This window comes from Ensifer sp. CCNWLY38, assembly GCF_037120565.1.
Classification (GTDB): Bacteria; Pseudomonadota; Alphaproteobacteria; order Rhizobiales; family Rhizobiaceae; genus Ensifer; species Ensifer adhaerens_H.
In genome coordinates, this window is sequence record NZ_JBBBBO010000017.1 from 1 (window position 1) to 110468 (window position 110468).

The following is a 110468-nucleotide window of genomic DNA, read 5'->3' on the forward strand; positions in this document are numbered from 1 at the left end:
ACGCGCAAAGGTCGCTGTAGCACTTTGAATTGCTGCATGTTTTTGTCCTTTAACCGGCTACGATTAAAGGAAACATGTGAGTAGCCGCCGCAACCTGAAATCACATGGCGTCCTTGCCCTTCATGGCATTGTCCATGTGGGTCTTGCATTTTGCCGTATCTTTCGCCGCCATTGCTTCCTTGGCCATGGCCAGTTCCTTCGTTGCCATGTCCTTCTTGGTGGCGTCGGTGATGGAGCCCACGTCCGTTTCCAGCTTTGTCATGCCGGCCTCATCGCAGGTCATATCGGCCTGGGCCATGGCGGCGCCGGTGAAAGAAGCGGCCATGACGGCTACAATTAGAAGTTTGTTGAACATCGCATCTGCCTCCTGTTTTGGGTGGTATTTCGCGCCCCAAACCAGCGGGCGGAAACTACGTTCCCTTGAAGGCGACAATTGCCGTCCGCGCGTTGGCTTTCAGCGGCTTGCGCGGAACCAACGCGGCCTGCCAACGTTATGCGCTCGCAAGGGGAGGTGCATGATGAAACACGCGGATATCCGAACAGTCGACAACCCCCAGGCCAAACATATCTGGGATGTCGCCGATTATTGCCGGCGCACCGGCGTTCACAAGACCGAAGAGCAGCGCCTGATCAAGGTGCTTGGCAGATACGCGACGAGTCATGAGCTTCAGATGAACATCGTGCGCGTTCAGACGCGCATACGCTGATTGCTCGATACAGGCTTTTCACGGAGTACCACGGCCGGACCGCTCGATTGCGCGGCTGCACTCTTTCATTCGCGACGTCGTTTCAGCCCTTCGCAGGGTTGACGTGGCTCAGTCTACGAACTCAACGATGACGCCAGGTTTGACCATCCCTGCCAATTCTTCCGCATCCCAGTTCGTCAAGCGAACGCATCCGTGCGATCCGGACTTGTCGATCATCGATGGTTCCGGTGTGCCGTGGATTCCGTAGGTCGGCTTCGACACGTCGATCCAGACGCTGCCGACAGGGCTGTTCGGTCCGCCGGGCAAGGTCAGTTTCTTCCGGTTGTCGCCCTGCTGGAAGTTGATCTTCGGATTGTAGACATAGGGAGGCATGCGAGCGACCCCCTTGACCTTATGCGTGCCGGAAGGAGAGGGCGTCTCCCGGCTGCCGATCGTGGCTGGGTAGGCGGCGATCAGCGTCCCGTCGCCTGCGAAGGCCACGACTTGGCCGGAGCGTCGGTGCACTTCGATGCGTTTGACCGTCCCCTGCCTTGGGGCTCCAGGGACCATAACGGACACGGTATCGCCGACCGAAAACATCGAGGCCGCATTGAGTGCCTTGAGGAGATCGATGTCCATGTGAAAGCGCTCGGCCAGCTTCTCGGCGACGCTCGAATATCCGAGATGATCCATTTTCGCCTGTTCGGAGTAGTCTTTGGGTATAGTGGCGACGAGCCCCTTGGTGTCGTCTTCGGAGATGACATAGGGCTGTACCGTCGGCGTCTGATCCGAAAGTCTTTCGATGACATCCGGGTCCAGTTTGCCGTCTGCAGGCAGACCCTGCATGGTTTCGAAGGCGGCAATCGCCTTGCGGACGTTCTCGCCGTCGTAGCCGTCGATCACGCCAGGCGATGCACCCGTGCGATCCAGGAGAACTTGAAGCCGAACGATGGCGGGGTCGGGTTCGTCAGCGGCTCCAGTCTTCGGCTCCAACGAACTGGGCGCGATCGAAGCGTTGTTGATCGCATCTGGCTGAAGCGGCTGGGCCAGAGCCATAGCGGCGGGAAACAGCATCAACAGTGCTGCCGACAGGGTCATGTTTTTCATGACCATTCAATCAACTGGACGCCGGATTTGTTCCCGCCCATCGAGATGCCGCAGCCGGCCGCGATCATAGCCCGAAAGCCGACACGCCGTTGATCGCGGCCACAGCCACTTTCCGCACCGTCCCGAGGGCCGGTGCGGAAACGCTCTGCCCTCACAAGGGGTCGACCTTGCAGGTCTCGCGGATTTATCTTTCTAATCGGGCGGAGCTAGTTGAGCACACGCATCGGCGCGCCGCGTCGGGGAAAAGACGTCGCCTCCGAACGCGATCGCTCCAGCAACATGGCGTTTTCAAACAGGGTACCCTCGTCGCAGATGCCGCCGCGAAGCTGATCTGTCAGATACCGAACCAGGCGCCCCGCGCGCAGACTGTTCGCAGGGATGTTCTGCCACAGGCAGACCCGGTCGAATGTGCGCTGGAGCATTTCAAGCTCGGTTGCATTCCATTGGCCATTAAGATCATTGACTGCCCACTGCATTGAAACCTCCCTGGCGGCCGCGGTTCCCGGCCCATCTTCCAGTTGACGCTTTCACTTTCACGCGGGGGTATCGCTGATATTGGCTTCGCCCCGCGGACCTTCTTGAGGGAGACAGGCTTCGATCGCTCGGCCTCCCATGCAGTCATTCCCGGTCGTCGGCTCCGGGGCGACGACCGGCCGGTCAATCTATACCTCTTCATGGAATTAAGCCAGTGACGACGGGTTGCCGTGTTTGGTACGGCGGGACGAGAAGTTTCTTGCGAGGAACATCGCCCCTCCGGGTGGCGCCTCGCAAACCGGCCTATGTCGGCGGGTAGCAAACGGCGGAAGGCCGCGCCGGGTACTAGCCTGTGCCCGGGCGGCCATATCGCCTACACCTCGAACTACCAGGTTTGGCGACCGTACCAGTCATCAATTTCGCGACGCACCCGGTCTCGTTCGATCCCGTAAAGCTCCTGAATTCGACCTTCGAGTTGCTCGCGGTTGCCGGCGATCTGATCCAGATCGTCGTCGGTGAGCTTGCCCCATTGCTCCTTGATCTTGCCTTTGAACTGCTTCCAATTTCCTTCGATACGATTCCAGTCCATTCAAGGATCCTCCTCAATTTACAGACGCCACCCCAACTCGCGGGGGCCGAATTGGTTCTCGCGAGGCCGTTCGCCGGTCCGAAGTTTCAGGAACATTGGGAAAGCATAATGGATTGGGCTGCAGTGGAGCGGAACATTTTGGGAGGTCGGACGTACTAGTTGGGTCAGGTAGCACGAATCCGCAAATGAATGCCTGGTCGGAAGCGAGCAGAACCGATGTCGTCACGCCTATTCGATGAGGACGCAGTCGCCGACGATGTCCTTCGGGCGCGTTTCGCTGCGATTGTGGAATCGTCTGTCGATGCCATCGTCAGCAAGGATCTGGACGGCACTGTCCGTACTTGGAACGGGGCCGCGGAGCGGCTCTTCGGCTACATGGCAGACGAAATGATGGGGCAGTCCATCCTCACCATTATCCCGCCGCATCTTCACGAAGAAGAGATGAGACTGCTCAACCGCCTGAGCCGCGGGGAGCGGATCGAGCCGTTCGAGACGGTACGCCAACGCAAGGCTGGAAGCTACGTTACCGTTTCGCTGACGGTCTCGCCTATTCGAAACGGCGTGGGCAAGATCGTGGGTGCGTCGGTGGTTGCCCGCGACATTACGTCGACCAAAGAAAAGGAACGGCGCATTCGCCTTCTTCTGCGTGAGGTCAACCACCGGGTTCGGAACCAGTACGCGATCATCCTTGCAATGATCAGGCAGAGCCGTAGCGAGGCATCCAATGCCGCCACTTTCCAAAAACGTCTCGAAGAGCGCATCTGGGCATTGGCGGCCTCTCACGATTTGATTGCGTCGGCCGACTGGAAGGGGGCCGATCTCGGTGATCTCGTCGAGACACAGATGGCGCCCTTCTATCCGGGTGATACCTATGAGATTGCAGGGCCGTCCCTTGCGTTGGTACCAGTCGCGATCGAGAATCTCGGCATGGCGATCCACGAGCTGGCGTTGAATTCGTTGCGCAGTGGTGTCCTGAAAAATCGAACCGGAGCGATCTCCGTGCACTGGGCGCTTGCCGAACGGGGGCCGATCCGAGGCTTCTCGATCACCTGGGAAGAGCGGGTCGCACCGGGAAGCAAAGGTCCGAGTTTTCCGCAGTCCGGGTTCGGAGCCGTTGTGCTGAGGCGGAGCGTGGCGCAAGCACTCTGCGCGACTGTGGACGTCGTGTGCGGTGACGGGGTGCTCCGGTGGCGGCTGGCGGGACAGGCAGATCGTTTCCTGGAGCCATACCAGATCGCCGCGGAGCCACGACCGACCGATGGGGCATAGCGGCTCCGCGGTTCGCGCAGTCATCCTGCCCGGTGCTGGCGACGTTCGTTCATGTATTTGTCGAGATCACTGCGCGCTGGTCCGACACGACCGAAAATCTCGCGCGCAACCAAGGGCGTCAAACCGTATTTGGCAATGAATTCCGCGAGGTCATAGTGCCCGTAATAGACGGCTTCCGACGGATTGATGATCTTCGCGCGTCCTCGTTTTGCAGGTGCAGACGGTTTGCTCCCATAGGAAGCGGTCTGATGCTGTGCCATCTCAGATCTCCTGATGCCGTGTGACGTTGGTGTGTTCGCTTCGCAGCCCACGCCGACCCGTGGGGCACTGCATAACCAAGTGCTCCAAACGGCCTTTTGTTCCCTGTAGAAACCTTCGAGCGCGACGGGAGAAACGATTCGACGCCGTCGCATCGTGAGGGCGGTGGGCGAGAGGCGGTCGGTCGACGTTGGTCAGTCGATCTTTCCCATCAGCGCCGTGCCGAGACTGCCCATGGCGAACGAAGCGCCGAAGGCGAAGATCTGCATGAGCAGGGCGACGGGTTCGATTGAGCCGTTGTAGCCAAGCGCCTGGGGGTTCTCGGCAACGATCACCAGAGCGGTCATTGCGCCCAGCAGGAAACCGGTCGACAGGTGCCAAAAGAGAAAACGCAACAAGCTGGGCATTTTCCACCTCCGTGGATGAGAGGCGAGTACCTTCGGCAACAAGGGCTGTTGCAAGCAGCGATCAATCGGAATTGATCACTCGCGGCTCACACGTGCCTCTCCAATCAGCGCCCGCGGCTTTGTTCCGGCGAGGCGGCATTCGGTCGCTGCGTTATGCCCAGAAAGTACGCGAGGGGCAAAATGCCTGCCCGAACCTGAACACCCCAGCAGTGAGCCGCGCGCATTGTGCTCTCCGAGATGCGGCGTACATCGGCCTCTCTTAAGCGGCCATTTTGCGACAGCTTTCGGCGCAGCGCCGGCACGCTTCGACGCAACTTTCCATGTCGCCGAGACGTGCACAGTCCTCCTCGCACTCTTTGCAGACCTCGGCGCAAACTCGACAGATTTGCCGGTGGTGCTCAGTACCGATCATCATCAATCGCGCGGCCGCCTGACATAGCTCGGAGCACGAAAGAATGAGCCGAAGATGCCGCGGTTCCACATGCGTCCCCCCGAGTTCGATGCACCGTTGCATGGCAGTGTCCAGGCATTCACGATGGCAGACTAGGCAATCGTCGATGCATTCGCTCATCTCGGGCATCTGGTTGCTGTACATGGTCGCGTCCTCCTCGTATTGGGCCACCGGTCATGCGGGAAATGTCCGCGTACCCGTTGAAACCAGTCGATGGCGGGAAAGTTCCTGCGACCCGCCTAACCCAGTGGCAGTCTTGAGGGCGCGCGCCAACGGGGCGGCGCTCATACACGGCGTCGTTGCCTCTATTGCGACTTCTTCGGCCCGCGCCGTCTCAGAAAGCGAGCAAACTGGGCTTCATCGGTTCGAAGGCCGCTGGCCGGCTTCACGTTGCGGCTTGCACGCGGGATTGTTTCGCCTGGTTTTGAAAGAGCGAGAACGGCCGGATGGACATAGCTCTTGCGGCAAACGGCAGGCGTGTTGTGGAGGACTTCCGCCGCCGCCTCGCACATTTGCTTGACTGTCGGGTGCTGGCCCTCCTGCAGGGCTTGTCGCGCGACAGCAAAGGCAGCAACGCTTCCCGCCCAGGTTCTGAACGTCTTGGCCGAGATCGGGGTACCGGAAATATCGGCAAGATAACGATTGAAACGGCCGGACTCGATAGGTTTAGCCTTGCCGTCGGGTCCCACTGACACGAAGAGCTGCCGCCCGGGAAGCTCGGCAATCTCCTCCAGAATCCGCTGTAGCCGGGGATTGCGCAGGCGCCTTCGGATCCGCTGCCCGCCCTTGCCCTTGAAGTTCAGCTCGATGTACCCGTCGCGAATCCTGAGATGTCGCTTGAGAAGCGTAACGGCGCCGTAGCTGCCGTTCTGTTCCACGTAGCTGGAATTCCCGATCCGAAAAGGCGCTTGATCGAGCAAGGCTGTCAGTACCGCAAGAATTGTGGTCGGGTCGTCAATCGGCCCATTCATCTGTTTGCGGACGGTTCGCCGCATCCGCGGAAGCGCTTTGGCAAAGGCAGGAAGTTGATCGTACTTGGCGCGGCTTCGCAATTTCTGCCAGGCATCGTGATAGCGGTATTGCTTCCGGCCGCGCGCATCATAGCCGGTCGCCTGAAGGTGACCGTTCTTGTTCATGCAGATCCAGACCCGCTCGTAGGCTGGCGGCAATCCAAGCGCTTCGATGCGTGCAATGATGCCGGGGTTCTTCAGGGGCGCGCCGTTCGGGCGTCGATAACAAAAGCCGTTTGCCGTGCGCGACCGGCTGTAGCCCGGTTCCTTGTCTGAAACATAGACAAGGTCGGGCTCAGCCGGTGATGCACTCTGGCCTATCTCCAATCAGATCCGCCCCATCAACAAGAGGACCACCAGGACGACGACGAGAACGCCCACGAGACCGGATGGCCCGTAGCCCCAATTCGAAGAATGGGGCCATGCGGGAAATGCGCCGACCAGCAGCAGGATCAGAATGATCAGCAGTACGGTTCCAAGCATCTTACGGTCCTTCCGCTATTCATGCCCTTGGTTGATAATCACTGTAGGACCTCGATGACTTCGCGGGTCTGCGGATTGATGAGCACTCTTCGGTCGTTAAGGACGACGTAGCCATAGGTAGGCTGATCCGGGATCGTATAGACCTCGACGGTGTCGGGAAGGCGCGTTCCGACCACCAGGTCGCCCTGATAGTCTACGGAAGGGCTGCTCTGCTCAAGGACGTATGTTTTGACTTCACCGGGCACGACGACGGTCGTCTGCGCCACGGCGATACCGCCGAAGGACAGGCCCGCGAATACACTTGCTAGGATGATTTTCTTCATGATCAAGCCTCCTAACTTGCGGGGGACTAACCGACGAGCACGGGAATGGTTCCGAAATGCCGCAAACAGCGTCGGGCGGAGCGGGGCGGGTGGGCGAGCGTCTTCGGTCGGTCGCAAGGGTGCCGTGACAAATGTCTATTAGCGGCTCAGCATCCGTTGCCTATCCAACGGAAATATCGCGCTTTTTCGCGCTTTAGCTCCGGGGCCGATTCGATGGACTTTCGCCGGTGCCATCAACTTGGCCGGAACTCGCGGCCGTCCTCCGAGTTTATTTGTCGAACAGGAGGAACGGGAACGATGGTGAAAACGATCGAAACGAATGTCGACGTCGGTGCCGAGCGTGGCTTCGAGTGTCAGTTGGCAATGAGCGATCAATTTCGGCTCCTGACGGAATTTGCCGAACGTGCCGGTTGGTCGTGGGACGAAATCGCGATCGCTTTGCTGGAGTTGACCGATGACTATGTCGCCGCCATGCGCACGCCCGTGGAAGCAGCAGTGGGCCGCGCCAACTTTGTCCCAAAGAGCAACACGCGGCACTGAAGTGGCTGGCATGGGCTCCGCACCAGCGAATCCTGCAGTCATACTCGCAGCCGCGAAGCTTGGCTTCCACTCCCGGGGGGCGTATCCTTCGCACGGTTTCGCCACTACTGGCGACGAGCATGCCCGACAGAACACTGTGGGAACGACCAAGGTAGAAGCGATGGCTTCGGGCAAGAAGACAGATGAAGGAAACGACAGCTCGCTGATCGGCAATCCGGCTCTTCGTGCGGTCGCGCCGGACGTGGGACAAGTCGATGATGTCCCGGACCGGCTGTTGATACTCGCCAACAGGCTGCAGAAGGCTCTCGATTCCCGGCGAGCCGCAACCGCGCACAGCGCCAGAAGAACTGAGGTGGACAGAAAGATCGAGGACGAACAATGATGCCGGGCCTGCAGCATTTGCGGGTGCTGGTGGCGGAGGATGAGTTCTATGTCGCAAATGACATCGCCCTATGGCTCGAGCGGGCCGGGGCGACCATCATTGGCCCCACACCAACGGTGCAAGAAACCTTGAGGAGCCTGTCGAAGGCGGACGATATTCAGGTTGCTGTCCTCGATATCAACCTGAATGGAGAGTTGGTCTTTCCCGTAGCAGACGAACTCGCGCGTCGTTCGGTGCCCTTGATCTTCTTCAGCGGCTACGATGATGTGAGCGTTCCGGAAAGGTTCAGGTCAGCGGCACGTCTTAGCAAGTGCGCTGGCTCCTCAGACCTGGTGAGCGCCGTTTTTGAGCAATACCTCCTGAATGTGTCGACCCTTGCCCCGATCTACGGTGGCCTGTCCGGTCAACTCGTTACAGATCTCATTCCTGGTCTGCGCCTCCGGGCCAGGGTGCTGATGGCAAGCGTCAAGGCGGCGGATCTTCTCGTCGAGCGCACGCTCGAACGTGCCATTGCCTTGGCTGCCACGAGAGAGAGGGCACAGCCGCTCGATACGTGGCTACATGAGTTGATGGCGATCATTTACAGCGAAGGCCCATACGGGCCGAACTGAGCGACCATTACCCGCTTACCCGAATGATGGGGTGGGTATAAATGGGCGGTTCACGGACTTCGTCCGGGTTCGGCGTTCGCTTTTCATCCGGCAGATCTTCGGGTTCTGGTTCCTCGATCGGGCGCGGTGTCCGGTTCGGCTCCGGTACCGGGGGCGGTTGCTCGACGGGTCTATATGGGCTCGGGCTCATTTCGCTTTTCCTCGTTTCCATGAAGAACCGGCGTTTTCCCACATGGTTCCGAGAAGTTTCGAGGATCGTTGCGGGCGGAGCTTTCGAGGGTATCCGAGCATTGTCGCAGAACCCTTGTCGGCGCGGCGATCCGCCGAGGCGGAAACGGAACAAATCCAGGTTTTCAGAGTTTGCAGAGCGCAACACTTGAGGAGGGTCAGCGTTATGGACGACAGGGAGGAACTCATTCGCCGGCGTGCGTACGCGATCTGGGAAAGCGAGGGGCGGCCCGAGGGTCAAGACCAGCGCCACTGGGAACAGGCAAGCCGCGAACTGGCTGAACGTGAGCGCCCCCATCCCACGCAAGAAGCCGACGACGATACCGGAACACTTGTTGCGCCGTCGACGGCTCCGCACGGGAAGGCCGGTCGCGGAGCCGATGAATCTTGAACGAGAAAGGAAAACGTCCATGCGAATTTCCGAAATCATGACAAGAGACGTTCACGTTGCCAGCCCGGACGACACGATCTCAACGGTTGCACGGGAGATGGCCGATAACGACATCGGCTTCCTGCCGGTCCGCGATAACGATCGCTTGGTCGGCATGATCACCGACCGCGATATCGTCGTACGTTGTGTCGCGGATGGTCGCGACGACAAGACCCGTGTCGGCGAGATCATGACTGCCGACGTCAAATACTGCTTTGACGACGAAGACGTTTCCGAGGTCGCCCGCAACATGGGAGACGAGCAGGTGCGCCGCTTGCCGGTCGTCGATCGCAACAAGCGCCTCGTCGGCATCGTTTCGCTGGCTGATGCGGCGCGTCGCGATCCTGCGCTCGCGGGCATAGGCCTCAAAGGCGTGACTGCTCCAGGCGGCGCTCACAACCAAAGGCCATAACGATGGCTGACACCCGCGACCGGCGCTCACTATGGCGCTCCCCAGTCCTGCTCTCCGCGCCCGAGGAGCATGCTTGGGCGCGAGAAGTCGCCGTTCACGCCCACGCCGGTCAGCGCGACAAGGCAGGCGAACCCTACATACGGCATTGTCAACGCGTTGCCGATGCCGTTCAGGGTGACAAGGCCAAGACCGTTGCCTTCCTGCACGATGTCCTGGAAAAGTCGCCGGGATGGACAGCTGAAAGGCTGCTGGATTCCGGCTTCTCGCCAGAGGTCGTTGCTGCAGTCGAATGCCTGACGCAGCGGCCCGGAGAAACGAAGGATGCGTTGACGATCCGTGCCGCCGCCAACCGGCTTACCCTTGAGGTGAAGCGGGCGGACCTCGGCGACAATCTTGCCCAGATAGAACGCCAAGGCAAAAGCGGCGCCGAATACAGGCGCAGGCTGCACCTGCTTGAGGAAGTCGTCAGCGATAAGCACGCTACGGCAGACCACGAAGACGCTGCGGCAGGCCTGATGAGCGAGGCGCGGCTTGCCCGCGTTGATGCCGCTCGCCGCGCACTTCGTAGCCAGTATTCCACTCGTGTCGCGAAACGATCTTTCGTCGTTCTTTTCGGTCTGGCGATCGTCGGTGCGTTCTATTTGATTATCATGCAGTGATCCGAATGTGCCGGTTCATTCAACCGGCACGCCGTTCATGCGGTAGGCGAGCTCGTCACGAGCTCGGCTGAGCCTGCTCTTGATGGTTCCAACGGCGCAGTCGCAGATATCGGCCGCCTCCTTGTAGCTCAGGCCATAGCCGGCGACGAGGACCAGGACCTCCCGATGCACGGGGGCCAGCGTTTCCAGCGCAGTGCGCAATTCGCAATTCAGCACGCACCACTCCTGCGGCGGCGCCATGGGTATCGGCAACTCGGCGCAATTGATGACGCCTGGCGCTTCGCGCCGGCGCAACTTGTACTGTGTGCGGAACGCATTGTGCATGATGGTGAAGAGCCACGACTTCAAATTTGTCCCGGGCTCGAAACCATCGATACCGCGCAGCGCGCGGTAAAGCGTTTCCTGCAGGAGATCGTCCGCCTCGAAGTTGGAGGTGACAAATGTGCGTGCAAACGCTCGCAACGCCGGAATGAGATCAACGACTTGAGTTTCCAGCGGCTGCGTTTGCGCTTCCTTCTTGAGGGTGGAAGGCATCGGAAAACTGCCTTTCGGAATAGCTAAGTTGTTCTTTCAACAATGCGCGGTAGGCCTTTATGTTCCGCCCCCGCGCTACGAGCGCCGCGGATGAAACCGAAGGGAAATAGCGGAACCGTCGTCGCTTCGCCGCGCACCTCGGCGGCCTTCCTAGAGCAAGAACATTCCGGCCGTTGCAGCCAGCATCACCAAGGCAGTCGCGCCGCCGAGCGTCAACATCCACCAGGGCGCCTTGAGCTGGCCCATGATGCGGCGATTGGCGGCCATCATCGTCATCATGGCGATGAGGGGACCTGCGAGCATGCCGTTTATGATCGCGCTCCAATAGAGCAGCAGGAACGGGTCTACCCCGACGAGAAAAACGGCAACGCTACCGAGTGTTGCCAGCGCGATCGTGCCATAGAAAGCCTTTGCCCTGCGCGGTGCGCGATCCAACCCTTCGGGCCATTGAAACAGTTCGGCAACGGCGTAGGCGGCCGACCCCGCAAGCACGGGAACCGCCAACATGCCCGTTCCAATAATGCCAGCGGCAAAGAGCACAAAGGCGACATTGCCGGCGATCGGTTTCAGAGCTTCTGCCGCTTGCGCGGATGTCTCGATGTGGGTGGTCCCGTTGGCGTGCAGTGTTGCGGCGGTCGCGATCATGATCGACAGGGCGACGGTGCCGGACAAGGCCATGCCGACAATCGTGTCGATCTCAATGCGCACGAGCTCCGGCTTGGCGGCCTGCGGGTTGGCGCCCAATCTCTGGTGATGCCGTCGTCCGAGTTCTTCCACTTCCTGGCCCGCCTGCCAGAAGAGCAGATAGGGGCTGATCGTCGTTCCCAGCACCGCGACCAAGGCCATGGCTTGCTCGCCGCCGACGGTGAACGAAGGAATGAAAACTCCACGCGCCGCCTCCATCCAGGGAACATCGACGACGAAGACGACCGCGACATAGGCAAAGAGTGAAAGCGTCAGCCACTTCAGAAATGTCGCATAGCGTCTGTACCGCACGAAAATCTCGAGCAACACGCAGACGATGCCAAACACCCCGGCATAGACGAGCTGTGGCCCACCGGCGAGCAGACGTAGGGCGGCGCCCATGGCTGCGAGATCGGCGCCGATATTGATGACGTTCGCGACCAACAACATCAACGTGGCCACGCGCGCCAATGACGCGGGGTAGTGCCGTCGCAGGTTGCGCGCGAGACCTTGACCGGTGACGGCACCAATCCTGGCGCTCAAGCCCTGCACCCCAACCATGAACGGGTAACAGAACAGCACGGTCCATCCGAGGGAAAAGCCAAATTGCGCGCCGACCTGACTGTAGGTGGCTATCCCGCTTGGGTCGTCATCGGCAGCGCCGGATATCAGGCCCGCGCCAAACTTGCGTGAGACACTGCCGCCGCCTTGTTCGGGCAAAGGCGCTGATGAGCGCCGCCCATGCTTTCCATCGCCGCCATCTTTGTCAAATGTGCTCGTCTGCCGGACCGGATCCACCATGATCGGCCCTCCGCTACTGGTGTCAGTTCAGCGTCGAACGGCCTTGCCAAGCGATTGTTCCCTCCCATCCGGCTGCTCTCCGGCGCTCCCATTTTGCCGCGTGATGAAACTGGCGACCCCTCCGCGCAATCCGGACTGTGCGGAGGGCGGCCAGCTGAGAGGATGTCCGCTGCTATGCGGTGACGTTCAGCTTCCCGCTGATGTATCGAAACTCTTGCGTCTTGCCACCGTAGCCGTAAGCAGCGGCCGGCACCTCGTGCACGAGAATGTAGCTCTCCGAATGCAGCCTGCCGAGCAGTTGCTCGAAGCGGCCGTATACCGCCTCCAGATAGGCAGCCATTTCCGGCTTCGTGTTTGTCCCGTCGACGACCTTGATGTCCAGCCAGAAGCTGTTCAGATCCTGCTCCGCCAGCGACCTGCCACCGGCGAACCAATGGGCGGGATCGATGTAGGTCACGGCGATCGCGGTGATCGTCGGATCCTTGCGCAGGTGCGTGGCCGTCAGCTCGCTGACCGCGGCGGCGATCCGGGAAGAGAGAGCTACGTCTGCCTTGCCGCTGACCGAGATGTTGATGATAGGCATGGAAGGCTCCTTTTGGTGATCTGTGATCCGTTGTTGAATTCAATCTGCCATTTCATTTGATGAGATAAAATCGAATTGTTTGATATCGATAATTCGATTATTATGAAGTATGAAAACCTTCGATCCTGACCTGCTCCGAACGTTCCTTGCCTTTGCAGAAGGTGGCTCACTTGCGCACGCGGCCGCCGCGGTGGGGCGCACCGCTTCCGCTGTCACCGCTCAGATGCAGCGATTGGAGGTAATGGTGGGAGAGCCGCTTCTCGCCCAGTCGGGGAGAGGACGTGTCCTCACGCCGGCCGGGGAGGAACTGCTCGTTCATGCGCGGCGGATTCTCGAAGTCCATCGGGATGCGTGGCTCAGCCTCAAGGGCGCAAAGGCCGATGGGCGCCTGACGCTCGGCTGCACCCAGGACTTCGCCGACAGCAACCTGCCCGATCTCTTGCGTCTCTTTGCGCGAACCCATCCGCGCGTACGCCTCGATCTGCGGGTCGGGCGCTCGCGGGAACTGACGACAGCCTACGACCAAGGAACGATCGATGTCCTGATCGTCATGCGGGACGGCGCGCAACCGGACGAGATCACGATGCTGAGCGAGCCGATGCTGTGGTTATCCGCATCGGCTGATCCGGTTCCCGCCGGTGGTGAGTTGCCGATCGCGGTATTGGACCCGCCCTGCGGGTTTCGCTCGGCGGCCACCCGTGCGCTCGAAGACGCCGGTCTTGCCTATCGTATCGCGGCGACCAGTCCGAGCCTTTCCGGGTTGCGTGCTGCGGTCCGCAGCGGCATCGCGATCACGGCGCGGACCGCGCGATTTGTAGGCGAGGGGGTCGCCGTCGCGCCCCAAGCCCTCTCGTTGCCGGCGTTGCCGAAGGCGGAGTTCAGCCTGCGGCTCAAACCGAAGGCGGACAAGGCCGCCTCCAGCCTTGCGATGCTTCTCGCAGAAGGATTGCCGAACGAGAGCAGCAGACCATGATGTTATCTTGGGGCCAACGGCAGCTACATTTGCACAGTCATGCCGCCATCGACGGTCAGTGTAATGCCGTTGACGAAGCTTGCAGCGGGCGAAGCCAGGAACACGGCCGCAGGTGCGATCTCTTCCGGTCGGCCCCAGCGTTTCAGGGGAATGCGGACGTCAACGAAAGCCTGGAGCGCCGGATCGGCGGCCAGCGCCGCATTGGTCTCCGTCGCGAACCAGCCGGGCGCAATAGCGTTGACCGTCAACGTGTCGGAGCCGAGCTCGACTGCAAGCGAGCGGGTGAGTGCATCAAGGCCGCCTTTTGCGGCGGTGTAGGCTGGATCTCCAGGGCGCGCGGCGACGGCGGCGATGGAGGTAACGAAGATCAGCCGCCCGGAAGCGGAGCGGCGAAGGTAAGGAAGCGCAGCCTTCGCCATCCCGTAGGCCGCTGTCAGATCCGCGTTGATCAGAGCCGCAAAGGAGGCGGGGTCCATGGCGTCGGTGCCACGCCGGTCGCGCTCGCCAACCGCATGGATCAGGATGTCGAGCTGCCCCGTTCCCGCTACCGCGGCGTCGACAATCTCTGCCGCATCCGTCGCGACATCGCCTGGGGCGACATCGAGTGCGATGCCATCTTCGGCAAGTTGGCGGCGCACAGCATCAAGTGTCTCGTGGTTGCGACCGTTGATTGCCACCGCCGCGCCGGCTGAGGCGAGAGCCTTTGCCATTTCAAGGCCCAGCCCGCGACCGCCGCCTGTCACCAGTGCCGTCATTCCGCTGAGATCGAACATATCGGTCCCCGATGCCCGTTGTTTCCAGGCCAAAGCCATACAAGATCTTCACGAACGAGGTTTAGCGCCTGTCTCCCTATCCGCCAACCTCGGTGCAGCCGCGGCACCCATTTCCGAATGCGTCCGGCGTGTACTCTCGGGGATCAAATGGCACACGCATGTCTCGAACAAGGGCGGTGGAGATCGTCAGGGCAAGTAGCCTTGTCGAGATGATAGGCAGATAGCCTATGGCAGCAACCGTGGCGGGAAATGTCGGGGATATCGATCCCAGCACCGGCCGCGACTTGGTAACGATTGGGATGTGACCCGACCGCACCCATGGCGGGCGCGGTTGGATCTATCGAGAGGCCTGGGCCAAGCGCCTTACTTCATCGTGTAGACGTCGATCGAGAAGTATTTGTCGTTGATCTTCTTGTAGGTGCCGTCGGCACGGATTTCGTCGAGCGCCTTGTTGAGCTTCTCGCGCAGGTCATTGTCCTCCTGGCGCACGGCGATACCGACACCGTCGCCGACAAACTTCTTGTCGGTAATCGGCTCGCCGATGAGTTCGCAGCAGTTCTTGCCATCGGCGTTCTTGGTCACCCAGTCGAGCAGCGGCAGCATGTCGCCGACCTGCAGATCGAGACGGCCATTGACCATGTCGAGATTGGCTTCGTCCTGGGTCGGATAGAGCTTGATCTCCGCATCGGGATAGGTGGCGGTGATATATTCGGCCTGGGTGGTGCCGGATTGAGCGCCGATCACCTTGCCCTTGAGGGCTTCATTGGTGAACTCGGTGATGCCGGAGCCCTTTGGCGCAGCATGCGTCATCGCGGCGAGATAGTAGGGATTGGTGAAGGCGACCTGCTTCTTGCGTTCCTCGGTGATGAACATCGAGGCGATGATCAGGTCGTACTTCTTGGCAAGCAGACCGGGAATGATGCCGTCCCAATCCTGGGCGACCACTTCGCACTCGACCTTCATGCGCTCGCAAAGCGCAAGCCCGATATCCACATCGAAGCCGCCGATCTTGCCGGCGGGATCAATGAAGTTGAAGGGAGGGTATGCGCCCTCCGTGCCAATCTTGATCTTTTCTGCGGCCTGAGCCGATGAGGCGGTCGCTGCCATGATGGCCAGCATGGCTGCTGCAATCTTCTTCATTCGCGTTCCCCTTTGTTTGCATCATTCTTGATGCTTCCAGGGAAGACTATGTCGCTCCGGCCTATAAGCGAAATAGATAGGCGCGATAACCGGTATTGTTTTGGTTGATTGACGTTGTATGTCAGGTGTCACTTGTAGCGACCGTGGCGTTGAAGCACCTCGATCTTGTAACCGTCGGGATCGACCAGGAAGAAGAAGCGAGCGAGCAGGGCACCATCGCGGTTGAAAGCGACGATCTTGCCCGGGTTGAGGCCGGCATCGGCAGCACGTTGATGCTCTGCATCGAGATCGTCGACCGAGAGCGCCAGATGGCCATAGCCATCGCCGAGCGCATAGGGCTCGCTTCGATCCTTGTTGATCGTCAGCTCGAGCTCGAATTCGCTCTCCTCATTGCCGAGATAGACGAGGGTGAAGGTTTCGAAGTCCAGCCTTTCGACGACCTCTAGCCCAAAGGCCAGGCGATAGAAATCGACCGACTTCTTTTCATCGAGAACCCGGATCATCGAATGGATCGCCTTGGCCATCTGCCTCTCCTACAGCGTTGATTGCGGGCGGGGTAGCAGAGAGCGACGCTCAACGAAACCCCGCCTGGCTGCTCAGGCCTTCGCCTGCCGCCTCTTCAGTTGTTGCTCGCGGAAGAAGATGAAGAGACCCGAGGCGACGATCAATGCCGCGCCGACGATCACGGTCGGGCGGGGCGTGTCACCGAAGAAGAACCAGCCGAAGGCCACGGCCCAGAAAAGCAGCGTGTATTGCAAGGGCACGACAGTCGCGGCATCGGCAAGCTTGAGCGAGCGGTTGACCAGAATGTGCGCCAGCATCGCGACGATACCGAGCATGCCGAGCTGCACGAGTGCCTCGCCGTCGACAGGCGCCCAGCCGGAAGGGTTGGCCGCAACGCCGATGAGCGAGAAGATCAATGCGCCGACGATCTGCCAGAAGACGAGAGTAGTGTCCGGCGTTGAGCGCAGCGTGCGGCCAAGCATCAGTGCGAAGGCGAAAGCTGTGCTGCCTGCAAGCGCGATCAGCGCCGGCAGGCTGAAGCTCTCCTTGGAGGGTTCAAGCGCAATCAACACGCCGGCGAAACCGACGAGGATCGCCGTCCAGCGCCGCCAGCCGACCTTTTCGCCGAGCAGGAACGGCGAAGCGGCTGCAACGTAGATCGGCGCCGCCAGCCAATAGGTCATGGTATCGGCAAGCGGCATATAGGCGACGGCGAAATAGAAGGCCGAGGCATCAATCGCGAAAAGCAGCGAGCGAAGCGCCTGCAGTCCCGGCCGCTCGACCCTGAACATCGAGCGCAGGCCACGCCTGAGAATGAAGGGCGACAGGAACAGAAGTGCGGCAATGCTGCGGATCACCATCAACTGACTGACGGAATAGGTCGCGACCAGCCATTTCCCCATGACGTCGTTCAGCGAGAACATCAACATGCCGAGCAGCATGATGAGGACGCCGGTTCGGGCGGCGTCCGGGGCGGCTAGGGGAGCGGTGATCACGGTCATGTTGGTGCCTTCAACAAGTTGCGCACGCCATGACACATTCCGCCGGGCCGATCCATTGCCGTCTGCATATGGAACCATAAGATTTGCGAATGAATCGGTTTGGGCATTGCGCCTCGACCTCACGGGACAAGATTGGTTCCGACCGGGGCTAAATTGATTTCACCGTTTGCGGCGCATGTTCCGATCCAAAAGAGCTTGCCGTTTAGATCCCAGGAATTAGCAGAGAGCTTGCGGGCGCAGTGATTGCGCCCGCAACGGGCTATGAGATTACTTCTCAAGTGCTGCTTGCGGCGTATTGCGGAAACTGATCGCCATACGGTTATAGGCGTTCATCAGGCCGATCGCGATCGTGAGGTCGGTGAGTTCGCGCTCGTTGAACTCGGCGCGCGCAGCCTCATAGGCCTCGTCCGTCACGCCCGTCTCGGCGACGCGCGTGACGGTTTCGGCCCAGGCGAGGGCCGCCCGTTCACGCTCGTCAAAGAGGTGACCGGCTTCCCGCCATGCCTGCACCAGCGCGATCTTTTCGATCTGTTGGCCCTTTTTCAAAAGGTCGCGCGTGTGCATGTCGAGACAGTAGGCGCAATTGTTGATCTGCGAGATGCGAAGATAAACCAGATCCACCAGCACCGGCGGCAGGCCACTTTGCAGGACGTAGCCGTAGACACCGCCAAGGGCCTTGGCGCCGGCCGGTGCGATCTGGTTGTAGTCGAGACGCTTGCTCATTTGTTCGGTTCCTTGGGTTCGGGTCTACTCGATCGGGGTGGTCAGCGTTTTTTCGTCGCTATCAAGCACGAAGACGGCAAGCAGCCTTGCGGGCTTGATCTTGCTCGCGTTGCGGCTGACGAGGTGCCTGGACGCCGGCGGTTCGTACCAGCTCTCGCCGACGCGGTAGGTTTGTGTCGGGCCGTCATTGACCTTCGATTCGATTTCTCCAGAGAGAACGTGGGCGAAGATGAACGAGGAGTCCGCGTGACTGTGCGGGACGGAGGCTCCGCCCGGCGGGTATTCTACGATCACCACTTTCATCGTCTTGCCCGGAATGTTGGGTATCGCCTTTTCGAAATGCGGCGTGACCGTTTCGGTGGGGCCATGGGCGGTGGCCGGCATGCCGGTGGCTATGGCGGCGGCGGTGTAGGCTGCGCCTAGGATGAAGCGTGCATTCATGACGACATTTCTCCTTTCATGACGTCTTGTGGGAAAGCGAGCCCGTAGCCTTTCAGAGAGGATGAAGGAGCGGGCTCGCTTGTGGCAACCAACGCGATCAGCGCGCTGGTTGCCAATTGGTCGTTTCTTCGCCGTTGGGCCTCTCGGCCCCTTCCACGATCACGCAACGACGATGCGGAGCGGGTCGGCGGCGTCCAAAGCTGCTGCGCGATCGGCACTCGGCGGATAGATCCAGGTGGTGTTGATCTTCGTCTTGAGCTCTTTTGCTTCGGCGCCGGTCAGCTTTACCTGACGGTCCCATCCTTCGGTGTAGACGGCACCCCACGGGCCGAGATCGAGACAGGTGACGTACTTTTCCTGGCTGTAGGGAATCGAGGTTACGCCAAGCAGGTCGGCAGCGACGTTGTGCCCTGCGGAACGCCCGAGGTTCTGGGCGTGCTGGCAGCTCATCATCGTTCGGTTGCCGATATCGTCCGTTGCCGCACACGCGACGTCGCCGGTCGCAAAGACGTTCGCGTGGCCGATGACCTTGAGGTTCCGGTCAACGTGAAGACGGCCGAACGAGTCCTTGTCCGCGTCAATCTCCTTGGTGATCGGATTGGCGCGGGCGCCCGCCGTCCAGATCACGGTGGCCGCGTCGATACGCTCGCCGGATGAGAGGGTGACGCCATTATGGTCGATGGCAACGATTGGAGACAGCAGCCGTGTCTCAACGTCCAATTCCGAAAGCGCCTGCTCGATGACCGGACGCGGGCCCGGCCCGAGATCCGGTCCGATCGCATTGCCGCGCTCGACGATCACGACGCGAACGTCTGCGTTTTCTCCAAGCGCGGCGCGAAGACGATGCGGCAATTCGGCGGCCGTTTCGATGCCGGTGAAGCCGCCGCCGGCGACGACCACGGTGTTGCGTGCGCGGGTTTCCGGAAGACGACCCAATTGGGCGATGTGTTCCTCCAGCTCCGCCGCGTCGGCAAGCTGGTCGACATTGAAGGCATGGGCAAGCCCCGGAATATCCGGGCGGAACAGGACGCTGCCGGTCGCAAGAACAAGCTTGGTGTAGCCGATCGTCGTCTCCCTGCCGTCGTCATCCGCATAGGTAACGGCGTTGTCCGCCGTCGTGATGGACGTCGCATAGCCCTTGATGAAACGCACGCCGGCGTTGGCAAAGACCTCGGATAGGGGCGCCTTCATCTTCGCCGCATGCTTTTCGTAAAGACGGGGGCGAATGTGGAGTTCGGGTTGCGGCGCGATCACGGCAACCTCGACGGAACCGTCGGCCTTTCCTTGCTGGTCAAGTAGCCGCATGGCGCCGAGTGCCGACCACATTCCGGCAAAGCCAGCGCCGATAATCAGAATTCGTTCACGCATTTGTTTTCCTCAGACAAGGCTTCGCCATTGGCTGAGCGGGGGCCAGCCATCGTGCGATTGCCGTTTCGGTAGAAGTCTCCAATCCGGAGACGGTTTTCGCGATGATCCAATGCCGTCGCTTAACTACGACTAACTCAGTCGTAGTAAATCAGCAACATCGAATCCGGCCGATTTCGGAAACGCATTGTCAACGCGGCGAAGACGCCCAAGGACTTGCGCAGGCAAGGCTTCGATGTTATCTCCGACTACATTTGTCGGTGTTTTGGTGTTTCCGTGGCTCACATAAGCGCAGGCGTCGAATACGCCCTCCACTGTCTCCTGTTCCTCATCGAGGCAGAGGAGATAGGCCAGCCGGCAAGTGCACGCGATCTTGCCGAGCTGCAGAAGATTTCCCCCGAGTTCGTAGCCAAGCTTTTCACCAAGCTCCAGAAGGCCGGCATTGTCGTCGCCCGGGAAGGGATTGGCGGCGGTTTCGCGCTTGCCCGCCCCGCCACCAACATCACCGCGCTCGATGTCATCGAGGCCATCGATGGACGGAAGCCACTGTTCGAATGCAAGGAAATCCGCGGACAGTGCGCGTTGTTCGGCGATCGGACGCCCGCCTGGGCAGAGGACGGCGTCTGCTCCATTCACGCGGTCATGATCGAGGCCGAAAAACGGGCAAGAGAAGTGATGGCTGGCCATACGTTGGCGAGCATTGCCGGGCGCGCCGCCGCGAAAGCGCCCAAGGAGCATGCGGGTAACATAAAGGATTGGCTTGCCGCCCGGACGCCGCAGCGTCGCCGCCGCGGTGCCGTAGCGAAGGCCGGGTGATGCTCGGCGCCGCATACGTCCGCCTTTTCAAACGCCGTACGCTCCAATTTTCCTGTTCGCGAACAAACGACTTCGAGGGTGCGCGATGAACGCAGCCGCAAAGCCGCGTTCACCCCTTGATGTCGCCTCAGGCGAGGGAGAATTCGGGCAAGCTGGCCTGCCTGCCCGAATTCATGCCGGTATCAGCGTCCGGCTATTCCGCGGCGGTCCGCCGTGGCAGCACCCAGTTCCGGCGCGGGAAGTGGCAGGTGTAGCCGTTGGGGTAGCGCTCCAGGTAATCCTGGTGCTCCGGCTCCGCTTGCCAGAAGTCTCCGACGGGTTCGAGTTCAGTCACGACCTTGCCCGGCCACAGGCCTGAAGCGTTGACGTCCGCGATGGCGTCCTCCGCTATTCGCTTCTGCTCGCCGTCGACGTAGTAGATTGCCGAGCGATAGGACATGCCGATGTCGTTGCCCTGGCGGTTCTTTGTGGTGGGGTCGTGAATCTGGAAGAATACCTCCAGAATCTGCCTGTAGCTGATCGTCCCCGGATCGAAGGCGATCTCGATACCCTCCGCGTGGGTGCCGTGGTTACGGTAGGTGGCGTTAGGCACATCGCCTCCAGTGTAGCCCACACGCGTCGCGATGACCCCCGGGAGCTTGCGGATCAAATCCTGCATCCCCCAGAAGCAGCCACCGGCCAAAACAGCTCTGCCAGCTCTATCGGTCATTCAGATATCCTCCACCTGGTTGATGAACGCGCCGTAACCCTCGATCTCCATTTCCTCGCGGGGAATGAAGCGCAGGGAGGCGGAATTGATGCAATAACGTAGGCCGCCTCGATCCCGTGGCCCGTCGGGAAACACATGGCCAAGGTGACTGTCGCCATGCTTCGAGCGAACCTCGGTGCGGATCATGCCATGGGAACGATCATGCAGTTCTTCGACATTTGCTGGCACTATCGGCTTGGTAAAGCTTGGCCAGCCACAACCGGAATCGAATTTGTCGGAAGAGGCAAACAACGGCTCGCCGGAAACGATATCGACATAAATCCCCGGCCTCTTGTTGTCATTGTACTCGCCCGTGAAGGGACGCTCGGTCCCGCTCTGTTGAGTGATGCGAAACTGCTCGGGCGTCAGTTTTCGGATCGCTTCGTCTGTCTTTCTGTAGGTCATTTCCTTTTCTCCAATAGGGCGTGTTTCTTGGAACGGGCGATGAAGCTCAGGCTTCGCTGGCCGGCGCCACATCCGCGGCGCGTGGCCAGTTGCCTCGTTTTGGCCAGGACCTGGCCGATGCACCTCTTGCGCAATACCTCGCTGCACCGGCCCCGCGTCGTGGCTTGGTCACTTGTTGAACTGCCGGCGAGCGATATCGTCGATTTCGAAGCGGTAGATGCCGATGTCGTCGAGTTGGTGATCGCTGTAACGGCCTAGTTCCAGAGCGGTCTGGCGGTAGCGTTGGTGATCGCGGATTCTCGACAAAAGATAGTGCATGATCATGAGACGTTCCTTTGTTCAGCCGGCCACATCGCCGGAGATGGTGTAGTCGTAGATTGCAGTGGATGAGGCGGACCGTTGGGTCGCGCAATTCGTCAATCAGGCGCGTGCCGCACGAAGCGCCGCAAACGAGTCGATGGCGATCCAGACGGAGAGGGCGAAGAGCCCGACATCTTTGAGCAGGAACTGCCCGGGAGCGACCGAGATCGCTGGAAAGCCGAGCTCTGGCACAAACACACCGGGTGTCGTCACCATGAAGCTGATGGTCGTTGCGAAAAGCCCGGCCGAGAGCAAGCCGCCGACGAGCGAGTAGACCGGCTTTATGAACCGGGCCACGATGAGGGCGGCAATGCTTAGCTCGAGGATGCCGAGAAGGTTTGAGAAGCCTTCCACGCTGAAGAGCGAATAGGTCCAACTCAGCAAGGGATTGTTACTGACCAGGCCGATCAGACCCTCCGCTTCATAACGGGTGAACTTCATGCCGCCGAACCAGCCGTAGATCACGGCGAGCGAGCCATAAAGGCCAGCCGCAGTGACGGCCTGGCCGTGGCTATCGATCAGGTCGAGCGCGGAGGCGGCGGAACGAACGTGGACACGCGGACGCGCCGCGCTGTGGTGTGCGAGATCACGAGGCATTGTCTTCTCCTGGTTGGTGGCGTCGGGCCATTCTCCCGACTGGCCTAGTAAACGATACAGGTCTGTATCGATGTGAGCTTAAATATACCGATCTGTATCGTTTGGCAATCCTGCTTTTAGGAATTTGTTGTCGCGTTACCCGAGAAATACTGCTTAAAGGCTTGGAGGTGTGTTGGGCGCGGCGCCCGGGCAGCCGGCGCGCGTGGCTTGCATTTCTCGCAGAGCGCGATAAAATGATACAAATCTGTTTTGTTTTAAGGAGTGAACATGCGCCGCTCAGAGATCCGCGGACATCTGCTCGATACCGCCCTGCACCTGTTCAACCTTCACGGCTACCACGCGACCGGGATCGATCTCCTCATCGCCGAAGCCGGGGTGGCCAAGACGACGCTCTATCGGCACTTTGAAACCAAAGAGGATCTTATCCTGGCTGCACTTGAGCGGCGCGATGAACAATCCCGCGCCGAGATGCGCATCTTTGTCGAGCAGCGTACGAACGATCCCTATGAACGTCTTCTCGCGACCTTCGATTTCCTCGAAGCGTCGGTCCGGGACAAACAGTTCCGCGGCTGCATTTTCATGAGCGCGGCGGGGGAGCACAAGGAGGCCGTCGATCCGGTGTTCCGCGCCGCTTTGATGCACAAACGGCTGGTCCTCGCCTATTTCGAGGAGCTCGCGCATGCGGCCCGGTTCGCGGAACCGAAACGCATCGCCGACACGATCAACCTCTTGCACGAGGGGGCGACGGCCATTGCGCAAATGACGCGAACAGGCGAGCCGGTTCGGCAGAGCAAACGCATGGCGGTCAGTCTGCTCGCGCAGGAGATGCGCGCTTCTTCGGAACCATCGGCGAGGTCCGAGGGTGGAGAACAGCGAGCTACGGCTTCGAATGCCGGCGGAGCATAGGGTCATAATGACATAGGCAACACCGGAAGCGCCTGCGGGGGATACGATGGATCGTCTCGAAGCAATGAAAATGTTGCTGGCAGTCGTCGACGCCGGCAGCATTTCTGCAGGGAGCAGGAAGCTGAATGCTCCACTGCCCAGCGTCAGCCGCAAGGTTGCCGAACTTGAACGGCACCTGGGTGCGAGCCTCGTCGTGCGCACCAGCCGCAATCTTCAGCTCACCGATGCCGGCCGGGAATATGTCGAGGCGGCCCGAAAGATCATGGCCGACCTCGAGGAGGCGGAACGTCGGGCGTCCGGCGAGTACCAGACGCCTCGCGGCACCCTGACGATCACCATGCCGGTCGAGTTCGGCGCCCGCTATGTAATGCCGATCGCACTCAGCTACATGGAGAAGTATCCGGAGGTGTCGCTCAACCTGCTCTCGCTCGACAGGACGGTGCACCTGGTAGAAGAACAAGTCGACATCGCCATTCGGTTGGGCGACCTCGCCGATAGTTCTCTCTACGCGGTCAAGGCCGGTGAGTTCCGCCTGCTGACTTGCGCGAGCCCTGCCTATCTGCAGCGCCGGGGCGTGCCGGAGCATCCGAGCGATCTTGCTGACCATGACGGAATATTCTTCAATAAGCGGACTTTCTTCTGGACCTTCGATGTCGACGGCAACTCGGTGGAGGCGGTTCCTCGGACCCGCCTCGAGGTCAACACCGCCGCCAATTGCGTGGCAGCAGCGATCGGCGGCGCCGGCATCGCCCGACTGTTCGATTATCAAGTCCCCGACGAGCTGGCTTCAGGCGCTCTCGTGCCGGTTTTGGAAGCTTTCGACCAAAGGCCCCGACCGATCCATATTGTCTATTCCCGCCAAGGTCAGCTGACGCTGAAGGTACGGTCCTTCGTCGACTGGGTGCTACCTCACCTCCGCGCTGTCTGCAAACGAGGCGAGGAATCCAAGGCCTAGTCTGCGAAGGCGGCCCGCACCTCTTCAACAGTCCGGGCCGGATCCTGAAGATGCGGGAAGTGGCCGATACCTGCCAGAAGCTCGAACTCCGCATTGGTACGATCGGCAAACTCCTTGCCCATCTCCGCCTTGATGTAGATATCCTGGTCACCCCAGATCACCTTCACTGGAGTCTTGAGCTTGTGGAGATTGGCCTCGAGATAGTCCTCGTCGCGCGTGAAATGGGAGTAATAGAAGGCGAAGGCGTCGGCGCTTGTTACGCCGTCGCGTGCCCAGGAATCCTTCATGTCCGCCTGCACCTCGGTCGCCAGTTCGTACTGGGCCCCCGGTGCTAGGCCACGGCGATGCACGTTTTGCAGGATCTCGTCGCTGGTCTTGTTCATGTAGGCCCGCGTCGGCGTCGCCGTCGGCTCTGCCTTGAGGTTCTGCAGGCTTTCATACATGTACTGCGGCCTGTTGAAGGGGGCGAAATCGCCGACGATGATCTTCCTCGCCAACGTTGGTTCGTCGAGGGCCAAAAGCAGTGCGGGAAGGCCGCCGATATCCGAGGCGTAGATGACCAAATTCGATCGGTCGACGCCCGTCTTGTCGATATAGGCCCTGAGAACCTTGGCGTAGTCCTTCGGCGAATAGGAGAACTGTGGCGCCGAGGGGCGCGAAGACTGGCCGTAACCAGGCCAGTCGAAAGCATGCACCTCGTAGTCCTTGCCCAATGTTTCCGCGATCTCTTTCCAGACGGCCAACGTTTCCGGGAAGCCATGCAGGAAGAGAACCGTGCCGTTGGCGGAGGCTGGGCCGGTAACCATGCGCCGCAGCGTGATGGTCTCGTCAACCTTGATGAAGTCGATCTTCGGCCCGGTCACGGAGATGGCGGCGCCGGCGTGCGCTGATGCCGCCGACGCCATTGCCATGGAAGCGGTTACGACGAAATTCTTGAGCGATGGCTTAACCATGTCAGGCGTCCTTCTGGTCTGTCTGATCCTGACGAGAAGATCCTATATCCATTTGGTCACTGGCAGATGGTGTTTGTGAGAGGGACCCTCTTGAACTGAGCAAAGGCCGCCGGCGGCATGATGCCTGCTCTAATGCCCGTTCCTGCGGTGCCGCGACCTCCTCCTGCTCCCAGCCGCCCCGAACGAACCATGTGTCCGCATGAGAGGATGGCTCTCAATTTCGCTGGGTGCTGGCCGCCCGACCTCGTTCTTAGCTTTCCGCTCATTCGCGGATCGTCGGTTTTCGACAGCGATCCCAAGCGAACCAGCGAGACGAAAATCGCTCGCCTAAAAAGGAAGATCAGAATGAACGATATGACGCCCTCTTCGCAAAATGCGGTTGCGGAAAAAGCCAGAGCGCTCCCCGGCCACTCGACCGTCGGCACGAACGATCTCGACGCTGCCGCTGCCTACTATGACAAATTCCTCGCGGTCTTCGGCATCGGCCGCGTGCTCGTTCAGCCGGGACGTGCCGTCTACTACGGGCACCGGGCCCTCGAGTTCGGGGTGCTCAAGCCGTTCAATGGCGAGACGGCCATTGCCGGCAATGGTACGATGATCGCCTTCGAGGCCCGCTCGCGGGCGCAGGTGGATCTCGCTTATGCGACGGCCTTGGAAGCGGGCGGCTCGGACGAAGGCGCGCCCGGTCCGAGAGGCCCTTATGGCGGTGACCCCTACTGTGCCTATTTTCGCGACCCGGAAGGAAACAAGTTCCTGATCTACCGCAAAGGTCCCGACGAGGCCTGACAAATTAGCGTAGCCCGGGGCCTCGCCGCCATCGGTGAGGCTCCGGCATAACGTCAAAACCTGTCCGACGACGATTGTGAGTGTTCAAAGGGATTTCTTAAATGGACTTGGAAAACAAGGCTGGGAAGCGCCAGGTGACGCGGCGCTCGTTTCTGCTTTCAGGCGCCGCGATCGGAGTAGCGGCAGCGGTGCTGCCAGCGTCCGGCGTTGCCGCCAACGTCGCAAAAGCGCCGATCAGCAGCGACGACATCCGTCCCTTCAAGGCCGACATGCCCGAGACCGCCCTCGCGGATCTGAGACGCCGTCTCGCGGCCACGCGCTGGCCGGACAGTGCGACCGTCAAAGACCGCTCACAGGGCGTCGAGCAGCAGACGCTCCAGGAGCTCGTGGCTTACTGGCAGTCCGCCTATGATTGGCGCAAAGCGGAACGAAAGCTCAATGCGTTTCCTCAATTCCTGACTGATATCGACGGGCTGGATATTCATTTCATCCACGTCCGCTCGCGCCATGAGAATGCACTTCCGCTGATCATGACCCATGGCTGGCCGGGTTCGGTCTTTGAGCTGCTGGACGTCATCGCCCCGCTGACCGATCCGACCGCTCATGGCGGCAAGGCTGAAGACGCATTCCATATTGTCATTCCCTCACTCCCCGGCTTCGGCTTTTCGCAGAAACCAACCTCGACAGGTTGGGACGCACAGCGGATCGCCATGGCCTGGGACACGCTGATGAAACGGCTCGGCTACAACCACTATGTCTCGCAAGGCGGTGACTGGGGCGCCATCATCAGTGACGCCCTCGGGCGTCAGGCTCCGGAAGGGCTGCTCGGTATCCACGTCAACCGGATCGAGCGCGCGACGACGTTCCCAGCCGACGCCGCCCAAGCGCTGAAGAGCGGAGGGCCGGCTCCCGACAGCTTGTCGGCCGAAGAGAGGCAAGTTTTCGACGAGGCTCGCGACTTCCTGAACAACGGCTTTGGCTATGCTTCGATCCTCAGCACGCGTCCGGAGACGGTTGGCTACGGGCTTGCGGATTCTCCGGTCGGCCTGGCGGCCTGGCTTTACGACAAGATCGCGGATTGGGTGTTCACACGAGGCCATCCGGAACAGGCTCTGAGCCGAGACGATATTCTGGACAACATCACACTGTACTGGCTGACGAACACCGGCCCGTCGAGCGGACGCATCTACTGGGAAAACCTCAGGGCTGGAGTAAAGCTCACCGCGGCCAAAGTTCCTGTCGCCGTAACCGTGTTTCCGGGAGAGGTCTATCGGCCGCCAAGAAAATGGCTGTCAAAAGCCTATCCGAAGCTCGTCTACTATAATCACGCCTCGAGGGGCGGGCACTTTGCTGCCTGGGAGGAGCCGGAACTCTTCGCCGATGAGATCAGGGCGGGCTTCAAGGCGATGCGTTTTCGGAACTAAGTTCGTCTCCAAGCATGGCGGACAACGAATTGGCCAGGGATTGGCCGCGGCGACCACCGATTGGCAATCCTGACGGTCGATTGATTGATTGATGCCCGTCTCATTGGTCAAGCTCCGGGATATGGCCGGCAAGGTGCGATGACGCCTGGCCATTCGCGGTGAGTATCGCCGCGCACAAATCGTCAAGTTTCCCCCCTCGACAACGCCGCGATCACGAGGGTCGTTTGTGTCGGGCCGAAGCACGGCGCCATTGCGTGAGCGACATCCTAAAGCGAGCAGCGCCCTCTTGACGTTCCACCGGACGCTGCTAATTAGGAAGTGGTCCCGCCCTTAAGACATCGGACGCGGGATGAACACTGGTGCCGGGCCCCTCTGGCGAGAGTTTTTACGGCGCTCTCGTGATGTCGGTACCGCCAGCAAATTAGCCGGCGGATTAGCTCCAATGAAAACTGATCTCATGCCTCACGCATGTGCCCCTTCGGCCGTGCGCATTTCCGTTTTGAAACCGCATTTCTTCACCGAATCCGGCGTCGTTCGCGCGAAGGAGGCCCGTCGATGACACAGCCTCAATCGCATACGAGCGCTCTCGGCTATTTCAAATGGGCCTTCATTGTCACGGTGGTGGGCCTGGTGCTCGGCGCCTGGCTCGGTTGGCAATCGACCGGAACCATCGGCGGTATGGCCTCGGTCTTCTTCATCTGCACCGTGCTCGCGGTGCTCGAGATCTCGCTGTCCTTCGACAACGCGATCGTAAATGCCAACAAGCTCAAGGACATGACGCCCGCGTGGCAGCATCGCTTCCTGACCTGGGGCATCATCATTGCCGTCTTCGGCATGCGTATCGTCTTCCCGCTGCTGATCGTCGTCATTGCGGCGAAGATCGGACCGATCGAAGCGATCGTTCTGGCGGCAAGCAAGCCTGAGGAATACGCGCGCATCATGAACGACGCGCACCTGCCGATCGCAGCCTTCGGCGGCACCTTCCTGATGATGGTGGGCCTGACTTACTTCTTCGATCACGAGAAGGACGTGCACTGGATCAAGTGGGTCGAGAGCAAGATGGCCAGGTTTGCGACCATCAAGGGCATCGAAATCGCCTTCGTTCTCGCCCTTATTCTTGGCTTTTCGACTCTGCTCGAACCGGCAGAGGTCCACACGTTTGTCTATTCGGCGATCTACGGCCTGTTGACGTTCCTCGTGGTTGAGGTGGTCGGCGGTTTGCTCGATGCCTCACAACAAACCATGAGTGCGGCGGCAAAGGGCGGCTTTGGCGCCTTCCTTTACCTCGAAGTCCTCGATGCCAGCTTCTCGTTTGACGGCGTCATCGGCGCCTTCGCCCTGACACAGAACCTCTTCGTCATTGCGATTGGCCTCGGCATCGGCGCCATGTATGTCCGTTCGATGACGATTATGCTGGTTGAGAAGGGAACGCTCAACGAATACCGCTACCTGGAACACGGTGCGTTTTACGCGATCCTGATCCTTTCGGTCGTCATGTACTTCCAGACGCTCGTCCACATTCCGGAAGTGATCACCGGTCTTGGTGGCGCGGCGCTCATCGGCATCTCGCTCTGGTCTTCGATCCGCTACAACAAGCGCGAACGCGAACTGGAGCAGGTGGACACGAAGGATTCTGAGCAGCGACTGCGCGCCTGATAAGATCTTTGGATGTGACAACGAGCCCGGCGGACGCGTCCGTCGGTGCTGTTCGACACATACTTTTGAACTTTCGCCATCAAAATTAAGCAGAATCTACTCAAGGTTTAAAGCCTTGAGTAGATTGAGATTTAGACAAAATAGCAGATTCTCCATTAAGAAAGCTACGATTGGAAACGTTTCGCATCAGACCAGATCAAAGGTTTCTGCTGCGTCAATGCCAGATGCGCGGATTTTTGTGACTTTGATCGTAGCGCACGATGCTACCTCCAGCGGGGTGTTGGTGACTCGATATAGTTCACCTTCCACGCCTCATAGAAAGGTTGGAGTTCTACTGGCATCGCCTTCTCGAATTCTTCATCCATCGAAATATGCGGCATTCTCGCCTTTGTTGCCGACAAGACTGCCATGCCTTGCCTGCGGTCCTTCGGCTTTTTGCGTGGGTCGCGCTTCACTTGCGCCGACATCCAAAGTTTTTGCAAGCCGAAGTACCGAGGATCGGGTACTACCAAACGAGCAGGAGTCCCATCACGGGCAACGACAACATGGCTCAGATACGTTCCTAACAGCAGCCACTCCTGTTCCTCTAGCGGCAACGGGCTGGGCCTGTCATTGCTGATCATGTTGCCTACCGTCGACGGGGCGGCCAGAAGCTCAAATTCAAATGCTTTTGCATTCCTAACCTGAAAAGTTCGTTCTGTATTCACGGTGTAGGTGCTGTCCACCCCTTTCAACATTGCCATCACGCCTAAGTCTGCGTCATCTTTGACGAGGGCTGACCACGCCATATCGAAATCGTCGGTTTCGGTCGGAGCGTCATTGATCTCACCACCCGCCTCGATGCTGTAGGCAGGCATCGCATTCGTGCCCACCACAAGCAACTTGCTGCCGAGCATAGATCGCCGGTCCGCCTCGCGGAGAATTTTGGCCGCTTCGGATGGGATCATTGGCAGACGCAAGGAGCGATAAAGAGCGCAAGATTCTGTGAGCTTCCGAGCACTGGCTTGCCGACGCTCATTGATCTCGGTTTTGGATGACGTGTAGTTCGCCATGGCAGCCTCTGTCTCGTGCGACCTCGGGCCTAAGCTCTTGGCATTACCGATGCGGTCTAAGACCTGATAGAGGTACTCCTTACCCGATCTTTCCGCCCATTTCATTCCATATGGGAGTGCTGTCGCAGCACGTTCGGCTGCCATCCAGGTATCATAGTGTTGTTCGATATTGATCAGAACACGCTGCTGCTCATCTGAATACGGGGATGTGTACTCAACCATCGGAATTTGTCCTGCATTTCATCACGTACCATATCTTGCAGGACAAATTGAATTGTTTCAATAGCATAATTTACATAAACACCATCATTGGTTGAATATGCTTGCTCTTTTGGTGTCGTTCGATGCAATCAGCCCTTGTTGCCGTTGCAACGCGAAGCCGCCGCAGCGACGATGAACGCAAGTGCCGGCTGATTGCTCCCCAGATAGAGGGCGGAGCATGGGCGCGCTCGGCGCAAAGAGCGAGGCGGCTTGCGGGCGGCGATGGCACGGCTGCTCGATGGCCGCCCCGAGCGCACAGATGACGCGCTCACCGTCTCCAACCTGGCGTACGAAGCCGCCGTCAGCCGGGCGACGGCGAATCGTGCGGTCGGTCTTCTCGCCGAGTTCCGGACTGCCGAATCCTGCCGACGGCGATCATTACTCAAAGCCCTCAAGGAGCGCCCGTCCGCGCGCTCAAGCCGAGCTTCGAGCCATGCGCGGCACCGAGATCGCCGAATTGCCCGGCCTCGTCTACACGCCCGCCCCGTACAGCCAGGTGCTGACGCTGCAGGACGCCGGCCGGAATGCCGTCATCGAGAGGGTCTGCGGCACTGGCCCATTCCGGTAACGCCGGGGTTCTCCCCCTGAAGCGCGCCACGAGACGACGCTGGCTGAGAGGCGCGCATCATCCCGGCCGTTTTCTTCCGCGCGCCGATCATGGTCGGCGCCTCCTTAAGCGCGCCCGTCGGGACATGGCTCGGGTGTGGCAGACGCTGCCAGCCCATCAACCCTGTTCCGCACCAGCACCGAGAACAGGGTATGACGGGCAGGCTTCCCGCGTCTGCCCCTGCCGCCTCGCCCTCGACGGAGAGGGCGAGCTGAAGGAGGCACCCATGACCACAGATCGCAGACGCCAAACACCCATCGATATCTACGAGCGCGTCACCAACCAGATTATCGCTGCCATCGAAGCCGGCGCCGGCAACTACCGAATGCCCTGGCATCACGACGGATCGGCCATCACCACGCCCGTCAATATCGCCTCAACCAAGACCTACCGCGGCATCAACATTCTCTCACTTTGGGCTGCGGCGCACGCGGCAGGCTACCCCACCGGCATCTGGGGCACCTACCGCCAATGGCAGGCGCTCGGCGCCCAGGTTCGCAAGGGCGAGCACGGCCACCTTGTCGTGTTCTGGAAGGCTAGCGATCGCGACAAAGCGGATGCCCAAGACGGCGATCGCGAAAGTGACGAGCCCGCCCGCCGCATGTTCGCTCGCGGCTATTCAGTTTTTAACTGCGCCCAAGTTGACGGTTACACACGGCCCGTGATGCCGGTGTTGGCCGAGGCTGAGCGGATCGATCGGGCCGAACGGTTCTGCGCGGCTCTCGGCATCGACATCCGCCACGGCGGCTCGCAGGCCTATTACCGCCCGGCTACGGACCAGGTGCAGATGCCAAGATTCGCGTGCTTCCGCGACGCGGTCGCCTACTACGCCGTGCTGCTTCATGAATGTGGCCATGCTTCTGGCGCCAGCCACCGCCTCGGCCGCGATCTCTCCGGACGCTTCGGCACGGCTGCCTATGCGATGGAGGAATGCACGGTCGAGCTCTTGAGTGCGATGATTTGCGCCGACTTGGGCCTCAGTGTCGAGCCGCGGCCCGACCATGCCCGCTACATTGCCTCGTGGGTTGAGGTGATGAATTCCGACAAGCGCGCAATCTTCACTGCCGCCAGCAAAGCCCAGGAGATCGCCGACTGGATGCATGCACAACAGGCCGAGCAGGATGAGGCCCGGGGCGCCGCATAGGCGCCCCTTTCAAGAAGAACAGCCAAGGATCATCACCTGGCGAGCGAAAAAATTGCGAGGTGATGTTTGGGAAAGCCGGCCGCGGCGGCAGGGAAGCAGTTTTCGAATTGCCGGTTGCCGACATGGCGGCAATCGGCCAATTGAGTTTTTGTGAAGAAAGGACGTCCGGCAAAGCGAGCTATGTTGGCTCGTCGCATGACGGCACCTCTGCTGCCTGGCACCCCTTTAGCGGAAAAGAAGTTGCCGAAGGATGCAATGGGCTGTGGCCCCTTGGCGCCGTGCGCTTTCTCTGTCCGTAGAATCCGCATCTATCGTTTGACTGAGATCGATTTCGACCAGATTGAGCGGCGCTACCGGGAGAGGCTGTGCCTGTTCGTGAACTTTACGAAACGAACGCCTTCATTTGCTGCTTCCTTCATCATCTAACGAGCTTGCCCCGAGAAAAGACAATAACCATCCCTCCGGCATTCTCGCGATCACGGCAATTGCGGCATGTCCCCCTCGGCGATGCACCAAATCCAATGTGTCATCTCTGGTCTCGCCTCGATCATTTCCGCCAATGCCCGCTGGTAGTCCCCACTTGCACCGGCCGGGATGATGAACATCGCGACCGGGGAGGGCCGCTTTTCCGGCAAGGTGACCGACACGATTGGTTGCTCCTGTGGGAGATTGAAGCGTAGCCCTTTGACGAACTTGCGTCGCAGCGCAGCCAGTTTCTCCAGGAGATACCGTTCGTGGACGCTATCAAATGGGATCCAGTTCTCGTTCACCACCATCATCGCGACTTCTTCGACGGCAGCGACCCCGGATGCCGCAATCCCAAATGTCGCAATCATAACGAGATGCAGCTCATCGTTCGAACGCCATAACTCCAGTTCCGTTTCGTATTTGGCGTTGAGCCGTTTCCATGCCTCGTGTTCAAGCATGAGGGGAAACGGTAGATGCCGAAGCGCGATCCGATGCCCCACGCGTGCGGGTATGAACTCCTTCACTTCCGCCACCGCGATCATCAGTTTGCGCGGTCCTGTCCCGGACGCTTGCGCACCGGCAAGTGCGGTCGCTCGGCGCGCGGCAATTGCTTCCTTGTCCTCCTGACGGAAAGTTTCCGGCACAAACAGCATATCGCTGAGCTGACCGCCACGAGTCGTCATTTGCGACGCGGCGTTCATGAGGCTCGTGCGGACCCGACCCCAGCCGCGCTTTCCGGCCCAGGAGGAACGCCATTCGGTCAATTCACCCATTTCCCACAGGTAGTGCAACATTGCGCGCAACGATAGCTTCTGCGGCTCACTGCGAATGGCGCGCTCTGACGGACCCGCCGATTGAGATGCGGCCGCTCGCGGACCTTTCTTCGTCATCGAAAAATCTATCTTCAAGATTGCCCGGCCGTTCGCATCGACCTGAATGGCATTGCCGATTAAAGGACCGAGGCCGGACAACTCGTAAGGGGGGTCGTAGGAGGGGCAAGCCGGGTCGTGATCGCGCCCGGAAAGCGGCATGCGTTTGACGAAATGCTGCCCCTCGAGTTGCGCGATATACATCGGAACCGGCGGTTCCTTGCACTGACAATGTGGACGGAGCCCCTGTTCGTAAGCACGTGGAAGAATAGCCTGGAATTCGTTCGATTCCTCTTCGAACGACCTGTCGCCGATCAGAAACCGTCGCACATTGCATCTCCGCCGCCCATCCAAGGGGCCTGTAAGGGTCGGTGACGATGTAGCACGGATCCGTCGTGTAGACTATCGGAAATGTGATAGTATAAAGTGGGACGCCCGTGCAGCAGCGGTGGAGGAGGATGTTTTTCTGCGAAAGCACGCGTCCGAAGATGTCGGTGGAAACACGCTCGGCTACGAGAGCTTTCCGTGAATCATGTCGGACAGAGACGATGCGAATACGCTTAAACCAAACGGTGCGTCGGCCGCATCTGTCACAGCTGAAGCGCAGTGAACCGAAGACAGCACAGCGTGTTGCCGACGTCACGGTTGGTCATCTCGTCGTTGGCACTCAACCTTGACGATGATGTCGCGGTCTCGCGTGCGCGGCCCTGAACCTGTCGAGGCTCACACCGACCAATCCTCCACATGCAAGTTCTCAACCCTGTTGAACTCGCCGACATTGTTAGTGACGAGGGTCAATCCACGAGCTTTCGCCTGCCCTGCGATCAGCACGTCATAGGGGCCGATGGGCGTCCCCTTAGCGGCAAGGGCCGCCCGGATCTCGCCCGCGACAAAGGCGTCATTCTGGTCAAAGTCGAGGATCGAAAAATCCGCCATCAATAAACGCAACGTTTCCAGGTTGTGTTGGACCTTTGCGCTTTTTTGCGCTCCAAAATAGAGTTCATACGCGACGACCGAGGGTAGGCCGAGACTGCCCTGAGGGCTGTGGAGAACACGGCTGACCAATCTATCCGATTTTCGGCCGATCAAGGCAATGACAGCGTTGGTATCGAGAAGGTGCGAGATCACTGAAACACCGCGTCAAGTTCCGGTCGATCCTGCTGTTCCGGCTGCTCGCGCCCGCTCTCCATGAAGTCGTCACTCATGCCGCGGGCCAGCGCTGCCTTCAGCGACGACCACGGCTCGCCCGCCTCGACATGCGGACGGAGAATGAGAGCATCGCCCTCCTGCGTGATCTCCACGCGCTCGACGTTGAAGCGGAATTCCTTCGGCAGGCGGACGGCCTGCGAGTTTCCGGACTGGAATACCCGTGCAAGATGGGGCATGGTCGCCTCCCTTATGTATCTACAGAAGCGTATATACGGCTTTTTGACCCTCAGTTCAAGACAGGTCACTCGCATCCGGCGATCCGCCCGACCGGGCACTGTTTCGCCGGCGAGCCCGCTGCACGAAGCCTGCATCCAGTCTTCGCGCCTTGACGACGTGACGATCCCTTGCGTTCGGCGAGTTCCCGCGGGCAGGAGCTTCACTGCTCGGCGTTATAGCCCTCGCCGTTCGCAGCCGATCGCCGCGGCGAACAGTTCATTGTGTTCTTCCGGCGGAGGTACCATGGCTCGCGTCGAGGATCTCCATCGGCTCGCATTCGCTCGCAATGCTCGCAACTCATGAGCACGAACTGGGATTTCCCATGCCGCGCTGGGCTCGAAAGCGTTGCAGCTCCAGAAGCGTGACGCCCTCGGCGATCAGGCAGGTCGCGTCAAGCGATGCCAGCCCCGATTGCTCAGGACCGACTGATCGGAGCAGACGGGTGTCTGTCGGGGGACTGTGCTCGTGCCGAGACCGGACGGCGGCCAAGTTTGTCGAAGATCGACTTGGTCGATCTCGGCGGGGCCCAGCGTGTCGAGACATTGCAGCACGGCTTTCTGGCAATATGGTCCACCGCGGTCGTCTCAACTTGCACCCGAGAGATGTGGCGGCAGTCGACGCTCCTTGCTGCTTTCGATTGGCAGAGATGGGCGAGGGGGGCGCAGCGCAAACCGATGTGATGTGCCCACGTTGCAATGTACCGGCGGTCTTAAGCAGTGCCGGACCGGGTGGCCTGAACGGTCTGTCACCGGCTTCGGTTGCAACAAGACCATTCCCGTTTCTATATCGCCCTTTAGTCGACCGCCTGCTTTCGCGGTCAACCCCTAAAGGGGTACGTCTCGAACGAAAATTCAGCAAAATTCGATTTGGGTTCTTCATGCGGGCTTCTTGCACTTCTTCCGGCAAGCGGGACGAAGCGCGCCCGCCTTTTTTCGGAAAATAGAATTTCCCAGAATTTTCGTGCGAGATGACCGCAGCAGATCGGCCGTCTCTTCGCGCGTTATCGGGAATGGTCCCGAGCAACCGAAGGAGACAATACCATGGCAACCACGATCGCAGCTCTGACGCAGAAGACCGATGGCACTCTCGAGGGCGTCTTCGCCACGATCCGGGTCAACGCCCCTATCGCCATCATCCCCAACGCCAACAAGGCAAGCGAAGAAGCCCCCGACTACCGCGTCATCCACCGCAAGACCGGCTTTGAAATCGGCGCGGCCTGGAACCGTGTCGCCCGCCAGACCGGAGAGGAGTACCTCTCGGTGAAGCTGGAGGCTCCGGAGATCGGGGTGATCTTCGGCAACCTTGCGCAGGCGCCGGGCGGTGATCCGAACCGCAAGGTGATCCTCTGGAATAATCCGAACTGATCCGCCAACGCCGGTCCCGACCAATCGGGACCGGCGCCCTGAACGCGTTCGGCCCAAGCGGACTGTTCATGGTCGATAGGACCCGGTGCGGGCATCGAGCCCGCACCGGGTCCGCTACCCCTGCCACACGAGATCAAAAAACTATCTGCTCAGGGAGCCAAGTCTGTCACGAGCAATCGTGCCGCCTCAAGGACGAGCGGTCCCCCCGAAATGCTTCGCATTTTGGCTCCCCCGCCCGCCGGCTCCGCCGGTCGCGTCCCGCGATCCTTGACCCAGCCCGATCCTCGCGACCACCGGCGCGCCATCTTTCACATTATCCAAGGAGATGACGGCAATGACGGTTGCGCTGGAAGACCACATCGAGGAACTGCGCCGCGAGCTGAACTGCTGCGACCCGGCCGAGCGCGCTCAGATCGCAGCGGAGCTCGAACTGGCACAGGCGGAATTGGAAGTGGCAATCGCCGAACAGGAGGGCCGCATCGATGCCGAGCCTCCCTTCTAAGGGAGGCCATAGCCATGTGTAGACCGCTGACGGCGCGCTTTGGGATAGTCTGCATCCTGTCGAATGGTCGGACGGGGCTCGTTGAGGTCTGAATAGTTCGTACAAGGCAAATTGCGCGGTCTTGCGGATGGTCAGCTCTTCAGGAAACGGCAGGACGTTGGTTACGATTGATCCGCAGGGCTTCGGCTTCGTTTGCCGTCGGGACGACCTTCGCTGGTGACGTCACTACCGGGACGGGTCGTCGGTTATATCAAATCGCATGCAACGAATGCCGGTTTCCGTGACGGTTCTCATTGGCAGAAAAAACATCGGTGCCAAGCGGCGTGCATTGAAGGCAACGTGTTCCACTAAGCCAGTGGCATAAGGGCCCCGAATTTTCACGGACTATCTATTTGGGGTTCACCGCTCCCAACTCGACCGATTACGCGGGAGTCTACCCTCGGGATCATTGACTTCGATCCGATTCTCGCCTGCGAGCCGTTCGCTGAAGATAACGACATTCGCCCCACCCGGATTGGCTATGCTGGGAAAAATGATGCCTGTATGGCCGGCCTCTAGTACGAGATCTCCCAGTACCCATGTCGGCGGCTCGACGTGCAGGTCGAATTTGAGGTGGCGCCAGTCCTCCCGCCAGCTATGCCAGAGGTCGTCCCACGGGTCGCCGTGGCTCAGCTGTTGAAGGTCGACGAGGTTTACCAATGTCGCGGTGTACGAGCAAACGGTGCAGGGCGGCAGAAAAGGAGAGGTCTGCTGATACTCACGGAGGGCAGTTACTTCGTCCAACGCCAGGTAGAGAGCTTCGACGCCCTCTCGATTGAACCGGCCGCCTTTGCGCGCCGCGCCCGCGCCGCTCCTCGGCAAGCTGGCCCATTCTGGCATATGGGCACGGTAGAGCAACGTGCCCGCGGGAAGATGTTCGAGGATCACCCGACATATCCCGAACTGACGGATTCCAGGTAGTCGATCGCATCCTCGGTCCGGCCTTCGGTAACGAGTTGCAGGATCGTCTTGTGGCGAAACGCCGGGATCGGAGCATTCTTGATGAGGAATAGCGCGCGCTCCTTGTCGGGCTGCACGACGGATGCCGCGGACAGCACGCGCATCAAGTCGCGCAGCGTAGCCTGTAGCTTGGCGGAACTCGGATGGGTCCTGACCGTGTTGCGATGTACCGCCGCGATCGCTGCGAGATCCTGAAGTTGAAGGCCAAACAGGTCCGCAACACCAGTTGCCGAAAGATCGGACGTTCCGGGCTGGTGAACGCTTTCGAGAACATCGGGTAGAGCAAGCGCGGACATGGCGGTTCTCCTGCTGAAAATGGAGGACTAATTTACGCACATTTCACGCACATTTCAAGCGCAGGACACATGACCGCAATCGCTCTAAACCAAGTTCCCGTTCGATCTTTCCGCCGCGCTCGATCTTTTTTCGACTAGGCCGAACACTCCCAGATGGGGACCTGGTTCGCTCTCTAAACCTTGAGATCCTTGCTAAGGGCGACGGAATCGCCGTAGGCAAGGACATTGCCGCTCGCGTCTCGAACATAACTTCGCATCGGCTGGCGCTGCCGTCTCTCAAGCCGGATGCCCCTCACGGGGTTACTTCGTCGTAGACGCATCCATTGTCGTCGACGGTCATGCACATCCCTGTTCGAACGGGTCTCCTTCCCAGCCTCGATGCCCCCGCGTTCGGCCCGCGCAATAAGCATGAGTACGGCTTGGCGTGGAACGTTAAACCCGGACAAAGCGGTTTGCCTTAGCTGCCTGATCCATATCCTTCCGCCGAAAATAGATCGCGCGCCCGCAACGGATCGGGCTATGACCTTGCACGATAATGATCTGCTCGTCCTTGCGCATCGACTGGGTGATTTCGTGTGGCATGATCAGCGACCGGCGCTGGAAATTAACGCTTTCGGATTGGCGGCCCCCGGCGGTTTTTATGTCCCAGCCAACGTTACGGGAACTCCTCTTCACCTCTACCGTCATCTCACCGCATTGGGCGGAGACGTTGCGCGCTGTGTCCAGCGCTTTGATCGCGGCATAGCTTGTGAAGGCGCAGCCGTCGATCCACGACGTCGCGCCATCCCTCCCGAAATGCCGCTCCAGCTGGCCGACCGATTGGTACATCAGCATCATTGAGATGCCGTACTTTCGGCCGCGGTCGCGCGCCTCTTCCATAACGCGCATGTATCCGAGAAGATCGACCTCATCGAGCATGAACAACGCCCGGCGCTTGAAGCCGCCATCGGCGTGGATCATGGCATTGATCAGTGAGCCGATGATCACGCGGCCGATGCTCGGATAGGAGCGCAGGATCGATGCCGGGATGTTGAGGAATACGTCCTTCTTGCCCGAGACGATGTCACTCGATTTGAAAGCATTGCCGCAAACGAGTGCGGCGTAGCCGTCGAGCGACAGCCACTGGCAGTCCTTCGATGCTGTCGAGTAGACCCCAGAAAAAGTCTGCTCGGTCATGTTGGTGAAAACGCCGAGCGTCTCGCGGATGAAGGCGGACGCGGAATGCTCCTGAATGTCACGCAGCATCGCCAGCACCGAGGGCTCCGGCTCGGAGACGATCTGCCGAAGACTGCGTAAGGTTCGCCGCGCTTCATATTCCGGCGACAGCATCACGTGCGCGAGCAGGCCGGTCAGGAGATTGTGTGCTTGGTTCTGGAAGTAGGAACCGCTCGAGCTTTCGAAGCGCACGCTCTCCGACAAGAGCATGTGAGCAATGCCGACGATGTCTTCTTCCTTTCGTCGCGAGTGCTCGATCCCGTCGAGCACGTTGAAGCCCATGATCGGGTTCGTCGGATCAAGCACCATCACCTCGCGGTCGAGCACGCGGGTTCGGTGCTGGATCACCATGGGCGCGACCTCGGTGGAAGGGTCGAGGCAGATCAGCGGCCCGGTATAACGCAGCGCCGTCGGCACGACATTGCTTGTGGTCTTGTATCCACCCGACCCGGCGAAGAAGAGCATATGGGTGGAATCGAAATCCTGCTTATAGGTCAGTAGCGGCGCTTTGCCGCCTTTCCCCCACGTCGCCGGATCGTTTGGATCGAAGGGCAGTTCATGGACGATGTCCTTGTCGACGCGGTAGCGCTCGCCGACGACGATCTCGCCGTCCGGCGGAAATAGTCTTCCCGCCGCCGACATCGGCAGCCAGTTCGCGTCCCCGAAGGTTCCGCGCCTGGCGCGCTTTACCGGTTCGGGGACCACGGTGGAAACGCGCGCGGCCACAGCCACGGCCATGAAGCCAACGACTGCGCTGACGACAGCGACCATGTCGAGATAGGACAGCGCCCGATCCCATGATAGCACGCCGCTTTCCACGGATGGGGACAGTCGGCCGAATTCACGCAGCGCGTAGAGGCTGGCGACTGTCAAAAAACAAACGAGGCTCGCCATGGCTATCGGCATTCGCCGGTGCAACGGCAAGGCCCAAACGGTCAACAGGCCTGCGAGCGGCCCGAGCAATAACGGTGGTAGCGGTGAGGCTCGTAGAAACCAGTATGCCGCCTTCCCGGACAGTCCGGCAGCGAGCACCGACCAGCGCCAGCCCACGACATAGACCGCAAAGGCGGTAACAGCGACGGGCAAGAGAATGAGCAAAAGGCTCGGATGGGGTTTTGACTTCAGTGCCATTCCGTCGTCTCCGCGATACGAGGTGATCCGCCCTCTGACGTGGGAGCCTTGAATGCTTCCTCGCCGATATCGCGCAGGCGCCGATGCTCGGCGGTGCCCGGCGCGACGCTTGCAAGTTCGATGAGACCGCCGAGTAGAAACGCCCGGTCGGCCTTCGTGAGACCCGCTCTCGCGACAATGCCACCGAGCAGGAATTTCTCGCGGGACTCGCGCTTTCGTTCACTCGTCATGAGAAACCTCCGCCGGCGTTCCAGACCCGCCACTTGCCTGTCGACGCGGTGAAGCAGTTGAGCCAAAGGCCCCTTCCTTCTCTCCTTTGCGAAATCGAGCAGCGATCTCCCCGAAGACCGCGTCAAGTTCCTCGTCAGTGATCGCCATTTCCGCCAGACCCGATTTCGTGGCGGCGCGCGCAAACCGCTCAGCGGATTTTACTATCAGTGTTCGTCTACGATCGCGGAGCTTCTCGATCTGGGCGTCGATATCGGAAATCGATGATTTTGTGGCCATACCGGTGTCCGTTCCTGTTTGAGTAATCTGACTAGCGGCGATTATACTATCTACAAAATGATCGTAAACTAGATTAATGTGCGCCATCCCGAAAACGTCGCAGCCGGAATCCGACCGTCGGCGCCTTCCGGAGAAGCGGCATCGGTCCTCCGGTCCGACCGGTTTGAGGGCGCAATATACGTCGCTGGCGCGACGTGCTCGGAGGGACGGAGACAGTCGTGGCGATCATGTTCGTCAGAGCGCAGGTGATCAGCAGGGGAGCGGGACGCAGTATCGTCTCGGCCGCCGCCTACCGCCATCGCGCCCGGATGATGGACGAGCAGGCCGGAACGTCCTTCAGCTACCGTGGCGGCGCGTCGGAGCTGGTGCATGAGGAACTGGCGCTGCCGGACGATATCCCGGGCTGGCTGCGGGCGGCGATCGCGGGCAAGACTGTCGCCGCGGCAAGCGAGGCGTTCTGGAATGCGGTGGATGCGTTTGAGACGCGGGCCGACGCACAGCTTGCGCGGGAGTTGATCATTGCTTTGCCGGAAGAGCTGACGCGAGCGGAGAATACCGCGCTCGTTCGTGAATTTGTCCGCGACAACTTCACATCGAAAGGAATGATCGCCGACTGGGTGTTTCACGACAAGGACGGCAATCCACATATCCATCTGATGATGGCGCTCAGGCCCCTTACGGAGGAGGGGTTTGGGCCGAAGAAGGTGCCGGTCCTGGGCGACGACGGGGAGCTGTTGCGTGTCGTCACGCCGAACAGGCCGAACGGCAAGATCGTCTACAAGCTCTGGGCCGGCGACAAGGAAACCATGAAGGCATGGAAGGTCGCCTGGGCCGAAACGGTCAACCGTTACCTGGCGCTGGCCGGCCATGAGATCCGTCTCGACGGCCGCTCCTATGCTGAGCAAGGCCTCGATGGGATCGCACAGAAACACCTCGGCCCGGAGAAGGCGGCGCTCGCGCGCAAGGGTGTCGAGATGTATTTCGCGCCGGCCGATCTGGCGCGGCGACAGGAGATGGCCGACCGGCTGCTTGCCGATCCGGAGCTTCTCCTCAAGCAGCTCGGCAACGAACGCTCCACCCTTGATGAACGCGATATCGCCAAGGCGCTGCACCGCTATGTCGATGATCCAATGGACTTCGCCAACATCCGCGCGCGGCTTATGGCTTCGGACGATCTGGTGCTGCTGAAGCCGCAGCAGGTCGACACCCAAACGGGCAAGGCGACAGAGCCGGCGGTGTTCACCACGCGGAAAATCCTGCGCATCGAATATGATATGGCGCAGTCTGCCGAAGTTCTGTCGGTGCGGACGGGCTTCGCCGTCTGCGCTGCCAAGGTCTCCGCCGCCGTACGAAGCATCGAAACGGCCGATCCGGAAAAGTCCTTCAGGCTCGATACGGAACAGGTCGATGCCGTTCGTCACGTGACAGGCGGCAATGCCATCGCCGCCGTCGTCGGTCTTGCGGGGGCGGGCAAGTCGACGCTGCTTGCTGCGGCACGCGTTGCCTGGGAAAGCGACGGCCGGCGGGTGATCGGCGGGGCCCTTGCCGGCAAGGCCGCCGAAGGGCTGGAGGACAGTTCCGGCATCCGGTCGCGCACGCTGGCTTCGTGGGAATTAGCTTGGGCCGCTGGGCGTGAGCAGCTCAACCGTGGCGATGTGCTGGTGATCGACGAGGCCGGCATGGTCTCCTCGCAGCAGATGGCGCGCGTCCTGAGTATTGCCGAGCAAGCAGAAGCAAAGGTCGTGCTCGTCGGTGACGCAATGCAACTTCAACCGATCCAAGCGGGTGCGGCGTTCAGGGCAATCACAGAACGGATCGGCTTTGCGGAACTTGCCGGTGTGCGCCGCCAGCGTGATGCGTGGGCGCGCGAGGCATCCCGCCTCTTCGCCCGCGGCAAGGTCGAAGAGGGCCTCGACGCCTACGCCCAGCAGGGCCGTATTGTCGAGACCGAAACCCGGGCCCAAATCATCGACCGCATCGTTGCCGATTGGGTCGATGTCCGTCATCAACTGCTGCGCAAATCGGCTGCGGGCGAACATGCGGATCGTCTTCGCGGTGACGAACTGCTTGTTCTCGCCCACACCAACGATGACGTTTGGAAGCTGAACGAGGCCTTACGCAAGGTCATGATCGACGAGCGGGCGCTGACAGGAGCGCGGCAATTCCAGACGGCACGTGGACTTCGCGAGTTTGCCGCCGGCGACCGGGTCATCTTCCTCGAAAACGCCCGCTTCCTCGAACCGCGCGCAAGGCGGCTTGGTCCCCAATATGTGAAGAACGGTATGCTTGGCACGGTCATTTCGACTGGCGACAAACGCGTAGACGCGCTGCTGACGGTGCATCTCGACAATGGCCGCGACGTCGTAATCAGCGAGGACAGCTACCGCAATGTCGATCACGGCTATGCCGCGACCATCCATAAATCTCAAGGTTCGACCATCGATCGGACCTTCGTGCTCGCCACCGGAATGATGGACCGGCATCTGACCTATGTGGCGATGACCCGGCATCGTAACCGCGCCGATCTCTACGCTGCGCGCGAGAATTTTGAACCGAAGTCGGAATGGGGGCACCGGCCGCGTGTCGATCACGCATCCGGCGTCACCGGTGAATTGGTGGACACCGGGTGGGCCAAGTTCCGGCCGCAGGATGCTGATGCAAAGGAAAGCCCGTACGCCGATGTGAGGACGGACGACGGAACCGTTCACCGACTTTGGGGCGTGAGCCTGCCGAAGGCACTGGAGCAGAGTGGAATCTCGACAGGCGATACCGTGACGCTCCGCAAGGATGGCGTCGAAACGGTCACGGTAAAGGTGTCCGTCACTGATGAAGAGACCGGCAAGAAGCGCCTCGAGGAACGTCAGGTCGAGCGAAACGTCTGGACTGGAACCCAAGTCGAAACTGCCGATGCGCGCAAGGCTAGGATCGAGCGGGAAAGCCATCGGCCGGATGTGTTCAAGCGGCTTGTTGAGCGACTTGGGCGATCTGGCGCCAAGACAACGACGCTCGATTTCGAAAGCGAGGAAGGCTATCGGGAGCATGTCCGTGATTTTGCCCGCCGGCGCGGCATCGAGACGCTCGCCCGGGTCACTTTGGAATTAGAGGAGGGCGCGGCGCGACGGTCGGCGTGGCTTGCGGAGAAGCGGTCGCAGCTGGCGAAGCTCTGGGAGCGGGCAAGCATTGCGCTCGATTTCGCGATCGAACGGGAACGGAGCGTCTCGTACAGGGAGGAACGCAGAGAAGCCTTCGCTGCCAGTATTCCGTTGGGTGGGAACTATTTGATTCCACCCGCCACCGAATTCCCCCGCAGCGTTGAAGAGTATGCGCGTCTCGCGCAGCTCTCCTCGGAACGGTGGAAGGAGCGGGAGGAAATACTTCGGCCAGTGCTGCAGAAAATCTATCGCGACCCCGATGGCGCGCTGTCGGCGCTCAACGCTCTGGCGTCGGGTGCAGGCGTCGAGCCGCGCAAGATTGCAGAAGATCTTGCCCTGGCGCCCGACCGCCTTGGCCGCCTGTGCGGATCCAATCTGATGATCGATGGCCGCGCCGCCCGCGACGAGCGCAACGCTGCCATGGCCGCCTTATCGGAGCTGCTGCCGTTGGCGCGCGCGCATGCAACCGAGTCACGCAGGCAGGCTGAGCGCTTCGCCATCCGCGAGCGACAGCGGCGCGCTTATATGTCGTTGTCCATCCCCGCGCTTTCGAAACAGGCGATGGCGCGTCTCGTCGAAGTCGAGGCGGTCCGGGAGCGCGGCGGGGCCGATGCCTACAAGACTGCCTTCGCCTATGCCGCTGAGGACCATTTGCTTGTTCAGGAGGTCAAGGCCGTCAACGAGGCGTTGACCACACGCTTTGGCTGGAATGCCTTCACCGCGAAGGCCGATCCGATCGCCGAGCGAAATGTTGCCGAGCGCATGCCGGCAAATCTCACCACTGACCACCGTGAAACGCTAGTGCGCCTGTTCGAGGTGATCAGGCGTTTCAGCGACGAGCAGCATTTCGCAGAAAAGCAGGATCGCTCGAAAATCGTCGCCGGCGCAAGCATCGAGTTCGGAAAGGAGACAGTGCCCGTGTTGCCCATGCTTGCCGCCGTCACGGAGTTCAAGACATCGATTGCCGATGAAGCGCGGGAAAGGGCGCTTGCCGTTCCCCATTACAATCATCATCGCGCCGTCCTCGCCGAGGCGGCAATGCGCATCTGGCGCGATCCGGCCGGCGCGGTCGCCAAGATCGAGGAGCTTGTCGTGAAGGGCTTTGCCGGCGAGCGGGTTGCCGCAGCCGTCAGCAACGATCCGGCGGCCTATGGCGCGCTGCGTGGCTCCGATCGCATCATTGACAAGTTGCTTGCTGTCGGCCGCGAGCGGAAGGTCGCGCTTCAGGTTCTGCCCGAAGCGACAAGCCGTGTCCGTTCCCTCGGAGCGTCTTATGCCGCTGCGCTTGAGGCTGAAACCCAGGCTATTGCCGACGAGCGCCGGCGTATGGCGGTCGCTATTCCCGGTCTGTCGCAGCAGGCTGAGGGCGCGCTGCGGCAGTTGACGACCGAGATGAAGAAGAGGGAGGGCAAGATCGAGATTGCCGCGGGTTTTCTCGATCCGCGCGTCGCCCAAGAATTCGTCTCCGTCAGCCGGGCGCTCGACGAGCGCTTCGGCAGAAACGCCATCCTGCGTGGCGAGAAGGACGTCATCAATCGCGTGTCGCTGGTGCAGCGCCGCGCGTTGGAGGCGATGCGGGATCGGCTGCAGGTCTTGCAGCAGACGGTTCGCGTGCAGAGCAGTCAGGAGATCATTTCGGAGCGTGAGCGGCGCGTCATCGACCGCGCCCGTTGAATTACCGGAGCGCATTGAAGAAGGCAGGAGGAGAAGCGCAAGCTGAACATGAACCCTTTACGATCGATCGGCCGTACTGAGATCGCCACCGGGCGGTCATCGAGAATCAGATTGCGTTAGCCAACCTCACCGTAACGCTGAAGAGATGACCAAGCCCGGCATGCGCGACGTTGGTGGCCTGGTTTGCAGATTGCGTCAAAGGGAGTTTCCTGCGGTATTTGCGTCAGCGCTCATGCTGAAGCGGGCATTTCGCGCGGCGGCCGCCATCTTACGATCCTCGCGCACCTCGGCGCCATTGTGCACCGGAACACGATCTATCTCGGCCGCACCGCCGCCCGAGCACAGGGAAGGATGTTCCGAATTGCTGAACATTCCTTGCCACTGAGTTGGGAGCATCAATCTCGCCGACATCTATTCCCAGGAAAAGCGGCAAGGTTTCAGGCCTTAGTACCTCTGCACAGAGGATTTGACGGGTTGGTTGGGTTGCAGCGTGGGTAGGCTGTTGTGATTGACGAGCAGTTCGATGCTTCGGGCGACGCCGACATAGCGTTGCAGGTCACGCTCGGCCGGCGCCCGTTCGTTGATCTGGCTATAGGCCGAGGCGAGATACTGGCCCTGCTTTTCGGTGAAGCGGGGGGGCGCTGCCAGTTGCTCGTCAAGTAATTGATTCGATCATGTTTGGAGGCGTGCCATCGGACCAGAGACGTCTGGGGCAGAAGTCACCACAATCGGCTAATATCCGGGAGCGTGTCGAAAACTTCGTCCGCTGAAATCAGCGGGATTCCAAGAGCGAGCGTGGTCGCCGCCAGCAAGCGGTCGAATGGGTCGCGATGCTCCCAGGCGAGGGTCGCCCCTTTCAAACACACTTCCGGCGCCAGTGCGGCAACTCTGCCACCCTGTTCAGCCAGCAAGCTCGGCAAGTCATTGATGAATGGTTCCATCTCCGGCCACTTGCCGATACGGACTTTCTGCCCAATCTCGAAGAAACTGATGGGACTGACAAAAACGCTGTCAGCCTCCGTGATGAGAGCGGTTGCCTTGGTGGACAGGCGCATATCGCCCGTTAGTGACCATGCCCAAGCATGGGTGTCGAGAAGCACAGCTGTCACACCGCGCCTTCCCAAAGAGCGAGTTCATCTTCACTCATCGGCTTAAAGAAATCCGGTCCCTCCCCTGTGACCTTGCCCTTCAGCAGCCCGACGGTGAACTTGCTTTGTGGAATAGCAACGATCCGGGCAACAGGGGTCTTGCCCTTCGCGATGACAACTTCTTCGCCAGCCCTTGCCGCCTCGATGAGTTTGGACAGATTCGTTTTGGCGTTATGGATTGTAACTTGCATGGGAGTCCCGTTTAGCTAACTTGGCTATACTTAGTGCTTTTGCCTCTGAGAATCCAGTCTCATCGCGTGGAGCGCGAGCGAGGGCTACGAATTCAATAGAACCCGATGCCGTGCGCGCTATCTGTCGCAAAGCCCTTTCTCATCAATTGCCGTGTTCACGTTACATCAGCGTGAGGCGGGAATGTATGATTTAAACCCACTTTCTGATTTCGAAGATTTGCCGCAGAGACGTCTGATGGTGGCGAGGATATTGTCTGCCGTCGGGGACCGAAAATGGGGCTATGCGGGAAAGGGCGCTTTGCCAGTACTGCGAACCCGTGCGGACAACCATGCTGAGCGACTGAAGGGTACCCGCAAAGGTCCAGGGCGGGCCACCGCTTCCGCGGCATCCTTACATCGTGCCGAAAGGCACGCTGCCGGCCGAGTGCCACTCAACGTGTTCACCTGAAAACTTCGCGATGGCGCACAGGCTTCCCAGCAGAAGTGTCCTGATGCCATAGAAGGTGATGGTGTCCTGCGCGTCGACTTGGAGGTGCAGACCTTCATCCGTCAGCCTCAGGATCGCACGCGCGTCGCCGAAGTAGAGCAACCTATCGGCGCCCATATCGTCGATCGAGTGGCAATAGTCGCGATAACGCGCGCAGACCTTTTCCGCGACCCGTTCCGGATGCGGGACCGGTACGTAGGCTTCGGCGGTATACTTGTACATCGAAATTCGTTGCCTCTAATCCGCGCCACTTAACGCCTCGAATTCGGCCCTAGCGTACCGGCCCCGCATTGTAGGCGGCGACAGCCTTGCCAAGCGGGCAGATCGCGGCCGAGCGGTCGCGATCGAGCGCGGCGCCGATGGCCCCATCGACGATGATTTGGTGACTTTCGCAGGGCGGCGATGTGCTTGATCAACGGCACGCCGCGCGGCACATATCCACAGTCGGAGAGCAGGGTCACAAGCGGTTCGGGTACCGAGACAACGACCAGGTGGGTCACTTCGAGCCGCTCAGGAGCCTCGATCGCATAGAGGCCGATCGGCGCGCTGGCCCACGTGTTCCAGACAAGCTTCACGGGGATTGGCAACGCCGCCGAGATGAAAATCGCGGCCGAAGCGAGAAGCATCATGATGACACAGCCGAAGCGGGTCATTGCGTCGCTTTCCGGCGCAGGAGATAGGCCTGATGCTGCTCGTGCGTGTAAGCGCGAGGCTCATGACCGGCCGCGAGCCGGTTATGTATGTGACGCCAATGATCCGGAAAGACATCGGGACAGGCGATGTCGAGCGCCTCTATGGCATCGATCGTGCGCAGCACCTGGTCCATTTTCTGCAAGCCCTCCACCTTGAGGAGAATCTCGCCGCCGGGCCGCACGAAGGGTAGCGTCTGGTAGGCCTCGCCTGATGAGACGGCGCGCACGATGTCGATCCGCGAGATGATGGTCCCGAAGTCGTTCGAGGCCCATCGAACGAAGGCGAAGATCGTCTCCGGACGGAAGGACAGGACGCGCCGGCTACGGCTCAGAATCTCTTCGTGTGCGGGCTCTCCGAAGCGGATCCAGCTCTCGATCTTCTTCTCGATCCAGGTGAGCTCAACACGGGTCAGGTTGTCGGATGGGCGGGCGGATGGCGTCGAGATGCCACGCCCGCGATGATTCGCGGTGCCGGTCATGAGTCGTCTCCGATTGATCTTGGGATTTCACGGGGCTGAACGTCGCGTGGGTCGCCCCGACGGCCCGGGTCCGGCTTTCGGGACGTCTTTTCCACATCGCCGCTGCCAGAAAGAAAGTTAGATTCTCTGTTAGATTCTAGGTTAAGCCCGGGAAGGGTCGTTTCACGCCAAAGGGTTGGTTGCGATCCATGCGCCCGAAATCCCGATGCCGATGCGCCTGAAGTCCCGACAGTCGTTGCGCCCGAAGTCCCGGGTGTTTCCACAGCGTCGTCCACAGGGCCCGTGGGCAGGGTGGCGGGGAGCATGCGCAGCAACTCGCGCCTGCCATGCCGCTCGATCCGAAGCCGGTAGCCCGGAAGCGACTGTCGCTGGACTATGCGCCGGAGATCGAAGGCGAAATCGGACATGCGAGCGAGGCTGCCGGACTTCGCATGAAGGTGGGCGATCTCGAAGATCCAGCCACTGCTCTGTCGGCCGGCATGCTTGCGGGCGACGCGGTAGAGCCAGCGCTCGATGCCGCCGGTCAGGCGGAAATAGGCCGGGTCGATCGCGAGCACGAGTGACCGGTCGACGACGCCCCGATAGAACCAGTCGGGCAGGACGAATTCCATGCCCTCCGTCCGACCGTCACGTTTGGTGCATTCCTCCCATTCGTTGATCCAGGAGAACTGGTGGCGTCGCCAATGCTCGCCCTGCCGTATGGTCGTGCGGATCGCGGTCGATTGAAGTCGCGTCAAAGCGCCCTTGAGGAGCTTGTATTCCCGAGCCCCGGTATCGCGGCCGATGGCAGTCAGGAGCTGATACGGCGTAAAGCGTAGAAAGCGGGACGTTCTAAGATCCAAATTTTCGGCCTCGACGATCTGGCTCGCGGCCCAGATGAGAACGTCGGCGTCCCAGATCGTGGCCATGCCGTGCTCGGCTATGGCAAAGACTTCCACTTGCACGTCACCGGATTTGTAGAGGATTGGTGCAACCCGCTTGGCCTTGGCCAACGAAAAGAAGGGGCGCTCCATGAGGTCGCGCTGATCGCGCGGACCGGCGGCACCAGTGGCGACGATGAAGGGGTCGAGCTTCGCTCGTTCGCTAAGGGCAATGATACGCGGTCGCTTCATGACACGGCGACCTCAGCGCTGTTGGCGGCCGGTGTGTGCTTGCCCGACGGCGCTATGGCGCTTTGCCGGAAGGACGCTGCCTCTTGGGTCGGAGGTCGAGGTCAACATCCCGCGATCGGCCCAGGCTTGCAGATCCTCGATCGAATAGACCACCCGCCCGCCGAGCTTCCTGTAGGCTGGTCCTGTCCCATAGGTTCGGTGTTTTTCGAGTGTGCGGCCGGATAGGCTCAGAAAACGCGCAGCTTCGGGCGTGCGCAGGTAGCGAGGGGGTAAGCCGGCGGTATTCGATGCCATATGGAGCCTCCGTGGCTGTCGGTGGGGCGCGCCGGACGTGAGCGGCGGACGAAGGGCAGGGTGGCGAAGAAGAGCCGGAAGGGGGGAGTGCGAAGATAGACGAGCCAAAAATCCCACCCCTTCGGGGGGCTGGCACTACCGGCGGCGGTGACGCAGAAGGTTGCGATAGCCACCGGCGATCATGGCCAGGCCGTCCTTGACCAGATCCATGGTCGCGTCACGCAGAGCGGAGGTTTTCCAGGGCTCGGAGGCCACGCGTTCTCGTCCGTAGATGACGCCGCCGATTTCGCGGTAACTGGCGCCGTTTGCGCGCCCGTCTACGGCTTGCAGCATGTGTCGCGCGCGTCGACGTTTCTGGCGCGTGAGACGCGTGTCCTCGGCGACGCGCCGGCCCATTAGACTCTGCACCAATCGAAGCAGTGCCTCGACACGATCGAGCGCGTCTGGATCGATGGGAATGAGCGCGGCGAGCGGCTCATCGGCGCCGACGCCGGCGAGACGCAGGAGTTGCACCGCGTCGCCGTCAGGCAAGACGTGGCGGAAGAAGGAGCCGAATTCGTCTGTCTGCGCCTGGGTCTGGTCGAGCAGATGGGAGAGATTCCGCTCCGTTGGCGCGATTGTGGCGGTGGATGTCAGCAGAACTGCGCCGGTATCCAGCTCCGGTGACCACGTCACGATGGTTTGTGTCGCATTGAGTGACGGCGCAACCGGGAAATCGCAACCCCCATCGCCGACGGAGCGCTAGCAAGAGCGCTTGGCGGTCAGTGGTGGTTCGTTGAAGTGCCGGGAAGTCCTGTTGGTAATCGGTGTTGCGGCGTAGCCATTCCCAAGCGAGGTCGGGGCCGGAAAGGTCGTCGACATAGTCGTATGCCGATGAGGATCGCCATTGTGAGGTATCGGGGCGCATCCGTTTTCTCCGAGCGCATGCAACCATTTCGCTGGCGCTGCGAGAATGATTCCCGGACTGATTGCTTTGCGGAAGTCCCCGCGAGGGGACCACGTGTTGCGTTTCGTGCAACAGGATGCTTCAGCGGTTGCGTTCCCCAGCAAGCTGACGGTAGCCGCTTTCGCTGATCCAGCGGGCGCGAACCAGGTGCCGTTCATGGACTTGGCGCGCGCGCTCCGGCTCGTTGACGGGATCTATCCCGAACAGGACTGCGACGGCTTCCTGCCAGGTGGCGCCGTCCGCTGCTGCGTCGAGGAGGCGCATATAGAGCTTCATGTGCTCGCGATCGTAGGTCGTCAGCATTGGACCTTCCGGTGGCTCGTCCAGAAAAGCTGGCTCGGTCACTTCAATCCTCCTGGTCGCCGCACTCGGCGCGCTCGCGTTTACATACTATAGTTGATAAACTTAAAGTGTGTAAATCACGATCCTCCGGCGCATGGACATGCGCAAACTGGTCGGCCGCAACTTTGCCCGCCTGCGTCGGGAGAAGGGCCTGACTCAGGAAGAGGTCGAAGCGCGCTCCGGCTTCAGCCAGCAATACATTAGCAGCCTGGAACGCGGCCGGAGAAATCCGACCGTGATCACCCTCTACGAGTTGGCTCAGGTTCTCGATGTCAGTCACGTCGAACTGGTCAAGCCTGACAACGACGTCTGATCGAGACTTCTGCGAGATCATGTCGGCAACCCGATAACTAACCCCTTCAACCAAGTAAGTCCGCACCTCAGAATTGCGGTTGTAGAGAATACTCCGTGGCGGAATACTCATCAAGCCGCTGCTCTCTCGACCATGGAAATTCGAGAGGTGTTCGCGCGTAATTTAAGAGCCTTGCGACAGGCCAAGGGACTGTCGCAAGAGGAGCTTGCGCATCAAGCCGGTCTGGATCGCACGTACATCAGCTCACTTGAGCGGAGCGTTTACAATGCCAGCATCGATGTTGTGGAGCGGCTGGCCAACGTGCTCGGCGTGGAAGCAGCGGATCTGCTGAGGCGGTTGCCGGCCGATCATTCCGGAACGAAACGCGAGCTGGACGTATAAAGCACCGGGACTCAGAGGCACTTCAGGCGATGCGATCGGCTACGGCCACCGGTGTTCTCGCCCCGCCCGGTCGGTTCCGGGCGAGGCGAGGGTGGTGTGGCTCAGTTGCGATTTCGGCGGCTGGGGCGAGACCAGATGAGAGAGAAGCCTTCACCGTCCTCGTCGTCGACGAGATTGGCGTAGATCGGAGCGGTGAAGCTCGGATCGTCGAGCTTGAGGCCGAGATAGTCGCGGCCTTCGTTGGAGCGCTTGGCCCAGGCGGCGCCGATTTCGGCGCGGTGGCTGGGGGCTTGTCGCCAGGATTGTTGGCTTCAGGGACGACGCCCACGTCCTTCGCCTGGACCGAGAGAGTGGCGATTTCGCCGAATTCGTTGCCGGACATCTTGAAGGTGCCGATAGTCGCCTGGCAGTTCTCCTTGCGCGGGTGTTTCGAACCCGCGCCCATCTCGGCCTTGATGGCGATCTTCCGGCGCGAGCGCCGTGCTCATGCTCGCGATGTGCTATTGCGGAGATCTCGAAGCGGGCGAGAAGGCGACAGCCGGACTGCGATCGGCAGGCCGATCACCGTCGTCGTCGCGCCGCATCCCTTCGTCCGCTGGCAGTAGGCCTTCGATCCATTGCTGGCGCCCTGCTCGTGGAACTACTGGAAGAGTCATTCTTTCATGGAGCTTTCCGATCAGACGACGGGCTTTCTGCTCGATGCCATCCGTCAACTGCCGGGGCCGGAATGCGAGATATTCATCGGGTCGCATCGCGTTCGAGGAGACTGCCCTCCCGCAGGGCGGCTCGCATTTCGTCATGATTGTGCACGCCCGCTGGCGCGGGCGCGGCAGCTCTTCGAGGCCGCGAAGTCCTATGCCGCTGGGACGGCCCACGTCAATTTCATGCCGGAAGACGAGGTCGACCGGGTCGAGGCGGCCTATGGCAGCAACTACCACCGACTTGTGGAGGTCAAGCGGCGTTACGACCCACAGAACCTCTTCCGGGTGAACCAGAATGTTCGGCCGATCGAGGAACGCGGGGCGGCCTGAACCGCGATGCACAGGAGGAAATGGGTGTTGTCACGTTGATTCTGGGCCTAAGCTTTCGATCGAAAGCCCTGCCGCATTCGTTCCCGTTTTCGAAACGGCGGTGAGAATTCTGGGCGCGGTTGTTCAAGCCTTGTGCGAGGGATGCTCGACGTTAGGCATAACCTGACGCTTTGCGGCTGAATATGATTTCAGCTTGTCGGTGACGATGCGGGGCGAACAGCCCTGCTTCCTCAAAAGCCGCATCAGCAATCGCTTGGCGGCCTTGGTGTCGCGGCGGGTCTGGACGATCTCGTCGAGAACATATCCATCTTGATCGACAGTCCGCCACAGCCAGCATCTGCGACCATTGATGCGGACGACAACTTCGTCGAGATGCCAGACATATTATAATCGGGGTATTTCGCGCTTATCACGGCCGAGCGGTCGCCTCCTATTAAGGTCTAGCCGTAGTCGCGGCGTCCGGCCTCCTTCAGATGTTGCTGGCGACGTGACTGTGTCGACGGCACTAAATCCGAAGGAAATTACCAGAAATGCCAACTTCGGGAAAGCTGAGCGATTGGCGCATGGTGATGGCTCCGCTCGGCGGGATCATCTCGAGCTTCTGGAAGGCCTCGCGAGATACGATAGTGCTCGTTGCTGCCGTCGTGGTCGGCTCTTCATTGGCCTCGGTCTTCGCGCCCTACCTTTTCTCGCGGCTTGTCGATCGCCTGACCGATGATCGCTGGCTGGAGACGATTTCTGCGGGTTTTTTGATCTACGCCGTTGTCATTGGGCTCTCTATCGCGCTGCAAAGCATGGTGAAGTACCTCGCCGCGATCAGCGCCGAGGACCTAAATTTCATCGCCGCCACTCGCTTTTTCGAGCGCTTGGTCAACAAATCGCCTCGGTTCTTCGTTGAGCACAATCCAGCGGAGATTCAGTCTGCGCAGATGCAGGGAACACAAGCTCTCATAGTCGTAGTGCAACTTGCCTTGATGGTCCTCATACCCGGCTTTGCGCAGCTTGCTTTGACCCTGGCCGTCCTGGGTGCCGCCATTGATGCAAGGGTGGTCCTTGTCGTCCTTGGATATGGGGCAGTGTTCATCTCGTTGACCTATTTCTCGAACAAATGGACGCGGCCACACCTCGAAAAAGCGACGACGGCCGGGCAAGCCAATGCGCAGTTGGTGGGTAACGCGATTTCCTCGATGGAGACGTTGCGCTACTTCGGGAGCTGCGGATGGATGAGTGACCGCTACAGACGCGGCGCTGAAGAGGTCCTTCACAACTGGCGAAGCTATTGTCTGAAACGGATCGCCTATGCTGGCGTCTACGGTCTCGCTCTTGCGATTCAGTTCGCGATCGCTTTCACCATCTTCCTGCCCCGCTACCGAGAAGGGACCGTCTCTGTCGGCGACATCGTGCTGTTCAATGCACTCCTTCTTCAACTCAACCAGCCTTTCGAGATGGTTGGTCTCGCGATCGAGAGCCTGGTGAGATCCTATGCGCAATTCAGGCCCTTCGCCCAGATGTGGGCGTCTCCGGAGGAGAGTGACCGGACTGCAGCGCGAGGCGAACTCGCAGCCGTCAGCGGACGGCTCGAATTCAAGAACGTCGGTTTTTCCTATGACGACGGGCGTGGAATAGCGGACGTAAGCTTTATCGCCCAGCGAGGAGCCATCACCTTCATTATCGGCGAGACCGGTTCGGGAAAATCGACGGTTCTCCGGCTGGCGTTGAAAACTGTCGATCCTTCCAAGGGGCAAATTCGTGTCGACGGCGTTGACCTGTTCGAGGTCAGCCGACGGGATTGGTATGCATCGGTCGGCGTCGTTCCGCAGGAAGTGATGCTGCTCAACGATACGCTAGCGGCCAACATCGCTCTGGGCCGACCGATCGATCAGCAGCGACTGCGCGTGGCCGCTGCGAAGGCGGCGATCCTCAATCGGATCGAAGAATTTCCCGACGGGTTCTCAACGATCGTCGGAGAGCGTGGCCTGAAACTGTCCGGTGGCGAACGTCAGCGAATTGCAATTGCCAGGGCGCTCTACGGCGAACCGAAGTTTCTGTTCCTGGACGAAGCGAGCTCCGCCCTCGATGAGGCGACGGAAGCAGCTATCATGGACCATATTCGGAGGGTCGCAGGCGAAGTCACCGTCTTGGCGATCACCCACCGCAAGAGCACAATCCGTCAGACAGACAACGTTGTCGATCTGCGCGATCGGTCGTGCGTAACTGAATGCGTGTAGAGCCGCAGCGATTGGCGATCACATGTAAGGCGAAGGGCGCTGGTTGGCGCCGGCCTGTGCCGTGACGATTCCGGCGAGGCGTGCGTATCGTCTGAAAACCTCATCGACAAAGCTCGCTACCTCGTTCCGGTGGTTGGGTTGTCTGGTCAAATTGGGCACTGGGGCGGAGTAGAGGTCAAAGTTGCTGTAGATATAGTATCGATAGTGAATCGTTTTGCCCCAGATATAGCGCATGATCGTCCAATCGACCTCCGCCATGCACTTCGACGCTACCGCAAGGAATTTCCTGTCGAAATCAGTGTATTGCCGCCTCTCGATAGAACGGAAGCCTGAAGGTGTGGCAACCCATTCAAAAACCTCCCAATGCCAGGACAGTAGCACGTTCTGCACGATGGCATCCTTCAGTTCGGCCCTGCCATCGTCCGAAGTGGGGCTGTGCTGCTTGGCAACGAGTTGGCGCGCAATATTGAAGGCCTCCTCGATGTAATGCGCCTTGAGAGGCGGAATAAAGAATCCCTTCGACGGGATACTGTCGAGCGCGTCTTGCTGGGCGAGGCGGATAAGGGCCTCGCGAACCGGCATGACGCTTGTTCCGATATCGTGCGCTAACGGTTTGGCAGCAACGCCGCCAACAATGAAGTGAGGGCGCGCAAAGATTTGTTCGCACACCTGCTCGTAGATTAAATGGTTGATGAGAAACCCCACCATTCCCCCTTTCTCTGTTCAAAGGGCTGTGCTGTCTCCTGATCTATTGAGGGAGGCGAATGCCACCTAAGGTCCCGATGGCCACTACGGGAGGCAAAACGTCAGCGCAAAGCGATTGCGCAAGAAGGCAAGAAAATTCTTCAACGCTGGATTCGAGTTGTCTTCGTGCCAATACCCAGAATATGCGATCAAGCAGGGGCCGTGAGAGGCACGCACCTCCCGTAAGACAATGTTTGGATACTGCAATCCCGCCGCACCTTCGCAGGTGATGGTTACGCCGATCCCAGCGCCCAGTATGTTCATGATCGACTCGCGGCTGACCGGCTGCATCTTGATTTTCGGGCGGGTCCCGAATGCCGATAGATGACCCAATAGCATGTCGTGAATCTCGGGCCCCGGATCATTGGCCGTGAGCCAGAAAGTCTCATCGCGCAGGTCGGACCACTGCACGGACGGATATGCAGCGAGCGGGTGGTCCGCCGCCATCGCGACGAGCAACCGTTCACTCCAGAAGGTGGCCCGTTTGATTTCAGAATAGCTTGCCTCGCCGGGCAATATGGCGATATCGACCGCGCGCTCCTTCAGACCGTTCACTAGATCCAAGCGCTGAGCTTCAACGGCATCGATCTCCACGTTGGGATTGCTTTCGCGCCAACTGAGCAGTGTCGTGTGGAGGTTGCCAGCGGAAACCGGGACATTATAGCCGATAGACAGATCCCCGACGCGTCCTTGTCCGGCAGCACGCATGCTCGCAGCTAGCTGATCGACTTTGCTGACGATGTGGCGCGCCTCGCGAACGAACTCCCTGCCAACCCGAGTAGTTAAAACCCCTGAAGTCGTCCGAATGAACAACGTCGCGCCTAGACGCTCTTCCAAGCGGAAGATGCTCCGGCTAAGCGTCGATCGTTTGATGTTGAGTGCCTCCGAAGCGCGATGGAAGCTGCGACAGTCCGCAGCTGCGATTGCATGACGAAGCTGGCGAATATCGAATGGCATGTTTCTTCTCCCGTCGGCGCAGAGCAACTTTCGCCCCATAGCGCCGAGCGGCGCGCGCGCGCGCACGAGGTTGGCCGCGTGACAAGTTTTTTGGGGCGCCATTGCCAGAGTCGAGCGATCTGAATGACACGCAGCCGCGCCTTCGTTACACAGTGTCCGCCGAACGACGGACGGGCACTGGGAAGGTCCGATCGTAGGCAAGGTTAAAGCCGAAAGCGTAGACCATGTAGAAAACTGCGATCGACACATCCATCACGAATGTGTCCCAGAGCGACATGCCGAGATACCACGAGACCGGGGGGATGAGCATGATCAGAAAGCCGATCTCGAACAGGGCCGTGTGCAGGAGGCGCAGCGCGTAGGTCTTCGTCGTATTCCCGACGAGGCGCAGCATCGTGTGATCAAAGCCGAGATTGAATCCGAAATTCCAGATGGTCGCCAAGGTCGATGCGAAAATGCCGACGACGCCCATGTGACTTGCGGGCTGGTCGAACACGTAAGCCCCGGCCGGCGTGACGATAGCCAATCCGAGCGCCTCAAACAGGACCGCGTGCCGCATTCGATCAGGGAAAGTGCGCATAGTAGACACGACGAAATCATCCTTCTCTGTTGCGTGACCGCGACCTTTCTATCTGTGTGATGAGGTGCATCAAGTTAGGTATTATCTGGAATATAGATAGGTTTCGGTTTGCAGGGGTCAGCTTGACGCTTATCTGGCACCCGGCGCACACGGGTCGTTTTCCGCTGTTGCCAGCGGTCTGCGAAAGGCGCCGGCGCCCGACAGTACTCAGCTCGGAAATCTTGAGCAGAATCTTGATGCCGGGCGGTACAACCGATGGGGACGCACCCCGCACTTACATCGGCCGAGGATCGGCTCCTACCAGGAGCCAAGGTAAATCGATCATCGCGACCGCCCGACCGGTCACCCGAGCAAAGATTTGGCGGCTATGGAGTGCTCTGGCAGCACACCTGGAATGTCGGAAGTGTTTGCAAATACAATAGCTTATATCGACACACTTACAGCTATAAATGGAAACATTTGGACATAATCGCGTGGGCAGCGGAACGTTCTGGCGTTAGCAACGTCATCGAAAGGAAAGGACAATGAACACCTTCAAATCGATCGCACCCCTGAAGCGTAGCAAGCGGATGGCCCGTGCCACCAAATTTGTGATGCAGGGCGACAGCAACCGCTTCCGTTACTGACACTCGGGCGCGTGGAGGCCGCTATGATCGCATTCGAGCTGCAGCTGAATGAGTGCCCCCGCGCGCCGCTTCTGAAGGGCAAGACGTGTCGTCTGGGCGATCGGTCATTTGTTAAAGCCTTCTCGCATCCAGCGATATCGATGGAGCTCATGTTGGCTGAAGGACGTTGGCTGATCGTCGTTCATGAACGCGGTCGGCAGGAAGGCCCCGTCACACTCCGTCCTTCCGGGGAGATGCTATCGGAATCGGCCTACGATAAGGCCTTTCGCGAAATCGTCGGTTTTCCGAATGAGCTCTTTGCGATCGAATGCGCCTACGGCGCCGGCGCGACCCGCATAAGGCTCCTGTCGGGATCGAATGGAACCTGTCCGATCTACGTCTCCGGAGAGGGGCCGAAGTTAACGGGCAGCTGGGATATCCTGACGCTTGCTCGTGGTCGGTCGAGCGAGTGCCTCGACCAACAGTTTCTTATTCACGCCGCTTATCGGGCAGTATATTCGACCCGTACCCCATACCACGGCGTGGCCATGATGCCGCCCTGGTCAGTCATCAACTGGGACGGCGGCACGCCGAGCCTGACAGGGCCGGAACCAGACCTCGACGTCGATGGGCCAATCGATGTCCACAAGGCGCGTGCCTTATCCGACTTCAGCTCGTTACTGGATGACGTCTGGAAGACACGAGCGCTTGTTCCAGCCGCGACGGCGATTGAACTGAGCGGGGGCTACGACTCGGCGACCGTTGCGTTGTCGTTTGCTAGGAGCGTCGGGCACGGTGCGCGTCATCTGTCGATCCTGGTGCCCAATGCGAGCCTTTCTGCAAGCCAGGAGAAGCGCATCTCCACCGTAGTTTCGGCCGGCCGCGCGAATTCGCGGATTCTATCCATGCGGGATTACCTACCCAGCTACGCGAACATGGCGCGATTTCAGAGCCTCTATTACCAGAGCGAATCCTACTATGCGGCATTCCACAAACTGTGGGCCGGTGCCCGGCCGGCAGGCGCAGACACGGTCATAAGCGGCCATGGCGGCGACGAACTGTTCCCGACATTTCAGGGCGAAAAGTTTGAAACCGATCGTCTGCGGGATGCGGTCGGGCCGGATCCGAGCTTCGTCGAATGTCAGTTCCTGAATTGCCTGACGAAATCAGCGAGGGAACTGGCTGAGGCACCGCTCTGGAGCGCGGCCGCGGTGGCACCGAGCAGGACATCGGCGCTCTCAGCGATGGCGCGTCACACGCCGCTGGTCATGCAACAGGGCCTGTGGCCGCTCTATCCGCTGTGCAACGTCCCGTTGGTGCGCTTTTGTCACGCGTTGCCGTTCGAGCTTCGCTTTGAAAAGGCGCTTCTCTTATCCTACATCGAGCATTCGATCCCAAGCACATCGATCTTCCGCAACTACCAGAAGGAAAATTTCCTTGATGGTGACATTTCCGGATTGTTGAAGGAAGAAAATAAAATCAGATCGTTGGTGCGCGACATGGCGGTGTATGACTTCGACCTCGTACTGCCACGACAATTTCGAGCGGATGTCGAGCGGTTCTACGATTCGAAATCGTTTGAGCTACTGCACCACATTTGCTCGATCTTGCATCTGGAGGCCTTCTTTCGGGAGAGTGCATATGCGTGACGTTGAGAACCTCAAGAATGCCGAGCGCACCCTGTCCAGGGTTCTGGATCAGGGCAACCTTCATCTGGAGCTTGTGCTCAACGGGGTGAATAAGACTTTCGCCGGGCGCTGCGAGCAAGGCGATTTCTATCTTCGACTGTCCCCGGAACGTCTCCACTCGTCCGTCGAGTTAAAGCGCGAGGCGAAGATCCTGACCTGCATCACGGACCACGAACCGTCAATCGCAGCAAAGCCATTCATGGATCCGCAACATGCGGGAACCGCCTTCGTGTGGGATGGCGCGCCCTATTTTGGAATTGCCACCACCGTCGCGCCCGGAGATCCGTACGATGATTCAGTCGGTCAGTTGAGACAGTTCGGGCGGGCGCTTGGGAAACTGCACGCCATTCCCATAGCCGGAAAGGTCGAGCGAGTGGACAGCGCACCCCATCTGGCCGCATCGGGAAAATTGGTCGAAGAGATCTCCCTGGTCCAAGGTGCGATCGTCCAATGGTCAAATCGCGGAGAATCGACCAGCTCAGGCAAGACTTCCATCCGGCACGGCGATGCCTGGCCGGGGAACGGACGCTTTGGCAAATCCAGGGTAACCCTTTTCGATTTCGAGCACACCTCCATTGGAGATCCGGTAGCAGATGTCGCCAACGTCGCTTGGTGGCTGACCGGTCTTCAACAGCCAGCTGAGATCAAATCCCATTTGTGGAACGCCTTTCTGGAAAGCTATGACGAAACACAGGATGGGGAGAGGGCGGATATGTCCAGTCTTCCATACCATGTTCTCTCGGTCGAACTCCGATCGCTATTATTTCTGCGGGACTTTATCAAGGTCTCGCTGGAAGTGGAGAAAAGCGTCATCGCCGGGACGCAACATCTCGTTGGCGTGTGGCGAAACCGTGCTGTCCCCGAAAGCGGATTTCTGAAGGATGGCTGGTAAACCGCGGATCGATTTTTTTGCGAAGTCTGCACAGTCATGGAAACACGCCTATGGAGATCGATCTAGCTCAGCGGTTACGTTCAGGCGTTCACGCCGGCGCCCGTCGTCATAGCGCCGTGGCTCCGGTTGAGGGAGGAGAGGGGGCGAATGGAAGGTTTTGCAAAGCTGTGCCTTCTCAGCTCTCCTTGAACAGCCGTTCGGCCGCATTCTGAGTGTGGGCAAGCGATATTATCCGCTCTACCGTGGAAGACATCCGATGGACCTGATTTGAGATGTCCTCAATATCGCCAGCACTGACGATAAGCTCAATTATCCTGCGGGCGGTCGCCTTCAAATCTGTGAATTCCGCGTCACACTCGTTGGGCGGGGTGAGCAAAAGATTATCCAGTGCGATCGAGAACAGAAGATACTCGATGTCCGAAAGGCTGAACTTCCCGATGGCGTCTGCGATACGGAAGCAAAATATGGAAGGATGCAGTTCGTCCTTTCCCGCCGCAGCCATCTGAATACTCGCGATGAGGAATTCTCGGTCCTCGCGCAGCAGGAATTTCTCTACCGCCTTCTGAAAGAGCGACCGAGCCCACATGAGGGCATCGAGTTGTTCGCGCTGCAAGGGCTTATGAACGTGATAGGTTTGCCTCGCGCCGCCGCGAATGAATCGTCGCTCCGCCAACCGGATTAGCGCCTCCCTCACGGGGACCGCACTGATATTTAGGGCCCGGGCAATCTCCGTTACGTCAATTCCCGACCCGGCAGCAAGTCCGCCGGTTAACACCAGTTGTCTGATATACGCTCTTGCGACTACGGACTTCGCGTCCATGTTCCATCTCCCACTGATTGGCAGGACCAAGATAAGAACAAACGATCCTTGATTCGTCTGATCCGGCGAGCGACAGCCCCGGCACGGCGCGGACCTGTATGCTTCCTCATCGGTGCCCGTTCGCGCACTCCGCGACCACGACTCAAGCGCCACGAAAAGTCCGGCCAGCGTGACGTACGCTAGTCGAAGCCTTCCCTCTTGGTGCGGCGTTGACCGCGCCATTTCTATCTGCATCATGCAGTGGATCAAGTTAGGTTATATCTGGATTGTAGATAGATGCCCGTTTCCCTGGAACAATTGCAAGCATTCGTTGCGGCCGCAGAGCATGGTTCCTTCTCTGCCGCAGGCCGCGCTTTGCGAAAAGCGCAGTCGGCCGTGAGCACCCAAGTCGCAAATCTTGAGGAGGATCTTGGTCTCGACCTGTTCGACCGGTCGGGACGGAATCCCTCACTTACAACGGCGGGGGAACGGCTCCTTCTTGAAGCCAAGGTGATCCTGGATCGTCGGGAACACCTGATCGGCGTCGCTAGCAGCTTCGAGGCTCATGTCGAGACGCGCCTGGTCGCCGCCATCGACGAACTCTACCCCGACCGGGAATTGGGCGCGCTTTTCTCGGAGTTTGCAGCTTGTTTCCCGCATGTTGAACTCGAGCTCCTATTTCCGATGATGAAGGACGTGAGCCGCCTCGTATTGGACGGAAAAGCCGACATTGGCATCTTGTGGCGCCAGGAGAAACTGCCTCCAGAACTTGGGTTCCAGACTCTTGGCTGGATTCCTCTGAAAATGGTGTGCTCAAAGGATCACCCGCTGGCGAACGCCCATATCGACTGGGAAGAACTGAAGCGTCACCGGCAGATTATGGTTGCCGTGCGGAGCGAGGGACCGGAAAGACAGCGGTTGCGGACGGCCGCGGAAGTCTGGTGGGTCGAAAGCCAATGGGTCATATTGCAGTTGGTCAGGCAAGGAATCGGTTGGGCGCTTGTTCCTGACCACGTCATAGCATATTCACCGCATGCACCTTATCTTGTCACTCCGGAGCTCCAGTTCGGCGATGGCCAGTTTCCCGTCGCACTGGAAATGATCTGGCACAAACAACGAGCTTGCGGGCCGGCGGCGAAATGGCTTCGCGAACGCTTCGCTGCCACGAAGATCGCTGCCACGCTATAGCCAGCGTGTTCGTCGGCCGACTTGCGACTTCGATCGCATAGGTGCGCCGCATAATGGGCAGCACTCGATCGACTGGCTCTATTGGAGCCGTTGTTGTCGTTAGCGGGCGGGCGACACAGAGAGATGCTTGCGTTGTGGTAACTGGCGCGTAGTTCCTAGAAATCGCAACGAATATCCGCGTGAGATTGCGCGCTATGGGACGCCTTCATATGGTCGATCGACAGAAAAAATCCGCTAGTCGACGTGCCGGGTCGGCATCCTTTGTCAGGCGTGCCAGACGCCGCAGAAGTTTCCCATCAAAATCTCCTCGTAACGAGATCGCTGAACCCATCGCGAACCTCTGGTTGGCACCATCGATTCATATTCATCACATTTTGGGAGCTCGTGAGCCGGATTAGTGTCACAAATAATCTATTATGCTCCGCGCGCCCGCTGCTCCGGGCTCAACCTTAGGAGATCGAAAACTTCCGGACAGAACTCAAACTGTCGGGCAGTTCCGCGCCCCATTGAATTCTTTACGATCGTTTCGGTCAATATGCCGCGTTCAACGAGTGGATCGATCGATTCCGCCACGGCATTGCGCGTCAATCCGGTGATTTTGACAATATTTGAAAGCGTTAGCTTTTCGTGGCTCTGATGCATCATGTAGAGCACCGTCATCATTCCGACCTGCTTTAAACGCGATTGTGGCGTTTCTCCCTCAACCGGTTTGTCGAAAACTTCTTGCAAAGCGTAAGCCGAAAACAGCTGGCTTTGCCAATGAGCATTGAGTGGGCTTGCCATCTTTTATACTATCAGATATATGAGTGTAAAACGCGTCGCGGATTTGCTTGCTTGTTAGGATTGCACACAATCGCGTCAGTGAAGGGTGGTGGTCATGAATAAGTCTCTCGCATGGGCATTTGTCGCTGCAGCCAGTCTAGCGCCATTCTATCTTGTTTTCGACAGTAAAGCGCGAGCGGCTGAATGGGGTTGCCAGGTTATCCTGTGCCTTTCCAATCCGAGTGGTCCGACGCAATATGCGGAGTGCCGGGCGCCAATCCACAAGCTCTGGCGCGCACTTGCAAAAGGGCGCTCCTTTCCCACCTGCAGCGGCGTTGGGTTTCAGACCTCGCGTCCCCGATTCGAGCCCTATTACTGCAATAACGGTTATCGCCTGACGACGCGGTATGGAGACCGCGGGCTCGAAGCGAGTTGTATCTCGACCACGCCACAGACCCTCTCGAACGCTGAATGCTCCTCCACCGATGATTGGATGACCTCGTCGGCAGCGTGGCGGCGGAGAGACGGCCGTAGGCCATGCCACTACGTGACGACGCGACCGAATGTCCGCCCGCAACCCCATTACATCGACGTGACCATCGACGGTGTTGGCAAGCAACGAGTGTGGTACTGAGCATGCCTGTTGCTTTCCTCGATTTGGCGCAAACGTGCGCGCCCATAGTTGCAGCGGAGACACTCGCCGCCATCGTCAGCCTTGAAAGCCGGTTCGAACCCTTCGCCATCCGGGTCAACAGCGGCGCACCACTCTCGAAGCAGCCCACGACCAAGGTGGAGGCGATCGTAATCGCCACGTCATTGGCAGCCGGCCGGCAGGACATCCAGCTCGGTCTCGGCGGCATCGGCATCGAAGAACTCCGCAAGCTCAACCTTTCGATTTCAGATGCCTTCGACCCGTGCCTCAACCTTCGGGCCACGGCGACGCTGCTCGACAGATACTACCGCCTGGCGGTGAAAGCCGGCGCGGACCCGAACCGAGCCGAACAGTTGATGCTGCACTCCTACTACGGACGGGACGATCCCTCTATCGGCGCGATGGTCAGGTACGATGTGCAGGTCCGCCGGGAAAAAAGCCGGCTCGCCACAACCATCACGACTCTCATGATCGAAGATGGTTGGCGGGGGAGGGAGCTCAACGAAGCTCCTCTTGTCGAGGCGATCGACGATGCTGGGAAGGACGAGGCCCAGGCGGATCAAACGGTGTCGGTGCCGTCCTGGGACGTTTTCAGTTCGAGACGGAGGTCCTCCGTCCTCGTGTTTCAGAATAGTCAAATGGAGGAGAGTGAATGATTTTCAGCGCCCGTATCCGCCCGATCGCCGCATCCGCCGTGATGGCAGCGGCCATCGTGGCATCCATGGTCGAACCTGCTTTCGCGCAGGCCGCCGGCATCGAGACCGTGCTGCAGAACATCGTCGATATGCTGACCGGCAACATCGCCAAGCTTCTGGCCGTCATCGCGGTGATCGTGATCTGCATTGCCTGGATGTTCGGCTACATGGATCTGAGGCGCGCAGGGTTCTGGATCATCGGCATTGGCGGCATCTTCGGCGCTACTGAACTCGTGAACACCATCGTCGGAAGCTGACGCCATGGCGAGTTCGCGGCCAATCCTTGAGGAAGACACGCTGTTCATCGCCTGCACCCGGCCGGCGATGATCGCCGGCGTGACGATGGAAGCCATGGGCATGAATATCATGCTGACGACCATCCTCTATATCGTCGCAGGCTCGGTCGCCTATGCGCTCGTTGGCGTCGTCTTCCATCTGCTGTTTCGCGCACTCGTCAAACACGACCACAACATGTTCCGCATCTTGCTGGCCTGGGTAGAGACACGCGGTCGGTCCCGCAACAGCGGCTATTGGGGCGGAGCGACGCTTAGCCCCCTAAAGCTCGCGCGAAATTACGACGAAAGGGACTTCGGACTTGCCTAACCTCGCCACACTCAGATCTCGCGAACTCGGTCCTGAGACCTTCATTCCCTACGTCCGCCACGTCGACGAGTCGACAATCGCGCTCGATTCCCGGGCACTGATGGTGATGATCGCATTAGAGGGCGTCTCTTTCGAGACCGCGGACGCCCTCGATCTGAACGCTCTCCATCGCGACCTCAATACGCTCTATCGGAACATCGCCGACGAGCGGCTCGCCCTGTGGACCCATCTCGTTCGCCGCCGGGACGGCGATTATCCCGTGGGCATTTTCGCGACCGCATTTTCGGCCGCGCTCAACGACAAATACCGCGAGCGCATGGTGGGCGAAGAGCTGTTCCGGAATGATCTTTATCTTACGATCCACTGGTCTCCTGCACGCGACCCGGCCGACAAGCCAGCGACGTTCTTGTCGCGTCTGTTGCAGTCCCGTCGGGCGGCTGCCGAATTGGATGAGGAGGCTCTCAAGCAGCTTCGAGACAAGGTCGTCGACGTTACGGCCGCGTTGAAACGTTTCGATCCCCGCGTGCTGTCGCTTTACGAGCACAGGGGCCTGATCTTCTCGGAGCCGAGCGAGATGCTGCACCAGCTCGTCGGCGGCCGGCGGGAGCCGGTTCCACTGACGGAGGGTCGCATCGCCTCAGTGATCTACTCCGATCGGGTCATCTTCGGCCGCGAGACGATCGAGATTCGCCACGAGACCGAAAGTCGCTTTGCCGGCATGCTGAGTTTAAAGGAATATCCGGCCAGAACTCGGACCGGCATGCTCGACAGTGTGCTCACCAGTCCTTTCGAAGTAATTCTGGCGCAATCCTTCTCCTTCGTATCGAAGGCGGACGCCCGCGTCATCATGGGCCGCAAGCAGAACCAGATGGTCAGCAGCGGCGACAAGGCGGCCTCGCAGATCGTGGAGCTCGACGAGGCGATGGACGATCTGGAGTCCAACCGGTTCGTGCTCGGCGAGCACCACCTGACGCTTTCCGTCTTTGCTCCCTCAGTGAAGGAGTTGACCGACAATCTCGCCAAGGCACGCGCCAGCCTGACCAGTGGCGGCGCAGTCGTCGCGCGCGAGGATCTTGGCCTTGAGGCGGCCTGGTGGGCGCAGTTACCGGGCAATTTCCGCTATCGTGCCCGGTCCGGCGCGATCACGTCACGGAACTTCGCCGCATTGTCGCCCTTCCACTCCCATCCGATCGGCCAGAAGGATGGCAACGAGTGGGGGCCTGCCGTCGCCCTGCTCAAGACGGCGTCCGGGTCGCCATACTACTTCAACTTCCATTACGGTGATCTCGGCAACACCTTCGTCTGCGGGCCGTCCGGCGCCGGCAAGACCGTGCTCCTCAACTTCATGCTGTCGCAACTAGAAAAGCATGATCCGCATGTGGTGTTCTTCGACAAGGACAGGGGGGCCGATCTCTACGTACGCGCCGCCGGCGGCACCTATCTACCGCTTAAGAACGGCATCCCGACCGGCTGCGCTCCCCTGAATGCGCTTGAACTGACGCCGGAGAACAAGGTGTTCCTGACGCGCTGGATCGGCAAGCTTGTCGGCTCGGCAACGCGGGAATTGACCGTGACAGAACTGCGCGACATTGCCGCCGCCATTGACGGCCTCGCCGACCTGCCGGTCGGGCGTCGGACGATCGGCGCGCTCAGGACCTTCCTCAATAACACCGATCCCGAAGGGATTGCCGCAAGGCTGCGGCGGTGGGAGAGCGGAGGTCCGCTCGGTTGGGTCTTCGACAATGTCATCGAGGATATCGGTTTGGGCGAATTCGGCAGCGGCGGCAAGTTCGTGGGCTACGACATGACCGACTTTCTCGACAACGAGGAAATCCGGCCCCCGCTGATGGCCTACCTTTTCCATCGCGTCGAGCAATTGATCGATGGCCGGCGGATCATCATCGTCATCGATGAGTTCTGGAAGGCACTCCAGGACGAAGGGTTCCGGGCTCTCGCCCAGAACAAGCTGAAGACGATCCGCAAGCAGAACGGACTCATGCTCTTTGCGACGCAGAGTCCACGGGATGCGATCGTTTCGCCGATCGCTCACACCATCATCGAGCAATGCCCAACGCAGATCTTCCTGCCGAACTCCCGCGGCAATCATGCCGACTATGTCCATGGCTTCAAGCTGACGGAGCGCGAGTTCGAGCTGGTCGCGCGCGAGCTCTCCGTCGAGAGCCGGCGGTTCGTGTTGAAGCAGGGACATAACAGCGTCGTCGCCGAGCTGAACCTCAAGGGCTTCGACGACGAACTCGCCATCCTCTCCGGACGAACCGCCAATGTCGAATTTGCCGACGCGATCCGTACCGAGGTAGGCAACGATGCCAAGGATTGGCTTCCCGTTTTCCAGCAAAGAAGGAGTGCGAGCTGATGGCTTCCTTTCGAATTAATGGTGCGGTGATTGCCTCTGCGCTCATCCTTTCCGCCAGCGGTGCGGCAGGGCAGGGGATTCCGGTGATCGACCAGACGGCGATCGCCAAGCACATCGAGACGATCGCTGAGCTCAAGTCGCAACTCGATGCGCTCAATCAGCAGATCGAGCAGGCACAGCAGCTCTACGGTTCGCTCAACAAGCTAACCGATATGGCAGATGTTGCCAGCGTCTTGAACGATCCGGCCATTCGTAAAGCGCTACCGGAGGACTTCAGTGCCATCGAGGGCCTGTTCAAGGGCAACGGCACGGGCGTCTTCGGTGACTCGGCCTCAAAATTCCTTGAGGGTAATACGACCTATCGGAGCAACGCCGACGACTTCTACGCGCAGGAGCTTTCGCGCATCCAGAACAAGAACGCCGGTCAGATGAGCCTCGGTCAGCAGATTTATGACGCCGCGACCAACCGTATCGACGGCATCGACCAGCTGCGTGAGAAGATATCGACGGCAAGTGACGCCAAGGATATCGCTGACCTGCAGGCGCGACTTCAAGCCGAGCAGGCCTTCCTTCAGACCGATTTGCTGCGAATGGAAGGCTTGCGCATGGTGCAGCAGGCGCAGGCCCAGGTGGATGAACAGCGCAAGGCCGAGGACTGGCGCCAGCGCATGGATGCGATCAAGGCGGCCCTGCAATGAGAAGATCGCTCCTTCTTCTGACGATGCTTGGCCTGGCCGCGTGCTCGGAGCAGGAGAGAACCTACACGATTGAAGAACTAGTGGCGGACGAAGCGCTGCTTTCCGGAATCGTCACGAAGTGCCGCAACAATCCAGGCGAGTTCCGCGACACCGCAAACTGCAGGAACGCGGAAAGCGCCGACGGCAAGCTCCGGCTCCAGCGCATGCGACAGTCGTTGGGAGCGTGATGTCATGTATGAGGTGTTCAGCTTCGTCGACGAGCAGTTCAAGACACCGCTGGAGACCTTCATCTCCACCGGAACGTCGAACATCTCCGAGTGGGTCGCGGGCCCTCTGACGGCAGCGGTTACCCTCTATATCGTGCTCTACGGCTATCTCGTTCTTCGCGGCTCGGTCCAGGAACCGATCCTCGACTTCGCGTTTCGGGCGATCAAGCTCGCCATCATGGTGATGCTGGTGAAGAACGCCGGCGAGTACCAGACCTATGTCACGAGCATCTTCTTCGACACGCTCCCGAAGGAAATCTCGCGAGCCCTTAACACCGGCACGGCGCCGAGCGCATCGACCTTCGACAGCCTGCTCGACAAGGGGCAGGCCGCAGCCACCGATATTTGGTCACGTGCCTCCTGGCCGGTCGATATCGTCACCGGCGTCGGGGGCATGATGGTGATCGGCGCGAGCTTCATCGTCGCGGCGATCGGCTACATCGTCTCGCTCTATGCGCGGCTGGCGCTTGCCATCGTGCTCGCGATCGGCCCGATCTTCGTGGCGCTCGCCATGTTCCAGGCGACGCGTCGCTTCACCGAGGCCTGGATCGGACAGCTTGCGAACTTCGTGATCCTCCAGGTCCTCGTTGTCGCCGTAGGCTCTCTGCTGATCACGTGCATAGACACCACCTTCACGGCGATCGAAGGATACAGCGACGTGCTGATGCGTCCAACCGCGCTGTGCGCCATCTGCCTCGCTGCTCTCTATGTCTTCTATCAGCTTCCGAACATCGCTTCAGCGCTTGCCGCCGGCGGCGCGTCGTTGACCTACGGCTACGGCGCTGCACGCGACGCCCACGAAAGCACGCTTGCCTGGGCGGCGTCCCATACCGCCCGTGCGACCGGACGGGGTGTCCGCGCCATTGGTCGAACCTTCAGCTCGAAAGGCTCCGGATCGTGACGCTTTTCGCACAAACAAGAAAAAGGCTCTTCAGGAATGATCAGAACCTTTCCGCTGCTCTGCATAGCGGTCGCCTTAAGCGGCTGCGCATCGCTGACGTATCCGCTCCCGAAATGCGATGGCTACTCCCGCCGCCCCCTCAATCGCTCGATGTGGCAGTGGGAAGACAATAGCAGCCTCAAACAGAAACAGTCCGATGCGGGACCGGCGACCTCTCAGTCCGTCGCGACAGCTTATGTCGAAGAGGGCAGGGAACCTCCCGCCTTCGCCCATCTCGACATCGACGCTTCTTATCGTTCGTGCAAAGGGTGACGCTATGGTCTCCGGGGACGAACTCAAGTCATATTTCGAGAGGGCGCGGCGTTTCGACCAGGACCGCATGATCCAGGTCGAGCGCTCGGCACGCATCGCCTGGTCCGTGGCCATCGTGGCCGGCATCCTTGCGGGTGCTTCGATATTTGCCGTCGCCGGCCTCACGCCGCTGAAAACGATTGAGCCGTTTGTCGTGCGGGTCGACAATTCGACGGGAATCGTCGATGTCGTCTCGGCATTGACGTCTACGGCCGGTACGTATGATGAGGCCGTAACCAAGTACTTTGCCGCGAAGTACGTGCGCGCTCGCGAAGGCTATATCTGGAGCGAGGCGGAGGAGAACTTCCGCACCGTCGCCTTGCTGTCTACGCAGCCGGAGCAGGCTCGGTTTTCGGCGCATTATCGCGGCAGCAATCCGGAGTCGCCACAGAACACCTACGGGCGCGGCGCCACTGCACGCATCAGCATCGCCTCGATCTCGCTGATCAACCCGCATGTCGTATCCGTCCGCTACATGCGCACGATCACCCGCGGGGAAGAAGTCCGGACAACCCATTGGGTTGCGACGCTCACCTTCTCCTATGCAAACGCGCCGATGTCGTCGACGGATCGGCTGGTGAATCCTCTCGGTTTTGCGGTCGGCGAATACCGAGCCGATCCGGAGGCCATCAACTGATGCGGACTATCTTTATCGCCACCCTCCTCCTTACGACCTCCGCCTCCACGGTGCTCGCCCTCGAAATCCCGCGCGGCGCATCGCACGACAGCCGTGTTCGTTTTGTCGATTACCAGCCCTACAACATCACTCGCATCATCGGCTCATTGCGTTCTTCGGTGCAGGTGGAGTTCGCGGCCGACGAGGAGATCGCGCATGTTGCGCTTGGCAACAGTGTCGCCTGGGAGGTCGCGCCGGCAGGCAACATCCTGTTTCTCAAACCCCGGGAAAATCAGCCAGTCACCAATCTCTCTGTCGTCACCACCCGGCGCGACAGCTCGACTCGAAGCTACCAAATGGAACTGACAGTGCGAGATGGCGCGGTGGAGGTGGGGCAAAACACTTACTTTTACGTCAAATACCGCTATCCGGCCGACGAAGTTGAACGGCAGCGTCAGGCCGCGGCGGCGCGAGCGATCGCTTCGCAGGCAAAGGAGGCCGACAAGGTGCTGGCCATTCATGAGGCCTATGGTCCGCGAAATTGGCGCTACTCGGCGCAAGGCTCCCGGGCGCTGGAGCCGCACTCGGTCTACGACAATGGCAAGGTCACGACGTTTGCCTTCGTCGGCAATCAGGAAATGCCCGCGATCTACATCGAGAACTCAGACGGCAGTGAAAGCCTGGTGCCGAAATCGGTAGATGGCAATCTTGTCCTGGTCCATGCGATCGGCCGGAAGTTCATCCTGCGCAGGGGACGGGACGTGCTCTGCGTCTTCAATGAGGCCTACGATCGGGCAGGTATCAACCCGGACACCCACACGACCTCGCCGTCGGTCGAGCGCATCGTTCGAACCGACGCCGGGGTGACGCGATAGGAAGCTGTCATGGTTCAGGAAGATGAAAGCCGGATACCGGGGGAACGTGCCGAAACCGTTTCCGGGGGGAAGATCGACAGCAATCCCGTCTTGAGGCGCGGCGCGGTTGCGCTGGCCATCGTTACCTTTATCGCCTTTGCCCTGTGGTCGATGAGCGGCGAGAAGACTCCGACGGACACAACGAGGGCCGAGCGGGTTGTCATCCGGCAAACGGCAAACTTCGAGCCGGTTAAGGAAAAGGTGGAGCCGGCCCAAGCCGTGCCGGAAGTGAAGCTGCCAACCCCTCTCGCGCCTGAGGAGGTGGAGGACGAAGATCCGCTGCTCGACTCGGCGCGCCGGGCTCCGGTCATGGCCTTCAGCGGTGGACCGAAGAACACGACATCGCACCATGAGACCGCAGATCGACTTATGTCCGAGGACACCAATTTCCTGCCGCTCGATGGAAACATGATGAACCCGAACGCGGCCAATGCCGATGAACAACGGTTCACTGGGTTGCTACGGCCGACCAAGCTCGAGGGCTCGCGCGCCGGCACGCTCGGCAATCGAAACTTCATCGTTGCGATGGGAACCTCGATACCCTGTGTCCTGGAGACAGCACTAGCATCTGATCAGCCTGGCTTCACAAGCTGCGTGATCAACCGGGATGTCCTTTCGGACAATGGCCGGGTCGTGCTGATGGAGAAAGGCACCCAAGTTCTTGGCGAGTATCGCGGCGGCCTACAGCGAGGACAGAAGCGCCTCTTCGTGCTCTGGAACCGTGCGAAAACCCCGACCGGCGTCATCGTCACATTGGCCTCGCCGGCGACGGATGCCCTCGGCCGGGCCGGCGTCGACGGCTATATCAACACCCACTGGTGGGAGCGGTTCGGAAGTGCGCTTCTCCTTTCGATCGTGGGCGACGCTACGAGCTATGCCAGCAGCCGTCTGCAGGACAGCGACGTCAACGCTCAGAACACGACCAGCGCCGGCCAACAGGCCGCCGCGATTGCCGTCGAGCAGTCGATCAATATTCCGCCGACGCTTAACAAACACCAAGGCGAGCTCGTCTCGATCTTCGTGGCCCGCGATCTCGACTTTTCCGGTGTCTATGGATTGCGGGTGACCGAGCCGAGGAACAAAATTCTGGACCGGGCAGTGCTGGGGGACCTCAGCCCGCGGTCGGCGCTCGTGACGAAGTAGGGTAGGGCGATGACCGAAGGGCCTGACGCGGCGGTCGTTCGTGAACTGCTCTCTCCGTTCGCGCCGTTCCTGAATGACAAGTCGCTCTACGAAGTGATCGTCAATCGGCCCGGGCAGGTGCTGACGGAAGGATCCGGTGGTTGGCGGATCCATGATCTGCCGGAGCTAACCTTCGAAAAGTTGCTGCGCCTTGCCCGGGCCGTGGCGAGTTTCTCCCATCAATCCATCGATGAAACGCGACCGATCCTATCGGCAACGCTGCCGGGGGACGAACGGATCCAGGTCGTCATTCCGCCCGCGACCACCAGGAACACCGTCAGCATCACCATCCGAAAGCCATCCTCGGTCACGTTCACGCTCGACGACCTGGAGGAGAGAGACTTTTTCTCCGAGACGCGAGCGGCCAGCGACGGCGCCGCGACGCAGGACCAGGATTTACTGGCGCTATACCGTGCCGGCCGCTTCAAGGAGTTTCTGCGGCAAGCCGTCATTGCAAGGAAAAACATCATCATCTCGGGTGCAACCGGATCGGCCAAGACGACGCTCTCGAAGGCGCTGATCAAGCACATCCCGGAGCATGAGCGGATAATTTCGATCGAGGACACCCCCGAACTCATTATTCCGCAGCCCAATCACGTACGCCTGTTCTATTCGAAAGGTGCGCAGGGACTTTCGGCCGCCGGCCCGAAAGAACTATTGGAGTCATGCCTCCGGATGCGACCGGACCGCATTTTGCTGCAGGAGCTGCGTGACGGTACCGCATACTACTACATCCGCAACGTCAACTCCGGTCACCCCGGTTCGATAACGACCGTGCATGCCGATTCCGCCGAGCTCGCCTTCGGACAATTGGCGCTGCTTGTGAAGGAGTCCGAAGGGGGACGTAATTTGGATCGCGAAGGCATCGACCAACTGCTGAAGGTCTCGATCGATGTCATTGTTCAATGCAAGCGAATGGATGGTCGATTTCGCGCAACAGAAATCTACATCACGCCTTACGGATGACCGTTGCCATGGGAGCGTGGGGGTGGCGCGACGGCACTCACCGATATCCCTCAAAGAGTGCGTTCGTGCCTTCGAAGGCGAACCACCTGCCGGGCACGGTGCCGAGACGATCGAAAGTGCGGCCACGCCGCACGCTTGCGACCAAATTCATCTGCTGACGTTGGAGTTCGCCGTGCGCGCTATCGTTATCGAGGGGCTCCGACAGGGGCCTGTCCCAAACTCGTTGCCAGGGTTGTCCCCTTGAAGCGCGTCCCCGCGAGACGAGGCCTCGAGACAGACGCCGAGGCGCTTCACTTCCGCGAGTGAAATGTATCTGGGTGTGCTCTCCATCGCCGCTCTCCGTGGAATTGTCGACGTCATGCGACGGGAAGCAATTTCGCATCCCGAACGGAGGGATTAAAGGAAAGGTTCGGATACATTTTTGTCGTTTCTGAATGAACGACTTTGTCGCTAGCCGTGACCTAAGTCACTTCGTCCGGAACGTGCCCCAGTTGCTTTGCACATATCGCTCGTCGATCTGCGCCGAAGACGCTAGACCCGCTCAAGCTCGGCGGGGGCGCCACCCGCGACCGACGGCAATCTGCGGTCGCTCGACTAAGTGCGCCACTTCCTGGTCATTGAGATGATCCGGGCCGACGTCCTTGGCGCTGCCACCTTGATGGGCATCTCATCAGATTGACAAATGTACTACTGAGTAGCAAGTTAGGTCCAAAGGAGTTAAGCCGATGAGTGTGAAATCGTCGATCTCGCTGACCGAGCAGCAGGATTCGTTTGCCCGTTCGCTGGTGGAGAGCGGCCGGTATTCCAGCATGAGTTCCGTTCTTCAACAGGGCCTGGAACTGCTTCGCCAAAAGACCGAAACTGAGGCCGTCGAAACGGCAGCGCTTCGCGAATTGGTCCAGCGGCGATTGAACGGACCAGTGATTTCTGCAACGGAAATGGAAAGCCGCGTCGCAGCAATGATTGAGCGGAAGCGACGGGTTGTTCGTGTGGACTCTTGAATATTCTGAGGATGCCGAACGCGATTTCGAGTTGATCTTCGATCATCTGTTCGACGCCTATGTCGAACTCGGGGACGCGCCTGACGAGGCGGTGGAGCGTACCGCTGAACGGATCCGCAAATTGCGTGTCGAAATCGATTGTCTCGTCGATACGCCATATATCGGGACTCTGCGCCCCGATATTCATCCCGGGATCCGGTTTCTTCGGCGGGACAAGGCAGCTATTTGGTTTCTTCCGGTGGAGCATAGCCGCGCAATCGTTGTCGCAGCAATTTTCTACGGCGCGCAGGACCACATCAGAAATATGCTCGCACGTATGCTGGCGGGGTAAGATTCCTACAGCCCGAGGCCTTCGTCAGATTGACCCAAATCGGTCGCGTCGGCGCCGGTATCTGCGGTTCATTTCCGCACTCGCATGGCCAAGCTTGCTTTTGCACGTGGCGCTCGTCGGCTTCGGCCGAGGAGGCCAAGCCGGCGCGCAGCCGACAGATGTTCAGGAACGGCGCTGGAAACCTCGACCTATCTCGTTGGGTCGTCGTGCCGCGCATTGCCAAACTGCGCGCCGCGCCGGATAAACATTCAATGCTGGCCAGTGATTTAAGGAATGTGCTTGAGGAGCTTTACAGGGCTGGTGCCTATCGGGTGCCGGCCGACGAAGTCCATTGGCCACGAGAACTGCATGCGGCGGTCTTTCGCGCCCTCAACATGCAATACATTTCCCGAAGAGAAGGAGACGGCGGCCGTGTCGAGTTCTCGCTGACGCAAGCCGGCTACGAGGCGATCGATGCCGAGGTGCCCTGGTCCTACATCCTGCGCCGGCGACTGCGGGATTTCTTCCTCTTCGGCAAAGGGCGCTAAGAGGCTTCGCCAAAATGCAAAACTGCTTCGCGATCTCGCGAGCGCGGGCTGCTTTATCCAGGATGGCAAGGCACCCCTCAGGGCGTAGTCGGCGTCTCCGTGCTGAAGTCCGGAACGTTGATCGGGATCAAGGAATAAGCCGCTGATGGCGGTAGGCTTGAATGAAACTTGGAGAAGGAGGATCCCATGTTTCGCAATATTCTTATACCCACCGACGGTTCGCCGTTGGCAACAATCGCGGTCGATGCAGGCATAGCCTTCGCGAAGGAGGCCAGCGCAAAAGTGACCATGCTTGCCGTTACCGAACCATTCCATCTTTTTTCGGTGGATCCCGAGCAGGTGTCGGGCACGCGCGACGAATACGAGACGCTGGCCAGCAAGCATGCCGCGGAAATGCTCGCGGCTTTGGCGCGCAAGGCAGAGGCGGAAGGCGTGGCGTGCCAGACGGAGCAGGTCAGCAGCCACGAGGTCTACCGCGCAATCATCGACCAGGCGATACACAAAGATGCCGATCTCATCATCATGGCGTCGCATGGTCGCGGTGGTGTCGGAAGCCTGATGCTCGGCAGCGTAGCTGCCAAGGTGCTGGCTCATTCGACGATACCAGTATTGATCTATCGCGCGAAGAAATGAGGCGACGTTGCGCGACGCGTCGTTATGTCCTGCGTACGCTGCCAGCGGGTTGAAGGCGTTCGCTAAGCCGATGAGGTAGGGACGCGCTTTTCCAACATAGCAACGGCCCGGTGATCCTTGGGATCCCGAGCCGTTTTTCATCCTTGGGAGGATAAGGCGTCCGTTAGGCGCCGGAATTCATTAGCCGCGGCGCGTGTCCGGGAAGTTTGCCGGGTCGATGCCGAGGGTGCGCAGGTCGCTTGCCTTCGGGCGGCGGTGACCTTCGACAGCGGCGGCGGCAGCGCTGGCAGCGCCGAGAACTGCGAACGCACGGCCGATGAAACCCTTGTGGTAAGTTGTGGTAGCCATCGTCTTGCTCGCTTTCGTTTTCTCTCTGATGAGCAAAAGATGGGGTCCGGCCGGTATTGTTGCAATGCACAATTGGACACTCCAGCTATGCAAAGGAAGCAGTCCGATTTTGCGCGTCGAGGCTCTACCCCATAAACGCCAAACGGCCCGGTGATCTTCCGATCCCGAGCCGTTTTTCATCCTTGGGAGGATAAGGCGCCTATTAGGCGCCGGAATTCGTTAGCCGCGGCGCGTGTCCGGGAAGTTTGCCGGGTCGATGCCGAGGGTGCGCAGGTCGCTTGCCTTGGGGCGGCGGTGACCTTCGACAGCGGCGGCGGCAGCGCTAGCAGCGCCGAGAACTGCGAACGCACGGCCGATGAAACCCTTGTGGTAAGTTGTAGTAGCCATCGTCTTGCTCGCTTTCGTTTTCTAATCGATGAGCAAAAGATGGGGGTTGGTCGGTCATATTGCAATGCACAATCCGGCACGCCAGCCATGCAAAGGAAGCAGGCCCGGGCGGTAGTCAAACCGACCGGGCCTGCGGATAGGCCTTGGGAGGAGGCGCTATTAGTCTTCGTTCGCCGCAAGCTGCGAAAGGACTTCACCACGACCACGTGCCCGCAGGATCAGGGGTACGATCAGGGCTGCTGCCGCAATGATTAGGAGCACGGCCGCGATCGGCGAGGTGAACAGCACGCTGTAGTCACCCTGGCTGATGGCGAGCGCCCGGCGAAGCTGCTGTTCGGCCAGCGGACCGAGGATCAGGCCAACGACGACGGGGGCGATCGGATAACCGAAGACACGCATGGCGTAGCCGAGCAGGCCGAAAGCGAGCAGCATGCCGAGTTCGTAGACCGACGGGTTGGCACCGATGGTGCCGAGGGTCGCAAACAACAGGATGCCGGCATAGAGCCACGGCTTCGGGATCGTCAACAGCTTCACCCAGAGACCGATCAGCGGCAGGTTCAGGACCAGCAACATGAAGTTGGCGATGAGCAGGCTGGCGATCAGACCCCAGACGAGCTGCGGATTGGTCGCAAACAGCAGGGGGCCCGGCTGCAAACCATATTGCTGGAAGCCGGCGAGCATGATTGCAGCGGTTGCTGTTGTCGGCAGGCCGAGCGTCAACAGCGGAACGAGCGTACCGGCGGCCGACGCGTTATTGGCGGCCTCGGGACCGGCAACACCTTCGATTGCGCCATTGCCGAACTCTTCCGGATGCTTCGTCAGACGCTTTTCTGCTGCATAGGACAGGAAGGTGCCGATCTCGGCGCCGCCAGCCGGCATGGCGCCGATCGGGAAGCCGATGAAGGTGCCACGCAGCCAGGGTTTCCAGGAGCGTGCCCAGTCGGTGGCACTCATCCAGACCGAGCCGCGCACGGCCTCGACCTTGTCCGGCCCCTTGTCGCCCTGGGCGGCGATGAACAGCGTTTCGCCGATGGCGAACATGGCAACGGCGAGCGTCGTCACTTCGATGCCGTCAAGCAGTTCGGGGACGCCGAAGGAGAGGCGTGTCTGGCCGCTCAGCTGGTCGATGCCAACGACGGCGAGGGCGAGGCCGACAAACAGCGACGTCAGGCCGCGAAGGGTGGAATCGCCGAAGGCCGAAGAGACGGTGACGAACGCCAGCACCATCAGCGCGAAGTACTCACGCGGACCAAAGACCAGGGCCAACTTGACGATATAGGGCGCGATGAAAGCGAGGCCGAGTGTGGCGATGAGGCCGGCGACGAATGAGCCGATCGCAGCTGTCGCCAGCGCCGGGCCGCCGCGTCCGGCGCGGGCCATCTTGTTGCCCTCGAGCGCGGTCACGATCGACGCGCTTTCGCCGGGCGTGTTCAAGAGGATCGACGTGGTCGAGCCGCCATACATGCCGCCATAGTAGATGCCGGCGAACATGATCAGCGAACCGCCGGGATCGAGCCGATAAGTGACGGGCAGGAGGAGAGCCACGGTCAGCGCGGGCCCGATGCCGGGCAGAACGCCGACGGCCGTTCCGAGCGTGACGCCGATCAGCGCATAGAGCAGGTTCATCGGCTGGGCAGCAACCAGCAATCCCTGCAGCAGGAAATCAAAAGTAGCCATGGTCGTCGGCCCTCTTAAAAGAACAGGCGTTCAAGCGGCCCCGCGGGCAGCGACAGTTGCAGGAGCTTGGCGAAAATCACCCAGACGACGAAACAGAGCACGATGCCGACGGGGAGAGAAAACCAAAGCTTGCGTTTGCCGAAACCGCGTGCGGTCAGCGCGAACAGAATGCCGGTGGCGATCGAAAAGCCCGCGACGTTCAGCAGGAGCATCTGGGCAGCAAGGCCGCCAACGATCCAGATGACCGGAGCAACCTCCTGGCGTTCACGCTCCGGAAAATCGCCGCGAAACGCTTCGAAGCCCGTCCAGATAGCGAGAGCCAGAAGACAGCAGGCGATCGCATAGGGGACCGTCGTCGGTCCGACCTGGGAGTAGCCGGCAGCGCCTGCCAGGCGCGACACATCCCAAAAAATGAGGCCAGCGATAGTGGCGAGAACCACCGCGATGAAGAGCGCCGCCCGATCCGGGCGACGCGTTGCGGTTGAAGGGTGATGCCCCTTGGTCATTTCACCAGTCCAATGTCCTTGAGAACACCTTCGGTTGCCGCAACGTCCTTGTCGAGCTGGGCGTTGAAGGCATCACCGGCGAGATAGCTGTCCTGCCAACCCTTGGTCTTCAGAACTTCCTGCCAGCCTGCGGACTTCGCAAGCTTTTCGATATCGGCCGAGACGGCAGCCTTCTGCTCGTCCGAAAGGCCCGGGGCAGCTGCGACCATGCGCCAGTTTTCGACGACGACGTCGAGACCCGATTCCTTGAGTGTCGGAGCGTCCACGCCCGCAATGCGCTCGGCGCTCGATACGGCGAGCAGGCGAAGCGTGCCGGCCTTGACCTGCGACTCGAACTCGCCATAGCCGGAAATACCGGCCGTTACCTGGCTGCCGAGAATGGCTGCGAGGGCCTCGCCACCGCCCGAGTAAGCAATGTAGTTGATCTTGGTCGGGTCGACGCCCGCAGCCTTGGCAATCAGGCCAACAGCGATGTGGTCGGTACCACCGGCCGAGCCGCCAGCCCAGGACACCGCACCCGGGTCCTTCTTCAGGGCTGCGACAAGGTCAGCCATCGTCTTGATCTCCGAAGCAGCCGGAACGACGATCGCTTCATACTCGCCGGTGAGGCGTGCAATCGGCGTGACGTCCTTGAGCGTGACCGGGGACTTGTTGGTTAGGATCGCGCCGACCATGACATAGCCGCCGACGATCAGGGCGTTCGGGTTGCCCTTCTGCTGGCTTGCGAACTGCGCGAGGCCGATGGTGCCGCCGGCACCCGGAACGTTCTGAACTTGAACGTTGCCGGAGATGCCTTCCTGCTGCATGACGGTCTGCAGCGAGCGTGCCGTCTGGTCCCAGCCACCGCCCGGGTTTGCCGGCGCGATGATGGTGTAATCAGCGGCGAAGGCCGGCAGCGACATGGCGCCGGCGAGAACCGTTGCGAGGAAAAAGTGTTTCAAGGTCAGTCCTCCGTGAGGCGCGTTTTCACCGCGCACGTTGTTGCTCAGTGCGAACGGGAAGACGGCGACGGGTTCTTTCGACCCTTGTCGCTTGACCGGATTGGTGGCTTTCTCCCAGTGCGCAACCGGCGACCCGCCTCCACGGGTGCCAGTGACCCTAAGGCAACATAGAAAGCTGACATTTAGCTGACATCAAGCCCCGAATGCGCTTTTCGGTGCGTGACGTTTACGAAATCTTAGATTCTTGGCCGCGCCAACGAGGGAGATAGGCTCTGTCAGCCTCGGTGGCCGAGTTCGGCGAGGTTGATCCACCGGGAAATGGGCGAATCGAAACCTCGGAGCCGAGGTGCCGGTTCCACGTATGATGGCAGCGATATCGCGAGGACGGCAAGCTGTGGTAGTGTCGCGCCGGCCACCCCGAAGACCTGTTCGCCCCGAGACCTGTTCGAAAGGACGGAGCAATGACCAAGACAGCCAACTCCAAGATCGCCAATGTGACATCGAAGCGACCAACAAAGTATGACGCCACGCGGACGCGAGTGTCAGCCAAAATGGAAGGCGAAAAAGAGGTGAAGGGACAGGCGGTTGCAGATCAGCCGAAATTGCTTTCAGGCGGTAATCCCCAGATCGCTAAGGGCTATGGCGATGCGCCGGTGCAGGCCTATATCGCCGCCATGCCGGGCTGGAAGAGCGCCGTTGGGCGCCATTTCGACAACCTCATCATGCGCGCCGTCCCGAACGCACAAAAGGCCGTGAAGTGGAATTCGCCGCTTTATGGCATCGAGGGCGACGGATGGTTCCTCGGCGTTCACTGCTTTGCGAAATACATCAAGGTCGCGTTCTTCAATGGCGCGGCCCTCAGCCCGCCGCCACCTGTCGAATCCAAGATGGCAAATGCGCGCTATTTCCATATCCACGAAAAAGACGAGATAGATGAGGCACAATTCAGCGATTGGGTAAAACAAGCGAGCCAATTGCCCGGCGAACGTATGTGAGCGGAATGTCAGTGACGTCGTGCAGAGCGCACCCCGCGTGATGTGTGATACCTGCGTGGAGATGATCGGATGAAGAAAGCAACCGGAAAGATGACGAAGACTGATGCGGTGGAGGGAGAAGCGCCTGCCTCCGAACGGATCGATGCCAGGATAGCTGAACTGGGCGACTGGCGGGGAGAAATGCTTGGGCGGGTTAGGAAGCTCATCAAGGAGGTCGATCCCGAGGTCGTCGAGGAATGGAAATGGAGAGGCGTTCCGGTTTGGGAACATGCGGGGATCATCTGTACCGGCGAGACCTACAAGGCGGTGGTGAAGATGACCTTCGCCAAGGGCGCATCACTGGAAGATCCCTCGGGTCTCTTCAATTCAAGCCTCGACGGCAATACCCGGCGGGCGATCGATATCCACGAGGGCCAAGAGATCGACGAGGACGCTTTGAAGGCCCTCATTCGCGCTGCCGTGGATCTGAACCTGTCGGTACAAGCCGAACGTAGCGGCCGCTCCAGGAAGAAAGCCTGACGTTCCCATTCAGGGCGCCGCCGAATTGGCGCGCGCCTTGATTTCAGTGGAGCCGCAGGACTTCGTTCCATTTGGCGATCAGACGCGAGCGCTTTACCTGGTCGAGATAGACCATCAGTCCGGGGCTAACGGGAACCGGGCGCAATTGAGCGCCGAGCATTTCCTGCATGGTGTTTGCGGTATTTTCTCCGGCGACCTCTGGGCTGACGGCGGCGATCTGCAGTTCGCGCGCCATGATCGTCTGTCCTTCCTTGGACATGAAGAATTCGAGATAGCGGCGTCCGAGGTCCGGAGAGGCCGAGGCCTGGGGAACGAGGCCAATTCGCGACATCACCACAGTGTAGTCCTTCGGCAGCACGATCCCGACATCCGGATGCCGCGCTGCCCAGTCCGCCGCGTAGGAGCCAAGGATATTATAGCCGAGCACGAACCGCCCGTCGGCAACACGCTCGAGGATGGCCTCGCTGGTGGAATAGAGCTTGACGCCAGCGGCACCCATGGCCTGGATCACATCCCAGATATCGCCGAACTGCTCCTGGTCACGTGCCATGAAGAGGAAGCCGACGCCGGAGCGCTCGATGTCGTAGGTTCCGATGCGGCCGAAGACGTTGGCGCCCTGGCGCTTGAGGTAGTCGACGAATTCGGCACGTGTGGACGGCGGCTTTTCCGTCGTAAAACTCGGTTTGTGATACACAAAGACGGCCGGCTCGAAGGTGAGCGCATAGGCCGTGTTGCGCCAGTTTGCCCAGGCGGGCCAGCGGTCGCTCATCGGCAGGTCACTGCGCTGGGCATACCCATCGTTGCTGAGCTTGACTTGCAGGTCCATGGCGGAAGAAAAGGCGAAGTCCGCCGTCTTCATGCCGGCATCCGTCTCCTTGATGATACGGTCGTAGATCTCGCCGGTCAGCATGTCTTCGTAGCGCACAGTGACATCCGGATTGGCCCTCTGGAAGCCGATGATCATCGGCCTGGCGAGAGGCTCATCAAGCGAGGAATAAACCACCAGCGTGCGCGCATCGGCGTTGCCGGAAAGGGCTGGAAATATGATCGGCGCCGCAAGGAGCAGTCGGGGGCAAAGGGCAAAAAAAAGAAGAGAAATCAAGAACCGCATGAATCCACAATGCCTCACTGTGTGACCGTTCACAAGCAAGGCGTCGGCGGATAAGGTGGTTCGGGGAGTGACGATAATTGCGCATCTTGCTTGTTGAGGACAACCAGGACCTGGCCGAGGGCCTGTCTGCCATTTTGCGTGGCAGTGGCTATGCCGTCGACGTTGTCAGTGATGGTGCCTCGGCGCATGCGGTTGCGGCAACTGAAACCTTCGATCTGGTCATCCTCGATCTCAACCTGCCGGAGATGGACGGGCTCGACGTTTTGCGGGCGATGCGCGCCCGGCAGAACCGCGCGGCGGTGCTGATCCTCACGGCGCGAGGCGCGCCCGAGGAGCGGATCAAGGGTCTCGATCTCGGCGCTGACGATTACATGATCAAGCCGTTCGACGTTGGCGAACTCGAAGCGCGGGTGCGCGTGTTGCTGCGCCGGCAGGCGGGGCTCAGGGCCTCAACCGTGAGCTATGGCAATGTTTCGCTCGATCTCAATACGCGCAGCTTCTCCTCAGGCGGTGTGCCGATCGAGATCCCCGCGCGCGAACTCGGGCTTCTCGAACTCCTGTTCATGCGCGCCGGCAAGGTGGTTGCCAAGGACGCGATCATGCAGTCGCTGACCGGCTTCGACGATGATTTGAGCTCCAACGCGATCGAGCAATATGTCAGTCGGTTGCGCAAGCGGCTGGCGCCGCATGGCCTCACAGTTCGCACGGCCCGCGGCATCGGCTACTACCTCGACAAGATGGCCGGGCCGGAATGAAGGCGACAGTCTACTCCCTCCGCCGGCGCCTGCTTGGCTGGCTGCTGATCTCGACGGTCGTCATCGGCGTCATTGCGCTCATGGACACCTACCGTGAGGCTGTGACGACCGCCAACGTTGTCTCCGACCGCGTGCTCGCGGGCTCGGCGTTGGCGATCGCGGAACGCGTGGTCGTCGCGGAGGATGGCTCGCTCGAGGTCGATATTCCCTATGTTGCCCTGGAGATGTTGACCTCTGCGGCGCAGGACCGCGTTTTCTACAGGGTCGACGGGCCGCCGGGCCAGTTCATCACGGGTTACCAGACGCTGCCGTCGCTTGCGGAGGAGCCGGGGACATCCACGACCTTTGCGGATTCGACTTTCCGCGGCGAGCCGATCCGCATAGCAGCCCTTCGCCGTTCTGCCTCGACGGGGATCAATTCGGTACCCTTTGTCGTGACCGTTGCCGAAACGACGATCGCGCGGCGGCAACTTGCGCAGACCATCCTCTTCCGCTCGGCTTTGCGTCTCAGCATGATGATCGCCGGCGCCGCAGTTATCGTCTGGATCGCCGTCACGTTTTCACTGCGCCCGCTCTACCGGCTCGGAGATGCGATTTCGGAGCGCAATCCGGATGACCTGCACCCGATCGGCGAACGGGTACCAAACGAAGTCCAGGGGCTCGTCGACACCGTCAATTCCTTCATGGGACGCCTGCAGTCGGCACTCGATGCTCTGCGCAATTTCACCGGCAACGCCAGCCATCAGCTCCGTACACCGCTCGCCATCATCCGGACACAGCTCGCGCTGGCGCAGCGCGCAGGGTCGATCGAGGAAACGCATGGCGCAGTGAAAAAGGCCGACGAGGCGGTCGCCAATGCCGAACGCATTCTAGGGCAATTGCTGCTGATGGCGAAAATCGACGCGGCCGGGAAGAACGAGGCGCGGATGCTGGGGCGCGTCGATCTCGTCGATCTCGTGCGCGAGATCACGGCAGAACATGTACCCGCGGCAGGAGAGGCCGATATTGATCTTGGTTTCGACGGCGACGGCGAAGCCTTCATTCGCGCCGAACCGCTGCTTGTGGCTGAGATGCTGAAGAACCTGATCGGCAACGCGCTGCTTTATGCCGGCCGGGGTGCAGAGGTGACAACGCGCGTGCTCGCCGAAGGCGGTTCGGTGTCGCTCGAGGTGGAGGATAACGGGCCGGGAATTCGGCCCGAACTGCGCGAATCCGTGCTCCGCCGCTTCGAGCGCGGAGGCAGCGAAGCGCCGGGCTCGGGGCTTGGTCTGCCGATCGTCGAGGAGATTGCCGAACTCTACGGCGCGACGACCCGTCTCAGCGAGGGGGCCGATGGCCGGGGCCTCAAGGTGACCATCCTCTTTCCAGCGGGCTAGTCACAGATCGGCTCTGTCGGGCCGGCTCTGTCCGGCGCCGCGATTGCGGGCCGGATGAGCAAAAACCATCTGCAGGCCGTCAGGTCGACACGCCCAAAATGGTTGCGGCATTTTCGATTGTTTGCTTAGCGGCCGCGGTGGCCGAAGAGGGAAGCTGTCTCGCGGGTCTGTACCCGCAGCATCGCGTTCCAAAGCTGTAGAACGAAACGCGGCTGAAACTGGCTCGCAAGCTTGCGCTGCGACAACATGATAAGTCTCCGATAGTTTTGGACGCCTGCCGTATAGTGCATTGGCGGGGATTTTGCCAGAGCGCTCGCGCCGGGGCAGCTGTGCGCGCCAAGCATATGTGGAAAACGGCATAAGGCGGACGAAATACCTGTCGGCGAAAAAGAAAATGCCGGGATGATTTTCATCATCCCGGCCAGTTGGCTTCACTGGGAGGAGAAGTCTTCTTTGGAGGATTAGGCTTTCTTGCGGTTCTTCTGTCGGTAGACGTCGATCACCACGGCCGCGACGATAATCAGGCCCTTGACGATTTCCTGGTAGTAAGCGTCGACGCGAAGGAAGGTGAAGCCCGAGGTCATCACGCCAAGGATGATCGTGCCGATCACCGTGCCGGTGATGCGGCCGACGCCGCCGGTGAGCGAGGTGCCGCCGATGACGGTCGCGGCGATCGCATCCAGTTCGTACATGACACCCATGCCGGCCTGTGCGGTCTGGGCGCGGGCAGCGGTGACGACGCCGGCGAGGCCCGCCAGCATGCCGGCAATGGCATAGACCTTGATGAGGTGCGCTTCGACATTGATACCCGAGACGCGTGCTGCCTGGACGTTGGCGCCGATCGCATAGGTGAACTTGCCATAGCGGGTGTAGCGCAGCGCAATGTGGAAGATGATCGCGACGACGAGGAAGACGATCACGGGCCAGATGCCGGTGCCGATGAAGTTGAACTGTTCGGTGAGGCCGGAGACCGGCTGGCCCTTGGTGTACCACTTGGAGATACCGCGTGCCGACACCATCATGCCGAGCGTGGCGATGAACGGCGGGATCTTCGTGCGGGCGATGAGCTGGCCGTTGATGAAGCCGGCAAGAAGGCCGATACCAATGCCAAGTCCGATCGGAACGATCGCCGGCATGTCGGTCAGCGATGGATAGAGCGCGCGGGGCCAGGTGGAGGCCTGGGCAACGCTTGCGGAGATCATCGCCGTCATGCCGACGACGGAGCCGGAGGAAAGATCGATACCGCCGGTGATGATGACCTGGGTCACTCCGACGGCGATGATGCCGATCACCGAAACCTGCAGGATCATGATCGTCAGGCGCTGCGGGTTCATCAGGAAGCTCTGGCCGACGAAGATCCAGCCCAGCACCTCATAAACCAGCGCAATGCCGATCAATACGAGGAAGATGTTGAATTCGGGGGGCAGGCGGCGCTTTGCGCCGGTAAGCGGTGTGCTCGCGCCCTGTGCGGCGACATTGGTATCCATATTCATTCCTCCCTTTCGTCGGGTCGCTTCCCGCTCAGCTCGCGGCGAGCTCCATGACCTTGATCTGGGTTGCTTCCGCCCTGTCGAGGAAGCCGGTAACACGGCCCTCGTGCATGACCATGATGCGGTCGCTCATGCCGAGCACCTCTGGCATTTCCGAAGAAATCATGATGACGGCGACACCATTGCGTGCGAGTTCGGTGACGAGGCGGTGGATTTCCGCCTTGGCGCCAACATCGATGCCGCGCGTCGGCTCGTCGAGGATCAGGATGCGCGGATTGGTGAGCAGCCAGCGGCCGATCAGCACTTTCTGCTGGTTGCCGCCGGAGAGGTTCTCGATGCGCTCCTGCAGGTTTGGCGTCTTGACGCGCAGCTTGCGGCTCATCTCTTCGCAGGCGGCAGTAATCTGCTTTTCGGTGACGAAGCCGCCCTTGACGAAGCGATCCTGGAGCACGGCAATCTGCATGTTCTCGAGGATGTCGAGGATCAGAAGACAGCCGGTGTCCTTGCGGTCCTCGGTCAGGAACGCCATGCGGTGCCTGATTGCAGTGTTAGGGCTATTGATTGAAAGGGTTTTTCCGTCGATCGAAATCGTGCCGGAACTTGCCGGCGTCACGCCGAAGAGCGTCTCGGCGACGTTCGAGCGGCCGGAGCCGACGAGGCCGGCAATGCCGAGGATTTCGCCGGCGCGAACATCGAAGGAGACTTCGCGAAAGACGCCGTCGAGCGCGAGGTTCTTCACCGAAAGCACGACGTCGCCGATCGGCACTTCTTCCTTCGGGAACATCTGGGTGATTTCGCGGCCGACCATCATGCGGATGATGTCATCTCGGGTGACGTCGCTCGAGGCATGGGTGCCGATAAATTTGCCGTCACGAAACACCGAGAACTCATCGGCGATTTCGAAGAGCTCGTTCATCTTGTGGGTGATGTAGACGATGCCGATCCCTTGTTCGCGCAGATCGCGGATGATCTCGAACAGGTGCGCGACCTCGCGCTCGGTCAGCGCCGACGTCGGTTCGTCCATGATCAGCACGTCGGATTCATAGGAGACCGCCTTGGCGATCTCGACCATCTGCCTGTTCGCAACGGAGAGATGGCGGACCTCGATTTCCGGATCGATCTTGATCTTCAGGCGATCGAACAGCCGGGCGGTGATGCGGTTCATCTCGCCGTGGTCGACGAAGCCGAAGCGGTTCTTCGGTTCACGGCGGATCCAGATGTTTTCCGCCACCGTCATGAATGGCATCAGGTTCAGTTCCTGATGGATCATCGCGATGCCGTTTTCGAGCGCGTCGAGCGGCGATTTCAGTCTGATGTCGACGCCCTTCAACCTGACTTCGCCCTTGTCGGGTGTATAGATGCCGGCGAGGATCTTCATCAGCGTCGACTTGCCGGCGCCGTTTTCACCCATAAGCGCATGGACTGTGCCGCGCTTCAGCTTGAACTCGACGTCGTCAAGGGCGACGACGCCCGGGAATTCCTTGCGGATGCCTTCTGCCGAAAGAAGATATTCGGCCTTCGGCACGGCGCCGCTGGCGCGCACGGCTGCCATCGTTGTCGGACTGAGCGTCATTTCCTTGCCTCCCCCGTCGTTTCCGGCTGTTGCGGAAAGTCCTCGTCGCTGGCGGGTGACCAGCCCAATTAATCGCAGGTCGCATCCAAAAGGACGCAGACATCCGCAGCGGGACTTGCATATTTGAGCGGGAGCGCAGGTGATCCTGCGCTCCCGCCGCAGGCGATCAGTTCTTGGCCTGATACTTGTCGAGGTTTTCCTTGGTCACCAGCTCGAAGGGAATGTAAACCTTCTTGTCGACGGCTTCGCCCTTGGCGAGCTTCAGTGCGGCATCGACCGAGCCCTGGCCCTGGCCGGCTGCGTTCTGGAACACGGTTACGTCGAGGTCGCCCGCAGCCATTGCGGCGAGCGCGTCCTGCGTCGCGTCGATGCCGCCGACGACGACCGAGTCCATCGAGCGGCCGGCGGCCTTCAGCGCCTGGATGGCGCCGATCGCCATTTCGTCGTTGTTCGAAATGACGGCATCGAATTCAACGCCGGCCGAGAGCCAGTTCGTCAGAAGGTCCGACCCTTGCGTACGCGACCAGTTGGCCGTCTGCTCCTCGACGATCTCGATACCCTTGCACTGGTCGGTCGCGAGCACGTCGTGAATGTCCTTCGTGCGCATACGGGCGGCCTGGTTGGACAGTTCGCCCATCATGACGACGGCCTTGCCCTTGCCGCCAAGCATCTTGCAGATTTCCTGCGTCTGCAGCGTGCCGGATTCCTGCTCGTTTGATGCGACGAAAGCCTGCTTTTCCGGCAGGGTGTCGACGTTGACCGGCTCGCGGTTGACGTAGACGAGCGCAACGCCGGCGTCTGCTGCAATCTTCGACATGGCTGCCGTCGCATCGGTATCGACCGGGTTGACGATGATGGCGGTCACGCCGGCTGCGATGAAGTTCTGGATCTGGCTCTGCTGCTTCGAGACGTCGTTCTGCGCGTCTTCGATCTGCAGTTCGACGCCGTCGAGCGTCTTGGCGTAATCGGACATGCCGTTGCGCAAGACCGTTAGGAAGTTGTCATCGAAAAGGGCCATCGACACGCCGATGGTCTCGGCATGCGCAGCCGTCGACATCATCACGGCCAGCGCTGTACCCAGCACGAATTTCTTCATTGTCTCTCTCCTCCACAATGGTGCCCGGCGACACCTTCTCCTGCCGGGAGCGCAATCCTTGCCGGATTGCGCTCATTCACATTGAAAGCGCCACTCCCGTTACGCCTTCAGATAAAACGGAATAAACGAACCAGTAAATCGTGATTACGGAATATGTATTCCATTTTATGGGAGCGCCGTCAAGACCTGTTGCGGCGCCCCGCATCGTTTTCCCTGAGCCAGGCCGCGGCGGATCAGATCCGGGTTTGAATGTGGTCCACACTCTGCCTGATCGCAGCCGCCGGATCTGCGACCGCGTGAACTTCGGCGGCAAAGGGTTCGAAGGAAAGCGGCCCTGCATAGCCCTCGGCACGCAGGCGCCGGATCTGGCCGACATTGTCGAGAAGGTCGTCCTGATCGACCAAAACGCGATGCGAGTCGCGCAGATCGGAAACGGCGACCCGACGGTCGGTTACGCCGGAAATATGCACGAGCCCGGTCATCTCAGGATAGGTTGCGGGTTCGCCGGCGAGGTGGTGATGGAACGTATCGTGCACCAGTCGGAAGGTACTTTCTCCTCCGACCGCCTTGATCCCCTCGACAGCCTCCGTCTTCGAGCGCAGAGAGCAGATTTCGAAGCCCAGCGGCTCGACAAAGCCGACAATTCCGGCCGATTCGAGCATCGGTTTCAGCGCGGCAAGCGCTTCACGAAGGTTTGCCTGGCGCTCGCCGTCCGCCTGGCCGGAGCCGTCGTTGACGGGCACGAGCACGAGGGCCTTGGCACCGCAATCGCGGGCATAGGCTATCAGCTCTCCGGCTTCTTTCTGACGATCCGAATTCCACTCGTTGAAGCGCTGCAACGCGTTGATCGAGGTAATCGTAATGCCATTGCGACTGGCGAGCGCTGCTACGTCCTTTGCGGGCGTGCCGTCGATGATGGCATTGCCGGAAAGGTCGTTGCGGATCTCGACGGAGAAGATCCCGAGGGATTTGGCAAGTTCGAAGAAGGCGCCGAGCGGAAGGTCGGGCGTCGTCATATGATTGAGGGCGAAGGGCAGGGTTGTCACGGGAATGTCTCCTCCAGTGGGACGGGGCACGCGTTGCAAATAGAACGTTCATTCCATTTACAGTGTCGCAGACATTTCACCAACTGCTGGAGGACAGTCAAAGAGCGAGTGACGCAAAGGACTTGCATTGCTGCAATATTGCCTTTCGTCAATGATTGGATTCTATCATCCTTCGCTAGATATTTTCCGGCGTGAAGAGATCAAAGGGAAGGAAGGTTTGCCCCGGGGCGCCCGTCGGGCCTTTATCGACCGCTTGGATCATCAAATTGATCGTTTCGCGGGCAAGCGTCGCTGTTGGAGTTGAGATCGCCAGCGTGACGATATCATCTCCGAGGGCGGCCCGGGACTCCGGCGTCAATTCGTTGACGACGGCAATAAGCTTGCCTTCCAGCTTTTCTTCGCGGATCGCCGAGATGGCACCTTCCATGCCCCCGCCGCAGACGTAAAAGCCGATCAGATCCGGATGGCGTTGCAAAAGGTTCAGTGTTGCTTCGTGCGTGATCTCGGCCGTATCGAGATTGACCATGGTATCAAGTACTTCGAAGTCCGGTGCATGTTCACGGAAATAGGAGCGGAACCCGATCTCTCGAAGTTCGTGGCCGAGGAAGCGATGGCTGCCGACGAAGGCCGCGACCTTGCCGGGGCGTTTGGCTGCCTTGGCGATCATCCATGCCGCGGTACGGCCGACCTTGTGGTTATTGAGCCCGACATAACCTTCACGCACGCCGGCCGCGAAGTCCGAAAGCAGCGAGAAGACGGGGATCCCGCGCTCCTTCAACTCCTCGATCGCGGCCGTCACCGCCGGATAATCAGGAGCAACGAGCGCAACCGCCTGGTTTCGCGCCGCAGCCGCACGAAGCTTTTCCGTAATCGCCGTCGGTGTCGAATTTGCCACGAAGTCGACCTGGGCGAAGACGCGTGCGTTTGACAGCGAAAGCGCTGCGCTTTCGATCTCCTTTGCAACCGCCTTGTAGAACGACTGCTCCGGCTTCTGCAGCACAAAGCCAAGTCTGTACTGTGGCAGGTCTTCGAAGACGCGCTGCCGGATGAGGCCAACCGCGTGGTAGCCGATAGACTTGGCTGCCTCGTAGACACGGCGCGCAGTCTCCTCTCGCACCGGATGCCGTCCGTTCAGGACGCGATCGACAGTCGCGACGCTGACGCCGGCGGTCCGTGCGAGGTCGGCAATGGTCGGACGGTTGCTCATTGCTTCTCCTGATAGGTTTGCATCACGAATGATATGCGGTAAATGACATCATTTGAGAGAATATATCATTGCTGCATTGAGACCTAGCAAAAGTCAACCTATCGTCATTGCACGACATCGGACGCTCCTGGCCAAACTGGCCGGATCGCAGGGAGGAGAGCAAATGGCGATGGTTCCAACGAAGCGAGATTACAGTCTCCTCGGGCGCGATGCCCAGGCGGCTGTCGCCAATGGCCTCTCGGCCGCGGAGTGGTATCACACGGAGATCCCGCGCAAGCAGATGAAGGAACTGATGAAGCGTGAGGACGGACCCGCCATCCGCGATAGCGCGATCTGGCTCGGTTGCCTCGTTCTTTTCGGCGGGCTCGGCATCACCTTCTGGGGCACCTGGTGGGCCGCTCCGTTCTTCCTCGCCTATGGCGTTCTCTACGGCTCGGCCTCTGATAGTCGCTGGCACGAATGCGGGCATGGCACCGCGTTCAAGACGATGTGGATGAACAACGCCGTCTACCAGATCGCCTGCTTCATGATCATGCGCAATCCCGTCACCTGGCGTTGGAGCCACACGCGCCACCACACAGATACGGTCATCGTCGGCCGCGATCCCGAGATTGCCGTCATGCGGCCGCCGGATCTCCTGCGCCTCGTCTTGAACTTCTTCGGCATTCTCGATGTCTGGCATGCGATCGTCGACATGGTCCGCAACACGCTTGGCATCATCAGTGCCGAGGAAGCGACATTCATCCCGGAAATGGAACAGCCAAAGGCGATCCTCGTTGCCCGCATCTGGTTCGCCATCTACGCCGCAACGATCGCGCTCTCGCTCTACCTCGGTTCGATCCTGCCGCTGATGTTGATCGGTCTGCCGCGGCTCTACGGTGCCTGGCACCATGTGCTGACCGGGCTGCTGCAACATGGCGGTCTTGCCGACAACGTCACGGATCATCGCCTGAACAGCCGCACTGTCTACATGAACCCTGTCAGCCGCTTCGTCTATTGGAACATGAACTACCATGTGGAGCACCACATGTTCCCGATGGTGCCCTATCACGCCCTTCCGAAGCTTCACGCCATGATCAAGCACGACCTGCCGGAGCCGAACCCCTCGATACTGCATGGCTATCGCGAGATGATCCCGGCCTTCCTGCGGCAGTTGCGCAACGAGGACTATTTCTTGAAACGCGAACTGCCGGCGACGGCGAAGCCCTACCGGGAAGAGTTTCACAGCAACGCGATCGTGCACGCAGCCGAATAACCAACGAACTTAGCAAACGGGAGGAAGTTATGAGCGGAAACTGGCTTGAAGTCTGCGCGGCCGACGAAATCGACGAGGAAGACGTCATCCGATTTGATCACGAAGGGCGCACCTTCGCGGTCTACCGGAGCCCGGATGACGAATATTTCGCGACCGACGGGCTTTGCACGCACGAGCACATCCATCTGGCGGATGGCCTGGTGATGGACGACATCATCGAATGTCCGAAGCACAACGGTCGCTTCAACTACAAGACCGGCCAGGCCAAGGGCGCTCCAGTCTGCGTCAACCTGAGGACCTATCCGGTGAAGGTCGAGGCAGGAAGCGTGTTCATCGCGATCGCTTGATCGCGGCTTCAACGCGAAGAACTCAGCGAGAGCGGGCAGGGAGGTTGAAATGGGTGGAATCGTCATTGTTGGTGCCGGTGAATGTGGCGCAAGAGCCGCCTTTGCCCTGAGGGAGCGGGGCTACGACGGCTCAATCACGTTGATCGGCGCCGAGCCGCATCTTCCCTACGAAAGGCCGCCGCTTTCGAAGGATGGCCTGAAGGAACAGGTTCAGCCAAAATATGTCGCCGATGCCGAGCGCTATGCGAGCGCAAGAATCGACGTACTGACCGACACCCCCGTCAAGGCCATTGATCGCGTCGCCAAGCGCGTGGAACTCGTCGATGGCGGCAGCATCGCCTATGATCGGCTCTTGCTGACGACCGGCGCCCGAGCGCGAACGATACCCGGAACCGATGATGCGTCTCGGCGCGTACGTACCCTCAGAACGCATGCCGACGCCGAGGAAATCCGCCGCGAACTTTTGCCCGGGCGGAAGCTTGCCATCATCGGTGGCGGATTTATCGGCTTGGAGCTCGCGGCAACGGCGCGCAGCCTCGGTGCAGACGTCGTCCTGATCGAAGGGCTGCCACGCATCCTTTCACGCGGCGTGCCAGCTGAGATCGCGACCGTCATCGCAGAGCGGCACCGCACGGAAGGCGTCGACATACGTTGCGACACGAAAATCGATCGCATCGATACTGATGAGAACGGTGTGCAGATCCTGCTTGCGAACGGACAATCGGTCGATGCAGATTTCCTGGTCGTTGGCATCGGCGCATCGCCGAACACGGAACTGGCAGAAGCCGCTGGCCTCATGGTCGACAATGGCATTGCCGTCGACGCGACGCTCAGGACTTCGGCTCCCGACATTTTCGCGGCCGGCGACTGCTGCTCCTATCCGCTCCGTCACTATGGCGACCGCCGGGTTCGTCTCGAGGCTTGGCGCAATGCGCAGGACCAAGGAACGCTCGTCGCCGGCAATCTGTTGGGCGCGAACGAATCGGTCACCAGCGTGCCGTGGTTCTGGTCCGACCAATATGACCTGACGCTGCAGATTGCCGGACTTGCAGACGGCGCGACTGTGACCGTGCGGCGCGATCTCGCAGACGGGGCCTTCATTCTTTTCCATCTCGACGACACGGGGCGGTTGCTTGCCGCTTCCGGCATCGGCCAGGGCAATTCCGTCGCGCGCGATATTCGGCTGGCGGAAATGCTGATCGCGGCCGGAAAGCGGCCCGACCCTCAGGCGCTCACCTCGCCGGAAACCAAACTCAAGGCCCTACTTGCCTCCTAGTGCGAAAGCCTTTCGCTACCCCGCTACTTGCTCACTGATATCGGAGACTTCTCATGAAAAGCCGCCGCCCGACCGTTGCCGACCTCCTTTCGATGAAGGGCAAGCGCCAGCTCACCATGTTGCGTGTGGAAACGCTTGACGAAGCCGAAGCAGCGGAAGCTGCCGGCATCGACCTCGTCTCCGTACCGCCGGCACTTCTGGGGCCGCAGTTTCGGGAAGTGGCGCCGACCTGCTTTGCCTTTCCCGGACTTGAGTATGGCGACTACGTTTCGGCCGAAGAATACATCCGCGCGGCGTTCAAGGCGCTGAAAGCCGGCGGCGATGCCGTCTATTGCGCCGCCGGTCTTTCGACCGTCAGGCGTATGCGGGAAGAGGGCATTCCTGTCTGCGGCCATGTCGGGCTCATCCCCTCCAAGGCCACCTGGACCGGTGGTTTCCGAGCCGTCGGCAAGACCGCGGCAAGCGCGCTCGAGATCTGGCGGCAGGTGAAGGCGCTGGAGGAAGCTGGAGCCTTTGCTGCCGAAATCGAGGTCGTCCCTGGCGACGTCGCATCCGCGATCAGCGCGCGAACCTCGATGTTGATGCTGTCGATGGGGGCGGGCTCGGGCTGCGATGCCCAATATCTGTTTTCCGATGACGTGCTCGGCAGCAACCGCGGCCACGTGCCGCGCCATGCCAAGACCTATCGCAACTTCGCTGCCGAATATGACCGCCTTCAGCGGGAACGGATTGGGGCGTTTACAGAGTTCGCCGAGGATGTCCGATCTGGTGCCTATCCGGAACAGCGGCATCTCGTCGGCATTGATCAAAGCGAGCTCAAGGCGTTCCTGACGGAACTGGAACGCAATTAGCGCCGGACGGCTTGCGTCGGGAAGGGCGGTTGATATAGTCCACCGGATATCTCAACTTCCCTCTTCATAGCGGATTCCCATTTGAGCGCCTTTCTCGAGGATAGCCTCACCTTTGTTGCCTTGCTGGCCGTAATCTATGCGGCGACCGTACTGGTCTATTTTATCCTGGGCTATGGCATCACCTGGCTGAACGACCGCAATCCCGAACGCCGCATCCAGAAGGGGCGACGCGGCGAGAAGCGCAAGGCCATCGAGATCCGCCAGAGCATGGCCTCGATCCTTGTCACCTGCACGTCCGTCGCAATCGGTCTCTTCGCACAACACCAGGGCTGGACTTTCTTCTCGCCCTGGGACTTCAGCTGGTGGACGGCCGTGCCGCTGTTCCTGCTCTGCATGGTGCTCTTTGACGCCTGGTTCTATTTCGCCCATCGGCTGCTGCATACCAAGGCTTTCTACAAATATCACCTGCTGCATCACCGCAGCGTCGCGCCGACCGTTTGGAGTAACGACTCGATCGGGCTTGTGGATACGGCGTTGTCGCAGGGCTACTACGCCGTCATCACCTTCCTCGTGCCGTTCCCGCCGATCATTCTTCTTGCGCATAGGCTCTTCGATCAGATCAACGGCACCTTTGGGCACGCGGGCTTTGAATATTTCGCCTCGCGCACCGCGCGCTATCCCTGGCCGATGCTTTGCACGACCTACCACGATCAGCACCACGCCGAGTTCAAATACAACTACGCTAACTACTTTTCGTTTTGGGATCGCGTGATGGGAACGGTCGCACCGAATTATGATCGGCGGGTGGAAGAATTCGAAGGCGAAGCGCCGGCGCTCAAATTGCGACAATCGTTCGTCGAAAAGAAGGTCGTGGAACGGCCTGCTGTCGACTAATTCCAGGCGAATGCCCGACCATGCTGTGGATAACGGATCAGCCATTCCCTCAGAGGTCCGCTGGTATGCCTCTGCTTGGACCGTGGACCCAACGGTTGTAGTTGGGATTCCGGCAGGTTCGTGACAGCCCGCGAACGGCGTTATCCAATGAGGCCAGTCACCACCGAATCGAGAGCCTCTCTCACATTGATTCGAGCTTCTTTCGAATCCGAGCTTGGACATGTGGTCAAGATCGACGTGTACTTGGCAAATGGAGTTACTGACACGACATGATCGGGATTCACGTACACCGGAGCGTTATTATCTCCAACCAAGGTAAACTTCACCAATCGCATCGTGCTATCCCTGTCTGTCGCATGGTTTTCCCCGTGAAACACAGCATAAATCCTCATTCATCTCACTAACCACCACTCCGTGGTGATTGCTACGCGACCCACTGCAAGCGGCCTTGCCCGATCCGCGATGCGGGATCCAAGAGCCCGGATAGGGCTGTCCGGCGGGAGATGTGTCTCGCCTACAACGTGTCGAAAAGCATAGGAGATTCCTTGCTTGCGCATCTAGTTACTTCTCGTCGACTTTCTTGTAATGGCTTTGCCCGAAAAACTCGATACCGTTTTTGATTGGAAGATGATGAGAGAGGTTGATCGAGTCGTGTTTAGTGTTGCACTTGCGGGTGCCGCGAACCGTTACGCTGATCGGCCAATCATCGTTTCGGTCCACGATCCCGATCATCGACTTGGACGGCGCCCACAACTTCTCTTTAAGCGACGTGATCGGACGCCTGCCACGGTCTTTCGCTCCTTCCTCCTCGATCGGACGGGGCGCGGACGTTTCTACGGCTGGACCCCGGTGCAACTGGACGCCATTGCCTTGGCCGCCGATCCTGAAACCGCGAATGATGCGGCTAGGATCCAGCCACAAGTCAGGCTTCGGCGCTTGTCCCTTATCGAGGTCGCCGTTCTGATCGCCTGTCGACGGACCCTGGCCTTCCTCCAAATAATTCGCCTTTTTCTCGCAGGTAATAAGAAGGGCGCAGCGTTTCGTTTCGTTAGGCAATGCGATGCACTTTCCGCGCCGTACTACACCGACTGGGTAGAAGCGCAAGCACATGCTGAAGAGGGGGAGGCTCGGAACGATGTGCAGTCCTCCCAAAGTAGACTGCGTGTGCTCGTTTCGATTGAAGGCGGTGACCCAATCGCCGCCGCAGAAACCAGAGAATCGTTGAATGCTCAGTCTTGGCGATGTTTTCAGGAGGCCACTGAGGCAGACGTCGCGAGACTGCTCGAATGCAACAAGGCGGACAATGACGCACTTTGGATGCGGCTTCCGGCAGGTATGCGTCTCGCCGAGCGCGCACTGGAAAGACTCTTGGAGCCATTCGCAGTTTCTGAAGATGTCGCTCTCTGTTATTCTGACGAAGACCGTATAAACGTTCGAGGCGAGCGCTTTGCCCCTTTCTTTAAGCCCGCTTGGAACGCGCCACTCGCTCGCTCGGGCTGGCTACCATTAGAAGGAGCGGTATTTCGCCTGTCCCGCATTCCCACAAGCGTTGCTGTGGAAAGTGCCTCGACTGCGGAGATTGCGCTGGCAGTCGCGCAGGCGCGGACAGGTGAGCTGCTGCATTTGCCACGGGTTCTATTGCACCGCGGGCCATCATGCCATTTACCCCCGACCCATGCCAAAGTTGCTCAACCCAAACACTTACGCCCGGCGGTCAGCGTCATCATTCCGACCCGCGACAGAGCCGACCTGCTTGGGGCCTGCCTGAAAGGCTTGTTTGAAAACACCGCCCCAGCAGATCTTGACATCATCGTCATTGACAATGAAAGCTCCGAACCAGCGACGCTCGCTTTGTTCTCGCTGTATCAGCAGTCTGGGAATATCCGCCGAATACCTCTTCCGGGAGGTTTCAATTTCGCCCGCGCCTGCAACATTGGTGTCGATGCAGCCCAGCACGACCTCATACTCTTGCTGAACAATGACGTGGAACCTATTGATTGCCATTGGCTCGAGTGTCTGGCAGGTGAGCTCGATGATCCCACCGTCGGCGCCGCCGGCAATTTGCTCTTATTTCCCGATGGCTTCGTTCAGCATGGGGGCGTGACGCTCGGTGCGGGGACAGTCGCGCGGCACAGCTTTCATTTTCTTGATCCGAAGAACGGCGGCGACAGGGGGCTTTTAAACCAACGACGCGATTTGTCGGCCGTAACCGCCGCCTGTTTGCTGACACGCAAGGACCTATGGCGCCGCCTGGGCGGCATGGAGGAGCAAAAACTGACGGTCGCGTTCAATGATGTGGACTACTGCTTGAAGCTACGTGAAGCGGGCTTCCGTATTGTCTGGACGCCGGAGGCGGCGATGTTGCATAGAGAGAGCGTCTCGCGTGGCGCCGACGATACGCCGCAAAAGCTTCAGCGCTTTGCGCGGGAAGAACGAGCCATGCATGAGCGCTGGAGCGATAAGTTGAAAGCCGATCCTTACTACAATCCGAACCTTTCACTTATCGCCGAAGAATTCGTTCTCGAAGCCCATCCGAGAAATCTTGCTGCGAGGTCGAGCGCTTGAGTAGCGCGGGCGAACGGCTGGCCCGCTGGATCGAGCGACGGCTGCCTCGACCGCGGCTGCGCGAGGGAGCCTCCGGCCGTCCGCGGCTGCCGGTGACTCGGATCATTGTTTTCGGCCGGATACCGAACCCGACTTTCGATTACTACCTCGCAGCCCGCCTTCAGGCGCCCGACATGCCGCCGTATGAGGTGGCGGATATCCGGGGTCGTGAAACGCCGACTCTGAATGCAGACGGAGCCTTCGTCATCATATGCCGCTACGCATCTGGGCCCGTGCTACGCTGGATCGAGAGGAATTCGGAGCGTCTCTCCGGCGTGGGTTTGTTTCTCGACGACGACATCCCAGCCGTTGTGACGGGGAGGGACGCAGATTTTCGCTATCGGCTGTTTCTCTGGTTCCGCGCTCTTTCGCCACTGCGCCGCCTGAACCGGCATCTGGATATCGTCTGGGCTTCAACGCCGCACCTCGCATCCAGATTGTCGGGGGCGAAGGCGGTGGTCTTGCCGCCGGCGCCGCCAAAAGCCCTTTGGTCGCACGTGCGAGACGATATCAATGTACCTGATCCGGCCGAAGGTGACGTCCTGATCGGATATCACGCGACAGGCGTCCATCTCGAGGAGCATCGATTCCTTCGGCCGATTATTGCAGAGGTTCTACGAGAGCGTCCGCAAGCTCGGTTCGAGGTATTTGCAGATCGACGTGCGAGAGCGGTCTGGCAAGGACTCGATCGTGTGCAAATCCGAGAGCCGATGCCGTGGATGGAGTATCTAGCCGACGCGAACGCGCGGCGCATTGACATCATGCTCGTTCCGTTGGCGCCGTCGCGTGTGAACGACAGCCGCGCACCGACAAAACGCATCGACGTCGTTCGCTATAGGGCGGCGGGGGTGTTCTCGGAGGGCGTCGCATATGGTTCTTCTCGTGGCACCGAGGAACTGCGCATAGCCTACGCGAATGATGTTTGGCGTCGTGTCATATTGCAACTTGTTGACGATGTGGAAATGCGTATGAGGGTTGTGGTTGTGACGTGCCAATCGGTATTGCAAATGACGGCCGCAGCGGATACGGGTCTTGAGGTTCTAAAAGCGAGGCAAGCCTAGGTGCATTGTCGTGTGTAATGCTTTGGGTTTCGGTAGCCTAGGCCTTTTTCACGTAAGGTATTTGTAATGACTTCCAAGGTTCTGTTGCTTCGCCCCAGACGATTTGGCGATGATCGGGGATGGTTTACTGAAGTCTACAACGAGAAAGCTTTCGCCGTTTACGGTATTGGAGATCGGTTCGTTCAAGACAATCACTCCCTCTCGGTTCCCGTTGGTACATTGAGGGGGCTGCACTTCCAGACGCCGCCATTCGAACAAGCCAAACTTGTTCGCTGCGTCCGCGGCCGAATATTCGATGTTGCCGTGGATATTCGCCGGGGTTCGCCGACCTTTGGGCGGTGGGTTGGTGCCGAGCTGTCCGCAGAGAATGGCCACCAGCTTTATGTTCCCATCGGTTTTGCCCATGGCTTCATAACGCTGGAACCGACGACAGAGGTGACTTACAAGGTGTCCAATCTTTACTCGCCGGACAATGATGGTGGCATTCTGTGGAGTGATCCGGAGATCGGTATTAACTGGCCGGTGCCTCAGGGTGTTAATCCAATCCTGAGTTCTAAGGACGAACGGCAGCCGGTGTTGCGCGAGTTTGATAGCCCGTTTGATTACGACGGAACTCCACTCGAGCTGGTTGAAGTGTAAGTATCGGAAGGACTGTTCATGCGCATTTTTGTCACCGGTGGAGCTGGCTTCATTGGATCGGCACTCGTTCGGCATCTCATCGAGAATACCGAACATGAAGTGCTGAATTTTGATAAGCTCACCTATGCGGGCACGTTAACGTCTTTAGCGGCCGTCAGCTCGTCACCGCGATATCGCTTCAAGCAGGGTGATATTTGCGATGAAGAAGCGGTGGCCACAGCGATTGAAGGCTTCCAGCCTGACGTGATAACCCATCTTGCAGCGGAGTCACACGTCGATCGCTCGATTGACGGACCTGGCGCTTTCATCCATACGAATGTTGTCGGCACCTACACGATGTTGGCAGTGGCGTTCGATTATTGGCGCCGGCTTGAGGGTGATCGCGCACAGCAATTCCGCTTCCATCATATTTCGACCGATGAGGTTTTTGGCTCGCTTGGTGCAACGGGCTTTTTTACCGAAACAACACCTTACGATCCCCGTTCGCCCTACTCTGCTTCCAAAGCTGGCTCTGATCACCTCGTATCTGCCTGGGGGCACACATTTGGCCTGCCGGTTTTGATCACAAATTGCTCGAATAATTATGGCCCGTATCATTTTCCGGAAAAGCTCATTCCTCTTATGATCGTGAAGGCCCTAGCAGGCGAACAACTGCCCATCTACGGAAATGGTACGAATGTCCGCGACTGGCTTTATGTGGAGGACCATGTTCGTGCGCTGCAGTGCGTTTTCGAGAACGGCATCCCGGGGCAAACATACAATGTGGGCGGAAGCTCCGAGCGCCGGAACATCGATGTCGTGAACACAGTTTGCGCAATACTGGATCGAATGCGACCCCGGGACGATGGGAAATCTTATCGGGGGCAGATAGTGTACGTCGCTGATCGGCCAGGGCATGATCAGAGATATGCAATCGATGCAGGGAAGATTTCTAGCGAGCTCGGCTGGAAGCCAACGGAGAGCTTCGAAAGCGGAATTGAGAAGACCGTTGCCTGGTATCTGAACAACCGCGATTGGTGGACAGAAATCTTAGACCGTACTCAAGCGGCGAAACGGCGGGGTTTAGGAGCATGAGTGAGCGACGAATCCTGGTCACTGGCGGCTCGGGGCAGGTAGGCAAAGAATTGCTAAGAACTAGCTGGCCCCAGGGGACACTCCTTGTTGCTCCCACTCGCGCCGAATTGGATTTGGCTGACTACGACTGGGTATCGCAATATGTCGCTAGGGGCGGCTTTGATGCGATTGTTAATTCCGGGGCCTATACTGCGGTTGACAGCGCCGAAACCGAAGTGCTTCAGGCTTGGAAAGTGAACGCCTTGGCACCCGCGGCTATTGCGTCGGCAGCAGCAAATCTAAATATTCCGATTATCCAAGTATCCACCGACTACGTCTTCAACGGCCTTAAAGACCAACCATACAATGAAGATGACGCGGTCGGGCCACTAGGTGTCTATGGGGCGAGCAAGGAGGCGGGCGAGCAGGCCATCAGAACGTTGAACCACCGGCACATTATCCTGCGAACGGCATGGGTCTTTAGCGCAAACGGCTCAAACTTCGTTGATACAATGCTGCGGCTTGCAGCTGACCGCGATGTATTGAACGTGGTGAGCGACCAAAATGGCTCCCCGACTTCCGCGGTCGATATTGCTGCAGCGATTGCCGCCATCGTGGCCCGCCTATTTGTCGACCCTGCAGCGCCGCTCGGCACCTATAATTTTGTAAATGACGGTCAATCAACTTGGTACGGGTTCGCGCAGGAAATATTCTCTTTGCGCGCTCAATCCGGTTACACCGTCCCAATCGTGAATCCGATCCTTTCGAGCCAGTATGCCACTAAGGCAAAACGTCCTCATAATTCAAGACTCTCTACGGCCAAACTAGCGCGGGACTATGGGATCTATCCTCGTCCATGGACTGATGCACTGGCTGATGTAATGGACGCCATCCAATGTAAAATAGTATCAGAGGCGTCAGCACATTGATCTAATCGACGGACTCTAGGCAGACAGGTTACTCGTGGAAGAATTAACTGAATGGGGAATGGAATTGCTATGAAGGGAATTATTCTTGCTGGAGGGTCTGGGACACGGCTTTATCCGGCAACGCTCGCCGTCAATAAACAACTTATCCCCGTTTACGACAAGCCAATGATCTACTACCCGCTTTCGGTTCTTATGATTGCCGGAATACGGGAGATCTTGATCATTTCCTCGCCGGAGCATGTGGAGAGTTACCGGCATTTGTTGAAAGACGGATCGCAGCTAGGCATTACCATTGAGTATGCAATTCAACCGAAACCCGAAGGCCTTGCTCAAGCATTTACAATTGGAGAGGAGTTTATTGGCGCTAGTCATGTGGCTCTCGTATTGGGGGATAACATCTTCTTTGGAGCAGGCCTTCCAGAAATCCTCCAGCAAGCTTCGGTCCGAAAATCTGGGGCGACTGTGTTTGCGTATGAGGTGGAAGATCCCGAACGGTATGGTGTAGTGGAGTTAGCCACGGACGGGCACGCCATTAGTCTGGAAGAAAAACCTCAGCATCCGCGGTCTCGGTTCGCGGTAACTGGGCTGTATTTCTACGATAACAAGGTTGTAAAGTACGCAAAACAATTGAAGCCCTCTGATCGGGGAGAGTATGAGATCACGGACATCAACCGAATTTATATGCAGGAGGGTGCACTTTTCGTCGAAAAGATGGGGCGCGGCTATGCTTGGCTGGATACCGGAACACACGACAGTCTCTTAGAGGCGTCGGAATTTGTACGCGTCATTCAGCACCGGCAAGGTACGAATATCGCATGCATCGAAGAAATAGCGTTCAAGAATGGGTTCATTGGCAGAGACCAGTTAGTTGAGTTCGGAGATCTTTACTCGAAGACTGCGTACGGGCGCTACCTGCTGAGAGTCGCGAGCGAAACATAACTAGGAAGTTTTACATCAAAACTTCTGCCGCCGAATAGCCCGGTTGAAAAATTATTCCCAATCAATGTTGCGGGGTGGCAAGTTGCCTGCACTCATCAATTCAATTTCGAAAACGTATCTCAAATTAGTTGAGTTGCTGCCAAGGCAAAAGACTGTACGTTCTAATTACGAACAGCTCAGGGCGGCCTTCGATAGTCGACCTAACGCAAATACTGCGAATGCTTTACAATTGCTCATCGGAACCATTTCCCCCATTGAAGACGTTTTTGCAGCGATGGAGGTGGAGTTTGATGCCGACTACTATCTCTCGCTTTACTCCGATGTGCGCGATAGTGGTCTCGACCCTTACTTTCACTATATCGCGTGGGGCTGGAAAGAAAACCGCAAGCCTTCGAAATTCTTCGAACCAGAATACTACGCGAAAATAAATAGAAATTTGGATCCAAGAATATTTCCGATTGCCCACTACCTAAGAAACGGTCGGGCGACGGGCATAGCCGCCAATCCGATAAGTAGCAAAATTTGGTTTGAGCCGTTCGTTCCTGATGAGGCTGCTTGGCTTGGGGTTCCTGCAGCTTTGAGGCAACTCACCACCAGAGCCGTCGTTGTTATTCCAGTTTACAAGGGCTACGAGGAAACTTTAACGTCGGTATATCAGGCACTCTACTCTCGGGAGGACGCCGAATATAGCGTTCTAGTTGTGAATGACAACAGTCCCGATGAAAAGCTAGTTGAGAAACTGGCTGAGCTTGCCCGAAGGCAGCTCTTTGAATACCATGATAGTCACGTAAATCGAGGGTTCGTCCAGACGATAAACTTTGCCCTCGAACACTTAACAGCCGATAAAGACGTTGTTTTGCTTAACTCGGACGCTTACGTATTTCCCGGCTGGTTTCAACGACTGATTCAACACGCGGACCGCGACGAAAACGTCGCTACAGTGACGCCTTTGTCAAATAACGCAACAATCTGTAGTTACCCGACCTACGACCACGACAACTGTCTTGCTCTAGAAGTAGATCCCGGTTTACTCGATCAACTCGCGAGCGCGGCGAACCGAGGTCTATCTGCGGAAACTCCGACTGGAGTTGGATTCTGTTTCTACATTCGTCGCGCGGCTATCGACAAAATCGGTGCCCTGGACTCAGACGCGTTTGCGCTTGGCTACGGCGAGGAGAATGATTTCTGCATGCGGGCAATACATGCGGGATTTAAGAATGTTATTGCGGGCGATGTGTTTGTCTATCATACAGGCTCGGTCTCTTTTTCTTCAGCAAAACAAGAGAACTACACGCGGGGCCAACATCACCTAGAGAGGAAGCATCCGAATTACAGTAGTCTAGTCAGGCGGCACCTGCAGGCGGATCCCGAACGTATACTCCGCCGCAATCTGGATGCGGAGCGACTAGCGGTGCATTTCAGAGGCGCTGTACTCGTCGTTACCCATAATTGGTCAGGCGGGATCGAAACGTACATACGTCATTACAGCGGAAAGTTGGCGCACGAGGGAAAACAATGCATTATCCTGCGTGTACACGACAGATGGCGGGCAACGCTTGAAGTCCCGAGTGATATTGGAGTTTACGTCCCAAACCTTGGTGGGTTGGATTTAAGAAAGGAGACGAAATTTTTGTCCGATCTTATCGAGCGCTTGGATCCATCGCTCGTCCACGTTAACAGTTTCGCCGGCCTCGATTGGTCCTCACACCGACGGCTCCTAAAACTCATCAGTGGGCTTCGATATCCGGTGACTTTTGTCGGTCATGACTTTTCGCCAGTGAGCCACAATTATCAGTTGATGCGGCCGGATCATTTAATCACACGGGCCCCCGAGTTGGCGGATGTTGTTTCTTGGGACATCATGCACAACGGCCTTGAGAACGAAGATGTTTGCGAATTGGCTGAGAGGATAGCTTCATACGCAGAGTTCTTTGAAAGTGGTGTTTGTGTAGAAGTGCCTAGCCAATGCGCATTCGAGATCTACAAGGGCGTATTTCCTAAGGCGCGTATTTCAATAGTTCCCCATGACGACCACCTGCCGGAAACGCAGAGGGCTATTCGGAGAGGGGGCGATAAGCTTCGGGTTGTAGTTGTTGGCGCGATCGGTCCTCATAAAGGTAGCGATGTTGTCGCGGCGCTTGCCGCGGACGCCCAAAACCGTGCACTCCCGATAGAGTATCACCTATTGGGCTACAGCGACGATGATAGCCGGCTGAAATCTTCTGGGGTGGTGATATGGGGACGGTATGGCGCGGAAGGTGAAGCGCTCGAAATGTTGGATGAAATCGGACCTGATCTTTTTTTCGTCCCGAGTGTGTGGCCCGAAACCTATTGCTACACACTTTCAATTGCGATTAAAAAATTGATTCCGACAGTAGTTTTTGATCTCGGCGCGCAAGCGGAACGGGTTCGGGGCCTTACGTGGGGAACGTGTATACCGCTTGAGCTTGCCGCGAATCCAACCCGGCTATCTGATCAGTTGTTGTCTCTAGCTGTTGATGAAATGTGGGAAAATGTGGCGCAAGTTTCAGGACGAACTGCATACAAGTTATGAGTGCGGTCATTGGCTGGCCCGATGGCAGTATACCTGGCTTTTCGAACGGATGGTTCGCGCTCTATGTCCGCGGGTCGGCTCTGAGCGAACTTGAACGAGGTCTTTAAGTTCAATGTCGTGTCCGCTCGAGGTATAGACCGTAGGGCCCCAATTCTACGGTACGCTGCGGCACTCGTTCGTTCTTGGGTACAGCTGATTACAACGTCTTCGCTTGCCCCATACTCGAACCTTGAAAATTTGGAATAATCGGAACTTTTCAAGCAACGGCAGAGCCGCGAAACCCTAACAACATCTCTTCAGTGTTCAGCGGCTCCAGTGCGAGATCGAGCAAACGATCTGTCTCACGTTGATTGTCTCAATATCTTTGAAAGTACCGCATTGCGTCGAAGCCCCGCCGGCGAAATTTGACAACTCCGTGGCAGTTGAAAATCCTCTACCAAATACGAAATGACCTTGTCAGAGATGTCCCTTCGTGCCGGTGCAATTGTTAGCTTTCCCGTGTTTGGAGGAAAGACTGTATTGTCATTCGGTGTGAAGTATAATGTGGCGCCGTAGTGGGCGGGAAAGAAGTGGTTACCACAGGCGTAAACGACCTTTTCATAAAGCAGCGCCTCGATAAGCGAGGTAGAGTTTATGCCCACCACATAGTTGCTTGCTGATATCCAGCTGTCTATAGTACCGTCGCGGCGCACAATTACATCCGGAAGATCGGGGAGGGATACGTCAGGCTGTCCAGGGTGCGGCCGTACGACCAACGTTCCGCCTACCGCATCTCTTACGTAAGACACAAACTCTGCCATCGTCTTGAACGGTGAGTAAGAAATAATGTTTTCGTCGTTCTCCATCTGAAGCGGAACAAACACGAAGTTCTCTACATTAACTGGCTCCACGACACGCTCTTCCAGGAATGACTTTCGCCAACGATCAAACGTGTTGGACACTACCCGATCAAGTAGAGGTAAATGGGCTAGGCTGCTCTGGGCGTTAACGCCATTGAAATCGATGAAGAATGTTTCCTTTTGCGGGAGCCAACCCAGCTCGCAGAAGGCGACTTGAACGCCTCGAGAACGAGAAATCTTAACAAGCTGGCGTTCAACGTGCCCATTCCAAACAATATGAAATTCCGGGTCAAATACGTCCAAGAATTCATTGAAATGGCTTTGGCCTTGAAACCTCTCGAGCGATATAAGACCGCCCATCTCTTCGTGTGTGCGCTTAGAAAACTCGATCAGTGTCGGGTGGACAACAATCTTGCATTCGATCCCATGACCCTCGAAGAGGCTGGCCAAATTCTTGAATGTGACAAGGTGGTATGCTTGAAACTTCAGGTACTCCCCGTAGGGATTGTCCGTTAGCGTGACCCCGAGAGTGAAGAGCACCCGCGTCTTGCGGTCGTTGAATCTTGGCGTTGCCGCATCCCGGAAAGTCAAGTCAGTGGTCGGTCGTTCGGCGTTAACAAGCCTCTCGTATTCACGGCATTGCGCTCGTAAGTGATCGAGCTCGAGATTGCGCTCTGACATCACTTTTTCCCACGAATGAATAACTTCGGAATCATTGATGGGTTGCTCAAGCAGAACTCCATCGAATTCGGGCAAGCGCCCATCCGAAGCCAGCGCGATGTTGTAGTATGGACGCAACAGGCCAGAGGATTCCCTCACATTGCCCTTCTCATAGGAAAAACTTCTGGTGTGGCAAGCTTGGAGAATTGGAAAAATAGCTGAGCCAAATACAATTCTTTGCGAAAAGAAAGCTGAATTCGCAAAATACCTACTAACCAGTGTGTGGAATTCGGATTCGTACAATTCTTTTACATGGAAAGTGTTATGAAAATCGCGTTCTTCCGAATAATATTTCTTGTCTGGACTCGACATCAGGAGAGAACCGTTCGTCCTTAACACTCGCTTTATTTCTGCAAAGAACGCATCGTGCTTGTCGTGATGCTCAAGGGTCTCGAAACTAACCACTAAATCAATACTCTGGTCGTCCACTGGAATGGCGGAACAGTCGCCACACAAGAATTCCAAATTCTCCTGTTGGTACTTTGCTTTAGCGTGATGCACGGCGTCGGCAGCAACATCAACGCCGAAAACGCGATCAGCCACCCCCGCCAGCAGGGCGCTGCCGTATCCCTCGCCACAAGCGATGTCCAAGACAGTTTTTCCTCTCGCGAGACGCGAAGCTGCGAGGTAGCGGTGGATGTGTTCGATCGCTATGTTTCCCTCCTCTTCAGGCACGAACCGCTCGCCCGTGAACGGCATGGCTGGAACTTCGCTTGGCATATGAACCATCCTAGATGTTAAGCTCTGTGTTGATTGACACCGATCGGAGAATTTGTTGTAGAAGTCAATGTTGCGAGTTTCAAACAACTCCTAATTGATGTTTTACCCAACGAATTTGATTCCGTTGCAGTAAGCGAGGTAAGGGCTATTATGGTGCGCGTAGCAATAGGTGTTGTCCTATATAAGACCAGCAAGGGCGATCTTTTTGCGCTTCTGAACTCCGTACGCAACCAATACGGTTACGGGGACGCGGAGTTGGTTGTGCTGGTCAAATCAAACGACGGCACAACCTATGATCGCGAATTGGATGAGTTCAATGCCGATTCCTCGGGGCGGCAGCCGGTCAGGATTCTCGGTAGCGTCGACAATTGCGGGTTCGGGGCAGGGCATAATCGATTGATTGAACACGCTGAAGAGATGGGCGCAACATATTATATCGGCTGCAATCCTGACGGTCGTCTCCATCATTCCGCAATCGGGCGCTTCCTGGACGCGACGGAGCAGAACTCAAAAGATACGCTGTTCGAGTTCCTCCAGTTCCCAGAGGAACATCCCAAAGGCTACGACCATTTCGACGGCAAAACCAGGTGGGTCGCAGGTGCTTGCTTTGCGGCGCGAGTTGATTTTCTTACGCGCGTTGGTGGTTTCGATGAGAACATACGAATGTATTGCGAGGATGTCGATCTGTCATGGCGAGTCCTGGCAGAAGGTGGCGAATGCGTCGTGTTGTCGAGATGCCTATTCTATCATGACATGACGGACCGGAGGGATCGACAGTCGGTACGGATAGAAATGCTCAAGTCGGGCCGGTACCTTGGGTGGAAGTGGAGAAATGAAGGGTTCCAGAAAATAATGGAAGACGAATTGGTACGAATTGGTGTGGCTGATGAAGCAAGAACTTTGCCAACCTTAAGCGGGCTGCAAGTCAACTACCCAATTGAGAGGATCGAGGCCATCACTGAATTCCGTCGCGCCTTCTCGTTTTCTCCAACGCGGTGGTAGGATAAAGCACATGAAGCACTCAAGGGCGGAAGCTAACACTGTTTCTGTAATTATAAGATTCCACGACTTTAATCGTCTCGATTATCTTGATGAATGTTTGTTTTCATTGGCCGGCCAAAGGTACGCGGACATCGAAGCCGTCGTGGTAGCTCAGAACTTTAGCGAGCTAGCATTCACCGCAACAAAAGAGCTTGGAAAATTTTATCATTGGCAGATCAAACGCTTGGTCTTCATCAATGCGCAGACCGAGCCAGGCGTGGATGCACGAAGCTTGCTAATAAATACAGGCATTCGGGAGAGCCAAGGCCGATACCTGACTTTTCTAGATTTCGATGACACTGTATATGGCAACATATATACGTTGCTTGTCGCACGTCTTAAGGAAACGGGTACCGCAATTTGTTTTGCAGGCACCAATAGGGTTGATTTCTTCAACTCCGCCGGTGCGCGGCATAAGCAAAGAAGGAGTAAGCTATTCGGTAGCGCGCCCAAACTCGCATTTTTTCTTGAGAACCAATATCCTATACATTCATATGTGATCGATACTTGGCAGGTAGAGGATAGTCACCTTCATTTCGACGAAAATCAATCGAGAAATGAGGATTATGCGTTCCTTCTTGTTCTTCTCTCGAACTATAGTTCTGATGATTATCTTGTGTCGACAGAGGTGTGCGACTACTATATCAATATGGATGGCGGAAATACGATTGTCGCGTATGGGGCGTCGCCTGCAGATTTGGCAAAATGGGCGAAAGCCGAAGAGTATGTTGAGAATGTCAAGAAGAACCTGACCATAAGAACTAGATACGCGGATTTGAAAAAATTCCACGACTGGTCGATCCGTCAGAATACCGTTTCGCACCTAAATGAAAAAATCGAAGAATTAGAGCGGCGCCTGACTTCGGCGGGCGCCGAAATTAGCGAACTTCAGCGCTACCTTAAAGAAACATTGTGGAGCGCCGTGAACTGCCAGCCAGCACCCTATTACTATATCGATTCAATCGAGCGCTGCGACGCTCAGTGCTATCGCGTTCAGGGTTGGTGCGCCGGCGCGTCAGCTGCCACTCCACTGGTCT

At 59.1% G+C, this 110468-nt stretch carries 122 protein-coding genes and 5 pseudogenes (1 of these 127 running past the window's edge); 62 read left to right on the top strand and 65 right to left on the bottom strand.

Going from position 1 to position 110468, the window contains the following annotated elements:
* Positions 1–100: 100 nt before the first annotated feature.
* The gene (locus V7S54_RS28980) at positions 101–355 is read right to left on the bottom strand and encodes a hypothetical protein (RefSeq protein WP_336409492.1); all 255 of its coding nucleotides are present in this window, start codon (positions 353–355) and stop codon (positions 101–103) included.
* 163 nt (positions 356–518) lie between these two features.
* Here V7S54_RS28980 and V7S54_RS28985 point away from each other — a divergent pair, with 163 nt between their 5' ends.
* The gene (locus V7S54_RS28985) at positions 519–707 is read left to right on the top strand and encodes a hypothetical protein (RefSeq protein WP_336409584.1); all 189 of its coding nucleotides are present in this window, start codon (positions 519–521) and stop codon (positions 705–707) included.
* Positions 708–815: 108 nt separating this feature from the next.
* Here V7S54_RS28985 and V7S54_RS28990 read toward each other — a convergent pair whose 3' ends face one another.
* From V7S54_RS28990 to V7S54_RS29000, 3 genes are all read right to left on the bottom strand, one after another.
* Positions 816–1799 carry a L,D-transpeptidase family protein gene (locus V7S54_RS28990; RefSeq protein ID WP_336409493.1) on the bottom strand — a complete coding sequence of 328 codons (984 nt, stop codon included), beginning with the start codon at positions 1797–1799 and terminating at the stop codon, positions 816–818.
* Positions 1800–1999: 200 nt separating this feature from the next.
* Positions 2000–2269 carry a hypothetical protein gene (locus tag V7S54_RS28995; RefSeq protein WP_057249283.1) on the bottom strand — a complete coding sequence of 90 codons (270 nt, stop codon included), beginning with the start codon at positions 2267–2269 and terminating at the stop codon, positions 2000–2002.
* Positions 2270–2652: 383 nt separating this feature from the next.
* Complete coding sequence (locus tag V7S54_RS29000; RefSeq protein ID WP_065372966.1) at positions 2653–2856, bottom strand: CsbD family protein; 204 nt, start codon at positions 2854–2856, stop codon at positions 2653–2655.
* Between the two features lie 189 nt (positions 2857–3045).
* On the opposite strand from V7S54_RS29000, the gene V7S54_RS29005 reads away from it, so the two are divergent.
* Entirely contained in the window at positions 3046–4125 is a 1080-nt protein-coding gene (locus V7S54_RS29005; RefSeq protein ID WP_336409494.1) for a PAS domain S-box protein, read from the top strand.
* A gap of 20 nt (positions 4126–4145) precedes the next feature.
* On the opposite strand, the gene V7S54_RS29010 is transcribed toward V7S54_RS29005, so the two are convergent.
* From V7S54_RS29010 to V7S54_RS29035, 5 genes are all read right to left on the bottom strand, one after another.
* Positions 4146–4385 carry a hypothetical protein gene (locus tag V7S54_RS29010; protein ID WP_336409495.1) on the bottom strand — a complete coding sequence of 80 codons (240 nt, stop codon included), beginning with the start codon at positions 4383–4385 and terminating at the stop codon, positions 4146–4148.
* 192 nt (positions 4386–4577) lie between these two features.
* Positions 4578–4790: a hypothetical protein gene (locus V7S54_RS29015; RefSeq protein WP_336409496.1), complete on the bottom strand. Its 213-nt coding sequence runs from the start codon at positions 4788–4790 to the stop codon at positions 4578–4580.
* 756 nt (positions 4791–5546) lie between these two features.
* The gene (locus V7S54_RS29025) at positions 5547–6578 is read right to left on the bottom strand and encodes a DNA topoisomerase IB (protein ID WP_336409497.1); all 1032 of its coding nucleotides are present in this window, start codon (positions 6576–6578) and stop codon (positions 5547–5549) included.
* Positions 6579–6734: a DUF3309 family protein gene (locus V7S54_RS29030; protein ID WP_112947382.1), complete on the bottom strand. Its 156-nt coding sequence runs from the start codon at positions 6732–6734 to the stop codon at positions 6579–6581. It abuts the gene before it with no gap.
* A gap of 38 nt (positions 6735–6772) precedes the next feature.
* On the bottom strand, positions 6773–7057 hold the full coding sequence (locus V7S54_RS29035; protein ID WP_336409498.1) for a DUF1236 domain-containing protein: 285 nt from the start codon (positions 7055–7057) through the stop codon (positions 6773–6775).
* A 297-nt stretch (positions 7058–7354) separates the two neighbouring features.
* Here V7S54_RS29035 and V7S54_RS29040 point away from each other — a divergent pair, with 297 nt between their 5' ends.
* The 6 genes and pseudogenes from V7S54_RS29040 (at position 7355) to V7S54_RS29070 (ending at position 10319) form a co-directional block, all read left to right on the top strand.
* Complete coding sequence (locus tag V7S54_RS29040) at positions 7355–7597, top strand: hypothetical protein (RefSeq protein ID WP_336409499.1); 243 nt, start codon at positions 7355–7357, stop codon at positions 7595–7597.
* A gap of 160 nt (positions 7598–7757) precedes the next feature.
* Positions 7758–7979 (top strand): hypothetical protein, encoded by a 222-nt coding sequence (locus V7S54_RS29045; RefSeq protein ID WP_336409500.1) that lies wholly within the window; start codon positions 7758–7760, stop codon positions 7977–7979.
* Positions 7976–8590 (top strand): response regulator, encoded by a 615-nt coding sequence (locus V7S54_RS29050; protein WP_083203490.1) that lies wholly within the window; start codon positions 7976–7978, stop codon positions 8588–8590. Before V7S54_RS29045 ends, V7S54_RS29050 begins: the two co-directional genes overlap by 4 nt.
* Before the next feature lie 394 nt (positions 8591–8984).
* Positions 8985–9093 (top strand): annotated as a pseudogene (locus V7S54_RS29060) (DUF2934 domain-containing protein); the annotation flags it as partial.
* A 135-nt stretch (positions 9094–9228) separates the two neighbouring features.
* Entirely contained in the window at positions 9229–9660 is a 432-nt protein-coding gene (locus tag V7S54_RS29065; protein WP_336409502.1) for a CBS domain-containing protein, read from the top strand.
* A 2-nt stretch (positions 9661–9662) separates the two neighbouring features.
* On the top strand, positions 9663–10319 hold the full coding sequence (locus V7S54_RS29070) for an HD domain-containing protein (RefSeq protein WP_336409503.1): 657 nt from the start codon (positions 9663–9665) through the stop codon (positions 10317–10319).
* A gap of 15 nt (positions 10320–10334) precedes the next feature.
* Here the strand turns inward: V7S54_RS29070 and V7S54_RS29075 are convergent, their stop codons facing one another.
* The 3 genes from V7S54_RS29075 to V7S54_RS29085 form a co-directional block, all read right to left on the bottom strand.
* A complete protein-coding gene (locus V7S54_RS29075) occupies positions 10335–10853 on the bottom strand; it encodes a sigma-70 family RNA polymerase sigma factor (protein WP_336409504.1) in 519 nt (172 codons plus the stop codon).
* Positions 10854–11003: 150 nt separating this feature from the next.
* Positions 11004–12338 (bottom strand): NRAMP family divalent metal transporter, encoded by a 1335-nt coding sequence (locus V7S54_RS29080; RefSeq protein ID WP_442892623.1) that lies wholly within the window; start codon positions 12336–12338, stop codon positions 11004–11006.
* A 172-nt stretch (positions 12339–12510) separates the two neighbouring features.
* Positions 12511–12921, bottom strand: coding sequence for a tautomerase family protein (locus V7S54_RS29085; RefSeq protein WP_336409505.1), 411 nt, complete (start codon positions 12919–12921; stop codon positions 12511–12513).
* A gap of 109 nt (positions 12922–13030) precedes the next feature.
* On the opposite strand from V7S54_RS29085, the gene V7S54_RS29090 reads away from it, so the two are divergent.
* On the top strand, positions 13031–13894 hold the full coding sequence (locus V7S54_RS29090; RefSeq protein WP_336409506.1) for a LysR substrate-binding domain-containing protein: 864 nt from the start codon (positions 13031–13033) through the stop codon (positions 13892–13894).
* A gap of 23 nt (positions 13895–13917) precedes the next feature.
* Here the strand turns inward: V7S54_RS29090 and V7S54_RS29095 are convergent, their stop codons facing one another.
* The 7 genes from V7S54_RS29095 to V7S54_RS29125 form a co-directional block, all read right to left on the bottom strand.
* A complete protein-coding gene (locus V7S54_RS29095; RefSeq protein WP_336409507.1) occupies positions 13918–14667 on the bottom strand; it encodes an SDR family oxidoreductase in 750 nt (249 codons plus the stop codon).
* A 363-nt stretch (positions 14668–15030) separates the two neighbouring features.
* Positions 15031–15807: an ABC transporter substrate-binding protein gene (locus tag V7S54_RS29100; protein ID WP_336409508.1), complete on the bottom strand. Its 777-nt coding sequence runs from the start codon at positions 15805–15807 to the stop codon at positions 15031–15033.
* 128 nt (positions 15808–15935) lie between these two features.
* Positions 15936–16331 carry a VOC family protein gene (locus V7S54_RS29105; RefSeq protein ID WP_336409509.1) on the bottom strand — a complete coding sequence of 132 codons (396 nt, stop codon included), beginning with the start codon at positions 16329–16331 and terminating at the stop codon, positions 15936–15938.
* 72 nt (positions 16332–16403) lie between these two features.
* Positions 16404–17312, bottom strand: coding sequence for a DMT family transporter (locus V7S54_RS29110; protein WP_336409510.1), 909 nt, complete (start codon positions 17310–17312; stop codon positions 16404–16406).
* Positions 17313–17579: 267 nt separating this feature from the next.
* Positions 17580–18035, bottom strand: coding sequence for a carboxymuconolactone decarboxylase family protein (locus V7S54_RS29115; protein ID WP_336409511.1), 456 nt, complete (start codon positions 18033–18035; stop codon positions 17580–17582).
* Between the two features lie 24 nt (positions 18036–18059).
* The gene (locus tag V7S54_RS29120) at positions 18060–18476 is read right to left on the bottom strand and encodes a cupin domain-containing protein (protein ID WP_336409512.1); all 417 of its coding nucleotides are present in this window, start codon (positions 18474–18476) and stop codon (positions 18060–18062) included.
* A gap of 159 nt (positions 18477–18635) precedes the next feature.
* Positions 18636–19844 carry an NAD(P)/FAD-dependent oxidoreductase gene (locus tag V7S54_RS29125; protein ID WP_336409513.1) on the bottom strand — a complete coding sequence of 403 codons (1209 nt, stop codon included), beginning with the start codon at positions 19842–19844 and terminating at the stop codon, positions 18636–18638.
* A 273-nt stretch (positions 19845–20117) separates the two neighbouring features.
* Here V7S54_RS29125 and V7S54_RS29130 point away from each other — a divergent pair, with 273 nt between their 5' ends.
* On the top strand, positions 20118–20657 hold the full coding sequence (locus tag V7S54_RS29130; protein WP_336409514.1) for an RrF2 family transcriptional regulator: 540 nt from the start codon (positions 20118–20120) through the stop codon (positions 20655–20657).
* 193 nt (positions 20658–20850) lie between these two features.
* On the opposite strand, the gene msrA is transcribed toward V7S54_RS29130, so the two are convergent.
* The 4 genes from msrA to V7S54_RS29150 all read right to left on the bottom strand — a co-directional run bounded on the left by msrA (position 20851) and on the right by V7S54_RS29150 (position 22767).
* Entirely contained in the window at positions 20851–21366 is a 516-nt protein-coding gene (gene msrA, locus V7S54_RS29135) for a peptide-methionine (S)-S-oxide reductase MsrA (protein ID WP_336409515.1), read from the bottom strand.
* The gene (gene msrB / locus V7S54_RS29140) at positions 21367–21810 is read right to left on the bottom strand and encodes a peptide-methionine (R)-S-oxide reductase MsrB (protein WP_336409516.1); all 444 of its coding nucleotides are present in this window, start codon (positions 21808–21810) and stop codon (positions 21367–21369) included.
* A gap of 168 nt (positions 21811–21978) precedes the next feature.
* The gene (locus tag V7S54_RS29145; protein WP_336409517.1) at positions 21979–22134 is read right to left on the bottom strand and encodes a DUF1127 domain-containing protein; all 156 of its coding nucleotides are present in this window, start codon (positions 22132–22134) and stop codon (positions 21979–21981) included.
* Between the two features lie 96 nt (positions 22135–22230).
* Complete coding sequence (locus V7S54_RS29150) at positions 22231–22767, bottom strand: YkgB family protein (RefSeq protein ID WP_336409518.1); 537 nt, start codon at positions 22765–22767, stop codon at positions 22231–22233.
* Between the two features lie 267 nt (positions 22768–23034).
* Here V7S54_RS29150 and V7S54_RS29155 point away from each other — a divergent pair, with 267 nt between their 5' ends.
* Both V7S54_RS29155 and V7S54_RS29160 read left to right on the top strand, forming a co-directional pair.
* On the top strand, positions 23035–23673 hold the full coding sequence (locus V7S54_RS29155; RefSeq protein ID WP_336409586.1) for a TetR/AcrR family transcriptional regulator: 639 nt from the start codon (positions 23035–23037) through the stop codon (positions 23671–23673).
* Positions 23674–23719: 46 nt separating this feature from the next.
* Entirely contained in the window at positions 23720–24628 is a 909-nt protein-coding gene (locus tag V7S54_RS29160) for a LysR substrate-binding domain-containing protein (RefSeq protein ID WP_336409519.1), read from the top strand.
* On the opposite strand, the gene V7S54_RS29165 is transcribed toward V7S54_RS29160, so the two are convergent.
* Entirely contained in the window at positions 24625–25581 is a 957-nt protein-coding gene (locus V7S54_RS29165) for an alpha/beta fold hydrolase (protein WP_442892624.1), read from the bottom strand. The two genes, V7S54_RS29160 and V7S54_RS29165, sit on opposite strands and share 4 nt — an antisense overlap.
* A 345-nt stretch (positions 25582–25926) precedes the next feature.
* Here V7S54_RS29165 and V7S54_RS29170 point away from each other — a divergent pair, with 345 nt between their 5' ends.
* From V7S54_RS29170 to V7S54_RS29180, 3 genes are all read left to right on the top strand, one after another.
* Positions 25927–26367, top strand: a complete 441-nt coding sequence (locus V7S54_RS29170; protein ID WP_336409520.1) for a VOC family protein — start codon at positions 25927–25929, stop codon at positions 26365–26367.
* Positions 26368–26468: 101 nt separating this feature from the next.
* Positions 26469–27791 (top strand): epoxide hydrolase family protein, encoded by a 1323-nt coding sequence (locus V7S54_RS29175; RefSeq protein WP_336409521.1) that lies wholly within the window; start codon positions 26469–26471, stop codon positions 27789–27791.
* Positions 27792–28346: 555 nt separating this feature from the next.
* The gene (locus V7S54_RS29180; protein WP_336409522.1) at positions 28347–29447 is read left to right on the top strand and encodes a DUF475 domain-containing protein; all 1101 of its coding nucleotides are present in this window, start codon (positions 28347–28349) and stop codon (positions 29445–29447) included.
* A gap of 263 nt (positions 29448–29710) precedes the next feature.
* Here V7S54_RS29180 and V7S54_RS29185 read toward each other — a convergent pair whose 3' ends face one another.
* Complete coding sequence (locus V7S54_RS29185) at positions 29711–30721, bottom strand: GSU2403 family nucleotidyltransferase fold protein (protein ID WP_336409523.1); 1011 nt, start codon at positions 30719–30721, stop codon at positions 29711–29713.
* Positions 30722–31193: 472 nt separating this feature from the next.
* Between V7S54_RS29185 and V7S54_RS29190 the strand changes: the two genes are divergently transcribed.
* Positions 31194–31328 (top strand): hypothetical protein, encoded by a 135-nt coding sequence (locus tag V7S54_RS29190; RefSeq protein ID WP_336409524.1) that lies wholly within the window; start codon positions 31194–31196, stop codon positions 31326–31328.
* A gap of 265 nt (positions 31329–31593) precedes the next feature.
* On the top strand, positions 31594–32511 hold the full coding sequence (locus tag V7S54_RS29195; RefSeq protein ID WP_336409525.1) for an ArdC family protein: 918 nt from the start codon (positions 31594–31596) through the stop codon (positions 32509–32511).
* Between the two features lie 476 nt (positions 32512–32987).
* Here the strand turns inward: V7S54_RS29195 and V7S54_RS29200 are convergent, their stop codons facing one another.
* From V7S54_RS29200 to V7S54_RS29210, 3 genes are all read right to left on the bottom strand, one after another.
* A complete protein-coding gene (locus V7S54_RS29200; protein WP_336409526.1) occupies positions 32988–34178 on the bottom strand; it encodes a DUF1173 domain-containing protein in 1191 nt (396 codons plus the stop codon).
* Between the two features lie 393 nt (positions 34179–34571).
* Entirely contained in the window at positions 34572–34976 is a 405-nt protein-coding gene (locus V7S54_RS29205; RefSeq protein WP_223729078.1) for a type II toxin-antitoxin system VapC family toxin, read from the bottom strand.
* The gene (locus tag V7S54_RS29210; protein WP_336409527.1) at positions 34973–35233 is read right to left on the bottom strand and encodes an antitoxin; all 261 of its coding nucleotides are present in this window, start codon (positions 35231–35233) and stop codon (positions 34973–34975) included. Before V7S54_RS29210 ends, V7S54_RS29205 begins: the two co-directional genes overlap by 4 nt.
* Positions 35234–36313: 1080 nt before the next feature.
* Here V7S54_RS29210 and V7S54_RS29215 point away from each other — a divergent pair.
* A complete protein-coding gene (locus V7S54_RS29215; protein ID WP_058323403.1) occupies positions 36314–36637 on the top strand; it encodes a DUF736 domain-containing protein in 324 nt (107 codons plus the stop codon).
* Positions 36638–36971: 334 nt separating this feature from the next.
* Positions 36972–37139, top strand: coding sequence for a hypothetical protein (locus V7S54_RS29220; RefSeq protein ID WP_336409596.1), 168 nt, complete (start codon positions 36972–36974; stop codon positions 37137–37139).
* Positions 37140–37538: 399 nt separating this feature from the next.
* Here the strand turns inward: V7S54_RS29220 and V7S54_RS29225 are convergent, their stop codons facing one another.
* The 6 genes from V7S54_RS29225 to V7S54_RS29245 form a co-directional block, all read right to left on the bottom strand.
* On the bottom strand, positions 37539–38066 hold the full coding sequence (locus V7S54_RS29225) for an RES family NAD+ phosphorylase (RefSeq protein WP_336409528.1): 528 nt from the start codon (positions 38064–38066) through the stop codon (positions 37539–37541).
* The gene (locus V7S54_RS29230; RefSeq protein WP_336409529.1) at positions 38063–38434 is read right to left on the bottom strand and encodes a hypothetical protein; all 372 of its coding nucleotides are present in this window, start codon (positions 38432–38434) and stop codon (positions 38063–38065) included. The genes V7S54_RS29225 and V7S54_RS29230 overlap by 4 nt, the downstream gene beginning before the upstream one ends.
* 173 nt (positions 38435–38607) lie before the next feature.
* Entirely contained in the window at positions 38608–38844 is a 237-nt protein-coding gene (locus V7S54_RS33350; RefSeq protein WP_442892625.1) for a PhnA domain-containing protein, read from the bottom strand.
* Positions 38845–38866: 22 nt separating this feature from the next.
* Positions 38867–40780, bottom strand: a complete 1914-nt coding sequence (gene traG, locus V7S54_RS29235) for a Ti-type conjugative transfer system protein TraG (protein ID WP_336409530.1) — start codon at positions 40778–40780, stop codon at positions 38867–38869.
* Entirely contained in the window at positions 40771–41010 is a 240-nt protein-coding gene (locus tag V7S54_RS29240) for a conjugal transfer protein TraD (RefSeq protein ID WP_336409531.1), read from the bottom strand. Before V7S54_RS29240 ends, traG begins: the two co-directional genes overlap by 10 nt.
* Positions 41000–41287 (bottom strand): TraC family protein, encoded by a 288-nt coding sequence (locus V7S54_RS29245; protein WP_336409588.1) that lies wholly within the window; start codon positions 41285–41287, stop codon positions 41000–41002. Before V7S54_RS29245 ends, V7S54_RS29240 begins: the two co-directional genes overlap by 11 nt.
* Positions 41288–41505: 218 nt before the next feature.
* Here V7S54_RS29245 and traA point away from each other — a divergent pair, with 218 nt between their 5' ends.
* On the top strand, positions 41506–46113 hold the full coding sequence (gene traA / locus V7S54_RS29250; protein ID WP_336409532.1) for a Ti-type conjugative transfer relaxase TraA: 4608 nt from the start codon (positions 41506–41508) through the stop codon (positions 46111–46113).
* 719 nt (positions 46114–46832) lie between these two features.
* On the opposite strand, the gene V7S54_RS29255 is transcribed toward traA, so the two are convergent.
* The 10 genes from V7S54_RS29255 to V7S54_RS29300 all read right to left on the bottom strand — a co-directional run bounded on the left by V7S54_RS29255 (position 46833) and on the right by V7S54_RS29300 (position 51807).
* On the bottom strand, positions 46833–47222 hold the full coding sequence (locus V7S54_RS29255) for a type II toxin-antitoxin system VapC family toxin (RefSeq protein ID WP_058323407.1): 390 nt from the start codon (positions 47220–47222) through the stop codon (positions 46833–46835).
* Complete coding sequence (locus V7S54_RS29260) at positions 47219–47452, bottom strand: type II toxin-antitoxin system Phd/YefM family antitoxin (RefSeq protein ID WP_336409533.1); 234 nt, start codon at positions 47450–47452, stop codon at positions 47219–47221. Before V7S54_RS29260 ends, V7S54_RS29255 begins: the two co-directional genes overlap by 4 nt.
* 391 nt (positions 47453–47843) lie before the next feature.
* Positions 47844–48161, bottom strand: coding sequence for an SMa0974 family conjugal transfer regulator (gene rctB, locus V7S54_RS29265; RefSeq protein WP_336409534.1), 318 nt, complete (start codon positions 48159–48161; stop codon positions 47844–47846).
* Between the two features lie 29 nt (positions 48162–48190).
* On the bottom strand, positions 48191–48592 hold the full coding sequence (locus V7S54_RS29270; protein ID WP_336409535.1) for a hypothetical protein: 402 nt from the start codon (positions 48590–48592) through the stop codon (positions 48191–48193).
* A complete protein-coding gene (locus tag V7S54_RS29275; protein WP_336409536.1) occupies positions 48589–49110 on the bottom strand; it encodes a DUF2840 domain-containing protein in 522 nt (173 codons plus the stop codon). The genes V7S54_RS29270 and V7S54_RS29275 overlap by 4 nt, the downstream gene beginning before the upstream one ends.
* Positions 49107–50222, bottom strand: a complete 1116-nt coding sequence (locus V7S54_RS29280; RefSeq protein ID WP_336409537.1) for a replication initiator protein A — start codon at positions 50220–50222, stop codon at positions 49107–49109. The genes V7S54_RS29275 and V7S54_RS29280 overlap by 4 nt, the downstream gene beginning before the upstream one ends.
* A 12-nt stretch (positions 50223–50234) precedes the next feature.
* Positions 50235–50516, bottom strand: coding sequence for a helix-turn-helix transcriptional regulator (locus V7S54_RS29285; protein ID WP_336409538.1), 282 nt, complete (start codon positions 50514–50516; stop codon positions 50235–50237).
* A gap of 135 nt (positions 50517–50651) precedes the next feature.
* Entirely contained in the window at positions 50652–51155 is a 504-nt protein-coding gene (locus V7S54_RS29290) for a DUF2285 domain-containing protein (protein ID WP_336409589.1), read from the bottom strand.
* A complete protein-coding gene (locus tag V7S54_RS29295) occupies positions 51040–51450 on the bottom strand; it encodes a transcriptional regulator domain-containing protein (RefSeq protein ID WP_336409590.1) in 411 nt (136 codons plus the stop codon). The genes V7S54_RS29290 and V7S54_RS29295 overlap by 116 nt, the downstream gene beginning before the upstream one ends.
* Before the next feature lie 93 nt (positions 51451–51543).
* Complete coding sequence (locus V7S54_RS29300) at positions 51544–51807, bottom strand: DNA -binding domain-containing protein (RefSeq protein ID WP_442892626.1); 264 nt, start codon at positions 51805–51807, stop codon at positions 51544–51546.
* Between the two features lie 91 nt (positions 51808–51898).
* On the opposite strand from V7S54_RS29300, the gene V7S54_RS29305 reads away from it, so the two are divergent.
* Together V7S54_RS29305 and V7S54_RS29310 are read left to right on the top strand one after the other, a co-directional pair.
* The gene (locus tag V7S54_RS29305) at positions 51899–52117 is read left to right on the top strand and encodes a helix-turn-helix domain-containing protein (RefSeq protein WP_336409539.1); all 219 of its coding nucleotides are present in this window, start codon (positions 51899–51901) and stop codon (positions 52115–52117) included.
* Between the two features lie 132 nt (positions 52118–52249).
* Positions 52250–52498, top strand: coding sequence for a helix-turn-helix domain-containing protein (locus V7S54_RS29310; protein WP_058326589.1), 249 nt, complete (start codon positions 52250–52252; stop codon positions 52496–52498).
* Positions 52499–52599: 101 nt separating this feature from the next.
* Here the strand turns inward: V7S54_RS29310 and V7S54_RS29315 are convergent.
* Positions 52600–52943, bottom strand: a pseudogene (locus V7S54_RS29315) (DUF736 domain-containing protein).
* A 35-nt stretch (positions 52944–52978) separates the two neighbouring features.
* On the opposite strand from V7S54_RS29315, the pseudogene V7S54_RS29320 reads away from it, so the two are divergent.
* A pseudogene (locus V7S54_RS29320) lies at positions 52979–53529 on the top strand (BBE domain-containing protein); the annotation flags it as partial.
* 56 nt (positions 53530–53585) lie between these two features.
* Here the strand turns inward: V7S54_RS29320 and V7S54_RS29325 are convergent.
* Positions 53586–53910 (bottom strand): annotated as a pseudogene (locus tag V7S54_RS29325) (IS6 family transposase); the annotation flags it as partial.
* A 149-nt stretch (positions 53911–54059) separates the two neighbouring features.
* Here V7S54_RS29325 and V7S54_RS29330 point away from each other — a divergent pair.
* On the top strand, positions 54060–55757 hold the full coding sequence (locus V7S54_RS29330) for an ABC transporter ATP-binding protein (RefSeq protein ID WP_336409540.1): 1698 nt from the start codon (positions 54060–54062) through the stop codon (positions 55755–55757).
* Between the two features lie 18 nt (positions 55758–55775).
* Here V7S54_RS29330 and V7S54_RS29335 read toward each other — a convergent pair whose 3' ends face one another.
* The 3 genes from V7S54_RS29335 to V7S54_RS29345 all read right to left on the bottom strand — a co-directional run bounded on the left by V7S54_RS29335 (position 55776) and on the right by V7S54_RS29345 (position 58038).
* Complete coding sequence (locus V7S54_RS29335; RefSeq protein ID WP_336409541.1) at positions 55776–56465, bottom strand: hypothetical protein; 690 nt, start codon at positions 56463–56465, stop codon at positions 55776–55778.
* An 81-nt stretch (positions 56466–56546) separates the two neighbouring features.
* Positions 56547–57458: a LysR family transcriptional regulator gene (locus tag V7S54_RS29340; protein WP_336409542.1), complete on the bottom strand. Its 912-nt coding sequence runs from the start codon at positions 57456–57458 to the stop codon at positions 56547–56549.
* A gap of 145 nt (positions 57459–57603) precedes the next feature.
* A complete protein-coding gene (locus tag V7S54_RS29345; RefSeq protein WP_336409592.1) occupies positions 57604–58038 on the bottom strand; it encodes a PACE efflux transporter in 435 nt (144 codons plus the stop codon).
* A gap of 649 nt (positions 58039–58687) precedes the next feature.
* On the opposite strand from V7S54_RS29345, the gene V7S54_RS29350 reads away from it, so the two are divergent.
* On the top strand, positions 58688–60292 hold the full coding sequence (locus tag V7S54_RS29350; RefSeq protein WP_336409543.1) for an asparagine synthase-related protein: 1605 nt from the start codon (positions 58688–58690) through the stop codon (positions 60290–60292).
* Positions 60285–61223 (top strand): phosphotransferase family protein, encoded by a 939-nt coding sequence (locus V7S54_RS29355; protein WP_336409544.1) that lies wholly within the window; start codon positions 60285–60287, stop codon positions 61221–61223. The genes V7S54_RS29350 and V7S54_RS29355 overlap by 8 nt, the downstream gene beginning before the upstream one ends.
* A 175-nt stretch (positions 61224–61398) precedes the next feature.
* On the opposite strand, the gene V7S54_RS29360 is transcribed toward V7S54_RS29355, so the two are convergent.
* Positions 61399–62043, bottom strand: coding sequence for a GntR family transcriptional regulator (locus V7S54_RS29360; RefSeq protein ID WP_336409545.1), 645 nt, complete (start codon positions 62041–62043; stop codon positions 61399–61401).
* Between the two features lie 276 nt (positions 62044–62319).
* On the opposite strand from V7S54_RS29360, the gene V7S54_RS29365 reads away from it, so the two are divergent.
* On the top strand, positions 62320–63210 hold the full coding sequence (locus V7S54_RS29365; protein WP_336409546.1) for a LysR family transcriptional regulator: 891 nt from the start codon (positions 62320–62322) through the stop codon (positions 63208–63210).
* A gap of 414 nt (positions 63211–63624) precedes the next feature.
* Here the strand turns inward: V7S54_RS29365 and V7S54_RS29370 are convergent, their stop codons facing one another.
* Complete coding sequence (locus V7S54_RS29370; protein WP_336409547.1) at positions 63625–63993, bottom strand: MarR family transcriptional regulator; 369 nt, start codon at positions 63991–63993, stop codon at positions 63625–63627.
* Positions 63994–64087: 94 nt separating this feature from the next.
* Between V7S54_RS29370 and V7S54_RS29375 the strand changes: the two genes are divergently transcribed.
* The 15 genes from V7S54_RS29375 (at position 64088) to V7S54_RS29445 (ending at position 75522) form a co-directional block, all read left to right on the top strand.
* Positions 64088–64606, top strand: a complete 519-nt coding sequence (locus tag V7S54_RS29375; protein WP_336409548.1) for a hypothetical protein — start codon at positions 64088–64090, stop codon at positions 64604–64606.
* 2 nt (positions 64607–64608) lie between these two features.
* Positions 64609–65280 carry a lytic transglycosylase domain-containing protein gene (locus V7S54_RS29380; protein ID WP_336409593.1) on the top strand — a complete coding sequence of 224 codons (672 nt, stop codon included), beginning with the start codon at positions 64609–64611 and terminating at the stop codon, positions 65278–65280.
* Positions 65277–65576 (top strand): TrbC/VirB2 family protein, encoded by a 300-nt coding sequence (locus tag V7S54_RS29385; protein ID WP_336409549.1) that lies wholly within the window; start codon positions 65277–65279, stop codon positions 65574–65576. Before V7S54_RS29380 ends, V7S54_RS29385 begins: the two co-directional genes overlap by 4 nt.
* A gap of 4 nt (positions 65577–65580) precedes the next feature.
* Complete coding sequence (locus V7S54_RS29390; RefSeq protein WP_058328667.1) at positions 65581–65922, top strand: type IV secretion system protein VirB3; 342 nt, start codon at positions 65581–65583, stop codon at positions 65920–65922.
* A complete protein-coding gene (locus tag V7S54_RS29395; RefSeq protein WP_336409550.1) occupies positions 65915–68296 on the top strand; it encodes a VirB4 family type IV secretion/conjugal transfer ATPase in 2382 nt (793 codons plus the stop codon). The genes V7S54_RS29390 and V7S54_RS29395 overlap by 8 nt, the downstream gene beginning before the upstream one ends.
* Positions 68296–68994, top strand: a complete 699-nt coding sequence (gene virB5 / locus V7S54_RS29400; protein WP_336409594.1) for a P-type DNA transfer protein VirB5 — start codon at positions 68296–68298, stop codon at positions 68992–68994. Before V7S54_RS29395 ends, virB5 begins: the two co-directional genes overlap by 1 nt.
* The gene (locus V7S54_RS29405; RefSeq protein WP_336409551.1) at positions 68991–69221 is read left to right on the top strand and encodes an EexN family lipoprotein; all 231 of its coding nucleotides are present in this window, start codon (positions 68991–68993) and stop codon (positions 69219–69221) included. Before virB5 ends, V7S54_RS29405 begins: the two co-directional genes overlap by 4 nt.
* A gap of 4 nt (positions 69222–69225) precedes the next feature.
* Positions 69226–70161, top strand: a complete 936-nt coding sequence (locus tag V7S54_RS29410; RefSeq protein WP_336409552.1) for a type IV secretion system protein — start codon at positions 69226–69228, stop codon at positions 70159–70161.
* Positions 70162–70197: 36 nt separating this feature from the next.
* A complete protein-coding gene (locus V7S54_RS29415) occupies positions 70198–70473 on the top strand; it encodes a hypothetical protein (RefSeq protein WP_336409553.1) in 276 nt (91 codons plus the stop codon).
* 4 nt (positions 70474–70477) lie between these two features.
* Positions 70478–71149: a virB8 family protein gene (locus V7S54_RS29420; RefSeq protein ID WP_336409554.1), complete on the top strand. Its 672-nt coding sequence runs from the start codon at positions 70478–70480 to the stop codon at positions 71147–71149.
* Positions 71149–72003: a P-type conjugative transfer protein VirB9 gene (gene virB9, locus V7S54_RS29425; protein ID WP_336409555.1), complete on the top strand. Its 855-nt coding sequence runs from the start codon at positions 71149–71151 to the stop codon at positions 72001–72003. The genes V7S54_RS29420 and virB9 overlap by 1 nt, the downstream gene beginning before the upstream one ends.
* Positions 72004–72012: 9 nt before the next feature.
* Positions 72013–73185: a type IV secretion system protein VirB10 gene (gene virB10 / locus V7S54_RS29430; RefSeq protein ID WP_336409556.1), complete on the top strand. Its 1173-nt coding sequence runs from the start codon at positions 72013–72015 to the stop codon at positions 73183–73185.
* Positions 73186–73194: 9 nt separating this feature from the next.
* Complete coding sequence (virB11, locus tag V7S54_RS29435; RefSeq protein WP_336409557.1) at positions 73195–74190, top strand: P-type DNA transfer ATPase VirB11; 996 nt, start codon at positions 73195–73197, stop codon at positions 74188–74190.
* A 725-nt stretch (positions 74191–74915) separates the two neighbouring features.
* A complete protein-coding gene (locus V7S54_RS29440) occupies positions 74916–75191 on the top strand; it encodes a type II toxin-antitoxin system ParD family antitoxin (protein WP_336409558.1) in 276 nt (91 codons plus the stop codon).
* Positions 75172–75522 carry a type II toxin-antitoxin system RelE/ParE family toxin gene (locus tag V7S54_RS29445; RefSeq protein ID WP_336409559.1) on the top strand — a complete coding sequence of 117 codons (351 nt, stop codon included), beginning with the start codon at positions 75172–75174 and terminating at the stop codon, positions 75520–75522. The genes V7S54_RS29440 and V7S54_RS29445 overlap by 20 nt, the downstream gene beginning before the upstream one ends.
* On the opposite strand, the pseudogene V7S54_RS29450 reads toward V7S54_RS29445, so the two are convergent.
* A pseudogene (locus V7S54_RS29450) lies at positions 75488–75673 on the bottom strand (hypothetical protein); the annotation flags it as partial. The gene V7S54_RS29445 and the pseudogene V7S54_RS29450 sit on opposite strands and share 35 nt — an antisense overlap.
* Before the next feature lie 7 nt (positions 75674–75680).
* On the opposite strand from V7S54_RS29450, the gene V7S54_RS29455 reads away from it, so the two are divergent.
* Both V7S54_RS29455 and V7S54_RS29460 read left to right on the top strand, forming a co-directional pair.
* Positions 75681–76049: a hypothetical protein gene (locus tag V7S54_RS29455; protein ID WP_336409597.1), complete on the top strand. Its 369-nt coding sequence runs from the start codon at positions 75681–75683 to the stop codon at positions 76047–76049.
* A gap of 186 nt (positions 76050–76235) precedes the next feature.
* Complete coding sequence (locus tag V7S54_RS29460) at positions 76236–76682, top strand: universal stress protein (protein ID WP_336409560.1); 447 nt, start codon at positions 76236–76238, stop codon at positions 76680–76682.
* Between the two features lie 180 nt (positions 76683–76862).
* Here V7S54_RS29460 and V7S54_RS29465 read toward each other — a convergent pair whose 3' ends face one another.
* From V7S54_RS29465 to V7S54_RS29485, 5 genes are all read right to left on the bottom strand, one after another.
* Positions 76863–77030 (bottom strand): hypothetical protein, encoded by a 168-nt coding sequence (locus V7S54_RS29465; protein WP_089045897.1) that lies wholly within the window; start codon positions 77028–77030, stop codon positions 76863–76865.
* Between the two features lie 219 nt (positions 77031–77249).
* Complete coding sequence (locus tag V7S54_RS29470) at positions 77250–77417, bottom strand: hypothetical protein (RefSeq protein WP_089045897.1); 168 nt, start codon at positions 77415–77417, stop codon at positions 77250–77252.
* A gap of 159 nt (positions 77418–77576) precedes the next feature.
* A complete protein-coding gene (locus tag V7S54_RS29475; RefSeq protein ID WP_065372932.1) occupies positions 77577–79094 on the bottom strand; it encodes a tripartite tricarboxylate transporter permease in 1518 nt (505 codons plus the stop codon).
* A 14-nt stretch (positions 79095–79108) separates the two neighbouring features.
* Entirely contained in the window at positions 79109–79600 is a 492-nt protein-coding gene (locus V7S54_RS29480) for a tripartite tricarboxylate transporter TctB family protein (protein WP_065372931.1), read from the bottom strand.
* Complete coding sequence (locus V7S54_RS29485; protein WP_336409561.1) at positions 79597–80541, bottom strand: Bug family tripartite tricarboxylate transporter substrate binding protein; 945 nt, start codon at positions 80539–80541, stop codon at positions 79597–79599. The genes V7S54_RS29480 and V7S54_RS29485 overlap by 4 nt, the downstream gene beginning before the upstream one ends.
* A 551-nt stretch (positions 80542–81092) precedes the next feature.
* On the opposite strand from V7S54_RS29485, the gene V7S54_RS29490 reads away from it, so the two are divergent.
* Both V7S54_RS29490 and V7S54_RS29495 read left to right on the top strand, forming a co-directional pair.
* Entirely contained in the window at positions 81093–81536 is a 444-nt protein-coding gene (locus tag V7S54_RS29490) for a DUF1801 domain-containing protein (RefSeq protein ID WP_336409595.1), read from the top strand.
* Positions 81537–81605: 69 nt separating this feature from the next.
* Positions 81606–82055 carry a DUF1801 domain-containing protein gene (locus V7S54_RS29495; protein WP_336409562.1) on the top strand — a complete coding sequence of 150 codons (450 nt, stop codon included), beginning with the start codon at positions 81606–81608 and terminating at the stop codon, positions 82053–82055.
* A gap of 43 nt (positions 82056–82098) precedes the next feature.
* Here the strand turns inward: V7S54_RS29495 and V7S54_RS29500 are convergent, their stop codons facing one another.
* Complete coding sequence (locus V7S54_RS29500; protein ID WP_065372927.1) at positions 82099–83166, bottom strand: ABC transporter substrate-binding protein; 1068 nt, start codon at positions 83164–83166, stop codon at positions 82099–82101.
* Positions 83167–83243: 77 nt separating this feature from the next.
* On the opposite strand from V7S54_RS29500, the gene V7S54_RS29505 reads away from it, so the two are divergent.
* Both V7S54_RS29505 and V7S54_RS29510 read left to right on the top strand, forming a co-directional pair.
* Positions 83244–83921 carry a response regulator gene (locus tag V7S54_RS29505; protein ID WP_057251404.1) on the top strand — a complete coding sequence of 226 codons (678 nt, stop codon included), beginning with the start codon at positions 83244–83246 and terminating at the stop codon, positions 83919–83921.
* Positions 83918–85297, top strand: coding sequence for a sensor histidine kinase (locus V7S54_RS29510; protein ID WP_336409563.1), 1380 nt, complete (start codon positions 83918–83920; stop codon positions 85295–85297). Before V7S54_RS29505 ends, V7S54_RS29510 begins: the two co-directional genes overlap by 4 nt.
* A gap of 125 nt (positions 85298–85422) precedes the next feature.
* Here V7S54_RS29510 and V7S54_RS29515 read toward each other — a convergent pair whose 3' ends face one another.
* The 6 genes from V7S54_RS29515 to V7S54_RS29540 form a co-directional block, all read right to left on the bottom strand.
* Complete coding sequence (locus tag V7S54_RS29515; protein ID WP_255571421.1) at positions 85423–85545, bottom strand: hypothetical protein; 123 nt, start codon at positions 85543–85545, stop codon at positions 85423–85425.
* A 213-nt stretch (positions 85546–85758) separates the two neighbouring features.
* Positions 85759–86784 carry an ABC transporter permease gene (locus V7S54_RS29520; RefSeq protein ID WP_058323899.1) on the bottom strand — a complete coding sequence of 342 codons (1026 nt, stop codon included), beginning with the start codon at positions 86782–86784 and terminating at the stop codon, positions 85759–85761.
* A gap of 34 nt (positions 86785–86818) precedes the next feature.
* The gene (locus V7S54_RS29525; protein ID WP_336409564.1) at positions 86819–88360 is read right to left on the bottom strand and encodes a sugar ABC transporter ATP-binding protein; all 1542 of its coding nucleotides are present in this window, start codon (positions 88358–88360) and stop codon (positions 86819–86821) included.
* Positions 88361–88526: 166 nt separating this feature from the next.
* Positions 88527–89456 (bottom strand): sugar ABC transporter substrate-binding protein, encoded by a 930-nt coding sequence (locus tag V7S54_RS29530; RefSeq protein ID WP_065372923.1) that lies wholly within the window; start codon positions 89454–89456, stop codon positions 88527–88529.
* Positions 89457–89689: 233 nt separating this feature from the next.
* Positions 89690–90502, bottom strand: coding sequence for a TIM barrel protein (locus V7S54_RS29535; protein WP_336409565.1), 813 nt, complete (start codon positions 90500–90502; stop codon positions 89690–89692).
* A gap of 175 nt (positions 90503–90677) precedes the next feature.
* Positions 90678–91709 (bottom strand): LacI family DNA-binding transcriptional regulator, encoded by a 1032-nt coding sequence (locus tag V7S54_RS29540; protein ID WP_336409566.1) that lies wholly within the window; start codon positions 91707–91709, stop codon positions 90678–90680.
* Between the two features lie 163 nt (positions 91710–91872).
* On the opposite strand from V7S54_RS29540, the gene V7S54_RS29545 reads away from it, so the two are divergent.
* The 12 genes from V7S54_RS29545 to V7S54_RS29600 all read left to right on the top strand — a co-directional run bounded on the left by V7S54_RS29545 (position 91873) and on the right by V7S54_RS29600 (position 106111).
* Complete coding sequence (locus V7S54_RS29545) at positions 91873–92964, top strand: fatty acid desaturase family protein (RefSeq protein WP_336409567.1); 1092 nt, start codon at positions 91873–91875, stop codon at positions 92962–92964.
* 29 nt (positions 92965–92993) lie between these two features.
* Positions 92994–93311: a MocE family 2Fe-2S type ferredoxin gene (locus V7S54_RS29550; protein ID WP_336409568.1), complete on the top strand. Its 318-nt coding sequence runs from the start codon at positions 92994–92996 to the stop codon at positions 93309–93311.
* 49 nt (positions 93312–93360) lie between these two features.
* Positions 93361–94587 carry an NAD(P)/FAD-dependent oxidoreductase gene (locus V7S54_RS29555; RefSeq protein WP_336409569.1) on the top strand — a complete coding sequence of 409 codons (1227 nt, stop codon included), beginning with the start codon at positions 93361–93363 and terminating at the stop codon, positions 94585–94587.
* A 53-nt stretch (positions 94588–94640) separates the two neighbouring features.
* Positions 94641–95438 carry a 3-methyl-2-oxobutanoate hydroxymethyltransferase gene (locus tag V7S54_RS29560; RefSeq protein ID WP_336409570.1) on the top strand — a complete coding sequence of 266 codons (798 nt, stop codon included), beginning with the start codon at positions 94641–94643 and terminating at the stop codon, positions 95436–95438.
* Positions 95439–95519: 81 nt separating this feature from the next.
* A complete protein-coding gene (locus V7S54_RS29565; RefSeq protein WP_336409571.1) occupies positions 95520–96332 on the top strand; it encodes a sterol desaturase family protein in 813 nt (270 codons plus the stop codon).
* Positions 96333–96917: 585 nt separating this feature from the next.
* Positions 96918–98897: a glycosyltransferase family 2 protein gene (locus V7S54_RS29570; protein ID WP_336409572.1), complete on the top strand. Its 1980-nt coding sequence runs from the start codon at positions 96918–96920 to the stop codon at positions 98895–98897.
* Complete coding sequence (locus V7S54_RS29575) at positions 98894–99997, top strand: hypothetical protein (RefSeq protein ID WP_336409573.1); 1104 nt, start codon at positions 98894–98896, stop codon at positions 99995–99997. Before V7S54_RS29570 ends, V7S54_RS29575 begins: the two co-directional genes overlap by 4 nt.
* A 66-nt stretch (positions 99998–100063) precedes the next feature.
* On the top strand, positions 100064–100636 hold the full coding sequence (gene rfbC / locus V7S54_RS29580) for a dTDP-4-dehydrorhamnose 3,5-epimerase (RefSeq protein WP_336409574.1): 573 nt from the start codon (positions 100064–100066) through the stop codon (positions 100634–100636).
* Between the two features lie 18 nt (positions 100637–100654).
* Positions 100655–101710, top strand: coding sequence for a dTDP-glucose 4,6-dehydratase (gene rfbB, locus V7S54_RS29585; protein WP_336409575.1), 1056 nt, complete (start codon positions 100655–100657; stop codon positions 101708–101710).
* The gene (rfbD, locus tag V7S54_RS29590) at positions 101707–102618 is read left to right on the top strand and encodes a dTDP-4-dehydrorhamnose reductase (RefSeq protein ID WP_336409576.1); all 912 of its coding nucleotides are present in this window, start codon (positions 101707–101709) and stop codon (positions 102616–102618) included. Before rfbB ends, rfbD begins: the two co-directional genes overlap by 4 nt.
* A 69-nt stretch (positions 102619–102687) precedes the next feature.
* A complete protein-coding gene (rfbA, locus tag V7S54_RS29595; protein ID WP_336409577.1) occupies positions 102688–103557 on the top strand; it encodes a glucose-1-phosphate thymidylyltransferase RfbA in 870 nt (289 codons plus the stop codon).
* A 43-nt stretch (positions 103558–103600) separates the two neighbouring features.
* Positions 103601–106111 carry a glycosyltransferase gene (locus V7S54_RS29600; protein WP_336409578.1) on the top strand — a complete coding sequence of 837 codons (2511 nt, stop codon included), beginning with the start codon at positions 103601–103603 and terminating at the stop codon, positions 106109–106111.
* A 341-nt stretch (positions 106112–106452) separates the two neighbouring features.
* On the opposite strand, the gene V7S54_RS29605 is transcribed toward V7S54_RS29600, so the two are convergent.
* On the bottom strand, positions 106453–108390 hold the full coding sequence (locus V7S54_RS29605) for a methyltransferase domain-containing protein (protein WP_336409579.1): 1938 nt from the start codon (positions 108388–108390) through the stop codon (positions 106453–106455).
* A gap of 33 nt (positions 108391–108423) precedes the next feature.
* Here V7S54_RS29605 and V7S54_RS29610 point away from each other — a divergent pair, with 33 nt between their 5' ends.
* Both V7S54_RS29610 and V7S54_RS29615 read left to right on the top strand, forming a co-directional pair.
* A complete protein-coding gene (locus V7S54_RS29610) occupies positions 108424–109392 on the top strand; it encodes a glycosyltransferase family 2 protein (RefSeq protein WP_336409580.1) in 969 nt (322 codons plus the stop codon).
* Positions 109393–109402: 10 nt separating this feature from the next.
* Positions 109403–110468: the 5' portion of a glycosyltransferase family 2 protein gene (locus tag V7S54_RS29615; protein ID WP_336409581.1), read on the top strand. The gene runs 194 nt beyond the window's last position; only the first 1066 of its 1260 coding nucleotides appear in the window; its start codon is at positions 109403–109405; its stop codon lies beyond the right edge, outside the window.

What these genes read in the sequence shown, in the direction of transcription:
- V7S54_RS28980 (WP_336409492.1), bottom strand. Translation starts at nt 355, where the DNA reads ATGTTCAACAAACTTCTAATTGTAGCCGTCATGGCCGCTTCTTTCACC.
- V7S54_RS28985 (WP_336409584.1), top strand. Translation starts at nt 519, where the DNA reads ATGAAACACGCGGATATCCGAACAGTCGACAACCCCCAGGCCAAACAT.
- V7S54_RS28990 (WP_336409493.1), bottom strand. Translation starts at nt 1,799, where the DNA reads ATGGTCATGAAAAACATGACCCTGTCGGCAGCACTGTTGATGCTGTTT.
- V7S54_RS28995 (WP_057249283.1), bottom strand. Translation starts at nt 2,269, where the DNA reads ATGCAGTGGGCAGTCAATGATCTTAATGGCCAATGGAATGCAACCGAG.
- V7S54_RS29000 (WP_065372966.1), bottom strand. Translation starts at nt 2,856, where the DNA reads ATGGACTGGAATCGTATCGAAGGAAATTGGAAGCAGTTCAAAGGCAAG.
- V7S54_RS29005 (WP_336409494.1), top strand. Translation starts at nt 3,046, where the DNA reads ATGCCTGGTCGGAAGCGAGCAGAACCGATGTCGTCACGCCTATTCGAT.
- V7S54_RS29010 (WP_336409495.1), bottom strand. Translation starts at nt 4,385, where the DNA reads ATGGCACAGCATCAGACCGCTTCCTATGGGAGCAAACCGTCTGCACCT.
- V7S54_RS29015 (WP_336409496.1), bottom strand. Translation starts at nt 4,790, where the DNA reads ATGCCCAGCTTGTTGCGTTTTCTCTTTTGGCACCTGTCGACCGGTTTC.
- V7S54_RS29030 (WP_112947382.1), bottom strand. Translation starts at nt 6,734, where the DNA reads ATGCTTGGAACCGTACTGCTGATCATTCTGATCCTGCTGCTGGTCGGC.
- V7S54_RS29035 (WP_336409498.1), bottom strand. Translation starts at nt 7,057, where the DNA reads ATGAAGAAAATCATCCTAGCAAGTGTATTCGCGGGCCTGTCCTTCGGC.
- V7S54_RS29040 (WP_336409499.1), top strand. Translation starts at nt 7,355, where the DNA reads ATGGTGAAAACGATCGAAACGAATGTCGACGTCGGTGCCGAGCGTGGC.
- V7S54_RS29045 (WP_336409500.1), top strand. Translation starts at nt 7,758, where the DNA reads ATGGCTTCGGGCAAGAAGACAGATGAAGGAAACGACAGCTCGCTGATC.
- V7S54_RS29050 (WP_083203490.1), top strand. Translation starts at nt 7,976, where the DNA reads ATGATGCCGGGCCTGCAGCATTTGCGGGTGCTGGTGGCGGAGGATGAG.
- V7S54_RS29065 (WP_336409502.1), top strand. Translation starts at nt 9,229, where the DNA reads ATGCGAATTTCCGAAATCATGACAAGAGACGTTCACGTTGCCAGCCCG.
- V7S54_RS29070 (WP_336409503.1), top strand. Translation starts at nt 9,663, where the DNA reads ATGGCTGACACCCGCGACCGGCGCTCACTATGGCGCTCCCCAGTCCTG.
- V7S54_RS29075 (WP_336409504.1), bottom strand. Translation starts at nt 10,853, where the DNA reads ATGCCTTCCACCCTCAAGAAGGAAGCGCAAACGCAGCCGCTGGAAACT.
- V7S54_RS29080 (WP_442892623.1), bottom strand. Translation starts at nt 12,338, where the DNA reads ATGGTGGATCCGGTCCGGCAGACGAGCACATTTGACAAAGATGGCGGC.
- V7S54_RS29085 (WP_336409505.1), bottom strand. Translation starts at nt 12,921, where the DNA reads ATGCCTATCATCAACATCTCGGTCAGCGGCAAGGCAGACGTAGCTCTC.
- V7S54_RS29090 (WP_336409506.1), top strand. Translation starts at nt 13,031, where the DNA reads ATGAAAACCTTCGATCCTGACCTGCTCCGAACGTTCCTTGCCTTTGCA.
- V7S54_RS29095 (WP_336409507.1), bottom strand. Translation starts at nt 14,667, where the DNA reads ATGTTCGATCTCAGCGGAATGACGGCACTGGTGACAGGCGGCGGTCGC.
- V7S54_RS29100 (WP_336409508.1), bottom strand. Translation starts at nt 15,807, where the DNA reads ATGAAGAAGATTGCAGCAGCCATGCTGGCCATCATGGCAGCGACCGCC.
- V7S54_RS29105 (WP_336409509.1), bottom strand. Translation starts at nt 16,331, where the DNA reads ATGGCCAAGGCGATCCATTCGATGATCCGGGTTCTCGATGAAAAGAAG.
- V7S54_RS29110 (WP_336409510.1), bottom strand. Translation starts at nt 17,312, where the DNA reads ATGACCGTGATCACCGCTCCCCTAGCCGCCCCGGACGCCGCCCGAACC.
- V7S54_RS29115 (WP_336409511.1), bottom strand. Translation starts at nt 18,035, where the DNA reads ATGAGCAAGCGTCTCGACTACAACCAGATCGCACCGGCCGGCGCCAAG.
- V7S54_RS29120 (WP_336409512.1), bottom strand. Translation starts at nt 18,476, where the DNA reads ATGAATGCACGCTTCATCCTAGGCGCAGCCTACACCGCCGCCGCCATA.
- V7S54_RS29125 (WP_336409513.1), bottom strand. Translation starts at nt 19,844, where the DNA reads ATGCGTGAACGAATTCTGATTATCGGCGCTGGCTTTGCCGGAATGTGG.
- msrA (WP_336409515.1), bottom strand. Translation starts at nt 21,366, where the DNA reads ATGACCGATAGAGCTGGCAGAGCTGTTTTGGCCGGTGGCTGCTTCTGG.
- msrB (WP_336409516.1), bottom strand. Translation starts at nt 21,810, where the DNA reads ATGACCTACAGAAAGACAGACGAAGCGATCCGAAAACTGACGCCCGAG.
- V7S54_RS29145 (WP_336409517.1), bottom strand. Translation starts at nt 22,134, where the DNA reads ATGATCATGCACTATCTTTTGTCGAGAATCCGCGATCACCAACGCTAC.
- V7S54_RS29150 (WP_336409518.1), bottom strand. Translation starts at nt 22,767, where the DNA reads ATGCCTCGTGATCTCGCACACCACAGCGCGGCGCGTCCGCGTGTCCAC.
- V7S54_RS29155 (WP_336409586.1), top strand. Translation starts at nt 23,035, where the DNA reads ATGCGCCGCTCAGAGATCCGCGGACATCTGCTCGATACCGCCCTGCAC.
- V7S54_RS29160 (WP_336409519.1), top strand. Translation starts at nt 23,720, where the DNA reads ATGGATCGTCTCGAAGCAATGAAAATGTTGCTGGCAGTCGTCGACGCC.
- V7S54_RS29165 (WP_442892624.1), bottom strand. Translation starts at nt 25,581, where the DNA reads ATGGTTAAGCCATCGCTCAAGAATTTCGTCGTAACCGCTTCCATGGCA.
- V7S54_RS29170 (WP_336409520.1), top strand. Translation starts at nt 25,927, where the DNA reads ATGAACGATATGACGCCCTCTTCGCAAAATGCGGTTGCGGAAAAAGCC.
- V7S54_RS29175 (WP_336409521.1), top strand. Translation starts at nt 26,469, where the DNA reads ATGGACTTGGAAAACAAGGCTGGGAAGCGCCAGGTGACGCGGCGCTCG.
- V7S54_RS29180 (WP_336409522.1), top strand. Translation starts at nt 28,347, where the DNA reads ATGACACAGCCTCAATCGCATACGAGCGCTCTCGGCTATTTCAAATGG.
- V7S54_RS29185 (WP_336409523.1), bottom strand. Translation starts at nt 30,721, where the DNA reads ATGGTTGAGTACACATCCCCGTATTCAGATGAGCAGCAGCGTGTTCTG.
- V7S54_RS29190 (WP_336409524.1), top strand. Translation starts at nt 31,194, where the DNA reads ATGCGCGGCACCGAGATCGCCGAATTGCCCGGCCTCGTCTACACGCCC.
- V7S54_RS29195 (WP_336409525.1), top strand. Translation starts at nt 31,594, where the DNA reads ATGACCACAGATCGCAGACGCCAAACACCCATCGATATCTACGAGCGC.
- V7S54_RS29210 (WP_336409527.1), bottom strand. Translation starts at nt 35,233, where the DNA reads ATGCCCCATCTTGCACGGGTATTCCAGTCCGGAAACTCGCAGGCCGTC.
- V7S54_RS29215 (WP_058323403.1), top strand. Translation starts at nt 36,314, where the DNA reads ATGGCAACCACGATCGCAGCTCTGACGCAGAAGACCGATGGCACTCTC.
- V7S54_RS29220 (WP_336409596.1), top strand. Translation starts at nt 36,972, where the DNA reads ATGACGGTTGCGCTGGAAGACCACATCGAGGAACTGCGCCGCGAGCTG.
- V7S54_RS29230 (WP_336409529.1), bottom strand. Translation starts at nt 38,434, where the DNA reads ATGTCCGCGCTTGCTCTACCCGATGTTCTCGAAAGCGTTCACCAGCCC.
- V7S54_RS33350 (WP_442892625.1), bottom strand. Translation starts at nt 38,844, where the DNA reads ATGCTTATTGCGCGGGCCGAACGCGGGGGCATCGAGGCTGGGAAGGAG.
- traG (WP_336409530.1), bottom strand. Translation starts at nt 40,780, where the DNA reads ATGGCACTGAAGTCAAAACCCCATCCGAGCCTTTTGCTCATTCTCTTG.
- V7S54_RS29240 (WP_336409531.1), bottom strand. Translation starts at nt 41,010, where the DNA reads ATGACGAGTGAACGAAAGCGCGAGTCCCGCGAGAAATTCCTGCTCGGT.
- V7S54_RS29245 (WP_336409588.1), bottom strand. Translation starts at nt 41,287, where the DNA reads ATGGCCACAAAATCATCGATTTCCGATATCGACGCCCAGATCGAGAAG.
- V7S54_RS29260 (WP_336409533.1), bottom strand. Translation starts at nt 47,452, where the DNA reads ATGCAAGTTACAATCCATAACGCCAAAACGAATCTGTCCAAACTCATC.
- rctB (WP_336409534.1), bottom strand. Translation starts at nt 48,161, where the DNA reads ATGTACAAGTATACCGCCGAAGCCTACGTACCGGTCCCGCATCCGGAA.
- V7S54_RS29270 (WP_336409535.1), bottom strand. Translation starts at nt 48,592, where the DNA reads ATGACCCGCTTCGGCTGTGTCATCATGATGCTTCTCGCTTCGGCCGCG.
- V7S54_RS29275 (WP_336409536.1), bottom strand. Translation starts at nt 49,110, where the DNA reads ATGACCGGCACCGCGAATCATCGCGGGCGTGGCATCTCGACGCCATCC.
- V7S54_RS29280 (WP_336409537.1), bottom strand. Translation starts at nt 50,222, where the DNA reads ATGAAGCGACCGCGTATCATTGCCCTTAGCGAACGAGCGAAGCTCGAC.
- V7S54_RS29285 (WP_336409538.1), bottom strand. Translation starts at nt 50,516, where the DNA reads ATGGCATCGAATACCGCCGGCTTACCCCCTCGCTACCTGCGCACGCCC.
- V7S54_RS29295 (WP_336409590.1), bottom strand. Translation starts at nt 51,450, where the DNA reads ATGGTTGCATGCGCTCGGAGAAAACGGATGCGCCCCGATACCTCACAA.
- V7S54_RS29305 (WP_336409539.1), top strand. Translation starts at nt 51,899, where the DNA reads ATGGACATGCGCAAACTGGTCGGCCGCAACTTTGCCCGCCTGCGTCGG.
- V7S54_RS29310 (WP_058326589.1), top strand. Translation starts at nt 52,250, where the DNA reads ATGGAAATTCGAGAGGTGTTCGCGCGTAATTTAAGAGCCTTGCGACAG.
- V7S54_RS29330 (WP_336409540.1), top strand. Translation starts at nt 54,060, where the DNA reads ATGCCAACTTCGGGAAAGCTGAGCGATTGGCGCATGGTGATGGCTCCG.
- V7S54_RS29335 (WP_336409541.1), bottom strand. Translation starts at nt 56,465, where the DNA reads ATGGTGGGGTTTCTCATCAACCATTTAATCTACGAGCAGGTGTGCGAA.
- V7S54_RS29340 (WP_336409542.1), bottom strand. Translation starts at nt 57,458, where the DNA reads ATGCCATTCGATATTCGCCAGCTTCGTCATGCAATCGCAGCTGCGGAC.
- V7S54_RS29345 (WP_336409592.1), bottom strand. Translation starts at nt 58,038, where the DNA reads ATGCGCACTTTCCCTGATCGAATGCGGCACGCGGTCCTGTTTGAGGCG.
- V7S54_RS29350 (WP_336409543.1), top strand. Translation starts at nt 58,688, where the DNA reads ATGATCGCATTCGAGCTGCAGCTGAATGAGTGCCCCCGCGCGCCGCTT.
- V7S54_RS29355 (WP_336409544.1), top strand. Translation starts at nt 60,285, where the DNA reads ATGCGTGACGTTGAGAACCTCAAGAATGCCGAGCGCACCCTGTCCAGG.
- V7S54_RS29360 (WP_336409545.1), bottom strand. Translation starts at nt 62,043, where the DNA reads ATGGACGCGAAGTCCGTAGTCGCAAGAGCGTATATCAGACAACTGGTG.
- V7S54_RS29365 (WP_336409546.1), top strand. Translation starts at nt 62,320, where the DNA reads ATGCCCGTTTCCCTGGAACAATTGCAAGCATTCGTTGCGGCCGCAGAG.
- V7S54_RS29370 (WP_336409547.1), bottom strand. Translation starts at nt 63,993, where the DNA reads ATGGCAAGCCCACTCAATGCTCATTGGCAAAGCCAGCTGTTTTCGGCT.
- V7S54_RS29375 (WP_336409548.1), top strand. Translation starts at nt 64,088, where the DNA reads ATGAATAAGTCTCTCGCATGGGCATTTGTCGCTGCAGCCAGTCTAGCG.
- V7S54_RS29380 (WP_336409593.1), top strand. Translation starts at nt 64,609, where the DNA reads ATGCCTGTTGCTTTCCTCGATTTGGCGCAAACGTGCGCGCCCATAGTT.
- V7S54_RS29385 (WP_336409549.1), top strand. Translation starts at nt 65,277, where the DNA reads ATGATTTTCAGCGCCCGTATCCGCCCGATCGCCGCATCCGCCGTGATG.
- V7S54_RS29390 (WP_058328667.1), top strand. Translation starts at nt 65,581, where the DNA reads ATGGCGAGTTCGCGGCCAATCCTTGAGGAAGACACGCTGTTCATCGCC.
- virB5 (WP_336409594.1), top strand. Translation starts at nt 68,296, where the DNA reads ATGGCTTCCTTTCGAATTAATGGTGCGGTGATTGCCTCTGCGCTCATC.
- V7S54_RS29405 (WP_336409551.1), top strand. Translation starts at nt 68,991, where the DNA reads ATGAGAAGATCGCTCCTTCTTCTGACGATGCTTGGCCTGGCCGCGTGC.
- V7S54_RS29410 (WP_336409552.1), top strand. Translation starts at nt 69,226, where the DNA reads ATGTATGAGGTGTTCAGCTTCGTCGACGAGCAGTTCAAGACACCGCTG.
- V7S54_RS29415 (WP_336409553.1), top strand. Translation starts at nt 70,198, where the DNA reads ATGATCAGAACCTTTCCGCTGCTCTGCATAGCGGTCGCCTTAAGCGGC.
- V7S54_RS29420 (WP_336409554.1), top strand. Translation starts at nt 70,478, where the DNA reads ATGGTCTCCGGGGACGAACTCAAGTCATATTTCGAGAGGGCGCGGCGT.
- virB9 (WP_336409555.1), top strand. Translation starts at nt 71,149, where the DNA reads ATGCGGACTATCTTTATCGCCACCCTCCTCCTTACGACCTCCGCCTCC.
- virB10 (WP_336409556.1), top strand. Translation starts at nt 72,013, where the DNA reads ATGGTTCAGGAAGATGAAAGCCGGATACCGGGGGAACGTGCCGAAACC.
- virB11 (WP_336409557.1), top strand. Translation starts at nt 73,195, where the DNA reads ATGACCGAAGGGCCTGACGCGGCGGTCGTTCGTGAACTGCTCTCTCCG.
- V7S54_RS29440 (WP_336409558.1), top strand. Translation starts at nt 74,916, where the DNA reads ATGAGTGTGAAATCGTCGATCTCGCTGACCGAGCAGCAGGATTCGTTT.
- V7S54_RS29455 (WP_336409597.1), top strand. Translation starts at nt 75,681, where the DNA reads ATGTTCAGGAACGGCGCTGGAAACCTCGACCTATCTCGTTGGGTCGTC.
- V7S54_RS29460 (WP_336409560.1), top strand. Translation starts at nt 76,236, where the DNA reads ATGTTTCGCAATATTCTTATACCCACCGACGGTTCGCCGTTGGCAACA.
- V7S54_RS29465 (WP_089045897.1), bottom strand. Translation starts at nt 77,030, where the DNA reads ATGGCTACCACAACTTACCACAAGGGTTTCATCGGCCGTGCGTTCGCA.
- V7S54_RS29470 (WP_089045897.1), bottom strand. Translation starts at nt 77,417, where the DNA reads ATGGCTACTACAACTTACCACAAGGGTTTCATCGGCCGTGCGTTCGCA.
- V7S54_RS29475 (WP_065372932.1), bottom strand. Translation starts at nt 79,094, where the DNA reads ATGGCTACTTTTGATTTCCTGCTGCAGGGATTGCTGGTTGCTGCCCAG.
- V7S54_RS29480 (WP_065372931.1), bottom strand. Translation starts at nt 79,600, where the DNA reads ATGACCAAGGGGCATCACCCTTCAACCGCAACGCGTCGCCCGGATCGG.
- V7S54_RS29490 (WP_336409595.1), top strand. Translation starts at nt 81,093, where the DNA reads ATGGAAGGCGAAAAAGAGGTGAAGGGACAGGCGGTTGCAGATCAGCCG.
- V7S54_RS29495 (WP_336409562.1), top strand. Translation starts at nt 81,606, where the DNA reads ATGAAGAAAGCAACCGGAAAGATGACGAAGACTGATGCGGTGGAGGGA.
- V7S54_RS29500 (WP_065372927.1), bottom strand. Translation starts at nt 83,166, where the DNA reads ATGCGGTTCTTGATTTCTCTTCTTTTTTTTGCCCTTTGCCCCCGACTG.
- V7S54_RS29510 (WP_336409563.1), top strand. Translation starts at nt 83,918, where the DNA reads ATGAAGGCGACAGTCTACTCCCTCCGCCGGCGCCTGCTTGGCTGGCTG.
- V7S54_RS29515 (WP_255571421.1), bottom strand. Translation starts at nt 85,545, where the DNA reads ATGTTGTCGCAGCGCAAGCTTGCGAGCCAGTTTCAGCCGCGTTTCGTT.
- V7S54_RS29520 (WP_058323899.1), bottom strand. Translation starts at nt 86,784, where the DNA reads ATGGATACCAATGTCGCCGCACAGGGCGCGAGCACACCGCTTACCGGC.
- V7S54_RS29525 (WP_336409564.1), bottom strand. Translation starts at nt 88,360, where the DNA reads ATGACGCTCAGTCCGACAACGATGGCAGCCGTGCGCGCCAGCGGCGCC.
- V7S54_RS29530 (WP_065372923.1), bottom strand. Translation starts at nt 89,456, where the DNA reads ATGAAGAAATTCGTGCTGGGTACAGCGCTGGCCGTGATGATGTCGACG.
- V7S54_RS29540 (WP_336409566.1), bottom strand. Translation starts at nt 91,709, where the DNA reads ATGAGCAACCGTCCGACCATTGCCGACCTCGCACGGACCGCCGGCGTC.
- V7S54_RS29545 (WP_336409567.1), top strand. Translation starts at nt 91,873, where the DNA reads ATGGCGATGGTTCCAACGAAGCGAGATTACAGTCTCCTCGGGCGCGAT.
- V7S54_RS29550 (WP_336409568.1), top strand. Translation starts at nt 92,994, where the DNA reads ATGAGCGGAAACTGGCTTGAAGTCTGCGCGGCCGACGAAATCGACGAG.
- V7S54_RS29555 (WP_336409569.1), top strand. Translation starts at nt 93,361, where the DNA reads ATGGGTGGAATCGTCATTGTTGGTGCCGGTGAATGTGGCGCAAGAGCC.
- V7S54_RS29560 (WP_336409570.1), top strand. Translation starts at nt 94,641, where the DNA reads ATGAAAAGCCGCCGCCCGACCGTTGCCGACCTCCTTTCGATGAAGGGC.
- V7S54_RS29570 (WP_336409572.1), top strand. Translation starts at nt 96,918, where the DNA reads ATGGCTTTGCCCGAAAAACTCGATACCGTTTTTGATTGGAAGATGATG.
- rfbC (WP_336409574.1), top strand. Translation starts at nt 100,064, where the DNA reads ATGACTTCCAAGGTTCTGTTGCTTCGCCCCAGACGATTTGGCGATGAT.
- rfbB (WP_336409575.1), top strand. Translation starts at nt 100,655, where the DNA reads ATGCGCATTTTTGTCACCGGTGGAGCTGGCTTCATTGGATCGGCACTC.
- rfbD (WP_336409576.1), top strand. Translation starts at nt 101,707, where the DNA reads ATGAGTGAGCGACGAATCCTGGTCACTGGCGGCTCGGGGCAGGTAGGC.
- rfbA (WP_336409577.1), top strand. Translation starts at nt 102,688, where the DNA reads ATGAAGGGAATTATTCTTGCTGGAGGGTCTGGGACACGGCTTTATCCG.
- V7S54_RS29605 (WP_336409579.1), bottom strand. Translation starts at nt 108,390, where the DNA reads ATGCCAAGCGAAGTTCCAGCCATGCCGTTCACGGGCGAGCGGTTCGTG.